This window comes from Hungatella sp. SB206 (assembly GCF_051132295.1).
GTDB classification, from domain to species: domain Bacteria; phylum Bacillota; class Clostridia; order Lachnospirales; family Lachnospiraceae; genus Hungatella; species Hungatella effluvii.
This window is the reverse complement of the sequence record NZ_CP096603.1, coordinates 132844-248186: the sequence shown is the minus strand read 5'-3', so window position 1 is coordinate 248186 and position 115343 is coordinate 132844. Positions and strand designations below refer to the sequence as shown.

Below are 115343 nucleotides of genomic sequence, written 5' to 3'. Positions count from 1 at the left end.
AGGCGGAAATCCGTAGGCACGAAGCAGGACACCCTTCTGCTCCCTCAAATCCGCTATTTCCGCCCTCAGTTCCTTTAATGCCCCCTGGTCGCCGTCCAGCAGCCTCCTGGCGCTCTTTACCGCGCAGGAGCTTATGGAGTCGTCCAGTTCTTTTATGGCTGGTATCTTATTATATACTTCTGCTATTCTGGATTCCTGTTCATGGCGGTTTAGCAGCTGCTGCTGCTGATAGGTACGCATGATGGCATCAAACTGAGAATTGCTGAGCGACATGGCTCCCTCCTTACTTTTCTGTTAACTGCTGCAGCACCAGTGCATCGTAGTCGATCTCTCTCTGGGGAAAGTTCTGAAACTGGTTGGTGCTTCTTCCGCGGCCATTGCCGCCTCCCCTGTAATCCTGGGAGCCGCTTCCGTTACTGCTTCCCTTTCCCTTCGCGCGCTCCGCATGCTGTTCATCCAGCCGCCGGATATCCTCCAGAGAGCGCACACCGGCCTTTTTCCAGCCCGAAAGGATCTTGTCCGCATATTTGAAGCTGGGCGAGTGTGTGGCCGCCAGAGTGCGGTTACAGGCCTCCAGAACGAGTTCCCTGGTAAATCCGTAGGTCTTGAACCAGCGGTCAATCATCTCACGCTCTGAATCGCCCGGCTTTCTGTCGTTCAAACCGAACGCCTTCATCACCGCGAAGGAGTCCCTGGTAAATGACGACGCGTACGCCTTGGCGTCCTCCACGGTCTTAAGCCCGGACTCGTGCCAGTTGATCGCCACCGTCTCGATATAGCGGATACTGGTGTGCCCGCCCTGTACACAGTACTCCACCACGTATTCCAGGAGCTCGGCAGTCATGTGCAGACCGTCATAGAGATAGGCAAACACCTCACACTCCCGCTGGGTAAAGACTTTATTCATATATTTCTGGGCGATATAGAGAAGCTGGGAAAAATCCTCATCTCCCGCCAGGCCGCTGATCTGTTCCGGAGAATAGACAGGCCGCGGCTCCGCCTTTTTGACCTGAGCCGGTTCCGGTGCTTTCGGAGCCATCGGTCCCTTCTCCGGCGTATCCGCTTCCACACACGTAACGGTGCCGGCTGCATTCCCTTTTACCGGGCCGTCCACATACCCGTAAGAAGAATTCACGCCTGCATACGCCTCCGTAAACACTCCGTTTAAGGCAGACGCCCCATTTTCCGCAATCACGCCCCCGGCACAAGCCATCTCGCCAGCAGCCGGACACTTATCCACAGACAGGCCATCGGCAGAAACTTTATCCACAGATTCCTCCAGGACACCTGCCTTTTTCCAGTAAGCAAGCGCACGTGCCACATCCGATTCCGTGTGGTTGACCGCATCCGCAATCATAGAGACCGTCACCGCTTCGCCCTCATGGCGGAGCAGGAAAAGATACTCCTTGATATACTCTCCATTGGCCGAAGCCATATATGTATCAATAAACTCGTTGGGAACCAACGTCGCATTCACTCTAAAACTGCTTTTAAAATCCACCGCCATAACCTCACTTTTCGTCCTGCACTGCGCTTTTGAACTGTCTCACCAAGTGCTCATAGTATACCATTCCCACTAAGCTCGTGGGATACCTCACTAAGTGGTCAGGTATGACTCGCACTAAGTTCGTGGACTACCTCACTAAGTGCTCATAGTATACCATAAGTCAGTTTAAAAAGAAATAGGGGGAGTTATCCACCAAAGTAATTGTGGATAATGTGGATAATGTGGAAAGCAAGTATACATAATCTTAAAAATTATGGAGAATTATGTCGAATCCCTGATAAATTCGTTCTTTCTAAAATTGTGAGTCAATAATTTATGTTAATTAAAAAATCCACATAGCTTCTTTACATAAAATGTTGAAAACTATGTGGATAATGTGGATAACTACTTCCCTAACAGCTTTTCTCCCACTTTTACAATGTCTCCGGCCCCCATAGTTATCAACAAATCACCGTGTATACAGTTTTCCAAAATAAATGTTTCTATTTCGTCAAAGGACGGAATATAATGGGCTTTTACCCCTTTTGCCTCGATTCTGTCGACAATATCTTTGGAACTGATGCCTAAATTGTCGGTTTCGCGGGCCGCGTAGATGTCTGCGAGGATTACTTCGTCAGCCATGGACAGGGCCTCTGCAAATTCGTCAAGAAACGCCCTGGTACGCGTGTAGGTGTGGGGCTGGAATACGACCCACAGCTTCTGGTGCGGATAATTAAGCGCAGTCGCCAGGGATGCGCTGATTTCCTGCGGATGATGGGCGTAATCATCGATAATAGTGACGCCTCCCAGCTCTCCCTTCTTCTCAAAACGGCGGTTTGTTCCTGTGAAATTCCATAGTCCCTTCCTGATCATCTCCAGAGATATCCCCAGTTCCGTACACACAGCCACGGCGGCTAGGGAGTTATACACATTATGCTCACCGGGAACACCCAAGGCCACGGTATCCACAATTTCCCCGTCCACACTCAGATCAAAGACCGGCCTCGCCAGTTCGTCGAAACGAATATGCTCTGCGCGGTACTTACTGCCCTCTTCTTTTCCAAATGTAATGACACGGCAGGATAACCCCTCCGTAATCTTTCTATAATCCGTTATATCGCTGTTGATAACCAGAATGCCGTCCTCCGGAAGCTTCTCGGCAAACAGGCGGAAGGAATGGCGGATATCGTCCAAATCCTTGAAGAAATCGAGATGGTCTGCCTCCACGTTTAAAATCACCTCGATGGTCGGGAAAAAGGACAGGAAGCTGTTGGTATATTCGCAGGCTTCCGTCACGAAAAGCTCCGGTCCGCCCACCCGGATGTTGCCTCCAATGGAATTTAAGATGCCGCCTACGGAGATCGTGGGATCCGCATCAGCAGCCAGAAGAATCTCTGTGATCATGGACGTGGTCGTAGTCTTCCCATGAGTTCCGGAAACAGCAACCGCATTCTCGTAATTTTTCATCATCTGACCCAGCAGCTCCGCGCGGCTCAGCATGGGAAGTCCTTTATCTCTGGCTGCGGCAAATTCCGGATTGTCTGGATGAACAGCCGCCGTGTAGACGACTACGTCGATCCCGTCAACAATATTATCCGCTCTCTGTCCACAAGCAATTCTGGCGCCCTTTGCAGCTAAATGATCCGTAAGCTCCGATTCATGAGAGTCGGACCCCGAAACAGTAAATCCCTCATCAATCAGTATTTCGGCCAGACCGCTCATGCTGATGCCGCCAATCCCTATAAAATGTATATTCTCCGGTTTATGAAAATCAATCTGATACATCGTTTCTTCCATCCTTACTATGTTTTTAATTTTATTCCACTTACTTTTACTGCTTTTCTGTGGTAAAGTCAACTCTTTCTTATTATTATATCGAAAAAGCGGCAGAAAAGCTACGTTTTCGGGAGATAAACGAAAAAATACCCGCAGTTTCTGTTGTCTGCGGGTATTTTTAAGAATATATTCAGGTTATGTACTGTCCTACTTTTTCGTTTCCTCTCCGTAATTCCCATAGTACTTGCCATAATACTTACCGTAGTAGTTTCCATAGTAGGAATCGCGGTCTAAGTCCACCTTGTTTAAGACAACACCGAGAATGCGGCATTCGCCCTTTTCCAGCTGTTCCTTTACGTGCTGAACCATCTTATAGCTGATTGCGCCGCTCTCTACGACGATAATGGTACCGTCCACGTGTCTGGCGATCAGAGCCGCGTCAATAACGCTGCCCAGCGGCGGAGCATCGATGATTACGTAGTCGTACTCCTCCCGCGCCATCCCGATCAGATCTGCAAATAAATCGCCGCTTAAAAGCTCTGTCGGATTCGGTGAAACCGGACCGGCAAAGATCATATCCATGTTGTTAATATCCGTGTTGCAGATTACATCGTCAATGGTCTTCTGTCCAGATAAATAATGGGTCAGGCCGAACTTATTGCCCTCCGCCTTATAACGGCCCACAAGCACGGATTTACGAATGTCAGCGTCGATAAACAGGACGCGGTTGTCCGCTTCCGCGAAAGAAACCGCCAGCTGGAACGAAAGAGATGATTTTCCTTCGTTGGGTGTGGAACTGGTCAGCGTGATAACTCTAGTGTCATGACCGGAGAACAGGATGTTGGTACGCAGCGTTTTAAACGCCTCGTTTGCCCTGAAATCCAGCTTATCGTGTTTACGCAATAAAACCTTCTGCATCCTGTTTACCTCCCGCTCTTCTTCCGTTTGGATTTCTTCTTTTTCGCGCCTGTCTCACCCTCAAATACCGGGATCGTAGCCAGTGTATTGAGTCCTAAGTACTTCTCTACATCCTCAGGCGTCTTAATCGCATCATTCATCACAAACAGCACGAGTATAATCGCGCCTGCCAGGAACACGCCTGCCAGACCACCGATCATGGTATTCTTCGTAATGCTTGGTTTTGTCTTCTGTGTTGGCAGATACGCCTCCTCTACAATGTTCGGCGGCGCGGAATCCATAATTTCAGCCATACGGGCAGATGCTACCGATGCAAACTCATCGGCAATGGATTTGGCCATGTAGGGATCTGTGTCCTCCACCGAGATAGTGAGGATACGGGTATCGGTAGGGTTATCCACCTTAATTTTTTTCACTAACTGCTCATGGCTTAAATTTAAGTCCAGGTTGGTAATAACCTGCCCCGTAACGGGCCGGCTGGTCACCAGGACCTTGTAATCCTTAGTCAGCTGGGTTCCCAGCTGTAAATCCGTGAGGGATGTCAGCGTAGTCGTCTTATTCACGATATAGAGCATCGTAGAGGACGTATAGACGGGCTTCATTACCATCGCGGTAAAAAGTCCGAAACCGACGGCACCCACAATGCCGGTCAGAAGGATAATCCACAGTTTCCGTTTGATTACGTAAAATAGTTCCTTCAAATCAATTTCAATCTCGTCATCCTGATTGGTTCCCATAATTTTCTCCTAAATCAAAATAATTTATCCTCCAGTACCGCCATCGGATTTCCGCATAAAATCCCTTCAGCAACAGGCCCCGGACAGTTATCATGAATCCACGCCGCTGCCTTTTTTATCTGCGGTTTTCGATAATGAGTGCCGTGGGAATCTGTTCCCAGAAAATGGATCCGCCCCGACTTGCAGAGCTTTCGAACCACCGCGCTGGCAGAATCAAACACTCCGCCAAACAGGCTGGCTCCATTTACCTGAAGGCAAATGCCCAGATCCCTTAATTCATCGAGCCGGTCCGTCTGCTTATACAGGCAGCGGTAACGCTCCATGTGAGCCAGGATCGGCGTATAGCCGCCGGATGCCAGCCTTCGCAGTCCCTTGTACAGCTCTTCATAACGAACGGACGGTAAAAACTCCACCAGAATGTAATGCCCGCCCGCCATAGTCCAAGCGCGGCCTTCGTCAAGGCACTCCAGAAGGCTTTCGGAATACATCAGCTCATTACCGAGATGCAGCCTCATTTCGGCCCCGTACGGGGTCTCCTTTAAGCGCACTTTCAGCTGTTCGAAGCCCTCCTGCAGTTTAGAGGCGTATCCGGCCTCGCAGTCTGCAGAAAAATGGGAGGTGCATATGATATGGCGCACGCCCTCCTCATATTCCAGCTTCATGGCCTCCAGGCTCTCTTCCATCGTCTGTGACCCATCGTCCACTCCGGGAATTAAATGGCAGTGAATGTCGTATAAATCCATCCTTCTTACCGTTCCCTTTCTCTTTGTGTGATCATTAATGGTTGCTTAGTGTTTTATTTGTTGTCTTGTTATTTACTGTCTTTACTATTTGTTGACTTTGTCATTTGCTGTCTTTCCAGGTATGGACCGCGACCAGGACAATGACTCCGAGAAGGACTCCTATCACTCCCGTAATCATTCCGGTTCTGCACAACCCGTTACCGTATATTTTGAAAAACAGTTCCATGTAATCCGGGGTCACCTTGGGCAGGTTCTGACCGATTATGACCATGCCGGCACCAAAGGCCGCCACAGTTATCAGTCCGCCGCCCATAAGGCCTTTCCCGCCCAGTATAACACCACGGTGTTTATAATGGTTCAAGCCGATGATAAGGGCCTGTGAAAGAATGGCAAGCAGCAGTGAAAGCGGCAGTGCTATTTTTGCAAAAGCAAAAAATTCCGTTTTCATATCTATCCACCATGCTGCAAATGGCCATTTAAGCAGAGAGGAGTACTTCTGATCCAGACGATTCATCAATTCATCCAGCCCAGTCTGGGCCTGCTCCGTCATTGTAACCGATCTGCCTTCCAGGTATGATCTGATATCTGCCTCCAGCTGGTCTGTCAGCACGGAAGTATCCGCCTGATAGGCGCCCTGGCTCAGATCACTCTCCACCTGCTGCCTTGCTGCCAGTACAACGCGCTCATACGTAATCGCGCCATCCATAACGTTATCCGGGATGTCCAGAAGTGCAAACGAGATAGAAGTATCACGCCGCAGTTCCTCAAAGATCGTGCGGTAATATCCCGTATCCGCAAGTTTATTCAAAACAGCACTGTCCTGAAACGCCCCGATCCAGACGCTTACTGCCGAAAAGCAAACGGCGGACAGCACACCTATTTCCGCTGCCAATATAAATCTAAAAAATTTCCTCAGCTTTCTGTTATGATGGTGTACAAAAAGCTTTTTTAAGAATGAAATGACTGTAATAATCGCTATGACCACAGCCAATATGATAATGATGTACCATAGTATTTGATAAGGAATATGGATGCGCGCCATCAAGGCGTCAGTATCCTTTGATAAATACTCGTAAGACTGAGGCGGCGCCTTGTCCACAAGCTCCAGAATCGAGATTACCTCCGGGGTTGGCGGAATTACCTCCTGCGGCTCCTCAGAGCCTGAACCGTCCGGATTATCCGTTCCGTCCCCACCATTCTGCCCATCACCGACAGTTTCTCCGGATGGTTCTCCGCTTTCCGTACTCTCTCCCGGCTGATTTCCAGCCTCTGCATTTCCGTCTGTTGCCTGACCATCCGGATTCTTACTTCCGTTATTTCCTGTTTCTCCGCCCTTCGGACTTTCGGCCGGTGCCGTCTCTGGAGGCGCGGTCTGCCCGATCTGCTCTAAATATCCGCTGTCGACACCAGTCTGTACATTGGAATATATCTCAGATATCACGGATTGTGCCTGCTCCGCTGTCAGATCCACATCATCCTGCTGCAAATAACTTATGGCAGAATTTATATATTCCTGACGAACTTTGTAGATAACACCGTCCTGCTCGAACTGGCCGTTGATAACAGAAACGATCGACTGCTCATTGCCGTTGATACTTCCGGCATAGGCAGGCGTACAGAAAAACATGACCATTAGAAATGTAGGGAACAGCAGTGATAACAGGCTGCAGCGCTTTGCAGTCCTTGTTCTATTTTTCATAATTTGCTCCACATTGGTTTTGTTGCCTGGGTTGAAAAATGGTTGTTTATATTATTTTGTAAGGTACACTGAAAAATAGGGCGGTTCCTTTGGGAGCCACCCTATAAATGGTTGGAAATTGATTATTTTAAAGAAATATGATAAGTAACAGCTACGCCATTTACCGTCACGGTAATTGTAGCTTTTGATGCTGCTTTATAGTTCTCTGGGGTTACGTATTTATTTGCTAATTCTTCAATCTTGTCTTCGTCTAACATATCTACCGGATAGGTATTAGTAGGTAATTTCACACCATCAATCTTTACTGTCGCATTACCTTCAGCCTCAGATACAACTGTGCTAACTACCTCAGTTACCGCAGAAACTACAGCCTTTTTATCTTCACTGTCCGGAGTTAAAACTAAATCTTTAGCAGCTTTTACTGAAACCTCAACCTTTACTGCATTCTCTCCATCTTCTACAGCTGGCTCTACTTTAGCATCAACTACTCCGCCGGAACTCTCTTTAATTGTATCTGCTACATCAGCAACTTTATCAACAGCATCTTTTGCATCATCAACCGGAGTGGTTGTACTTCCACCGCCGCCATTAGAGCTGCTTCCGCCACCGCCACCATTCAGTGACTGGTTACCATTTCCGCCAAATGTAGCTGATGCTGGTACGCTAGGCTGTCCATTAGTAGTTCCATAAAGGCCAAAGTTATAAGTCGTATTACCGATCTTCATATCACCGATAAATAAGTCACCGCTTGTCCCCATGTAGTAAACCTGATTGTCAACCTTGATGAGGCCAACCTGCATAACGCCATTGTATGCCAGGAAATACCATTTTCCGTCAGCATCCTGGAACCAGCCCTTCTGCATAATTCCGTTGTTGTCGAAATGATACCATCTTCCATCAGCGTCTCTAAACCATGTTCCTGTCTGGAATGTACCATTATCATTCTGGTATCTCCAGTTGCTTCCCTCCTGTAACCATGCAGCAGACGCTGTCATGACTGAACCTACGGAGAGAGCTGTTGCTAATGCCATAACAGCAAGCTTCTTCATTCTCATAATTGCATTCTCCTTTCAAAATCCTTTTCCTAAAATTATTTTTCCGGAATATGTAACCCGTTGAGACTATATTAACTCACCTTTCCATATTTTGCAAGCTTTTTCAGCCTAAAACATGTCTATATAATCTGTTTTCAACGTATTTTACGAACAATATTATTGGATTGTACTTATAAATAAACAGGATCACTAACTTTTAGCGATCCTGCTGTTTTACACCAATATTATAGATAATTACCTTGTCTATTAATTTATTATGGATCATAGACATTTAGCTTTGCATTAGTATTTATTTTCTCAGGTTTATTAAATCTTGTATAAACTGATAATATGAAACCTATATTATATAGAAGAAACCATCACCTCCACAAATATGGTGATTGGAAGGAGCTAAATATATGTCACTTATTTCTCTTCTATTATATGGTTCTATATGTTTTGTAGTCTGTTGCCTCTTTACATTAGTCTTACTCCTTTATTGTATGATCCACGTTTCGACAGCTTATGACAAACTATCTGATGATGAGCAACAATTCAAATTTTTACAGAACCAAGACACTTTGTGATGGTATATCTGTAAATCCTATAAATTCCTGTTAGCAGACAGAAACAACTACAGCCAATCACTGTGCCGATACTATTCATAAGAATATCATCTACCTGAAAATATCCTCTTTGGGTGATCAGTTGAGTCGTTTCGATCATTAGGCTGCAGAAGGCCCCGGCCATAAGACTGAGTACCAAATTGCGCATAGGTCTAAAAAGAGTAGCTGGCAAAAAACCAAAAGGTATGAATAAGAGTACATTTTCTATAACATACGCATTATTTCTGGAACCGCCTAATGTTTCAAATAAGGTAAGACTGATCGCTGTCCGTGAGCCTGGTTCGCGCTCGAATAAAGTGATATGGACTAATGCTAATAGATAGATTAGAAATATAAATTTATAGAAATAATGGGAGCTCTTATTACTTTTAAATAAGATAATTTTTGTAATAAAGAACAATATTAAGCCCAATAGTATAGCATATGGAAGATATTCCAGTTCTTTTCCAATGTCCTTTATTATATAGTTCCACATAATTTTATCAAGTAAATCTATCATGTTGGTTACCTTTCAAGAAGTAGTACACTTGTTTTATTAATTAGTTAACAAATTTCTTATGCCTACTTTTATATTGGGTTATAATATTGGTACTTAATATTTGTTTCAAAGTAATATTGTATCGAAATATTTTTAACTTTGTTATCATAAACCAAGAATGTATTTCAAATTATTTGTCTACATATTTTTCAACTACTATAACATAAATATATATTCTTTACACTAATTATATTCTTAATTATTAATGTTAAAGTTTTTAACTTTCACATATGATACTATTTAAAAATGCTTTATTAACTAAATGGACCACATTAATTTTTGTAATAAAATCTCCTTGCCATATTTGATTGTAAAGTTTTATCCAATAATTATACTTACTAAAACCTATCACAACCACTCTTCACCCATACTATCTTCTGGTAAATTAATAAAATTTCTTCCATTATAGTTTAATAATACCTCCCTCTTTCTTTTTAATGATACTTCAGTATAAATTTGTGTTGTAACAATACTGCTATGTCCCAAAATCTCTTGAACCGCTCTTATATCAGCTCCGTTGTTTAGTAATTGGGTTGCAAAACTATGTCTTAAATAATGAGGGGTTGCATCAGAATTTATATGTGCCAATTCCCGGTACTTATAAAAGAGATTTTCTATGCTGTAGATGCTTAATCGTTTTCCGTATTTATTGTAAGCGCCAAAATTTCGGGCGGTGGTTCCTATGTAGGCAGTAGTTCTTTACTTCCAAATCAAAAAGTACCCCAGCTACACACGGCAGCTGAGGCACCCTAATAGTTCGCTTATAATTTAACCATTTTGAAGTTCCTCGGTACCCCGGGTATCCAGAAGCGCTTTCACTTCTGGGTTCCACGGCGCGAGTCGTTCCAGTTCCTCGTCTGGCATCCGGTCATTCGGCTGCTTTTCCAGCAGTAGTTTCAGATATTGGTAGACATTTACTCCGTTTGCCTTCGCATTCTCTACCATTGTGTAGATGATTGCACTCGTCTCTGCTCCTGCCTGCGTATCGCTGAACAGCCATCCCTTGCGCCCTACGACAAACGGACGGATCGCATTCCCGCTCAGGTTGTTTGAAAAGCTGCATCTTCCATCTTCCAGATAGGTCGTCAAATATGGTTCCCTGTTCCGGATATACGTAACCGCTTTTTCCATCCGAGAGCCTCTGAACGGTGTCTGCTGTTTCAGCCACGCCAAAAATCCATCCACGACAGGCTTCTCTTTTTCAAGACGGACCTTTCGGATGGCCTCATAGTCCCCAGCATGTTTCTGCCGGATCTTATCCTCCAGTTCAAAGAGCCTGTTGACATACATGACACCCTGGACGGATGGCTGTGTATAATCGAGCTCCTTTCCCTTTGGGATTGCATCAATCAGATATCTGCGCACGTGAGCCCAGCAGGCGATCCGTTTTGCACCCGGTACTTTGTTGTAGCCGCTGTACCCGTCGCACATCAGGTATCCAAGGAACCCTTCCAGGAATTCCTTCGCATTGTCCCCGGCCCGTGTCGGCGAATACCTGTAGATGATGATTGGCGGCTCTCCGTCTTCTCCACTGCGGAACAGCCACATGTAGGAAGTTGTCTGTGCACGCCGGCCCGGCTCGTTCAGTACCTGCACAGGCGTTTCGTCCGCCATCGCAAATGACCTGGCAAGCAGTTTCTTACGCAGGTACGCATACATGAGGCGGAAGAAATCCTGTGCATTTGCAATCAGCCAGTTCGCGAACGTGGTACGACTGATATCCGCACCACACTGTTTCCAGTCCTGCTCCTGGCGGTACAGGGGCATTCCATTGAAGTACTTCTGGTACATAATCCATGCAACGGCAGATGTACTCGCCATCCCATGAATCCTATGCGCATGCCCGTCCTTGCCCTTTTTGATCTGCGGGAGCTCCGCCTCCTTCCGACATTTCGGACAGCCGTAGTTCATGCTGTAATACTCGATGACCTTTACCTTCGCCGGAATAAAGTCCAGCTCCCTGCGCACGAATTCCGTTCCAATCTTTTCCAGCGGGGTGCCACATTCGCGGCAGACCTTTTAGGCGGTCTGCATGGGTGACACGTTTCTTTCGGGGCTTCGTTTCCGGCGCTTCCCGGGAGAGGAGTTCTTCTTCGGCAAGGGCGGCTGCAGGGTCGTTAGCTGCCTCTGTTTCCGGTTCATCAAACAGGTTCAGCTGCCCGGGAACCCCGTATTTCCCTTTTTCACTGGATGCACCAAAGAGACGTTTGGTCAGATAGTCAATCTGCTCCTTCAGGTTGTCGCACTCCTGGCACAGAGCAGCCTCTCGTGTATTGGCTGCCTCGATTGTCTGCTGCAGTGCTTTGATCAGCTTATTCAGTTCTGAAATGGTGTCCTTCAGCTCTCGCAGCTGGATGTCCCGTACACTGTCTGCCATCACGTTTCCCCTTGTTTTTGATACCTTAATGTTAGCACAAAACGGGTGATTTTAACAGCATTACCAACGCCAAAACGTGTTGAAAATACGTGGTTTCCAGGCTTCTGGCCATGCCGTTTTCCTGGTTGGAAACCAAAGCTTTTCAGGACATCCGGATTGCTTTTGGCTGGTCGATATCAATCCCCGACATCAGCCAGTCGAACTCCTTCCACGTGAGGCTGCGAACCTCGGACTTATCTCTGGGCCAACGGTAGTGTCCCTGGGCGGTCAGCCGTTTGTAGATCAGGACAATGCCATCTGGCTCTTTCATGATTGCTTTGATCCGGTCACACCTGCGGCCACAGAACAGGAAAAGAGCATGGCTGATGTCCATGGAGAACTGCTCCTGTATGATTGCACAGAGCCCATCGATCGACTTGCGCATGTCGGTCCTTCCACAGGCAATGTAGACTGCGTCTACTCCAGAGATGTCGGCTAACATGGCTGCCCTTTCAGCAGACGGAATACCGCTGCAAGCAGGCCAGGATCCACTGAATTGCTGAGCTTTACGGTAATTCCGCCTGTCATAAGTTCGATTGTATGTCGTCTGTCAGGGTTCTCCACAGCTCCCGGCACATCAGTGCGGGATGTGGCAGTCTCCGGATCCGGACAGATGTTGACTCGAACGACATCCTGGCGGGATGTGAAGTCCAGGGCATATGTGCCACCGGACAGTGCCGCCAATTCCAGAATGTCACAGGCCTCCTTCCGGAGTCTGGTGACAGCATTGTAAAAGCTGCTCACGGGAATGTTGTGCTGTTCGCACCATGCATTATCTGGCATGCCGCTCTGGCGGCATTCGGTAATAAGTCGAAGCCATTCCGAACCGGAACGGCGCGGATTGTATTTGGCCATGGTCGCCCTCCCAAATGAAAGTGTAGTGAAAAACTACCTGATTACCATTATAAGGAAAGCAGATTTAATTTACAATCCGCCCAATATTTAGGCGCTTACCAGCAGAATGCAGAAAATAGTTTTATCACAGCCATCCATTAGGATGGCTTGCATTCGTGGGAGTACTTATTATCTATCGTTTACGAAGCCGCGATTAAAAAATATCCTATTTTAGGAAAAATATACTCCTTACTTAGAGATTTTCACCGTATTGCATTTTCACAACAAAGCAGCGAACTGGATTCATGGATTACGAAAGCGGAACAATTACAAATTGATGAAGTGAATACCTATATAAATGGTTTGAGAAATGATATCACAGCAGATAAAAATGGTATAGATTTCAAATATAACAATGGATTGGCAGAAGGAAGTGTATATAAAATAAAATAAAATTAACTAAGCGTATCATGTACGGGAGAAACAGCTTTTTACTATTAAAAGCAAAGCTGCTTCTCAATGAATTTTATCATCAAATCAACTAAGCCTGGAAAGAACCCACTTGGCGCTTACGTTTTACTGGGCACGCTGTAAGAGTTATCATCTTCTAATGGAGATTTTAATTTGCGGCGACTGCGCCGCCACGGAATCAATTAATGTGCTGTCTCACACTAGATATGCTGGCAGAAACCAACAACTTCTTCTCCACAGCGAAAATACTAAACGTCCCACCGGCCATCATGGATTTCAAATGGCGGATGCTCAAGTACTATCAACTGGTAAGCGGTGAAGCACCAATCCTTACAAGAAGTGACTACACGGGGCGGATGGAATGGTGATACGGATTGTGTTGATGAGTGATGCGGATTTTCCTATCACATCTCTCTTTCCGTGTGGGCATCCAGCACACATGTGTGCATTCACGCAACTGTGTGCTATGCTCAAACACCGAACAATCCTGGCTCCAAGTTTAATCCCCTCCATGTAGGTTGTTTCCCTCTGTTTCCTTCTATTTCCCTTATTCATGTTTCCACTGAAGAAAAAAGTGCGGAGGGGGTGTTGGGGGCGTTTGGGGAATTCAACTGCATATTCGTATAGACACGCATAACCTACCATTAAAAACTCGCTTCAAAGTACCATTATAAAGTGCCGTGGTTAGCGGTTTGCTTGATGGGATTTCCACCCATCGGATTATTCGCCCTTAGCCTAACGCACTGCCTGACACCTTTTATTCTTATGTACCTCTGTTGAATGCACAACTACCTTTAATCTTCTATCCGAAGAAAATAAGATGGTTGGGATTTTTCCCTAGTGTTGCACTTCCATTAAATGTAACTTTATCAAAACCTTCTTTATATTTCTTTTAATTATTCTTTTCTTGAAGATGCAGAACGTAGCATAGGAAATGCTTTTTCCATTCTTCACTAGAGATAAGAATTTATCTCTTTCAGGAGTTCTAATAGAAGGATGCCTTAGTTGATGATTCTGCTCAACTGCATTATCTATATCAACATCAAAAAAATTAAAATCAATTCCCTCAATTACTTCTTTTCCTTTTTCACTTTGAACCAGTAGCAAAGAAACGCCGTTTTTTTCTTCATCACTAAATTCAGTTCCCCAAGAATCACCAAGAGTAATGTCAGAAACTCTATCCTTGGTAGCAAATTGACATTCGTAGCAGTTTTCTGTGTAATTATTTGCGGAGAGGAATGTCATTAAATAATCATCTTGACCCTCATTGCATACCTTGGAACCATCTATTATTAACCCAAAATCATTGCTGCTTCTAAATTTTATATCTTGTAATTGGTTGATATCATTATCGTTTTCAGCTAAATACTTAGCCAAAATCATAGAAGATGGCGTTCCATGGCAAATTAAATCTACTGTATAGAGGTTGTCTTGCTTTTTGATGAAATTCTTCAGTGCCGCAACCTGGCAGGGTAAACCGATAAATAGTACTTTATCAGTTTTTAATCTCTCCTCCACCTTTTTATAAATACCGGTAGGATTGCTCTTTACATATTTAGATCCAACAAATTTCTTTGCTACTTCTGTATCTTTAGTAATATCAAAAACAAAATCTCCATCTTTGAAAAGACAAGAAGCAACATATCCACCATTTTTAATAAAGCCCTTGATGATAGAAGATGCAGCTCCACCAGAAGAAGCTTTGTATCTTATAGCTTCTGCTGCCCATCCTTGTTTCCATTCGATTGGATTTGTTTTTTCTACTTTGGTAACATTTGGGCATGTCTTTTCACATAACTTGCAATTAATGCAAAGAGACTCAGCTATAATCGCATTAAAACATGATACATCATCCTTTACAGATATACATTGTTTTGGGCAACGATCAACACACGCCATACAACCATTGCATTTGTTTAATTCACATACTGTTTTCATATAAAATCCTTATATTTAAATACCTAGTTTCTTTTCTTTAATCTTTTGATTATTTCAATAACGGTTTTTCTTTTTACAATAGCTATTACAATAATTAGTGCGATAATGGAATATCTGATAATTGTATAATTATAAGTAAACAATATAGCTATCATAGCAATCAGAACAAAGATAGATATTAGAACAATGTTTTTTATATCATAGATTGTCTCTATCTCTTTTTCCTTAATAATTTTTCGATAAACAGCATAATGCGCAATAGCAAACATAATATAACATGCTAAAGTTGTGTATCCTGCTGCGTGATAACCGAAAATCCTTATGAAAACATAATTTAGTACTATGTTTGCAACTGCACCCACGCAAGAAGCCATCATAGTAAATTTTGTTTTTTCATAATAAAACTCTATGTTCCCAAAAAGAGGATACAAAAACATAAAGAAAACAGATGCTGCAACAGGAGGAATAATCCATATTGCATCATAATATTGTTTTGGCGCCAATATAGAAATAACTTCTGGGCCAAAGGCCATTACCAAAATACAACCTACTGCTACAATTATTAAAATCAAGTTAGTGATAGATTTTATGGAAATATAGTTTTTTTTCTTAATAGATTGATATGTAAAAGGCGTAAAAGAATTATTCATTGCAGAAGTTACAAGTATCATCAAAGTTGACACTGTGTATGCAACCCCATAAATTGCCGCCTCTGAAGTCCCTACCATGTTATTTATCATTATTCTGTCAACTTGCTGAAGAACCGTCATTGATAAATAATGTGGTATTAATGGTGCATTGAACAGGAATGCATATTTCCAGTATTTTTTGTCATAAAACCTTCTGCCTTTGTACATTATCAAAATATAAAAGAATAGCCCAAAAATGACTTGTACAAAAACCATGGACAAGATTCTTGCTTCCGCTTTATAGATTGTGGATAGGACTGTCACAATACCAAGTAAAGGATTAGCTAATGACATTTCTAACGTAACAAGTACTAGGGCCTTATATTTATACTCATTTCTTTGTATGTTAGACCAAAATCCAAAGGCGGGTACAAACAGTAATTCTAAAAACATTGCAAGAATAAGAAATGAAGGGAGTTCAAATACCGAATTCCAAAAATTCATTCCAATTAGATAAACTAAGAAACAGGCAAAAGTTATCGTTGTAGACAGCCCTAGCAACGATGAAGCAAAACGTTTAGAATCATCTTCATACTTGACAAGTCCTTTTATAAAAATGCCATATGAAAGATTGAATGTTGCAAATATCGATATGATACCGTACCAAGAATTATAGATTGTAAATAAACCATATTGTTCTGTTGTTAATAATCTGGTAAATATTGGCGCACTAATTAGGGATATTCCCTTCTGTAAAACATTACAAATAGTAAAGAATAAGGCAGCTTTTACCGGAGCTGACATGTTTTCCAATTTTTGTTTTAATTTAAACATAGCTCCTCCTAATCTATTTCTTGATTCTTAAAACCGTTTTTAAACCGTTTTTAATTTTTGTAATTCCACCCGTAAAAGCTCTTTTTAACAAGGTAGTGTAATAAATACACGCCTTCTTTATTTTCGAATACTCATTATTTGAAAGACTTAATTTTGAACTTAATATCTCATTCATGTCTTCAGTATACCAATTATGTTCCGGTCTGTTTCGTAATCCCGCATAAGTTACTTCAGTGTATAAATTAGGTATAACTCCTAGTGACAAGAAATGGCTTGAGTTCATGCAAAATAAACTACCACAGCATCCAATTGCTTCAAAATTTATTGGAGCAGATATATCATCAAAAATTAATTGTCCCCCATTATCGCTATAGCATTTTCTTAATAAGCCTGTTTCCAAATTTAAGACTCCAGACCAATCACCTGCGTAGCAAAACTCTTTTCTTTTTTCATTAAAATTTTTAACTGTAAAATCAAACAAAGGTGAATTAAAAGAACTTCCTTGCTCAATGTATTCCTGTTCGCTATGCTCTGTCAAAAATTCGATTTTATTATTAAGATTTATTTCTTTTCTAGTTGCAACCAACTGTGGTAAAGCTCCAAGTTCCTTGTTACAGATATCTTTTATTTCGTTTAAATAAGGTTCATAAGTATCTGTTAGATTTAATTGTACTAGGAAAGAACATCCATGTATTTTAACCTTTTTGACATTACTAAAAAATTCCGCTAATTTATTTAGCTTTTTTAACTCAGTATAATGAAACGAAAAGGCAAAATGCATTCTAGATAAATACCCTTCTGGAAAAGAACAAATTCTATCAAACGCCTTTGTTATAGTTCCATTAGTAGTGATATTAACATAATGGCCTTCCTTCAATAACTCATATGCTAACTCAACTATTTGATCACCAAGAAGTGTTTCCCCTGCACCACATATTGAAAAATAACAAGCCCCTCCTAGTCTCTCTTTTGAAAGAGCTTTTCCTATATGTTCAGCTGAGTACTTTAATTTGGGTATTTTGTTGTACCTATGATCTCTTTGAATAATATAACAGTAGCTGCATTTAAAATTGCATGCTGTCACTGGTAATAAACACTCAAAAAATCTCTTTATTGGTTCCATTAATTGTTTCTCCATTTTTCCAATAAGTCTTCTATGTCATTATAATTAAAAGGTTTATAACTTTTATCATTGATATTGAGTACTTGATTAATAGCCTCATCTATTTTAGAAAAATCTTCTAAATACTCAACGTTGCCGTATTTTGATAGCATTATGCTAATAGATTTTACTTTATGGTTAAAATTTGCTAAAGCTACACAAGGAGTATTGGTAATATAAGAAAAAATTACGCCGTGCAGTCTATCTGTAATAACTAACTTTGAGTTACTGAATTTATTCCAAACGTTAAGTAGTGCTGGCATTCTTTCCTTTGCGTTTACTCTTATCCCGGTGCAAGTATCAATTGCGATAACCCTAGTAAATAATTTTTCAGCTTCAGTTAAAATATGCGTCTTGTCTTTACCACTAATTTTTCCTTCTTTATCGTTTCTAAGACACACTAAGCAACAATCTTCTCTATTATTTTTTTCACTAATATCAAGTGACAATACAATATCTGGACAATACTTTATTTTGCACGAATCTGATAAGTATTCTTTACTTGCAAATTCAAAAGATTCTCTATCTCGTGTGAAAAATGTAACATCTTTGCATTCACTTAATAAAACTTTTGATCTATTTAATGACTTAATACCAGTTTCATCTTTCGTGAAATAAATAGTTTGCGGCATGATAATAATTTTGTTTTCTTTAAAATATTTCAAACAAAAATCATGCACATTATTTATATAACAATATGCATTTCCCCAGTTTCCACCACCTTGAATCAAAATCAAATCATCTTTGTTAATGATTTTACGGTATTCTTTAATGCCATTCAAAAATTGCTCTTCTTCAATTTCAATGCAATTGATAGCTTGTTTTTTACATATTACAAACGTCGCATAAGTAATAGCATGGTCTCCTAGATTATCGTGTGCAGGAGTACCTATTAACCATACATTTTTTGTATTGCTAGATGTTACCTCTGGAATAGATTTAACACACTTAAACGCAGATATTTTCTGCTTAAGATACGAGGGAATCATTTTTTTAGTTTGACAATATAATTTTTCTGAACATTTGTATAAACTCGTTGTATTAAGTAGTTTAACCTTTAATTTAAGACCTCTGCCTAAATCTAAATTTGGAGTAAGTGCGTATATTTCTTTTATTCCCTTTGTGGTTTCTAATTCCCAATCTGTATGGTTCTTTTGCCTATAGTCTCCATAGTAAAAATTCAAAAAGGAAAAAGCACGTTCGATATATTTTTTACAACACAGTTCAAAAGCACGAGAATTTTTATCACGAAAGTAAAATACTCTCTCATAATATGATATAAGCGCATCATATTTATTTTTTAGTAACTTATCAAAATTACTGATATTGGCAATACTATTCTCTCTAAAGTAATAATAATAAAGGCAATCTGGTATAACGTATACGCTGTTGGCTTTATCAAAAAGCTTATATGTTGTGGCCATATCTTCATAGTTTCTACCAACAGGAAACCTTACCCCATCAAACAAAGCACTGTTATATATTTTGTTCCATGCGTAATCTCTAATCTTCCAATTAATCAATTCTAAAATTGCTTCTTCTTTGGTTAGCTTTCTTTCGTTGCTGCTGAAATCACTGACCGCCAATGTACTGTCGCTAACATTATAAAATTCACAGCAAACTATATCGCTATTGTTTTTCTGCAAAGCTTTAGTTAAGGTCTCTACCATTCTGATAGACACCCAGTCATCGCTATCAACAAATACAAAATACTCTCCGGTAGCAATATTAACTCCCGCATTTCTTGCAGATGAAAGGCCTCCATTTTCTTTATGTATGCAAACTATTCTTTCATCTAATTCTTTATATTTATCACAAATTTTCCCAGAGCTGTCCGTTGATCCATCATCGACTAGGATTATTTCTAAACCTTTATAGCTTTGATTTACAACTGTCTCTAAGCATCGTTCTAGATACTGTTCGACGTTGTAAACTGGAATTATTATGCTTACTTTTTTCATCTTATCCACCTTAATATCCAAGGACAATATCGCAATATCGTTATTTTCATTTTCGTCTTAAAAGAACTATGATCTTTTAAAAATTCATAGTTTTCTAAAAACACTTTATAGTATACTTCATAATTTGGATCAGAAATTTTGCTTTGACTTTTATAGTCAATCATCATCCCAAATAATCCGAATACAGAATAATATCTAGCCTCTGTCTGCAATAAAGAAAAATTATCATTAATTTCATTAACTATCGATTGACTGTGTTTCCAAAAATTAAAGGTGTTAGCAATACTGTACTTTTTAGTGATACTATTATTTCTTACTATATAATGGTAAGTGCAAATACCAGTATGCACGACAACACGTCCAGATATGCATTCCAGCACTATGGCAGCGTCTTCGTTATTTTCTCCAACAGGAAATCTAAGTGTACTAAATATTTCTCTTTTATATAGTTTACTCCACACACTGATTCCTATTTCTCTAGATAGCAATATTTCTCTAATGGCATCGATGTCCAAGTATACTTTTTCTGTGTTTGGTGTTCTTATATTTATTTTATGTTGTGTATTTGTATCCTCACGAATAATTCCACAAGTTGCTATATCAGCATTGTTATTATTAAGAGCCTCAATTAAACTCTCATACATATTCCGTTCAATGTAGTCATCGCTATCTACAAATCCTATAAAATCTCCAGTTGCAATATCTAAACCATTGTTCCTTGCTGAAGATAATCCTCCATTTTTTTTATGAATCACTTTAATTCTGGAATCGATTAATTTATATTCCTCGCATATTTTTCCGCATTTATCTGGAGAACCATCATCCACCAAAATAACTTCAAGATTTTTATATGTTTGTCCTAAAATACTATCAATACAGCGTTTGAGATAGTCTTCAACATTATATATTGGAACAATAATTGATATCAGTTGATGTTGAGAATATGACATTAACTTTCCCTCTTTCAAGAATATTACTAAAGAGTAGTATTCTGATTTTTTTTATTTAAAGTAAATCAAGGCTATTAATAACATCCAGAATTCTTAAGATAAGTATATGTGTTTGTTTCTTGTTCCTTTATTATTTTTTTCAAATAAACCGAATCTTTTTGCTTCGAGTAAACACTTGAAATGTCATTTATACTATTTAGCAAATGTTCATTTATTGATAGCCTGTCAACCAAATCCATTAATTTATTTCGATTACTATCTCTAACAATTACAGCAAATCTATTGGCATATTTAGCAGAAAAAATAGTTCCGTGGAAAGTATCTGTTATAACAAAACTAGAATTCTTTATTATCTTTAGGCATTCAAACGGATCACAAACCACATAATCCTTAATCCAAAATTGTGGTGCACCAATAGCAACAAGTTTTAGATTATTTTCATGACAAAACCTTTTGATTGCATTAATTTCATTTTTTGAATTAATTCTGTTTTTGTATGAATATACAACACAATAGTTATTTTTATTATATTTCTCTTTTGCTTTATTTATTTCAGCATCGAAATTACTTATTAGAACGGGGTCTAAATTAATTTGAATGTCTTTCGATGACATCTTTCGTACAAATTCAAATGTATTTTGATCTCTAACTGAAAAATTCGATATCTTGTTTAATGAGTCTGTTATTCTATTTTTTACCTTACTTGGCAACGTTTCGTAGGTTGTTGCCCCACAACAGGCAGCATAAGTAATCACATTTTTAGCATTAGCTACGTTACCAAATAATTGAGAGGAAAACCCCCAAAATCCAGCATTCTGACAATTAAATACTTCATCGCTTCCTATTACACAAAGATCATATATTTTATCTTCATCTGCTCTATAGAAATAATTATTTCTAAATTTTTCAAATATCTTATTCTGCTGTTTTACTTTCATTTTTTGATAGATCATAGATATTGGATATCTAAAATAGCGATAATACTTCTTGTCATTTTCATACTCCTTATTAAAATTGATTTGATCATTTTCAAGAAGTGCATAGTCATCATCGTATTTTTTTATATCAAGAAAGTGTACAGAATTATGTCCTCCTTTTAATCTTTTCATCAAACCATAAGCTTGCAACAATGATCCCATATTATTAATTTGTTGCATTGAAAGTATTTCTATTTTCATATCATCCATTTCCTTTTTATATAGATGCCAAAACATTCTTATATAAAACTATTTTCTTTAGAATTCAGTTTTGGCGATTTGTTTTTTTTAAGCAATACAAAAGAAAATCTTCATAATTTTCAAAAGGCCTTTTAGTATCTAAATACTTATTAAATTAAATGTCTTAGTATAGTTGCCATTAATCTTCATCATTTTATTAAAGGTTTCACAATCAAAACGACTATCTGAATTCAATTCCTCGAATAGCCAAAAAAATTCATGAAAAACTTCTTTAGGAGGTTTATTATTGAACACCCTATAGTATTCTCTAGCAACCTCTGCTGCTACTGATATTTGCGAGTCTAATCTTTTTGTGTAATATGTTTCTAAATCACATATTATTTGAGCTGGTACCCCTCCTGCTACACAATTTGATGGGATATCTTTGTTTACTAAAGAATTAGCCCCAATGATGCAGTTCTCGCCAATTTGAACACCTTTTAGAATTGTTGTCTTCATACCAATAAAACAATTATTTCCTATTTTTACTTTACCAGCCGAAACCAAGAATATCACCATAGACACCGTTTAATACTGACCAATCATATCCATGTGTTAATATGGTAACACCTTCTGTTATTTTTACATTATTACCAATTTCAATTAGAAATGGTCTTGTATCATCTATAAAGCCTTTTCTAGGAGAATATATTGTTGTATTTTCTCCAATAATACATCCTATCTTTCTTAAATATTCAATATATGTATCAGAGGATGCTTTTTCTCTAAAAATAATTTTCTTAATAATATTTTTTAAGAAACTCATGCCTTTCCTCCAACTTTCTTAAAAATCAATCTATATATCTGAGGGCTTATTAAAAATGCAATACATTGAAATCGTTTTAATGATCCAATATATTGACAAGAAATAATTGATTTAAAATATAATTTACATTCTTTTGAATATAACTTTTTTTCTGGCCAATCTAAATTTCTTTTTATAAATTCATTAAAAACACTTATTACTGAAACAACATAATTTACTTCGCTCTCAACTTTTACTGTAGGATAATTGTTTGATATATAAACCATTTGTTCTAGAGATGCCTCTATTACTGCTTTATTAACTTTTGAGCTACGAGTGATGCTATTTTCTCTATAAAAATAATTGTAGTATGGTTTATTAATATAGCTTATCCTTTTAGCATTACTAAAAAATTTATATGTAGTAAATGAATCCTCGCAAGTTTTTTCAAAAGGAAATCTTATATTATTAATAATTTCTTTTTTTAAAACTTTATCACAAACAGACATATCATAACCTGTATAAGTCATTAGACATGACAGGCCTTCTTCCTTTGTAAGTATACTTTTTGATGGATATCGCCTACAAGCTTCGAGTCTGGATTGGTTATTTTCATTTACACGATTTCTTCTACATATTGATATATCACTATCATCAGACAGCATTTGGCTAATCATATGATGATACATGCCATATTCTATCCAATCATCACTATCTATAAATGATATATATTGACCCCTACAATTATCTAATCCAAAGTTTCTAGCATCTGAAAGTCCCCCGTTTTTTTTATGAATTACTTTCACATTCTTATAATTAGATGCATATTGATCGCAGATTACACCACTGGAGTCTGTTGAACCATCATCTACAAGAATAATCTCCATATTGTCATAATCTTGTTTAAGAATACTGTCCACACAGCGCTTCAAATACATCTCGACATTATACACTGGTACAATAATTGATAATAATTCATTCATTCTATCACCTCTCAAAAATCGACCTATACGGCAAGACTAGGTTACTATTATTTAACCCAACCGTATAATAAAAATATATAAAATATAAAACATAGATAGCCAAAGAAATAATCATCCTTGTTTTATTTTTCGTAGTAATTCTCGATACAATGTTAGGAATAAGTATTATTGATGGAAATCCGAAATACCAGGCAATTCTAACTGCTAGCGGTAAAACTCCAATAAAAGCATTTAGGCAAGTAAAAACTAAATGTAAATTTATATAAACGTTGGTGTCCTTCTTTTTGTCATCATAAATGCAAGCAAAAACCAGTATTGCAACTGCCATAACGGTCCCAACGAATCCTTGTCTTGCTGATGAATAAGAACCTGTAATATACCAACTATATTTTGTTAACAATACCAATTTAGTGAAAAGGCTTGATATTGGTTTGGCCAACAAAAATGAAGTGACGACTATTATTGTTTTTTGAATATTAGTAAACCTAAAATTAATAAAGAAATAAACCGGAATAAAAATTAATGCGGTCATGTGAAACAGAGAAGCCAAAGCAATTAGTATAAAATATATTTTAGGATCTTTAGTAACTAAATACTTTATGCTATACAAAATAATAGCAACTGCAATCATTTGTCTTACGCCATTTAAAAAACAAAAATAATATCCTGAGCAAACAAATAAATACCCACTCATTGTTATATTTTGTGAGTTGTCATAAATAGCAAAAAATACAAAAAAGCAAAATATTATAGATGTAATAATGAAAATACTCGCATAATCATTCGAAAACAAAATTGCAAACTTATTCAATAATGTATATCCGAAATCCCCCCACGCCTCATCCGCATTACCATACAAAACTTTTTTAAAAATTTGAACATAGGTAGACCAATAATCAGCACCTACCATATATCGTACACCAGCAATGAGAGTTAATGGAATCATAGGAATGAGTTTTCTCAAATCCGGATAAGGTATATTAAATCGAATCGAGGCAATTCTAATTTTTTTTGAGTTTTTCTGTTTGTATTTTTTCTTTTCAACCAGTTTCAAAAGAATAACTGTTAAAATTAAACCTATTGTATAAACTAACATATTTTTATCATCCCTGTTTTACTTCATCTATTATGCGCTTGTATAACTCCAATAACCTATTTGATTCATCCTTAATTTCATACCCCGAATTTATTAATTCTTGAATTCTTTCTCCATTTTGGCTTTTCAAAGCTTGTTGTTTTATCCTTTTAATTTCATCAATCCAACAAATTACCCCGTTTGTAATAGGCACATAACTAACTAGCGAAGTAACTCCAACTTCTTTTGTAATTTTATCCGAAAAAATAACGGGAATACCTGCTGCTTGTGCTTCTATACCCACAACCGGAAGTCCTTCGAAAAGAGATGGCAACAAAAAAACATCTAATAATTTAAAGATGCTTGGAATATCATCTCTTACGCCAAGAACAGATATTTTTTCTTCCAACCCTTTATTTTTAATTATTTGAATGATTTCATCAAACAATTCACCCTCTCCGACAAGCAAAAGGTGAGCAGAATCGTCTTCCTTAGAATACGCTTCAAATAAATCTATTAGGAAACGATGATTTTTCTGAGTATTAAATCTTCCAATATGTCCCAAAACAAATTTATTTTTTAGTGTCTTTAATAACTCCGTATCTTTTATCGTAGCTGCATCTGTAAACCTTCTTATATCTACCGCATTGTGAATTATAAAAAACTTTTTTTCACCAAACAAAAATTTTCCAGCTTCTTCGCCGCACGCAAAAAAATAATTAGCATAATGTAAACTATTCTTAAGTAAAACATTTTTTATAAATCCTTTAAAAGTTTTTTCTGTACTTGTGTTATGGCTATGAACAATTCTCACTTTTACACCATTCTTCTTCGCTTCACAAAGTGTAAACAATGAAGTACTAGCCATATGACTATGAACAATATTATAATCATTATGCTGTTCAAAAAAAGACTTAAGGTCTTTTAGATATTTTTTAAAATCCCCGTCCTCTCTAAAAGTCAGCCTATATATATTGCCACCTAATGAAACAATTTCTTTGTCATAGAAAAATTCTTCACTATAATGCACCAAAAAATCGAATTGTATTTGGGAGCGGTCTATGTTGCGGTACAAGTTCATTATCAATGTTTCAAGTCCCGCAACATGCATATTGGGAACAATATGTAATACCTTTATCATTTAATCACCCTCTAAGAACTTTCATGTAAAATATTTTTCTAACCTCATTTGGCAAACATGAGACAACAAATTGACCTATTCCGCTGATAAAGAAATCTGCAAAAGACATATGTCCTTTTCTGAACTGTGTCCACTTAAATTTTAGTGCAGTCTTTGCATAACTATATCCACCTCTTCTTTCAAAGAAATCCTCGCTCGTTCTTATATAATATAGACTATCTTGTATGTTGTAGCACTTAACGTCGTGCTCAAAAATCATTCTTGCAAACAAATCGTAATCTTCATATAAACGAACATCATGATAATTACCACTTGCTAGAACATTAGATTTTTTAAAAATTACAGTTGGATGAAGAACCGCACATCTTCTTCTCATAAATTTTTTTATTTCATCGTCTTTCTCTGGTACACGATGAACACTTACGACATTATCAATATTGTCAATAAATTCCGATTCAAAAGAACCCACCACACCTAGACTGCTATCACTTTCAAAGATTTTTAATTGCTGTTCAACTCTGTTTTCCACAACGAAATCATCCGAGTCCATTCTTGCAATTAATTCATTAGACGATGCTATGACCCCTTTTGCTAGTGCAGGTCCTAATCCTATGTTATTTTCGTTCACAATAATGTTAAATAATCCCGGATTTGCACTAACAAATCTTTCAATAACCAAATCTAATTCTTTTGTAAGTGGCCCATCCTTAATAAGAATAAACTCATTAGGAGAAATGGTTTGATCTAACATAGACTGAATAGCATATTCCAAGTACTGAGCTTTTTCTTTACAATATACGGACATCAACACACTATAATTCGGATATCCCATACTTTACGCTCCTTTATACCCCTTAGGATTTTTGCGCTGCCAATTCCATGTATCTCTACACATATCTTCTAATGACTGTTCCGCTTTCCACCCTAATTTCTCATATACCTTATCAGCGTTTGCATAAGACTCCGGCAAATCTTCTGGTCTATTTTCACCATATTTATGATTAATCTCTACACCGGTACTTGTTAATATTTTTTTTGCCATTACTCTTTCCTCTCATCTTTCCATTGCATTCATTTCAGTTTCCTCATTCAACAGTTACTGATTTTTCAAGTTTTCTAGGCTTATTAACATCAAGTCCCTCGCTACAGATACATAATAACCAAGTAGTTAAAGAGGAATTACTGATAAGCTTGCTGCAAAATGTTCATCAACCTTTGGAACATAAACTGTGAAATCACACTGTTCCTCAGTTGAGTATTTTCCGTAATTAGTAAGTCCCATAAGGTAAGCACCTCTGGATTTGCATACCACCAAATTACTGATTGACTTCTCAAAGAGTGCATACTGTGTAAGTACTCCTATTACAAGAGTGCCCTTATCAATCCGTGAAATCGTACCGTGCTTCAATTCCCCAGCTGCATAGGCTTCTGAATGTATATAGCTAATCTCTTTCAATTTCAGTGAGCCTTCAAGAGACACTGCATAGTCAATTCCACGACCAATAAAGAAAATGTCCTTTTTATTTTCTATCTTTGAAACAAACCACTGAATACGTTCTTTTTCTTTGAGGATACTTTCAATCTTAGCAGGAATTGTTTCAAGCTCTTCTATGTAGTACTTATTCGTTTCATCAACTAAGCCTTTAACTCTTCCAAATTCAGCAACCAGACAATAACCAGCAATAAGTTGAGCAGAGTATGCCTTAGTAGTTGCAACCGCAATCTCAAGTCCTGTCACTGTATAGAAAACATAATCAGCTTTTCTCGCAATAGAAGAAACAACCACATTAACAATGGCCAGTGTCTTTACTCCTTTTTCCTTAGCCAGTCTCAATGCTACTAAAGTATCAGCTGTATCACCACTTTGAGAAATGACAACCATTAATGTAGACTTCGAAAGCTTTGGATTTCTATATCTAAACTCACTAGCTAGTTCAACTCTTACAGGAATATCTGACAAATCCTCAATGACATATTGAGAAGCAACACCAGCGTGCCATGCAGATCCACAGGCAACGATTGCGATGTTATCTATTCCGCTAATAGTCTCTTTTTCTATGACAAGTTGAATCTTTCCATCCTTCACAATGCTATTCGAAGTATCTTGTACTGCTTTAGTTGCTCGTGGATTTCCTTCATCATGAAGTGCTCATATTCACCTTCTCAGCAGCCCCAGCATCCCTTGTGATTTCAACTTTTTCTTTCTGAATTTCATCACCATTCAAGTTGTAGAAAGTTGCCTCTCCAGCCTTTAATCTTGCAAATTCAAGATTGCCGATATAGACAACATTTCTTGTATATTTAAAAATTGCGGGTACATCCGAAGCTGCAAATGTTTCATTATCCTCAATTCCGATAATCATTGGTGAATCTTTTCTCGCTACCTAAATCTCATCCGGATAGTCTTTAAACATCAATTCCAGAGCATATGCTCCACTGATACTGACCAAAGTTTTTGTAATAGTATCTATAGGTCCAAGCTTATATTTCTTGTAATAGTAATCAACAAGCTTTACCGCAACCGCAGTATCCGTTTGACTGTAGAAGTTATAACCGTGTTTTAATAACTTTTCTTTAAGTTCCTGGTAGTTCTTAATGATACCGTTATGTACGCCAACAACATCACTTTCAACTGTTCCAGATCCACTTCCAGTACAGTTTCCACTTACATGTGGATGCGCTTTGACTAGGCTCTCCGTGTGTTGCCCATCTTGCGTGACCAATTCCACACATACCAGGCATTGCTTTGCCACCATCAACTTTCTCGCTCAAATTCTTGAGTCTACCAATCGACTTAACAACATCTGCTAATTTATCTCCATCACGAACAGCCAATCCAGCTGAGTCGTATCCTCTATATTCCAGTTTTGCCAATCCATCTAACAAGATTGGAGCTGCTTGCTTGTGTCCAACGTATCCAACGATTCCACACATATTTGACTGTTCTCCTTTTATCTAACTACTTATCTATTTCCTCAGTTCAATTCCCATACCTTAGGGAAACTGCTCTTTTCTTTTATCTATTCCCGTAGCCTACCTAACCTACCGGCTCAACCTCTGCGGTCATCTACCATTCAGACCACAGTCTCACAAACCTCTTTCTATTCAATCCGCTTTATTGCTTAATCACTTTGACTAAAGTATTACAATCCCATCTCTATCCAATCCACTTTATTGTCAGCCCTCATCGAGCTTTTCTTCACAATAAAGCATATAGGGTATAGACCAATTCGCATTGCGATCGTCCAATCACTGTAACCACAACCCTCACAAACTCTTGATTTACAAGACTTTCCACACATTTCCCCTCATCTCCATCCCCTGCATCCGAGGCTTACAACACCATACCACTCCTCACTCTATGTCTATCCAAAATGTCGATTTCTCACTCACTAAACTAACTTTGGATAAACCTGTCAGAGTGTGTATTGCTGTGGCTATGCTACGGATTGATATTTTCACTAATTTCGTAGGATAAACACCTCATATTTTCACTTGTGAGTAACTCATTTCCATGATAATCCTGGTTATTTTCCCTCACTGATTTTGTGGCATATATAGGTTAATGGCATAATAACAACAAAACCCGCAATGTTAAACATTGCTTTAATGCCCAACGTTGCGGTTAGCCCTGTTCTTTTTAGCCAGGTATTTCTCAATATCATTAATTTGGGATTGAAATTTTAGTATTAATCTACTCAATTTTTTAGAAATCGTACCCACATTAAACTCTTTACAAATGTAGTGAGCCATAACAAAAAAGTGGACATAGCCTATGTTGGCAACTATATGACTTGGCTGTAATGATTTTGTCTTTTCTTGATTTGTTTCATCTGTTTTTCATAGCAAAATATAGTCATATATTTGGGAGAGACTCTTTAATTATTAGGCAACTACTCGTATTATAGGAGTAGACCTTTCTACAAGTATCATTCAATATACAAGGTAATTTCTTCACTATCATTTTTCTGATGTTATTTAATTCAAGAAATTAGGCTGATAATGGGATACTACTGATAGCTGCTAAAAATTCCTATCTCCAAATAATAATTGTTATTATTTACAGTTCACATCCTAAAACCCATTACTTTTATCTATCTAACCCCTACATCGCCCCACTCTTCCCAAACACCACCCCCACAGTCCTCATCACAATCTTCACATCCAACCCCAAACTCCACTTTGTGATATACTCCTTATCCAACCTCACAACCTCTTCAAAGTCCGTAATATCACTTCTCCCGCTCACCTGCCACATTCCGGTTATTCCGGGCTTTATGGCCAGCCTTACGCGGTGGTGCAGTTCATACTTGTCCCATTCGTCGATGGTCGGCGGCCTCGTACCTACCAGGCTCATATCGCCTTTCAGTACATTCCAGAACTGAGGGAACTCATCGATCGAATATTTTCTGATAAATCCTCCAATCCCTTTGTCACCACCAATAATTCTGGGATCGTGGTCCAGCTTGAACATCATTCCATCTTTCACACGATTCTGTGCCATCAGTTCTTTCTTACGTTTCTCCGCGTCCATATACATGCTGCGGAATTTGTAAAGCTTAAATCTCTTACCGTTTTTACCTACCCTGACTTGTGAAAAAAAGATAGGTCCCGGTGATTTTATGTAAATGCATGGTGCCACAATCAAATACAAAATTCCAGTGATAATACATCCGATCAGGCCGCCGACAATATCCATAGCCCGTTTATAAAATGCCTGTTTCCATGAAGCCATATTAATACTGCTCGTTAAAACGGTATAGCTTCCTAACCGCTCTACCCGCTGTACTTCGCCTTCCAGCTTCGCCATCTCGATTAGTTTCAAGTGAACCGTGATCCCCATCTCGATGAAATGATTAATCAGGTCTCTTGGCAATGGAATTTCTTTTGGCAGATTAAGAAATACCTCATCTACCCATTCTCTGCAGACATACTCTTCAACATTGTCCATAGTTGCTACTACCGGTACATCATTGATCGTCTCACCAACCCGTTCTGCATCAAGAAGACTGATTCCTATAATCTGAAAACCTTCATAATTATTATTACGAATGTTATCAATCACTATATCCATCATATCTTCTGATGTTATAATTAATAACGATCGATTTCCTTTTCCTACAACACCCTTAGTTTTTAAATATTTTTTCCAAAGAATCCTGGCTATGTAGCTGATGACCATATAAATAATGCCGGTCAGGACCAGCGTAATTCTGGAATATCCTTCACCGGTTTGCGTTGCAAACAAATAAAATACCGCAATTAGAATTATTTGGCATACGTGCTTAAATGTAGCTGTAAACTCCTTATAATATCCCCTCTTCAAAACATTTTTGAAGCTCTCGCCAAAGAAAGTGACGCAGACTTGAATTAAGAAGAGTACAAAGGCCATATTTCGATACAATTTATTCTCATATGCCAAATGAACCCCATGACGAATAAAATAAGCGCTTATAAATGCCACTTGCAGACAAACTAAATCCAGAATCATGAAATCCCAGTGTTTCAGCCAGCCGAGGTTAGCCTTTTTATACATTTTTCATCCTCACCCTTTTTTAGTGCCGTATGATCATTTCCCGACAACATGTCGATTTTTGGCACTTCATCATCTGTTCGCGTTAGAAACAGGTGCATAATATACGTTTAAAACTTACTATTATTATACCCTCAAAACAGGTGTTGTCAACCTTAATGAACCATATAATAATTTTATGTACGGTAATTTCTGGAAAGTGAGGCTTATGAATTGGCGGGATATAATCGAATTGCAGCAGGGGAACGAATCAGAAACAGACGGATGATTATGGGATTGACACAGGAGGAGCTTGCGGAAAAAATCGGTCGTGCTTATAAATACTGCCAGGATATTGAACGCGGGACCTGCGGTATGTCCATTGACACAATGCTTAGCATTGCATCCTGTCTCAATATTTCGCTGGATTACTTAATCTACGGAAATAATGAGGATACCAGCGAATTCACAGACCTGGACGTGGAACAGCAGGCAGTCATCGATATTCTGGGAAATTGCAGCATCAAGAAAAAAAGATATGCTTTAGATCTGTTAAAATTGTTTATGAAGGCTTGTGATGAACGCTAAAGGAATAATTTTATTGTTCGATGCCATTTGCATTACGATTAATTAAAAACATGTATTGTTATTTTATAATAATATAGTTTCTTACTTCTATTTAAAACTATCTGGCGTTTGCTGCACCATTTTTTTGACACTTATCCAAATATTATTTAACTTTAGAGACCCAGTTCTTATAATACCAATTATATAGAAGAAACTAATTAAAAATACAGCCTACTGGTTTCCCCTTTTACCTCTTATCTGTTTATCAGGCAAGGGTATTCCACCAGTATGCTGTATTTCATAATTTAAGTTCTTAAATTCTATTTTCTAACTTGCTTTTCTCTTGTATTCTCTGAAAATTCAAAATATTTTTCTTTCTTTGTTCGATCTTTAGGCCTATTTTAGAATTTATTACGCAAGGTTTTTCTTGCCAAACATAATCTGTCTGTATTTATAAAGAACTCCCATTAAAAGATTTCCCAGAACACCGATCGCCAGAACCTCACCAATCCCTACAGTTACCATTGCATACAAAATCATATCTTCCGAGCCATACGCAAAACGTAACACCCATGGAATAACAATTGTGTTTGCCAGGATCGGCGGAAGACAGACCGCCCACTTGTTTTTGCGGAGCATCCAGGAACCCAATGCCCCTACCAGCGTAGCCAGACTCCCAAAAATGATATCCAATGCTGCGGCGCCACACAATAAATTGGACAACAGGCATCCGATAAACAGCCCCGGGACTGCGGCCGGTGTAAAAAATGGCAGGATACAGAGCGCTTCCGAAATTCGGAATTGGATAGGACCAAAACTGATCGGTGCAAATACCATCGTAAGTACGGTGTAGATGGCAGCAATCGCCGCCGCATAAACCATAAAATAGGTTCTGCTTGAAGATTTTTGTAACATATTCATTTCTCCTTTAGTTTTGTTTTAGGTGTGGAAGGTCTCGAACACACCATATATTAGCCGTTTCTGCCTGTTTTCAGGGAAAATCAGCTTTCCTACTATAGCACAAAAACAGGGTAAAAGCAAGCCGTTCCAAATGAGGTTGCTGTTTCTTTATACATTAATACTATACTACATATTTTGCTGCCATTGTAAAGGCCATCTTATCACTCAATAGCTGCTGCTTTTAAAATTCAGTCTTTAATAAGTCTGTTTTGTCAACTAATCGTTTACTTTATACAAATTGTTTACTTTACGCGAATTATTTACTTTACACGAATTGCTTACTTTACACGAATTGTTTACTTTACATGAACTGTTTACTTTACACAAATTGTTTACGTTCCCCCTATCCCTAAACAATTGCTATCTCATTCACCACCGCGTTTTCAGTCGCTCTAGTCGTCCAGCATCCCCAACAAATTAATCAGGTAATTCCGCCCAACGACTCAACAAACGGGCTGTCTCTCACCAGCCCGCATCACCAGATCTTCACCCTCTTTTCCGGCGCCACATACATGCCGTCGCCTTCTTTTAAATCCGGGTAGACCTTATAGAAAGCCTCTGTGGAACTTAAGACCGCATTTACTCTCACTTTTGCCGGAGAATGAACGTCCGTATTAAGCCTGTGGATCATGCTTTCCTCTGTATATTTCGACGCCCAGATGCGGGCATACTGCGTGAAAAGAGAATTCAGGGCTTCCGTATCCTCTCCGGCAATCGAGGTGACACAGGCAAGGGCGCCTAAATCGGCAATATTCTCGTTTAACGTCTGGCGGCCATTTACATAACGCCCTTTCACAGCCTCCTGGCCGTCATAGTACGTTGCTACCTTAAGAGTCAGGTCCTGGAATTTCTTTAAATCGTCCTCTGTCCACCACATATTATAATTTCCATTTTCATCATAGCGGGCGCCGGAGGAATCAAATGCATGGCTGATCTCATGGGCAATCACCATCCCAATCCCGCCTAAATTTGAGGCATCGTCTGCATTTGGATCATAGAACGGAGGCTGCAGGATCGCGGCAGGAAAGACAATTTCGTTATTCAGAGGATTATAATATGCGTTGACGGTCTGAGGTGTCATTCCCCATTGGGTCCGGTCAACCGGTTTCTTTATTTCTTCTTTTTCGTAGGATCTGAGCGATCGGTATACATTTACCATATTGTCAACCAGACTGCCCTGCCCTTCCGGAAGAATGACTGCGTTTTCATAGTAGTCCGGCCAGTGATCCGGATAACCAATTTTGAGGGTCATATGCTCCAGTTTTCGAATTGCTTTTTCTTTTGTCGCTTCTCCCATCCAATCCAATCCGTTTATACGATCTTCATAGGCGGCCAGAATCTGATGGACCAGCGTTTCGACATTCTTCTTATCTTCTTCCGAAAAATGCTTTTCTACATACAACCTGCCGAACTCAAATCCAAATGTATTCTGAACAAGCTCTCCTGCCAGCTTTTTATCTGTTTTCTTTCCCTCAATTCCCTTTTGAGCATTACTCCATGCTATGGTGCTGTCCCGTATTTCCGGTGTCAGGCATGGGCTGAAATCTTTAATCAGGCAGAAAACGGAGTAATTCTTTAACAGCGGCAGGTGACCTTCTGTCAGATAACTGTTCACCTTTTTGGCCTGTCCCGGATCATTTACCACCCAGGAATTAAAACCGGCCGCCCCGGCCGCTTTTAAATATGCTTTTATATCAATATTGGAGTATAGGGCGCTGAGCTCCTTCAGCGATTTTGGATTATACGTTTTTTCAGGGTCATTCTGGTCAGACAGCGGAAGCGTTGCAGACGCTAAATCAGTCTGAAACTTATAAATGGATGAAGCAGCTCTTTCCGCCTCTTTTTCGCTGATTCCTGTAGATTCCATTATATTTTTTATATATTTCCTGTATGCTTCCAATATAACCGACTGTGTACCATCTTCCAACGTCTCTTTTCCCGGCCCTAAGTCGGCGCTCCCCAGATAGCATCCATAATTCCCGGAATCTTTCATATCCTCATAATAAGTCGGGGCAATGAGACTGGAGAATCCCAGTTCATTGTTTATAGTCCCGATTGCTTCTATATACTCCTGAATATCAGCCGCATTGCGGATGCTGTCAAGGTAAGGCTGCAGCGCACCGAATCCGGCATTTCTTCTCCCTTCCATATCAATTGCCGTCAGATATAGACTGGCTATTTTTTGTTCCGGCGATCCTTCGGCAAACTGCTCTCTCTGATTGATAATTTCATTAAGCAGATCACTTAAATTATCATAAGATTTCTGTCCCAATTCGTAAAAATAACTCCAGTTTCCAGAATCCGCAGGGATCTGCTTTTCTGCAAGGATTTTTTGGTTTACATAATTGTAATAATCGTCTTCCGCCCTTACATTGCCCGCCTCCGCCTTTCCAGCGGTTTTGACCGCGTCTTCTGAATCCTGCGAATCTCCTGTCCCCTGTGGTTCTCCTTGATCCTGCGCCCCCACTTCCCTGTTCATGGCATTTTCCTCCGCCATAGCCACGGAGGAGGATTCCCGGTTCTGTAGATCAGCGGCTCCTTGTCTTTGATTTCTGCAGCCGGATAGTATCACCGAGATTACGCATAACATTGTAAGACAACCTAGTATTCTTTTCTTCATTTTCGTTCCTCTTTTTCTGTTTCGCTTTTACTTTTCTTACGCACCTGCTATTACTATGGCTTTTTTTCATCTTTTTCATGCCATATTTCACCAAACTTACGCCGATTCCCCGTTGAATGCCTCTTCCGTATAAGCTATAATAAAACCATCATGATTTTCCTGGCCCAGCCAGCAGGGGAATCTATATCGAAAGAGAGGGAAAGCAATTGAACGAAAACAGCGCTTATGTTCTTCCCAAAGATAAAAGAGTCAAAGAAATCTCAGAAAAACCCATTGAAAATGTATCCGATTATATTTCCAAGATAAAAGAATACATGGAATCCCGCAAAGGTGAAAATTACAGTTACGTTTACCGGGGCGAGCCCCAGATTTATACCACCTCCTGCCGCGCCAACATTTTCCGGAGGGGCGTCATGGATGGCAATCCTTTTTTTGAGAAGAGTCTCTTTGACGCCATGAGACAGAACAGGCTGACGGGCGAGAAACGGTATCTGGACAACGCCATCGACGCCCAGCACGGAGAATTTCCCAGCCGGCTTCTGGATGTGTCCTATAACTGCCTGACAGCCCTGTATTTTGCGGTCACGCCGTACTACCGCAAGGATGTTGATTCGCTGGATCACGAGGATGGGATGGTGTTCGTATTTTTCATCGATGAGATCTTCAGTCCCAGCGCGGAGAATACCAATGCCAATTACGACGCCATCATTAACCGGGACAGGCAGTGGCACCGGGATAAGATTATTTTTGAGAAGAACCATAAATTTATTGACCACACAAAACTGAATAACCGGATCGTGGCACAGCAGGGCGCCTTCATTCTGTTCCAGGGCAACGATGCTGCGGACTTACCCGCGTGGATGACGTATGGCATCCGGATTCCGAAGGAGGCCAAACCGCTGATCCGAAAAGAATTGAAGGAATTTTTCGGCATTCATACCGGGAGTATCTATCCGGAGATTGTGAATCTGGTAGATGAGATCAGCAATAAGAGCCGGAAACTGAACACGGAGAAGTTCTGCTGCGGCAACGAACTTAAGTATGCCGTCAGAATGCTGGAGAAGGAGCTGGATTACTATTTTGACTACATCCTGGATAACCGGAAGGATTTGGATACAGACGGGATTCTGGTCTACGTGGAAAATATGATTAACAGCTACCGGATCGGCCTGCTGGACTTTACCCAGAACCTGGAAGAGGCCATACAGAAGAACTACCTGACAGAAGAAGAACTGCATACTATCGTAAACCGTTACAACCAGTTAATTCTGGAATTTTCCAAAGAGCTAAATCAGCATGGCATTCATAAATTCTCAGGCAGCCAGCTGCTAATCAGTATGGAAAGGACAAAAGACAATGAGCGAAAATCGGATGAGAGCCAGGAGAATCGAAAACTATAAAGAGTACATCAGAAATATTTTGAGCAACCGGGATATCGACTGCGACGAGACCTGGTGGGACAGCGAAGAGGCTCAAAAGGCGCTGAATCTCCTGGTCCGGGCAGAAAAATGGGAAATCTGCAGTTCTGTACAGATGGGCATTGACAGCAGTGAGAATTTTCTGTTTCTGAAATTTACAGAGGACAGCGGCAGCCTGTTGGCGGCTCTGGAGGAGGAAGCCTGCCGCCTGGCAGACATGCCGGAATCAGCGGAAAAGAATATCTATGTCATCTGCATTGTAGACAACATGAAAAGCCGGGTTTTCCTCGAAAGACTTTTTCTTTCGGCGGAAGGTAAGGCCATGAAGAAAAATATCCGGAAAGAGATGAAAGCCTGGAAAGGTACAGTAAATTTTCTCTATATTCTTGACAACAGCTACAATGAGCAGGACATCAAGCTGACCAATGTAAACCGGTTTGAATTTATCCAGATGCCTCCTATGAAATGCCATATCAACTGGGAAAATAAGGACGAGGCAGAAGGTTCTAACCGGGGATATGTGACTTCTGTCCACCTGCACCAGCTGATTGATATCTATAACAGAATCGGCGACAAGCTGTTTAAGCGCAACGTCCGGTACGGTTTAAATGAACAGCTGGGCGTTGACCGCGCGATCAAAGATACGTTAAGAAACAATCCCGGCGAGTTCTGGTTTAAGAATAACGGTATTACCATTCTGGTAGAACGGCCCGATTTTAGACTGGATCGTGTGGAGGAGGTGCTTCTGGAACACATATCTGAATACGGCGACCTTCATTTCTCTGTTATCAACGGCGCCCAGACCATCACCGCATCCGCCCAGTGCCTTTATGAGATGGAATATGATTTAAAGGAATGCATAAATAAAGGGGAAGCAGAGGAAGCGGCAAAGCTGGAAGAAAAGATCAGGCAGTCGAAGAACGCCAAAGTACTGCTGCGCATCATAAATATTCCACACTCCCCGCAGGCCGCCGAGTCCGAAGCGGATTCGACCCGGGAGGTAAATGAGATCAGCGTGGCCCTAAACCGGCAGAAGCCCATTAAGGCGGAGGATATTGCCTTTGCATCGCCATTTGTGGTGAAGCTGGCCGCATTTCTGGAGCGGGAGCAGATGAACGGCAAAAGGTATTTCAGGCTGGTGAAGCGCGGGGAAGGAAATATCGCCAGGCGCACCGTCGACCTCGTCGATTTTGCGAGAGCCCGGAAGGCCTGCGCAGGGTACCCGGGGGACGCCCGCAGCAAGGGCACCAATGTTCTGCTGAGTTCCCGAAATGACACCGGCGGAGAATACAGTTTTCAGGATAAAACGATATTCGTACCCGAATGGCTGGAGGCAGAGGATGAACAGGAAGCGGAGATTTTTGAGAAGTACTATGGCGCGGTGTATTTTGCAGTCAGAGTGGCCGATTTTTATGGAAAAAATGTAAAGAAAATCATCACGGACAATCCGGCAGCGGCAGCTGTACTGCAAAACGGGAAATGGTATTTTACCACATATATGGTCCAGCTCTTTAATGGATACCGCAGCGATTACTCCCAGTTCACAGACTGTTTTGAACTGATTCGGGACAAATTAAAAGACATGATGGAACTCTTCGCCGAACTGTGCGGCGCTGCGGCACAGCTGTCAGGAAACTATCCGGTTCTGGATTCCAATACGTTTAAAAAGGATGAGCTATACTTACTGACCAGGAACGCGGCAGACGTTAGCAGGTTTGCACAGATCGTAAACAATCGCCTGGAGGATGACGAGAAGATCGACCTCGTAAGCTACCGTGAAGCTGCTGCCGGAGACCGGCGGCCATCCGCGGAGCCAGACACACAGGCGCAGAAAGCGCCGGGCGGCGGCAAGGCCAAATTTATCAAATTAAACAACGGGCCGGCCGAACGGGTCAACAGCACCGCCCATGCCATGGTGAAGACGGTACAGTACGTCCTTGACAACTATCCCGGCCATGAGAAGGAGATCCTGACGAACGGCACAGACTGGTTCACGGATGACCGCGCCAGAGCGGAAGAGGGCTACGGTTATCTGAGAAGGTCAGTTGAAGTGACGGGAAGCGACGGAAAGACCTACTGGGTGGGGACCCACTCGAACAGTGTCGTAAAGTATAATCAAATCGACCTGATTTGCAGCCTTCTTCACGTGAAAAAACACAGTATCAGCTGGATCGCCATTGACGGGAAGACGCCGTTGTTTTCATGGTAATGTACATAGGTTAAGACCAATTAAAAGGATGCCCTGGAAGTCAAATTCATTTCTTCCGGGCATCCTCTTTGTTTTACTTATTCTTTGTTTTACTTATTCTTTGTTTTACCTATTCCTGCTGCTTCCCCATCATTCCTGCCGGAACTCCACCGGCACCTGATCCATGGTCTTCCAGGTGGCAAGCGCCTCTTCCGTACTCATTCCTTTGGCAATCGCCTCCTTGCGGACCGCGTTGACCGCCTGGATTTCCTTCATGCGCTCTCCGGTCAGTGTGTAGCCCTTCATGGCCCACAGGGTCAGCGCCCAGGCAATCATCGGAATCACGCAGAACAGCACGAGGACGATCCCCTTCATGCCTTCCATGTAAGGCGTATCACCGCCGGGCAGCGTAGACAGTCCAATGGCTGCGATAGCAATTCCCACCACCGTAGAGCTTAAAGAGGACACCAGCTTATCCACCAGGGAGAACAGTGTACCCATTACGCCGGGGATATACTTACCTGAGCGGTAGGTCTCATAGTCCGAACAATCTGCAACCATGGGGATCGGCATATCCGCTGTCGCATAGTAGGCTCCATATCCGATTCCAAACAGCAGAACGAACAGAACTGTATAAATATTTAAACTGCTGAGAGACAGATTCACTCCCGCCACGCCCGGTTTCCAGAACATGAGCAGTGCAAAGACTCCCACATACATTACCAGCGCAAGCCCCACGTAACGCGTGAGGGACGCCTTCTGCCCGTGCTTCTGGGAGGTGCGCACCGTCAGTACAAAGAACGGCGCGGAGAAAACGTAGCCCGCTATCATCATCGGCAGATACAGCCCGTTATAATTGCCCATCATGGAACCATAGAGCATACAGAGCACTGTACCATTGGTGGCAATGGCCAGCGCCAGCTTGCAGCCGGCCCCTGCAACCATCAGCCTCCGGAGCGGTTTGTTCTCTTTCATGATAGCCACATACTCAGAGATCCTGATCTTCTGCTTCTCCTCACTTCCCAGTCCAAAATACTTCGGCTGGTCTTTCTCCCAGATGCCGATTACTGCAAGCACCGTCAATAAGGCAGAGATAATAACCGAGATCGGAATCATCATGTCGAAAAATGCGGCCGTGGTATAGTCTCCGAACTTCGCCCGGAAAATGGGTGCCAGAAACTGAATCGCTCCCATTCCCAGCATACTGGCCACCATGTTGAAAATCGTAAACATGGGCCGCTGCTTCGGGTCATTGGTCAGCACTGTCTGTCCGGAACGGGTGCAGGAGGTCTGAAACGTATATCCGATTACATAGAGCGCATAGATCACCACATAGGACGTATAGCGCAGCCACATCATCGTATCGGGGATGAGCCTGGTGCCAAAATACAGCAGAAACGCACTGACCGCCATAATTACATTTCCCAGTACCATATAAGGCCTGAATTTGCCGAAGCGTCCATTGGTCTTATCGATCAGAGCGCCGATGATCGGGTCCGTCACCGCGTCAAACAGACGCATGACTGTTACCATGGTCGTGGCAAACATCAGCGCCAGTCCCAGCACCCCATTGCCGTAATAGGCAATGTAGGTGATGGTCAGAATATAGTAAACATTGGTTGCACCGTTATTAAATGGAAACAGGACGAGCTGGTAAGGCTTTGCCCGGTTCATGCCGGCCGCCGTTGTTGATTCGTTGCTCATAAATGGTACCTCCTGCTTTCTTATTTAACACTCTTTAAGAATGAACCGATAATCAGCAGCACGATGGAGATCACAAAGCAGGCAATGGAAACCACGCTGGCATAGAATACGTTCCAGCCGGGCGTATTGCCGGAATTCCAGGAAAATAATCCGGATATCAGCAGGACGCGGTTCAAGATGATCCCGCCGATGACTGCTGAAAAAAGAGCAACGGCAGCCACACCGGACAGTGTCCCGACAAAATCGTAATTTCCCCACCGGTTAGCGGCGTAAACAGCAATCAAGATCAGAAGTATCCCGGCGATTGCCCCCAGTACAAACAGTGGGAAAGAATTGAGCGCATAAGCTTCGTTCATGGTACTGCTGACCACCATGGCGATGAACGCCGCGATGCCAGCTGCTGCGGACAGGATATTGAAATAGAAAGCCGGACCCTGTTTTTTAATAAAAGCTGTCATTTTATGATACCTCTCTTTCTTTGCGTTTGGAGGACACGACGTACAGAGCTCCACTGGCCAGCAGCAGAATTCCAAATGCTGCTATAGCTGCCATATAGGCCATACGCCACCATGTCATGGTCTGCTCGATATGAGTCGTGCTGTTATAACGGTTCATCAGACTGCTCTGGCTGAACGCATATAAGATATTGTGACAGGAATCCTTCACGGCATTCTGCAGCCTCGCATCTCCGGAAAGCAGCTGGGCGCTGACCTTGCTGCCGTCAACCTGAGTGGCAAAGGTGGAACAGTTCTCCAGCGTCGTAGCCCCATAGAAGCCTGAAATACCGCGGGTATCGAAGCAGGTCGTACCGGATGCCAGTACCGCTCCGTAAATGTCGGTGTCGTCATAAATATCGGTGACCGCATATCCCTTGAAGCCCCACTCCTCTTTCAGAATCTCTGTCATCAGTTCGTAGCTGGCGGTGCATTCCACCGGTCCGATCTTGCTGAAGGAAACCATCAGGCCGCGCATACCGGCGTCCTCTTCCTCCGTGTCGTACTTGGTCGCCTCGAAAGCGATCTGATAAGCACGCAGCTCGACCTCACGGGCCCTCTGCTCCAGCATGTAAGGCGCCACGCCGCTTCGGTTTGTTTCCTGATCGTTGAATGCAAAATGCTTGGGTGCTGCAATCAGGCCGTAATCCAGTGCGCCGATGGCAAATTCCATAGCCGCGGAACCAGACAGAACCGGGTCTTCCGAATAGTATTCGCCGTTACGGCCATTATAAGCATGGCGATGAGTATTTAAACCAGGTCCCCACAGAATCGGGATTCCTGTGAACAGCGCTTCCTCTCCAATAAAGGAGCCAACTTCTTTATATAAATCCTGGTTAAAGGAAGCAGCTACGAGTGGTGCGTTGGCAAATACCTCCGGATGCCAGTTTCCGTTGGGATCGCTGGCGGAGATGCTCCAGGGAGCCCCCGTGTCCTTTGAAGCGTTTAAGTTTACAGCCACACCATTTCCTGCGTTCTCGGTCATATACGTTTCCACTGTACCGATGGAGCTGACTCCGGGGATACTCGGACCGCCGAACGTAGCGAGATACTGCGCTTCCTCGAGCGTCATCTTATCAAGCAGCTCCTGCCATTTCACATCGTCAAAATCAGTGCCGTACATCTCATAGAACATCAGATTGCTGTCCTTCCCCCAGGTGATTCCGGAGGTGTCGTCGTCCGTCTGAATGGTATAATAATTTCCGTTAAGCAGGTTAATCAGTTCTTCATTGACCAGTGTCATACCGGTGTAGCTCTTCGGATATGTGCCGGCCCAGTCGGTACGGCTTAAATAAGTAACCTCTCCCGGCTGGAAATAGTTCCAGTCAGCGTAATCCAGCTGGTTTGAAATCTTCTCTCCGGTTTTCGAAACAGAGAAAGCGGTGCTGGAAATAAAATCTTCTGTAATCTTATGTTCGTAAGCCATAGCGCTGTTGCTCTCGCCTGACAGACTTTCCGGATCCGCTCCCTGGCGGGCCATCATATGATTCAGGGCATCATGTGCGCCGTTACCCATGGCAAAGTAATACGTTCCCGGATCCAGGATATAAGTACCAACTGTGCCGTCACCGTTATCATACGTGTTGTCGTAGCTGGCAATATACTATAAATCAACCTCGACGGAGACCACCTGTGATTCGCCTGGCTTCAGGGTATCGGTCTTGCCGAAATTAAGCAGCTGAACCGCTGACTTCTCAACGCCTCCCTCTGTATAAGGAGCCTGTCCGTAAATCTGGACAATGGATTTTCCGGCCATGTCACCGGTATTTGTTACCTTTACATGAAATACGGCGGTTGCATCGCAGACGCCTGTTTCCGGATCTGTGGAGACGTTAAACTCCGGTTCTCCCTCGAATTCCTGGGTAAAATCGGTATAAGAAAGACCATATCCGAAGCCATAGGCTACCTCTTTGTCATAGTCCCACTCCGTGGAAGACGCATAAGCACCGACCGGAGAACCGGCGTTGCCGTTTCCAAATACCGAATCGTAATATCTGGTCTCATAGTAGCGGTAGCCAACATAGATGCCTTCGGCCTCGATCAGGTAGTTGCCTGTGGTGCCGCCGGTCTGTCCAGCGCCGCGGGTGAGCATTTCCGCCCCGTTTTCATACTGGAAATTACCCATGTTCTGCATGGCGGGAGCCGACATATTATAGGTTGCGTAGATATCAGGAAGTGCGCCGGAAGGGCTGGTGCGTCCGCAAAGGATATCTGACACACCCAGCATACCGTAGCAGCCTGGGAATCCAATCCAGAGAATTGAATCTATTTCAGGGTCATTCTTTAAGTCACCGATTTCAACGGCATTGGCGGAGTTGAGCAGCACGATTACATTGTCGCTGCATTTCTTCGCCATCTCGATGGTATCGCGTTCATTGGATGTCAGCTGCAGCGGTTCCTCCGCTCCCAGACCGTCAACCACTCCGCCCGGCAGATAGTCCTTGGACTCCGCGCTTGGACGGCTGATGACTACAATCGCCGCATCGCCGTACTCGGCAAAGCTGGCCGCATAATCGGAATTGACTGCCTTGATCTCCGCTGTGGACGGCTCGCCCGGGTCGTACTCCGCGGAAGGAGTCTCATTTTCGGAGTGAAGATACGTTTCATTCAGTTTATCATATATCGCTGTCATTACCGGATTGACGGTAAAGCCTGCGCCCTCGAACTCAAATTCGTCTCCGCTCCAGGAGTCTAGCGTCGCGCCTCTCGTAACCTCGCCGGTGGCAAAGTTATTATTCAGCGTGTAGGCTATGGTATTCTTAAAATCAGTCTTATTCTGAGTAAGCGCCTGCTCCAGACTGATATAAGGTCCCTGGGCCTTGACACCGAAGCTGGAACCCAGCAGCGATACGTGAGAACGGATTCCAAATAACGTCACCTGGGAATTGCCGGACAGCGGAAGTCCCTGTCCATCTGCGTTGTTGTTCTTAAGCAGTACCGCGCCCTCCGCAGCCTGCTGGCGGTTCAAATCAATGGCTTTCTGAATCAGCGCGTGGGAATTGCCGGTTCCGTCTTCATTGAGAACCTCCGCCGACGGCTGAAACTTATCATATAAAGGGTCATCCTCTGTATTTTCGGAGACGAATTTCTCACTCAAAGTACCGAGAGCAGTATCGATCGTCGCCTTGTAGCTTTCAGCCACAACCCCAATAATAATTGTCAGTGAAAAAATAAATGTAAACAGAGTTGTCAAGCCGCGCCAAAGCGCTCTTTTTTTCATAAACATAACTTTTCCTTCCTTTTCAACTGTATATTTTATTACACCCAATTGGCGCTGGAGGATTTTTTCCTGACCAGCTTATAAGCCGGGTTTGGAACCGCGACTTTATGAAAAACAGCGGTATCCCTGCATTCACCGGCTCTCACCTCCACCGTTACCGTGCCGTTTAGGGGCACACAGAAGTTGAAAACACGGTCTCCTGTCTGTTCCTCCATCAGCTTTCCATCCGCGTACAGCGCAGCCTTTGGCTGATTGGTGTATACCTTCACAGTAGTGACAGATTCCTCCCGGTCCGCCCTTCGCCGTCCCGCAATGTGCACAAACGGTTCTTCACTCCAGTAAGCCTTATAGAGATAGAAGCTGTCCTTTTTGATTTTCCGGTCAAATGTGACCAGCCCCTTGTGGTTCATACCGGCCTCTCCGCCCTGATCTCTGGCATCCGCCGCGAAATCAAACATGTTCCACACATGAGTCGCCCACAGATAGGGGTTGCGTTCAAAGCATTTTAACATGTACTCGTGGTAAATGGTCTGATACTCCTCCGAGTGATCCCCTCTGCGCGGCTTTCCAGAATGCAGGTTCGGCATGGCCTCGCAGCCGTATTCCGAATACCCCAGACAGCGCTTCGGATAACGGAAATGGAAAAACCGCATCCACCAATCATTCAGGAACAGCCCCGGGACGTACCATCCCAGATACAGATTCCACGATACCAGGTCGGTGATATGCGCAGACCGGTTAAAAGGCCCGCACATGGCGTAGCAGGCCAGCGTTGTCAGCCTGGTCGGATCCATCTCATGACAGAGCTCGTTGAGTTCCCGGTGATTATCCAGCATATCCTTTTTATTCTTTGTGGAGATGGTAATCTCGTTGGAGACTCCCCAGCAGACAATACAGGGATGGTTGTAATTCTGGACAATCAGTTCCTTCATCTGGCTTATGGTGTTCGCTCTTCCATTGGCCATATGTTCGGAAATATAAGGGATTTCCGCCCAGACCACCAGGCCGGACTCGTCGCACAGATCGTAGAAATACTGATCGTGCTGATAATGGGCGAGGCGGACCGTATTGGCCCCAATCTCACGGATGAGCTCCATGTCCTTTTGATGGTGCTCCTTCGTGATGGCATTGCCCAGTCCCTTCCAGTCCTGATGGCGGGATACGCCGCGCAGGGGATAGCTGCGGCCGTTTAAGAAAAATCCTTTTTCCGGGTCCACATGGAAGGTGCGGACGCCAAACCGGCAGCGGATCTCATCCACGGTTTTCCCGTGGTACTCCAGGCGCGCGACCGCCGTATAGAGATACGGGTCCTTCAAGCCATCCCATAAGTGCACGGAAGGGATGACCAGTGTGCAGTCCGCTCCGGTTCCGGAGGCGGCTGCCGCGCCGTCTGAATCCAGAAGAACGATGCGGATCTCACAATCATCGTCCGGCAGCGCTGCATCGGATTTATTTCCCCCTGCATCCATCTCGGTAAAGGTCTGGACTCTGACATATCCGTCCAGTTCTTTTACCTGCGGCGTAATACGGATTCCGTTCCCGCCGCGGTCAGCCAGAGCAAAATGTCTCCGGTTCACCACCACCAGATTCACGTCACGGTATATTCCCCCGTAGAATGTGAAATCCGCTTTCTGTGGGTACACACGGTCGTTGACGCCATTGTCCGCTTCCACAGCCAGCCGGTTTGTCTCCCGCAGCAGATCTGTCACATCCACACGGAATGTGGAATAGCCGCCGTCATGGGTGCACACCAGGGTATCGTTGAAGCATACCCTCGCACTGGCGTTCACTCCCCGGAATTCCAGATAGACCCGTTCCTCACCTTTCTGAAACTCCGGCATGTCCAGTTCCCGTTCATACCTGCATGAACCGCGCCAGTAATTATTACCGCCATCCTGCCCATCCACGTTGTTCCAGGTATGCGGCAGATTCACTGACACGGTCCTTCCATCCGGACCGGTAAACTGCCACCTGTCATTCAAATTCTTTGTTTTTCTCATGCCATTTCTCTTTTCTTTGTGCTAATCCTCCATACTATAACAAGTTTTTTTTCGGAGTGTAAGCATTTTTGTATAAGTGGTCGATTTTAGAACCCAAGTGGTTTTCAGCAAAAAAAATCAGGGCTGAGAGGAAATATACTACCTCCTCTCAGTCCTGTCCGCGGCTTTTTTGCCTGCGATCGGAATCAATATCTTCAACGAAAAGATATTTTCCTCCGTATCAATTTTCATGAAACCATTATATTTTTCTACCGTATAACGGATACTCTTCAAGCCGAATCCGTGATACCCGTTCCGGGCCTTTGTGCTGACGGGCAGATCGCCGTCAAACTCCAGCCGCCTGCCGAGCGGATTCATGATATTAATGATCAAAAACTGTTTGCGGACGTACACCAGCACGTCTATCATCCGCATCTCCTGATTCTCCAGCTGCTTTACGCTCTCAATCGCATTGTCAATGGCATTGCCAAACACGGTATATAGGTCTACCGGATCAAAGATATCCATCTGGCGGCCATCCGCAATGCAGTTAATCTTGATGCTGCTGGCCGTACAGAACAGGCTCTTCTCCGTCAGAACCGTATCCAGCACTTCATTGCCGGTCTTCACGATGGAGTCATAGATCTGCACGGAATCTTCCACCTCGCGCAGATATTTGTCCCGTTCCTCCGGACTGGTGATGGCGCGCATGGCGGCAATCTGATGCTTCAAGTCATGGCATTTGCGGTTAATCAGGGTTATGGTCTCCTGGGACAGCTCATACTGCTCCTTCTGCTGATGCCACAGCTGATTTAAGATGTCCAGCTCCTGTTTCATGGCGCTTTTCTTGAACAGCGTGTTCTGAAGGTAGAGAATCAGGACGCAGTAGCACTGAATCAGCAGGATGTTCCATACCCGCACATCAGGATATGGAATGCCGCCCCCTGACCTCAAAAAGCCAAACAGGATTTCAAAAACAATCAGCAAAAACAGCGCCGAGGACAGCTGCCGAGGCCCCACCTGATAGACTCCGTTTTCCGGCATATATCTGACGATTGTGATGCCGGCCATCCCATAGATCACTGCGTAAATCACCACCATGTAGCCGATGGCCGACAGCTGGCCTCCGATCCCCATACTCCTCAGAACAATGAATGCGGACTCATGGGCAATCTGCTGGCTGATGATCGCCCACGCCGCGCAGTACACCGCCGCGCCTGGAGGCGTGGCCGCGCAGATATAAATAAACAGGCAGCTCAGCAGAAAAACGCCCGACATGGATACCACCTCCGGAACGGTCACTGCCGAAAATGCCGTCTTCCACCAGACTGCAGCCACAGCCACAGCGCAGGTCCCCGCCGTCGCCAGGCCCAGTCTCATCCGGAAATTCGGGCGGTGTTTCAGCGGAATTATATAAAGCACGCATGCCGCCCAGAGCGATACAGCCAGTTCCACATACGTCCATATCGTGATATTTATCTTTGTCATGTCCCCATCCCCATGTAATCCGTCAGCTCGGAAAGAAACGCCGTCTTATTCCTCCTGCTGATCTCCAGTTCATCTCCTGCTACGATGACTATATTTTTGCGTATCTCCGAAACGTACTGCAGATTCACCAGATACCAGTGGTTGCACCGCACAAAATGGCTCTCCTTCAGCGTCTCCTCCGCTCCCTGCAGCGTTCCTCTCACCACGAAAATACCGTCCTCCGTGTGGTAATGCAGCATACGGTTCTGCACCTCCACGTAGTGAATCCGGTCCACCTTGAGCCGTTTGATCCCATCCGGAAGATTTAAGAGGATTTCCTCCGGCTGACGTTTTTTCACCCTTGAGACGGCGCGGTCGAGACGCACGGAGAAAGTGTAATAGTTAATCGGCTTCAGCACGTAATCCAGCGCTCCCACATCGTAACCGTTAATCGCATACTGGGCCATATTGGTAATAAAAACCAGAACTACATCCTGATCTTTTTTTCGTATTTCCCGTGCCGTCTCCATTCCATTCATTTTTCCCATCTCTATGTCCAGCAGAATGATATCAAAGCGCGTGCTGTAATTCTCCAGCAGCGCACTTCCGTCGCAGAAGGTCTCTGTCTGAATCTCCCGTTTCTTCTCCGCACTATACTGCCTGATATATTCCTGAATCTGGTCAATATACACTTTTTCATCGTCCACTACAGCAATTTTCAGCATACCCCGTTACCTCCTGACACATACCCCGCCTCTGTTTTCATCCGTTCATTATAGCATGTCCGATTTATTTTGCATAGAAAAAATGGCGGTGCAGCCGGAATGGCCCGCAACAGTTCAGCCTTTATTTCTGGCAGCCGCTGCCAAATGGGGATTTAGGCAAAGTTAGTTTTTTGGCGGGAGGGACGCCGGCAGAGGAAGAAGCGGGAGCGGGGAGCAGCGCGGAACGGACGGCAGGGAGGCGGCAGGGGGACGCCTGGCGGACGAAACCTATCTCCCTACAGAATGAAAAACACAGCCTGAGAGAGAGGGGGAGTGGAGGCGGGGGTAGGGGAGGAACACGCGGGCGGATGCAGGGGCACTACTGCGACTTGATCGAGGTTCGGACGGACTTAGCCAAAAGGCTCGCCGGAACAGGGGGCGACGGAGGGCTTTCCGGGCCCGGAGTCGAGTGCACATGGAGGGGAGGACCTTCAGGGCATCCCTGGAATTTGCGCGGTACCCCTGTTCCGGTGGGGCTTTTGGCTTAGTCCTGCCCACCGAGAGCACTTGAGCTGTAGCGCCCCTGCATCCGCCCGCGTGTTCCTCCCCTACCCCCGCCTCCACTCCCCCTCTCTCTCAGGCGTATCCTTCATCCAGAAAATCCTTTTATAAAATAACCGGCTGAATCTGTTTTCCTTCCAGCGCTTCTTCCAGGGTTCTGACAATCTGATCCGTCCTGGCAATCATGGAATTGGGCTTTTTAATCGCGTTATCCTGGCCGAATGGCACGAAATAAATGTTTTTAATATTAAAAAGCTGGCCGATATTTTTAAAATTAATTCCCAAAGCGTCGTTGGTGGAAATCGAGATAACCAGGGGCTTGGAGTTTCTCAAATGGGCTTTTGCAGCCATGAGGACAGGGGTGTCGGTTATACCGTTGGCCAGCTTTGCCAGGGTGTTCCCTGTACACGGTGCAATGAGAAGAATATCCAGGTAGCCCTGCGGACCAATCGGTTCGGCATCCTCCAGCTTCAGAATGGGGGGATTGCCGGTCAGGTCGGAAATGTGGCTGATAAACTCCGTGGTATCTCCAAAACGGGAATCGGTAGTCTGCACATTTGTGGAGATAATGGGATAGATGGAGGCGCCTTCCGCCATCAGAGCGGTGACTGCCTCTTCCATCTTACTAAAGGTACAGAAAGACCCGGTGATTGCCAGGCCGATTTTTTTTCCTTCTAATTTCATAAAATGCACATGGAGACTCGCGTCTTTAGACATGAGAGGAATTGTGCCCCTCCTGACTCTTACGCAAGCTCCTTCTCCTTTTTTTAGTTTTTCAAACATTTGTTTACTTTTTACTACTATTTGCGGTAAAATGTACTCAGTCCATAATCTGTTATGAGGTACAAAATCTATGAAATCTATTACCATTACTGCTAAAGTCAAACTATATCCTACATCAGAACAGATGATTATTTTGAATAAGACACTGTCCGTTATCCGGGATGTGCTGAACTTTGTCTCTGCTTTCGTTTTTGGACGGGAGGGAATCCGCTATCTCGAATTAGACCATGCCTTATACTACCCTGTCAGACAGCAGTTCGGACTCCGCTCTCAGATGACTCAGAGTGTATTTAAGACCGTCCTTGCGAAATATAAATCCATGAAAAGCAATGGCCACCCTTTCTCGAAAGTATCTTTTCGAAACTTTGAGTATGATCTGGTATGGAACCGGGATTACTCCATATCAGGTCAGTCCGTCAGTTTAAATACCCTTTCCGGCAGGCTGCATATCCCATTTGAATTAAAAGGGATGGAACACTGGTTTTCTGCCGGTGGACGCTTTGGCACTGCTAAACTGATCCGTAAAAACAGGAAATACTATCTGCATATACCGGTTACTCTGGAAGCAGAGAACAGGAATACCTTAAATCATATCGTTGGAATTGATCTCGGTGTGAACCATCTGGCAGTTTCCTTTGACGATGAAGGGATCACCAGATTCTTTTCCGGCCGCACAGTCAAGGAAAAGCGCGCAAAAGTCCTTGCGACAGACCCGAAGTACACCAGCCAGAGCTGTCCGGTCTGCGGGAATACGACAAAGGCTAACCGTAACAGAAGAAAGCATGAATTTTGCTGTACTGTATGCGGTTACCGGAGTAATGACGACCGGACAGGGGCCATCAATATCTACCGTAAAGGATGTAATACTCTGTTCGCAGAGACCTGTCAGGCATAGCCGAAGCAGGCAGGCTGTCGTCAATCAGCCTATTGTAGCCAACGTTTGAGGTAGGAGGCATGAATCACATGCCGTACTACGTGTAGTTGAGTTACAAGCCCGTGTCTTCAGACATGGGTAATTGACATAAACTCCTTTACTATAAGCTTTTCATGACAGCCTTTAACAGAATTTCAGCCGCCGCCTTCGGCGCATAGGCGCCGGGGAGCCCGGGACATAGTCTGGCGTTTATTTCCCGGCTCTTACATGCGGTAAAATCCACGCCGCCAGGGGCAGAGGCAATGTCAATGATGGTGACATCAGGCCTCATAAGGCGGATTTCGGCTTCACGGATGACTGGTGCGGGTATGGTATTGAATATAAAGTGATACTCGCCTATATCCTGTGAGATTTCGGACAGAGGCTTTGTCTTAAGCCCAAGCGCAGTCCCAAAGGCCAGCTGGACCGGATCTCTGTCGGCCACTGTGACATCCGCGGACAATCCCTGTAATTTACAGGCAAGCGTTTTTCCGCAGCGGCCGAAGCCTGTGACGAGACACCGGCTTTGGTGAAGGCAGTCCGGGCTCAAACGGATCGCTTCCGCAATCGCCCCTTCCGCTGTTGCTATGGTATTTTCTAAGGTGATTTCCTCTATCTCCAGAAAGTCAAAGTATGGGATTTTATGCTCTTTGGCGTGGTCTTTTACAAAGTCAGGTATATTTCCGCCGAACAGGGTATTGTCAGGCGTTAAGTGTCTTAAAAGGTCCGTGATCTTTAAGGAATCTTTCTGGTCCGTGGAAAAGATGGTCTTGCCATCCTTTGTAAAGGGTACGGGACACAGAAGGACGCTGCTGGCTTTTATGGCTTCTTCCAGAGAAAGGTTAAGCCTGCCTAAGTCGGCGGATGTAACGGTGGGAAACCCCTGTTGCTTTAACATGCGGCCCAGATAAATCTGTCTTAAATCGCCGCCCAGAATCAAATAATTATTCATGAACTTCACTCTCCATAGTGATTTTATATGAGGAAAAAAACTGGTTTGTGCAAGGAACAGACCGGGAGAGTTTGTCATATTTTACATCAAGGCATTGAATCAAAGGGAAGGTAAGATGATTTTTGAAGGATCTGCAGCAGCAGTTGTGACACCAATGGCCGAAAATGGCGCTATCGATTTTGAAGCAATGGGAAAATTATTGGAATTTCAACTGGAGAATGGAACTGACGCCATTGTAGTAAACGGGACTACCGGCGAATCCTCCACGCTTCAGGATGAAGAGAAATATAAGCTTATTGAATTTACCGTGAAGCGGGTTCATGGAAGGGTGCCTGTAATTGCAGGCGCAGGAAGCAACAATACCGCTCATGCGGTAGAATTGTCAAAAAAAGCTCAGGAGCTTGGCGCGGATGGGCTTTTAGAGGTGACGCCTTACTACAACAAGACCTCGCAAAAGGGACTGATCGCCCATTTTACAGCCGTGGCGGACAGCGTTTCAATTCCGGTAATCCTCTATCATGTGCCCAGCCGTACCGGCATGACCATGGAACCGGAGACCTGCAAAGTGCTATCACAGCATCCGAATATCCAGGCTGTCAAGGAGGCGGGAGGCAATATCTCCCACGTCGCCCGGATCGTCTCTCTGTGCGGGGAAGACCTGGATATTTATTCGGGAAATGACGATCAGACGGTTCCCGTTCTTTCTCTGGGAGGCAAAGGCGTGATCTCTGTCCTGGCCAATATCATGCCGCGGGAAACCCATGAAATGTGCAGACTTTTCTTGAATGGGCAGGAAAAGGAGAGCTTAAAACTGCAGTTAGACCTGCTTGATTTGATGAATGCCCTTTTCCTGGACGTCAATCCGGTGCCTGTTAAGGCGGCCTTAAGCCTGATGGGAATATGTGGGGAAAATTACAGGCTGCCTCTCATCAGAATGAGTGCCGCTGACAAGGCAAAGCTGACGGAAACCATGAAAAGGCATTCCCTGATTTAGAGAAACGCGAAAGGGGGTCCTGAAAGCCGTAATCGTACGGCCAGGACCCCCCTTAATTTTTTCTTTTAGTAGTTATCCAAAAATGCTTCTATCTCCCGCCTGTCCGGCATGGACGGCGCCGTCCCGATCTTCTGCACCGAGAGTGCCGCCGTCGCGCTGGCGAACACGACCGCGTCCTTCCAATCCTTCCCTTCCGACACGGCCGCCAGAAGTCCCCCGCAAAATGCGTCTCCCGCGCCGGTAGTGTCCACGGCCTCTACGGAGAACGCCGAAACAAACTCCCCTTTTCCGGATGCCGATGATAAAAAGGCACCCCGGTCTGCCATGGTAATGATTACCTCGCCGATTCCGCGTTCATGAAACCAGTCCGCCGCCCTCGCTGCGTCCGCTTCCGAACAGACAGGAATCCCGGTGTAATACTCTGCCTCCACCTCGTTGGGCGTGATCACATCGATCCGTTTCCACAGCCCCTCCGGCAGGTCTGCCGCAGGAGCCGGGTTTAAGATCACTCTGGTCCCGCTCTCTGCCGCGTATTCCGCAACCCGCTCCACCGCATCCAGATTCGTCTCCAGCTGCATCAGCACATATTCACAGTCCTGGATCACTTCCTTTAAGGAGTCCACTTCCTGCTCCGTTATGGAAAGCCCCGCTCCTGGTACCACCACAATCTCATTCTGACTGCTGTCCTCTCCCACCAGAATCAGCGCACAGCCCGTGTCCTCCCGGTCGGTCCGGAAAACCCGCCCGGTCTCCATGCCCAGTTTTTTCATTGTATTTAGTGCAATATCGGAAAATGAATCCGTACCCAGCTTTGTCGCCAGCGTGACTTTTGCGCCCGCTTTAAAGGCGGCCACAGCCTGGTTAAAGCCCTTCCCCCCAGGGCCCATTTTAAATCCGTTCCCCTTAACCGTTTCTCCCGGAACAGGCAGATGCGGCGCACGGGCCATGATATCCACGACAAAGCTTCCAAAAACCAGTGTTCTTCTTCCCATATACAACCTCCTGGTTCCCCGAACCAATCACTCCTCCAGCAGTATAACTCCGTTTCCTGCACCGATTCTGTCGGCTCCGGCTTCTATCATGGCCTTCGCCTGCTCACAGATACGGATGCCACCGCTGGCCTTCACCTTTGCTGAATCTCCCACCGTCTCTCTCATCAGACGAACCGCCTCTTCCGTGGCGCCTCCGGTCGAAAATCCGGTTGATGTTTTTACAAATCCAGCCCCTGCTTTCACAGAACGGCGGCAGGTTTCCACGATCTCCTCTCTGGTCAGCAGGCAGGTTTCCAGTATGACTTTCACCACCGCGCCGCCGCTGGCTGCCACGACTGCACGGATATCCTCCTCCACGCGGTCGTAATTTCCATCTTTTACGGCGCCAATATTGACGACCATGTCAACCTCTTCCGCCCCGTCTTCCACGGCTGCCTTTGCCTCGTACGCCTTGGCGCGGGTGCTCATGGCCCCCAGAGGAAAGCCCACGACACAGCATACCTTTACGCCGCTTCCCTTCAGAAGTTCAGCCACCAGCGGAACGTGGCATGTATTGACGCATACCGATGCGAAATGGTATTGAACCGCTTCCCGGCAGTATCTTTTTACCTCTTCTTCTCTCGCGTCGGCGCGCAGTATGGTGTGATCAATCTTTTCTGCAATATTCATGTTGTCCTCCATTTCTATCCTTTGATTCCCCCCTGTGCCACCGCGGTGACAATGTATTTTCTCGCAAAGAAAAACAGTACCACCATGGGGATTACTACAATAAACGCTGCCGCCATCAGCCTCTCATAGCGGATTCCTGCGGACTGCACAAATGAAGTCAGTCCCACGGTCACGGTCCTCATCCTTGACTCATTCGTCACCAGCATGGGCCATAAGAATGAGTTCCAGCTGTCAATACTGCCCAGAAGAATGATAGTAATGATCGCCGGCTTGGCGATTGGAACCATGATTCTCCAGAGAAATTTCCAGTTGGATGCCCCATCCACCCGCGCCGCGTTGTAAAGCGAGCCCGGAATCTCCAGAAAGAAGTTTCTTAATATAAAGATATAGAGTATGTTGGCTGTATACGGTACGATCAGCGCCTTATACGTATCAATCTGATGAAGCTTCACGATGGTAACGTAATTGGTAATGGCAAGAAGCTCAAACGGAACCATCATAAATCCCAGGAACAGGGAAAAAATAATGTCTCTCCCGGGAAACTTAAGCCTAGAAAATGCAAAGGCAGTCAGTATGCTGACCGTGGTCGTCAGGATCACTGATGAGACCGTGACGAACAGCGAGTTTATAATATACCTTGCGAACTCCCCGGAACTCAGCACATACTTGAAATTATCCAGCAAAAATGACGGCGGCCACCAGATCGGAGGCATCTGCGTCACCTGCTCCGGCGTTTTAAACGCAGTAATGATCATCCAGTAAAACGGCAGAACCATCATCACCGCGCCGGCCGACAGGATTACGTAGGAAATGATCTTTACAGCCAGATGTCTATTTTTCATCTCAATTCTCCTTTTTACCTGCTGACCCATTTTTTCTGAATCGTCATCTGCAGCATGGTCATGATAAACACGATCAAAAACAATACCAGTGCGGCCGCGCAGGCGATGGAAACGTTCATCTTATGATAAAAGTTCTCATATATGTAGAACACCACGGTATAAAGGGAGTATCCCGGCCCCGGTTTTCCATTGAACAGCGCAAATACTTCATTAAACACCTTCGAGGTATTGATAATATTGATAATCAGAACCAGCGCGATCGTGGGCGATAAGAGCGGAAGCGTTATGCGGAACAGAATCTTTGCCGGTTTCGCCCCATCCACTTTTGCCGCCGTATAATACTGTTCACCGATGGTCTGGAGACCGGACAGGAACAGGATAATAGTAAATGGCAGCTTCGTCCAGATCCCATAGATAATCAGGGCCGCCAGCGCCATCCTGGGATTCTCCATCCATTTGACCGGCTCGATCCCGATCACTCCAAGCGCGTAATTGATAATGCCGTAATCGTAGTGATACATCCATTTCCATACGATTCCAACGGCAATGGTCGCCGTGACCATCGGCAGAAAATATACGAACTGGAAGAACGCGCTTCCCTTCAGCTTCTGGTTTAAGAGAATGGCTACCGTCAGTGCAATGACTGTGGAAAGCGGTACGACAAATGCCACGTAAAGGAATGTATTTTTCAGTGACAGTAAAAACTCCTTATCCGAGAAAAGCGCTGCGAAATTCCCCATTCCCATGCCGGTGTAGGTGTTGGCCAGATAATCATAGTTCTCCAGAAATGCATTCAGAAAGACCGTGATAATCGGAAAGACCATGAACACACTCACTACAAGAATAAATGGGAGCAGATAGATGAAGGGTTCCGTAAATGTCCTTACCGTGACTTTTTCATCACTTTTTACCTTAACCGATCTTTTCCTCTGTCTCAGAATCATAGATGTGAACCCCCTTCTTTTTCAAACGAACCGATATCTTCCCTCCAATTTCATAGGTCTGTCCGCTTTCCAGCGTACTTCTGAATTCTTTTCCCCCAATTTCCAGAAGATACAGGGTTTCCTTGCCATTTAAAAATACGTTTCTTACGGTTGCAGGCGTCTCATAGACTCCCTCCGCCGCTGCCTCAAACGCCTCGCTCCGGATTCCCAGCTTCACCCTTCTTCCTCTTTCGATGCCATTCATCCCGGCAATGAGAAATCCCGTATTGTCCCCCTGCAATATTACACGGTTCCCATCGACTATGCCCTCGTATAGATTAATCGGCGGATTGCCCAGGAAGTCCGCCACAAACGGATTGCACGGTTCATCGTACAGCTCCTGAGGCAGCCCGTACTGCTGGATCCGCCCCTTTTTCAGGAGCAGAATATGATCTGATATGCTGAGTGCTTCCTCCTGGTCGTGGGTCACGAAAATGGTGGTGATCCCCGTCTCCATCTGAAGCCGCCGGATCTCCTCCCGCATTTCCAGGCGGAGCCTGGCGTCTAAATTGGACAACGGCTCATCGAGAAGCAGAATCTCCGGTTCCTTTGCCAGGGCTCTTGCTATAGCCACGCGCTGCTGCTGTCCTCCCGAAAGCTGGGATGGCTTTCGGGTAAAGTAATCTTCAATCCGAAGCAGTTTGGCAAACTCCGCTGCCCGCTCCAGCCGTTCTTTTTTTGAAACCTTTTTGATCTCCAGCGGAAATGCGATATTCTCCCCCACCGTCATGTGGGGATACAGCGCATAATTCTGAAATACCAGGCCGATATTTCTCTTATCCGGAGACAGAGATGTCACATCCCTGTCTCCGAAATAAATCGATCCCGAAGTAGGCGGCAGAATTCCCGATATTAAATTAAGCAGGGTACTCTTTCCGCATCCGCTTGGCCCCAAAAGCGTGGTCAGTTTCCCATCGCAAAATTCCAAAGATAGATCATCAAGGGCTACCGTTTCCCCAAATCTCTTTCTGATATTCTGTAATTTAATCTCCATGGCTCACCTTTTCATCTGATTGGACTATTTGCGGATTGCTGCTTCTGCCGACTTTTTAGCCTCTGCAAGTGCCGTATCCATGTCGCTTATATCCAGCATAATCTCTTCCAGCGCCTTATCCAGACTCGTGCGAAGCTCATACCAGCCCGCTATGGTCGGCATATATCCGTAGGAATCTCTCTGCTCGTAGACCGCAGCCGCCACCGGATTTACTTTTAAGAAATCCTGGTATACGCTCTCGTTCATGGCAGCAGTAGATGCCGGAAGGGCGCCAAATACCGTTCCGCACTCCGCATTGACTTCCGGGCTCAGTAAGTATTTTAAGAACATCCAACTGGCCAGTTCCTCTTCCGGATTGGTCTTTGCAATGGCAAATACCGGCTCGGAAAGGCTGACAAACTTCTTGGGGCCCTCCTGAGGAAGCGGCGCCGCTCCCAGTTCGAACTTGTCTCCGACCGCGGTGGCAAGATATCCGTAGTTCCCGGATAATGCAACGTAGCATCCGACATCGCCGTTGGCAAATGGATTGGTAAAGTGTTTGTCGTCTCCCACCAGACGGGCAACCTTCTTATTGATCAGATCTTTGTACCAGGTAATTTTCTCTCTGGCTGTCTCAGAATCAAAACCAATGGTTTTATTCTCCAGATCAATCACTTCTCCGCCGGCCTGTGTCAGAACCTCCATGTAACCGTCCACCATAATCTGGAATCCGAAGCCAGGCTTGCCAATCTTGTCGCTGACAGCCGTCGCCACGGCCTCCACCTCGGACCAGGTCTTCGGCGGTTCTATGCCAAGTTCTTCAAACATGGTCTTATTATAGAAAAAGACATTGCCGCCCAGGAACAGAGGCATGGCGTAGCGCTTATTGCCCCACGGCACATACATCTGATTCAGCCCTGAGTTGATATCTTCATCAAAGTTCTCATACCCCACCGTCGAATCATAAATGTAATCGTCCATATTCACCAGCGCTCCCTCATTGATATAGCTGGTCATATTGGCTGCCGCAGAGTGAACCATGCTGGGCAGATCGTCTGCTTTTGCCGCCGCCATAACCTTTGCTTCGTACTGGTCTGCGGGCTGATATTGAAGCTTAACCGTAATATCAGGATTTTTCGCGTGGAATTCGTCCGCTACCTTCTGAAACCACACCTCATACTGATCAGAATACTGATGCCATATGGTTATCTCCACCGGACCCGTAATCTCCGTCGCGATGGCTGCGGCCGTCTCTGCTTCCGTCGCCGCCGTCTCATTCGTTCCCTCGTTCTTCCCCTCGTTCTTTGCCTGGCTTTCTTCTGTCTTTGCCTCTTCTGCCTTTATCTCCTCTGTCTTCTCCGGCGCAGCCACCTTCTGTGGTACACAACCCCCGAGCAGTACCGCCGTAAGTCCCAATGCTGCAATGCGTCTTAGTTTACTCATCCTGTAACCTCCCTGTTCTTCTCCTTTTGTTTTTACCGGTTCCCCTGTTTATTCTTCACCCAGTTCGATGTTCTCCCTGGTATACTGTTTTAAAATCTCCTTCAGTTCCGGATCGTACTGATCCACAAATGGCGTAACATCTGTAAAATGTTCCAGGAAATCCAGATACGTTCTTCCGCCCTCTCTTCCCTTTTTCGTATGCCAGTCATAGATATCATACTCTGTCGGAAGCTTTGCGTACTCCCCTCGCTTGTACTCCTCGATTACGATCGTCTTAATCGTATCGCTGGAGCGCTCTTTCCGGCATTTGCACAGATAACGAATCGCCTGGAACAGGAACAGCGCCCTGCTGCCGCTTAAAGAGTACGGAAACTCCTCTCTCATGGTTTTCAATGTCTGGATTAGAATGGGGGCGGTCGGCTCCCCGAATCCGATGTCTTCCACGCTAATGACGGAAAGACGTCTCCAGAGATAGTTCTCCAACTCCATGCTGGTAACATACATCTCGTATCCGCACCGGATCGCGGTGTCCTCGTCCGCATGGCGGATGCTTTTCTGCAGTGCGGAAATCACCTCATCTGCGTGCAGTCCGTTCCTCGTCATAACATTCTCAAATGGATCGTACTGTGGTTTGTAGCTGTAGCTGTTGTCATGTTTCATTGCTGCTTTCCCCCTTGTAGTGATGTAAATATATATTTAGTAATTGTACACGACCCACGGATCGCCTCCGATGTCTGTGCAAAGTTACTATCTATTTCTCAGCAAACTTTATATTGGTCGGAAGGAGGATCTCACGGCTCCTTTTGTTCTTTCCGCCGTTATGAATCCGTTCCCACAACAGTTCAAACGCCAGCTCCCCCATCTCCCTCATAGGCCGTTCGATGGTAGACAGCTGAAGTCCGAAATCCGGGAATGTACCGATATCATCAAATCCAAAGAGACAGACATCCCTGCCGATCCGGTATCCTGCTTCGTTTAAGTATTTCACGCATCCGATCAGCTCCGAACTGGAAAATGCCACAATTGCCGTGGGACTGTTCTCCATCTCCATCAGGCACTTACAGGCATCATATCCGCTCTCAACGCTCAATTCTCCCTCGATCACCCAGTCCGGACAGACCTCCAGCCCGTGCTTCTTCATGCATTCCAGGAAACCGTCCTGCCTTCTCGCGCCCACTCTGGAAAAATCAGGGCTGGTGACGGCCGCAATCTGCATATGTCCTGCCTGGATCAGCTGTTCTGTGGCCTTATAAATAGCCCCCTTATTGTCAATAAATACCGCGTCGAAATCCCCGCCCTCCGTATCACGGTCGATGAGGACCACGGGAATCCCGGCCCGTTCCACTGCTTCCAGCATCTTTCTGGTGGCGGAGGTCTGATAGAGACTCGGGGTGATCAGAATACCCTTTACACTCTGAGCCTTCAGCTGCTTTAATATCTCCCCCTGCTTTTTCTCATCATCGTCCGTTTTATAAAAGAGAACCGTTATATTCTCCTCATCCGCCTTTCGGGTCACACCGTCGTATACCTTCACGAAGAATGGATTAACCCGCTCCGGCATCACCAGGCCGATCATATCTGAGGCCTGGGTAATCAGGCTTCTCGCCGCCGCATTCGGACAGTAATTCGATTCCCGGATAATTTCCTCAATATTTTTTTTGTTTTTTTCGCTCACGTAACCGGACCCGTTGATCACTCTCGACACCGTAGCCACGGATACACCTGCTTTTTCAGCAATATCCTTAATCGTAAGACTCATTTTGCACTCCATTTCTCCTGCGGCCGCACTATGCGGCCATGATGCAGTAATGTGTAATCGTTTACACATATTTTCAAAAAAAATTAAGGTTATTTGAAAATATGTGAATTATGTAATCCTTTATAATCAGTGGTTTTTGTAAAAGGCAAGTAGTTGTTTAGTATTATAGTGTGTAATCGTTTACACATTTGTATCTTACCATTATTTATACAGATTGTAAAGTATTTCGTGAAAAAAAATGGACATTTTACATAAAAGATTCCCCTTTTAATCTTTTAACTATTTAAACTATCCGGTTCTTAATCAAGGCCGTCAAACAGCTGTCCCTGACAATTTCAAAGGACAGCTGCCACCTTCATAAGACGAGGATATTATTTTAATGTATCAGAATAGCTCACAATTTTGCCATCTCCAGCCCTCCCGGCCAGGTAATCCACGCAAATTCCACTCTCTTCCCGCAGCGAGCGTATTACCGCCTCCCCCTTCTCTGCACCCAGAACATACAATGCTGTCGAAAGCATATCTGCATAAATGGCCCTGTCACAGATTACCGTCACACTGGTAAATTCAGATTCTACCGGTTTACCGGAGGCCGGATCGATCAGGTGGCCATATACTCTGCCATCGCGTTCAATATAATGTTCATACCAGGAAGACGTTGAAACAGCCTGGTCCTTTACTGGCACAATTGCCATCATTTTTTCCGGATCCTCCGGCCCGCGCACACCGATTCTGTATGTATCCCCCATAACATACAAATTTCCCCCGAAATCCACACACGCCTGCCCCACGTGATAATCTTTTAAATAGTGTATGATATAATCGATTGCCAGCCCCTTCCCAATGGCCCCCGGATCTATGGTAATTCCTTCGATATCTATAATTGCGGCTCGTTTATCCGGAAGCAGCCTGATATGATGGTACCCGGTCCTGTTTATAAGGATGGCAAGCTCCTTTTCTGCTGGAATGCGCACCTCCCCTGAACCGATTCCCCATCTCTTAATCACTGCTCCAACCGTGGGATCGAAGGCTCCATTACTCCGTTTCGCCATGCTTAAACTGGTATCCAGAAAATCATACAGAAGTGCGGATACCTCATACGGCTGTCCCGGTCTGTAATCCCGGCACATTACCGACAACTCGGATTCTTCGTCATACATATTCAATGTCTGCTCCACTTGAAGTGCAAGATCGCGGCAGCCGGCCAGAAGTGTGCTGACCTCCGGTCGTTCCTCGATCCGAACCATGCAGTACGTTTCATAAGCATAGAAATTTACTTCCCGCATTTTCGCTTTTTTCATTTCCGGATCTCCCTCTCTGCTCTCCCCTTTTCTCTCTTATCTCTTATCTTTCCGCTCAGCACTTTGACAGTTCTTCCTATATTCATTGGGTGACATACCAGTCTTCTCTTTGAACACCTTAGTAAAATAAGCAAAATTATCGTAGCCTGCCTGCGATGATATAACACTTACCGGCGTTCTGGTCGTAGAGAGCAGTTCTTTTGCCAGATCAATCCGTTTTTGTATCAGATAACTGCTGATGGACAGCCCCATCTCCTTTTTAAACAGGCGGGACAAATAATCTGGATTTAAAAATACCAGACGGCTCAAATCATCCCGCGATAAGTTTTCCTGAAAATGGTGGTCCATATAGTCCCTGATCGTATCTACAATCGTATGGGGGCGCTCTACTACATCTTTATATTCCATTGCCTTGGACAGAAGGTACTCCAGATACTGCATCATATTATGGGAGGAGAGTGCTGCTCTTCCGTAGATCTTATTGTTTTCCTCATTGTCAAACAGCATATGGGCGTATATATTCATAGATCCCAGCCAGGAATACACCATCTGGGTAAGATCCAGTCCCAGCTGCTGCAAATTTCTGGAACTGAGTTTCTGCTGACCGGCCAGAATATCCAGGTAACGCTCCACCGCTTCCTTCAATTCTCCTGTCTGTCCATATTTCATCATATCCCACCAGTTTTTAAGGTCCGGTACCTCATACATCATGCTGACGGGCTCGTATTCCTGAAGGTACAGAACCTTCTTTTTATTTCGCGGCGATTCATACATCATGGTATAGATACAGCTCACATCTTCATAAACAAGATTTGCAGTACTCCACATACCCACTCCGCAGAGCACATTCAGCTCCGCCTTCCCCATTCCCTCCATAAAGAAAGCCATAAAGCGTTCTACGTCGCGCCTTAATACATCCGGATCCGAATTCATCCTGGCTCTCAGCATAAGAAAATACATATGATCTGATATTTTTGCATGAAATTCATATGCCTCCACGCCATCATCTGTATTATCTTCCAGACAATTCGTACACAAAGCATCTACCGCATCCGCCAGCCCTGCATAGGATTCTGCCACGTCACGGACCATCTGTATTACAATTGGAAGAAATACCTTTCCACGTATGTAATCGAGGCCACATTCCTCTATCTTGCAGTTTAACTCTTCCTCATCTGATGAAGCCTCCCTTGCCAGCACACCAGTCCAGAAATACTCCACAACATTCTGACGGTTCTGCTCCCAGTACCGGCTGCTCTCTTTAAACGCCTCATTCTGCCTGCTCTTTAAGGACCGCTCTACCGCCAGGACTACTGCCTTTTCCAGCTGTCCATAGTCTACGGGTTTTAGTATATATTCCAGGCTCTCAAGCTTAATCGCCCTCTGTGCATATTCAAATTTGGCATAGCTGGTGAGAAAGATCGCCTGAATTGGAAATCCCTCCTCCCGAATCCATTCCAACAGGTCAAGCCCCGTCTCCTGAGGCATCTCAATGTCACAGATCATGACATCGATCGGATTGGAAGACAGTACCTTCTTAGCCGCAGGAACCCCCAGAGCTTGGAAAGCCTGGTCGATATGCAGCCGCTCCCAGTCTAAATTACGTTCGATCCCTTCAATTACATGAAGATCATCATCCACAATCAGCAGATTCATCCGGCTCATCCCCCTTTTCTAAAGCCGCTTTTACGGTATATGGAATATGAATATCGACAACAGCGCCCTTTACCGGTCCGTTATAGAAACTGATACTGGCCCGGTCACCATAAGTATAGTACAGACGTTTAATCGTATTCGATATGCCGATATGCCCTGTTTCCTCCTCCATATATTTATTCTGATCCGTCAGCTGCTCCAGTATCTGCGCCGAAAATCCAGGCCCGCTGTCTGTAATACAAATATTTGTATAGGGAATCCCGTTCATTTCCTCTGAAAATACGGTAACCGTAATTTGTAAAACGGAATCTAAGTCAACAGCATACTTTATACAATTCTCTACAAACGTCTGGATCACCAGCGGCGGTATTCTGGCCTCCCTCGTCTCATCCTCCTGCTCCAGATAGTAATCAAACGCGTGCTCAAATCTCAGCTTCTGAATCTCTAAGTAATGGCCGATATGCTCCAGTTCTTCCCAGATACACACAAAATCCCGGCCATTATTAAATAAATACCTCATATATTCGGCTGTCATGACCGACATCCTGCTGGCCTGGGTGTATTTGCCCAAATCAATTGTATTGTATATAAAGTTTAGACAGTTCAAATAAAAATGCGGTTCAATCTGAAGCTTTAAGTACTCCATATACATTAGCTGTTTCTTTATTTCCCCTTCGTACACCTCCTCCTGCAGCATGCTGATCTTCTGCAGCAATTGCCGGAATTCTGCATTGGCCTGCTCCAGTTCCGACAGCTCACTGCTGCTTATCTCCTCCAGCCCTGTCTTGCCCCGGCTTAACCGCTCCAGATTATTAGAAAACTTTTTGATAGGTTTTAACACTTTATTATACAAAAAATAAATACTGCACAGTGTAATGAAAAGCATGGCCAGTGCCAGAAAGACGAGCCCCATCTGCATCAGAAATGTCTTTTGAAACAGACCGTAATCATGAACAGTCAAACGCACAGAAAACGGCAGATTGCTGAACCGCCGTTCGATCGTGATCGTATCCGGCTCCATGGTACGCTCCCCTGCAATGCGCCGGTTATTCTGGTCAAAGAGCAGCGCTGTGGTTTTTCCGTCCTTTACCGCATTTTCCAGCGGCGCGATAAGGTCAGCTGGCCGGATCCAGCATCCAACATAGACTTCCCGGATGCTGTAAAATTTTATAATATAATTGCAGCCGCCGCTTCCCTCGACAAACTGCCAGTACTGGCTCCCGGAGTTGGGGATCAGCATCTCTCCCTCCAGCCTGTGTATGATATCATCCCGGTACTGCTCCCAGACATCCTGTCCCAGTTTATCATTCGCATTGGCACCTACATACTGTTTTCCCTCCGGAAAAAAGGCAAAAAACTGATACTCGCTTCCATACTCCATAGAATACATGCGAAAGGCATCCCGCAGTTTACCAATAAAGTAATTTCGAAAGGCGATGTTATCAGTTGTCTTAATACTGTTGATATAGGAATCCAGCTCGATCTCCGTCTCGCCTTCCCCCAGGATCAGCATGCTCATACGCCGGTTGATGTTTGTGACTGTATTCTCAATCTTATCAATATAGAAGTCCACAAATGTCTCGGCATAGCTCACAATCTGCTTTTTAAAGTAATAGGTGCTGGCCACACTGATACCGATATAAAGGGCAGAAAGAGGCACGAGAATCATCATCAACCGCCTTAAACGGCTGGATATTGAATTCCCGGTCCTCTTTTCTGTCCTCATAGAAAGTCCTCCCCCTGATGCAACGCATCATCTCCTAACATCTTAACCTTTGACAGCTCCCATCGCAATACCCTTGGAAAAGTATTTCTGCAAAAACGGAAACAACATCAAAATCGGAATCATGGCCACAAATGCAATTGCCATTCGGACAGAAACTGTTGGAAGTTTAGCCAGAATATCTGAATTTGAGCCAACCTGACTGGAGTTTAGGTACTGGATATCTGTCACCACTTTATTCAGGAAGTTCTGAATACTATAGAGTTTCTCTCCATTATAACCAGTCAGGTAGTAAAGGCCGTTGGTCCAGTCATTCCAATAGCTGAGGCCCGAAAACAATGCCATGGTTACCGCTATTGGTTTTCCCAGCGGCAGAATAATACTGCCAAATATCTTAAACTGACTCGCCCCGTCAATTTCCGACGCCTCAAACAGTTCCGTGGGAATACTGGTGCTGTAATACGTTCTCATCAGAAGTACATTCATCGTGTGCATCAGAAGATTGGGAACAATCAGGGCAAAAATAGTATTTTTCACGTTAAAAGCAGAGGTATACATCAGATATGTCGGTACCAGTCCGCCGTTAAACAGCAGTGTGAATACCACATAAAAGGTAAAAATCCGTTTCCCCGGCAGATCCTTTAGGGAAAGAGGATATGCCAGCATGGCCGAGATCATCACATTGATACTTGTACCAACCACAGTGACAAACAAGGTAACCGCATACGCCCTGAATATCTTTTTCCCCTTCATAACAATGTATTCATAGGCATACAGACTGAATTTCTCCGGAAAAAAGGAATATCCGTTCAGTACCAATGTATTCTCTTCCGTTACGGAGGAGAGAAACACGAGTACAAAGGGGAGTACCGCCATAACGGTCACGAAAATCATGACGGTATGGGAAATCAGATTAAATATTTTCTGGTCTTTTGATCTCATATCTTCCCCTCCCCCTTAAAATAATGCGCTGTCCCGGTCAATTTTTCTAACGATAAAGTTGCAGATTAAAATCAGCGTAAACCCAACCAGTGACTGGTAGAAGCCCGCGGCTGATGCCATGCCAATATTTCCAAGCTGAAGCAGGCTCCTGTATACATACGTGTCAATTGTATTCGTCACGTCAAACAAGGCACCCGAATTCATCGGAATCTGGTAAAACAGGCCAAAATCGGAGTAAAAAATTCTTCCGATATTCAACAGGACCAGAGTAATTATCGTGGTTTTCATGCATGGCAGTGTTATGTATTTTATCTGCTGCCATTTTGTCGCCCCGTCTAACTGTGCGGCTTCGTAATATCCCGGCGAGATTCCGGCCAGTCCTGCAATAAATACCAGGCAGTTATATCCCACTCCCTTCCAGGCGTTTACCAAAATCAGGATAAAAGGCCAGTACTTTGGCTCCATGTACCAGGAAACAGGAGATTTTCCCATTGGTTTTAATATACTGTTGTTAATCATTCCCTTGTCCGGGCTTAACAGTGCATAGACGATATAACCGATGATAACAACGGACATCAGGTAAGGAAGCAGAACCGCTGACTGATAGATCTTCTTGCAATACTTATTTTTCATATCGTTAATAAAAATCGCAAACGTCAGGCTCAAGCCGGTATTAATTGCAATGAATGCCAAATTGTACAGCAGTGTGTTTCGTGTAATAATAAAAGCATCCGGTGTCTTGAATAAATATGTAAAATTTGAAAGCCCCGCCCATGGGCTGTTCATGATACCCACACGGAAATCCACCTTTTTAAAGGCAATTACCAGCCCGAATATGGGGATATAATTATTGATAAACAGATAGATCAGCCCTGGTGACATCATAATAAATATAGGAATCCATTTTTTCCACCGGAACTTTCTTTTTCTCACTTTTTCATCCATGGTATTTTCCTATTGAGCTGCAAGCCACTTGTCAAACTGCTTCTGTTTCTCCTCGATCAGCTTGTCCAGCCCCGCCTGCTTTAAGGCTTCTTCGTACTGAGGAAGATATTCAGCTGGATCCACAGCGCCGGTTTCCAGGGAAATACGGTATTTCTCCTGTACATTTTTCAGTGCCGTAAGCTCTGTCTCTACAGGCTCTGTATTATAGGCAAAGCCAAATCCTTTCGATTTCTTCCCCTCTTTATTAAACTTTAACATCTGCTCAAATACATCCGGATCATATACGCCTTCCCAACTGCTGGCCATAAACTGATTGGGAAGAGCCCAGGACAGCTGCGCATGATACGTTGCATTATTGGAGTCCACACCTTCCGGCCAGCTGACCACATTCTGTTCTTTGTCGACGTATACCCAGTCTTTCCCTTCTTCACCCCAGTTTAGCAGCTGTGCAACCTCTTCACTTCCATATAAGTAATCCAGAAGCTGCATGGCTTTATCCGGGTTCTGAGAATTAGTGGCGATTCCGTAATCCGCATTGCTGGTAGCTCCCGATAACGCTCTGTGCTCCCCTAAAAACGCATAAGCCATATCTACACCGCCAAACTGTTTGGGAGACATGGGATGCCAGACCATGATTGCGGAAAATGTACTGCCCGCCTTAAATGCAGATTCGAACTGGACCGTAGTAGTTGCCGCATCCTGATTGATGTATCCGGCCTGGTACCATTTATGGAACAGTTCACACTTCTCCTTATAGGCCTCGCTCTGGGTAACCGGTATAATTGTAGTGGTATCCTGCCCGCTGTTATCCAGAACGGCGATTCCGTCAATCAGAGGATCAATCACGCTGAGCTGGCGTGAAATCGGCGGCTGGTCCGCACAGATGTGAACTGGTGTCATAGTCGGCTCTTTCTCCTTAATCATAGCCAGAACCGGCTCCAGATCCTCAAGCAATTTGATGCTCTCTACATCAATGTCATATTTTTCTACCATGTCTTTTCTCATTCCGATTGCCGGAATATTACCCACTTCATTTAAATTAGGGACGCCAAACACAAAACCACCTATGTTGGCAGACTTCGCCTCATCCTCCCAGTATTTCTTAATATTAGTTCCATATTTATCAATAAGATCACTCAAATCTATAATCTGGCCATTATTCATGAAACCAATTGCCGAGGAGGCATCCAGGTAAACGAGATCCAGGGGTTCCCCGCTGGTCAGCATCAGCTGCCTCTGCTGATTTATACTGCCATACGGTGCTACCAAAAGATTCAGCTTCATATTCAGATCTCTGACCAGAATCTCATTTACCTTCTCCATAATTCTCGGAAGGTCCTCCTGCTGCTCCCCCTGAGTCAGCATGGTAACCACATATGGTTCTTCCTTTTCCTCTCCCTTCGTCTGCGCGGTTGTTGCCTCGCCTGCTGCCGGCTGGCTCTCTGCCTGTTTCCCACCGCCGCATCCGGAAAGCAGGCTCACGGTCATCATACTGCTAAGTGTAAAGCTGGCAATTCTCTTCAGGGTTCTTTTTTTCATATCGTTTCCCCTTCCTTTCTTTCGTTGTATATTCAGTATAAACAGGTGGAAGGCCACTATTCTATAACTTTTTTGACTTGATTTTCTACTTTTATGACATTATAACATAATATCGCCCTATATGTCAGAATACTTATAATTCAAGTCAGTTCAGTTATAGAATTTCAATTTTTTCTGGATTATGCTCAATACAAATGAGAAATACTCAAGAAAAAAAAGGAGGATTTTTTAATGAAACAACGGGAAAAAACAGTATCTATTTTAGATCGCCTCTCCTGGAGCGTACAGCCGCCAAAAGGATTAATCAAGGGCTGCTACTATAGGGAAGAAGCCAGATTCTCTTCCTGCTTTAACGGCGATCTCGGACACTTAGGCGTCCTCGAAGTGGTGGCAGATGACGGACGCATCGTCATGGTAGAATTCAATGAGCAGTGCAGCCCCACTTACTATATGAGACATTTTCAAAATATGGACAAGCGTCTGTCTGACTACGGCTTCTTCCAGGCTTCCAAAGAGCGTACCGCAGTCACGGGAGTCGTTCTGGTCAATGGAATCACAAGTGTGGAAAAACAGATGGTAGCCGCAAACCGTCTGACCGGAGACTTTGATCTGGTGGCCGGCGCCTCCAACAGCATTAAGCGTTCCATGCTGCCTCTCGCTGAAAAGATAGCTGCCCGCATGTCGGATCCCAGCTCTGCCAGGTATTACGGTCTGGCGAAAGAACTGGAGCCAGGTGTAACCGGAAGACTTCAGATTGTGGTTGAAGCTGGTAAAATTGTACGGCTCTTTTATGATGAGATATTTGCAGACACGCAGGAAGAGATTTCAGATCCAGAACTCAAGCAGTATTACAGGCAGTCAAAATATCATTGTCCCGACTATATTTCTACCAGCGGCGCAGGATTTAATAACTTATCCGATCTTATTACCATGAGCGTTTTAAAGCATCAGAATTTGCTCGGTTTGATTGACCTCCCCTATACAGAGGGAGACAACAGGGCTCCCGAATGGGACCGGTACTTATCCCTGGCCCGTCCGCTTCAGGAGGAAATGGAAAAAGATGGCGTATGGAAGCCGGCCAATTACATACCCGTACTCGATTCTACGGTTTTATCCGTGCAGACGATGACGGCCGGTGACGGACACCCGCTTCACTTACTGGAATTGGAATATCCGGATTTTACTTATGAACCTGGGCAGTTTGTTATGATCCAGAATCAGGGGGACAGTTTTCACTGGTCTTATCCATACATGATTTACGAAGGAACTGACCGCGGTCTAAAGGTGATCGCTGCAAAGAACTCTTCACTCTTTCCTCTGACTGCCGGCGCAAAGACCGCCATATGGGGAGCCAACGGAATTGGCTGTGCCCCCGGCGCAAACGCCGTGTTTGTGGCAGAACCCGCTACGATTCATTTACTGGCTCCGCTCATCCACGCCTGCACCACACCAACTTTGTTCCTGATTGGTTCCGAATGCGCGGTTCCCAAAGAACTGCTTCCTTCCATTACCCACTTCGTATCCGACGGAGCCCAGGCGCTGAAATATCTGACGGACGGATCCGATGCCGTATATATGGCTCTCAACGTACCGGTGCTCGAATCCATTATGAACTTCGCCGATGATTCCTTAAAGGAGCGTACAATGGTATTTGCCAGTACCCGGATTGGGTGCGGGATCGGCGCCTGTAAGTCATGCTATTTACACAGCCCGGATATCCAGATGGGCATCCCTGTATGCTGCAACGGACCGTATCTGCCATTTAACATGATCGATTTTGAAAAAGACCGGAAATGTTTTCAGACTTTTAAATAGGAGGGACCACAGACTATGAATTTAAATGTAACAATCCCATCTTCCATAGGAGATATCCGCTTAAAAAATCCGCTTATGCCCGCTGCGGCTACGCTGGGAAACTTAATCGAACACGCAAGGTACTTTGATTTGAATGAACTGGGGGCCATGATGCCAAACTCCATGTTCATAGACAGCGGATCACCAACCATGGCAAAAAAAATATGTAAGACCAATAATGGATTTATCAGTGCTCTCTCTAAAAACAACATGAGCATTTTTGAATTCGAAAAAGAGATACTGCCGCATCTTCCCTGCGAGACCACACCGCTTATTATTGACATGAAAGCTATTGATAAATATCAGATGGAAGAACTGGCCGCCTCTATCGAACAGATGGACCGGATTATGGGCATTGAAATCAACTTGAACTGTCCCTACGGACCCGGAACTCCATACTGGAAAAATCCGGATGAATTAAAAGATCTTGTAGCCCGTGTCCGTGCAGCAGCCCCGCGCAAATGGCTGATCGCCAAGGTTCCAGGCGGAGACATTCCTGTAGAGGAAATATCGGTGGCCTGTCAGGAGGGAGGCGCCGATGCCATAACCAGCTACAGCAGCCTAAACGGTTCCTGTATTGATATCCAGACCGGAGCATATCGCTGCGGCGGAGGCGGATCCGGCGGATTCTCCGGCCCGGCCTTTAAACCGGTGGGAATCCTGATGTGCCGCAGAGCGGCCGCAGCCGTAGATATTCCCGTCATTGGAATCGGCGGTATTTCATGTGCAGAGGATGTGATCGAATACATCATGGCAGGGGCCTATGCAGTACAGGTTGGATCTGCCAATCTTTCCAGGCCAGACTTTATGCACCGCCTGTTGAAGGATTTAGAAGTGCTGGCCGGACAAATGGGAATCTCGTCCTTCGAAGAGATTCGTGGTACAGCCAGAATCGAATAATCGTACAGTAAAAGAGAGGAATAAAAAGTCATAAACTGAATGAGTCAGACTTTTTATTTCCCTCTTATTCCGTTTCCATTCTATCTTCCGGTCTGCGCCTTATACTTCCACCCAAACACCCCCAACGCCCCAATCCCCATCACCGTTAGCGCCAGCCACACCAAAAACACACTGTTCCACCCCAGTCCCAGCTGGATAACCAGCCCGGAAAGCACGGAGGACAGACCGGCTGCCACATAGGAGCAGAAATCCAGCAGCCCCGATACGAAGCTGGCCCGGTTGGCCCTTGCAAAGCGAAGCGGAAATACTCCCAGCAGAATCGTATTTACACCGTACATCACGGCGCTGACGCCGCCTAATAAAAGTACCCCGGCAGCCAGCGATTTTCCCATAAAGACGCGAAGCCCGGCCAGGATAAATACCGATAGGACCATCATAATCACCACCAGCGTCTCTTCCTTCAGAAGCCGATTTCTCTGAATCATTCCCACCAGGGTGATGCCCATAAAATTCATCACCGGTATAAACAACAGCAGGAACGAGGCCGTACCGGCGTCCACGCCATAGATATCCTGTATCATGGTCGGTCCCCACAGGCCGATTCCGTCCTTGATCACCCCCTGCGCCAGGCAGGCGAGTATAATCCAGACCAGGCCGGAAACCAGAATAAACTTCCCAAGCCGGTTTCCGATGCCCGAAGAGGAGTCCGTATGTTCCAGAAATGCCGCGGACGGTTTCATCACCCGAACGCTCTGAAAATCCGTAAATCCGGCTTCCACCGCCGTATTTTTTACATACGTCTTCCACAGCAGCGCAAACAGAATCAGGGCGAAGCCAGGTATTACAAATACCCACTTCCAGGATGCCGCCCGGATAATAAAGCCACAGATCCCCCAGCCGGCCAGCGTTCCTCCCACCATGGAGGTGGACAGCCACACCGCAGCTCCCGCGTGCTGTTCCTCGTAAAACCAGTGGGCAATCAGACTGATCATATTGCACCAGATGGCGCTCTGCGCGAATCCGTTCACCGCCCATAAAAGGATGATGATCCATATGTTGTGGACGAATCCGATAGCCACATTCGCAGCTCCCGACACCATCAGCCCAAAAAACACCTGATGCCTGTTGTCCAGATAATCCCCCGCATAACCATTGACCAGCTTCCCCACCGCATAGACCCAGAAAAACACACTCCCGGTCAGGCCGATCACCGCGGCGCCGCTGGCAAATTCCAGCGCCATGGCGTTCATGGCCACGGATAAATTCAGCCGCCCGAAATACGTCAGGAAATAACCGGTCCAGCAGAACAGAAACACTTCCTTCTGCTTTCTCCTTAAACGTTCCCCCATTTCCATGATCAGAATTCCACCGTCATACCATCATATGCCACCACGAATCCGTCCTCGCGGACACAGTCCACGATCTCTTCGTGCATCAGCTTTCCATTGTGAGAGAAATGATTGATCACAAACACCGTGTTCTCTCCGGCGCATCCCTCACGAATCATGCGTGCTTTTGCATTCCGGTTGTCAGGCAGCCCCATGTGATAATTTCCGTCGGGCGCCTCCACATTGGTACAGTCGAAGCTGACAAGGCTGATCATTTTCCCTCTTAAATAATCCCATGTCTCTTCCGGGTAGCTTCCCGAATCATGGCCATAGAAGAGACATTTTCCGTCCTTTTCCAGCAGGTATACGAGGCAGTTTTCATCCTTTGCATGGTTGGCCGCCAGCGGCGTCACCACGTATCCGGAAGGCAGTGTTACCGGTTCGAGGGGCATTACCCGCTTAAAATCCAGCTGTGCGTGAAGCGTAGGGCTGTCGTTCATCTCCATGGCCATCCGGTATGCAGCTTCCACCTTATCATTTCCATAGACCGTGAGAACCGGCGCTCCGGGCTGGTGCGCGTATGGCTCGCCGCGCATCAGCAGCTCCATGGGATAAAAATGATCCTGATGAGAATGGGTAATCAACACCGATTCGACCGCGTCAATTGTCATTCCCTCCCGCAGGACATGGAGATACGTATCGGGCGGAAGATCGATGAGAACCGTATTATCCACAATGGCCTGGGAGCGGGTCCTGATATTCTTGCCTCCCAGCGCCCTCGCCCTCTTACACGCCTCACAGGTACAGAACACGGCCGGCCATCCTTCTGCGGCGGCCGTGCCCAGATATTTAATTTCCATATTAATCTCCTTTCGCACTCAGCCTTTGACCGCGCCTGTGGTCAGGCCCTGAATGATGTATTTCTGAGCAAATACATAGACCACCATCACCGGCAACATGGACAGCAAAAATGACGCGAAGGCCAGATTATAGTCAAAGGAATACGTCGTCTTAAAATTATACTGGAACAGCTGCAGCGTCCAGCTGTCCTTGGATTTGTTTAACAGGAGCAGCGGAAGCATAAAGTCGTTCCAAACGGAAAGCCCGTTCAGAATCATAATCGTGGCGGTCATGGGTTTTACCAGAGGGAATACGATCTGGATATACGTCTGAACCACTCCGGCCCCGTCGATAAACGCACTCTCCTCCAGCTCCCGGGGCACACTGTCCATATACGCCACAAAGAGGAACACGCCGTCGCGCAGCGCAAACACCAGATTTAATACAATCAGCCCCCAGATATTGGACATATGAAAGGAACTGGCTATCTTCACTAACGGAATCATAACTACCTGGAAGGGCACGAAGAGACCGATGACCAGATAGATGTAAGAGAAACGGTAGAATTTGGACCGTCTCATGTTCCGGGAAAGCGCGTAAGACAGCGAGGGAATGACAAGTGCCATTAGGATCAGGGAACAGACTGTAATAATAACGGTATTTCCTAAATAGCGGAAATAGTTCTGTTTTTCAATAATTTCCCGAAAATTCCCCAGATAAAACTGGCTGGGAAAGGAGAAGAAATTGACCGTCGATTCCTCTCTCGTCTTAAATGCAGTAATAATTGTCACATACAAGGGCGCGGCAATCACCAGACAGCCCAAGATCAAAAACAAATATTTGAAGAAACTGGAGGGCCGCAGCTGCTTTTCCTTATTTACACTCATGGTCAGTCCTCCTTCCTCGTCGTCCTGAACTGGAAATACGACACGACACACACCAGCACAAAGATGACGACAGACTGGGTGATCGCATAGCTGAATTTCTGGTTCATAAAGGCATTTTCATAGATTAAGAACGCAATGGACTGGGTAGAACCCGCGGGTCCGCCGCTGGTCATGACCGTAATATAGTCGAAGACCGTCAGTCCTTCTTTTGTCACCAGAATGATACAGACGCTTAAGACCGGCATCAGAAGCGGAAGCGTGATGCGGAAGAAACGCTGCACTCCATTGGCCCCATCGATGGCGGCCGCTTCGTATAAGTCTCCGGATATATTCTGCATCCCGGCGATCAGCAGCACCATGGGGATCGACACGCTCCTCCAGATATGGACGATCAGGATGCCCCACATGGCGGTAGATGAACTGGACAGAATATTCTTACTCAGGAAATCAATATTTAAACTCTTTCCGATCAGCGGGATCACCCGGTAATAGATTTCATTGAAAACAAGGCCTATGGTAACGAGGCTCAGCGTTGCCGGGAAAAAAAAAGCGGCCCGGAAAAAAGTCTGCTGTTTAATCTTCGAACACAGGATAACCGCCAGAATCAGCGCGATGGTGATGACTCCCACCACAAGAATTGCACTGTATTCTACGGTGAAGACCAGCGCACGTTTGAAGACACGGTCTGAAAACAGCCTTGCATAGTTGTTGACACCGACAAATTTATACTCCTTTGCATATCCGTTCCAGTTCGTAAAACTGTAGTAAATTCCGTAGATTACGGAAAATACGAAAAAGACCGTATATAGAATAATTGCCGGCAGTGTAAATGCCATATAAGCGGCGCGTCCCGCCTTAGGCCGTTTTGGTTTGTTTTTCACGGTCCATCACCCTTTCTGAACGATTCTCTTCTAATTAGAAAGAGGGTGAAACCAGCGCCGCCGGACTAAAATGCGTCCTGGCAAGAATCTCACCCTCTCGTAAAACCTTAGTTGTTATAGGTATCCATAATTAACTGATTTAAGTTGTCAAGCCACTGGTCTACATCCTTGGTATCGATCAGTTCCTGGCAGATATTGCCGTACTCTCCACCGAATGACGGCGGCCAGCTGTTGGACGGAACGCTCATGGTCTTACCAGTCTGGACATAATCCTTAAACATGGATTCAAACTCGGTCTTATTAAAGTTGACGCCCTTGATTGCCGACGGAGTTCCATCGTAATCGGAGAACTGCTGTGCATTTTCAGGGCTGGTGCAGTACTCTACGAAACGTTTTGCCGCTTCCGGATACTTTGTTGCTGCGGAAATACTGAATGCCGTATCAATATTGACGCCCAGACGGTCAATGCTGCTTCCATTGAAGGATGGGTAGCGGAACATGGCAAACTGAAGATCCGGGTTGCTCTTTACGATCTCCGGGTATGCGAAGGTTCCGGAGAAAAACATGGCTGCCTTGCCGTTTGCAAAATCTGCGATGGCCTGCTCCTGGCCGGTTCCCAGGTTATCTTCCTGGCCATACTGGCGAAGCTTCACAATGGTCTCTCCCATCTGGCGGAGCTCCTTGGAGTCGGCAGCTGTAGTCCCTCCTGCTGCAATGTCTTCAAACAGTCCTACCGGATCTTCCAGCATGGTTACGCTGGCGCGGTCACAGAACTGGCGAACCGTCCATACATCCTTATCCGGGAATGTAAACGGTGTGATATCGGCTGCTTTTAACGTATCGCAGACCTTGTATAAGTCTTCAATGGTTGCCGGAATCGTTGCATCGGCTTTATCAAATAAATCTTTGTTGTAGTAAACGCCCAGCATGTTTAAGGATACCGGGATCGAATACGATTTGCTGTCGATAAGGCTGATATCCAGAATATCATCCGCCACATTATCAAGCATCTTTTCTCCGGTTAAATCCATCATATATCCGGCCTTTACCTGCTCCCGGAAGGAAGCGTCCAGCGGGAAATGGGTAAATACGTCCGGAACCTGGTCGGAAGCCATTCTCGTCATCAGGACGGTCTCCGCATCCGGAACGTTGGTGTACTCGATCTTGATATCCGGGTTCTGAGCCTCGAATTCCTTGATCAGCGCCGTGTAATAATCGGTTCCCTCGTCCTTCATCTGGAAGAACTCAATGGTTGTCACTTCTCCTGTTGATGCGGCCTCCTTCGTCTCGGCTGCCGTCGTCTCCTCCGTCTTCTCCGTGGACGCGGCCGGCGCCGCCGTGGTCTCTGCCGGTTTGTTGGACGAACCGCATCCGGCCATAGACACTACCATTACCGCCGCCATTGCTGCACTCAATACTTTTTTCATAGATATCCTCCTTACAATGTGAAAAATATGGGTATAAGTCACTTGTATCTTATACCCATATTATAACGTTTATTTTTTTCAATTATATTGCAAAACTGACATCAACAGATATCAATTATGTTACTTTTTCGTTATTATGCATTAATTTTACATTTATATCACACGTCTTTTATCGTATTTTTACATTAGCGTGATTCAGGCCTGTTTCTCTGTGTTCCCGGAGTCCGGCCGAAATATTTCTTAAAATTCTGAATGAAATAGGAAGGGCTGGTGTATCCCACCATAAGCGCCACCTCATTGATATTCATATCCCCGCTTTCCAGGAGTTCTTCCGCCTTTTTCATACGCAGACCAAGCAGGTACTTGGAAAATCCCATTCCGGTCCGCGCCTTGAAGAGACGGCTCAGATAGTTGGGATTCATGAAATACTTTGTCGCTGCCAGCTCATTTAAAGAGATCTCACAGTAATAATTTTCTTCCAGGAATGCCTGGATCTCGTCAATAATGTCCCCTTCATTTATGGACCGGTCCGCCTCTTCGATGCAGCACGCCATGCTGCAGATATAGTCCAGAAGCCCGCCCATGTCCTCAAAATCCCAGAGAGGCCGGTAAATCGTTTCCGTATCCATGGTAAAACAAATGCCCAGCAGCGCCTGGTATGCCTGCTCCAGCTGCAGGACCGTCGTCTTTTCCTGCTGTACCAGTTTCTTGAAGCAGAACTCTTTTGCCTCCTTCATCCGCCTGGCATTCAAATGGTTTCGAATTAAATGTAAGTCTTCCTTTGAGAGCAGTTCCTTTCCCCTGTCATGATCGAAAAGATATAATCCCCGATCCGGGTCCTGGAGCCGCAGACAGCAGGCCCTTCTCGCCTGGGAATATGCCTCCCTTATGGAATCCGGTCCCGTGAGAAGCAGGCTGACTCCGACTGCGGCCTGACGGCCATCCTTCTTTCCCTGTTCCGCCAGCGTATTTAAAGCCCGGAGCTTCTTATCAAACACCGCCATGGCGCGTTCCTCCCCGCAGGAGACGATAATTCCCGCTCCAGAATGCAGAATATCCTCGAAAATCAGGTCCCGGCCAAAAGACAGATCCCGCAGCCGTATCGACAGTTCCTCAAATCCCATTCCATCCACCATGATCTGAGCCGCAAAAAAGCACCCGTTTTTCAGTCCTGTCATCTCCTGGGGCAGCACGTCCTCGGGACGCTCCTCCCCCGATAAATACCGGAGCAGGAGAAAACTTCCTGCGCGTTTCTGTACGTCACGGAGCAGATCCTCCTGCCGTTTCTCCTCTGTGCGCGCCTTCTTTATGGTATCCAGGGTGTGAAACAGATCCTCTCTCCTCAGCGGCTTCAGGAGATAATCCCGCACCCCGTTATGAAGGGCGGCTCTGGCATAATCGAACGTGGCGTATCCGCTCACCAGAACCACATCCACCGATGGAAAACGCTGGCGCACCACCTCGGATAAGGCGATTCCGTTTAGTCCCGGCATCCGGATATCCGCCACCAGCACATCCATGTTTTGCTCCTCCAGCACCTTCAAAACCTCATCGCCATTGTCACAGGAGCAGCATATGGTGCTGTCCCTGTCCCATTCCAGTATTAATTTTTCTACAGCCTTTCTGGCCAAAAGAACATCATCCGCAACTGCAAACTTCATGACTTCCCCCGCTTCCTATGACTTTTTCTCACTCTCAGGGATCCTGATGGTGATCTTTGTTCCCCTGCCTTCCTCACTCTCCAGGATCAAACCGTACTCTTCTCCATAATAATTCTTCAGACGGAAATTCACATTCAGCAGACCGATGGAATCCGTCTCCTCTTTTTCCAGACACAGCGATCCCTGCTCCCGGCATTTTCCCGTCAGCTGTTTAAGACGAGCTTCCGACATCCCGGCGCCGTTGTCCTCCACTGTCAGCGTTACGACGCCTTCCTCCGAGGAAGCCCTGACCCCGATCCGTCCATCTCTCTTATCCTGAGAAAATCCGTGTTCAAAACAGTTCTCAACCAGCGGCTGAAGCAAAAATTTGAGAATCTTCTTCCCTCTGACCTCCTCGGGAACATCAAATACGGTCTCGATCCGCCCCGCCATGCACAGCTTCTGAATATTGGCATACCGCTCGATCTGCGTGATCTCATCCATCACCGTTACCAGACTTCCTCCGCTGATGTTATAACGGAACATATCTCCCAGCCCGGTCGCCAGCTCCGATATCTCCGGCACGTCCTCCAGGATAGCGATGGAATTGATGACATTTAACGTATTATACAGAAAATGGGGATTGATCTGGCTCTCCAGCATCATGATCTGCGCCTTTTTCTGTAGATTCTTTGATTCATACTCCCTTAAAATGCTCTCCTTCAGCCTGACAGTCATGTTATTAAACCCAAGAATCAGCCGGCCTAAATCGTCCTGGCGGTTCAGCTCCTGTGTGATGGGAACCAGTTTCCCGTTTTCCACCTGATGCATGCCTTCCTCCAGTACACGGATCGGCCGTGTCAATTTCACACTCAGCAGGATGCTGACGCCTATAAATACCGCGGTCATAATAACAACAATGATCACATAGGAGGCCATTCCCTGCATCATATGAAGCTTCAGCACCCGCCCCGCAGCCATGCTGACGATGGTTAAATCCAGCGCTTCATTATAAGTCGCCACCATACGCCAGTCTTCCCCGGAAAAATTCAAATTCATCACCTGATTTTTATTGGCGGCAAAGCTCTCCTTCCTCTCAAGAAGCGCCTGCCTCACATGGGAAGCCATGGCAGCCGTCACCCGCTGTCCCTGATAGATTACGTAATCTCCCTGCACCGCCAGGGTATCCATGCTTCCATCCTCGGTAAAGACCATAAAACTCTGCCCGAACTGCTTTAAATCCAGGTTGATAAAGGCGTACCCCACCTGTTCAAACGTATAGGTATCCACCAGGGAGAACCCGTAGGTAATCGTCCTGACACTCTGCTGGTTGATCACGGTCTCGTAGACCGGTGACAGCATATTTTTAATCTTTTCCTCCTTCATGGTCTCGGCAAAGCCTTCGATCCGGCTCATGTAATTCTCATTATATCCGGCGCCGCTGTAGGCGTTATTCTTGTTGGACAGATAAGTGATGCTGGAGACGTAGGGATTGATTTTCGCCGACATCACATTTTTTCTCAGCTCCCGCAGAGTGGTGATGTATTCCGGCCGATCCATGTTAAAATCATTTTTCACATACTGGATAATATCCGGATAGACCAGATACATGGCTGAAGTGGTCTTCAAATGGTTCACAATGGTCTCCAGCCGGTCATCGATCATCTCATTTGCCTGCGTCATGTTCACGATGCTTCTGTCAATCTCCTCCTCCATGCTTCTTCTCAGCACAAGACTGACCAGGATTGTTAATGGAACCAGAATTACGACGAGACAGGCCGCCAGAATCTTTCTTTGAAGCGGAATATGTTTATACCAGTTCATCCCCCCACCTCTCTATACGGATTCCCGGAGGCATACCTCGCAGGGCACGATCACGGTCGGCTCATACGCTTCATTCCCCAGAATATCTGTCAGCATCCTGGCCGCCAGAAATCCCTTGTATTTCTGGTTCTGGCGGATGGTTGACAGCTTTGGTCTGGCGTATTCGCTGCTTAGGAGTCCATCAAATCCAAATACGGAAATCTGTTTCGGAATCTTTATGTGCTGCCCCCGCAGCGCGTTGATGACTCCCAGGGCCATCAAATCGCTGGCGCAGAAGAATCCGTCGATCCTCGGCTCCTTCTCCATAAGCCGGATCGCCTGCTCATGAGCCATGTCGTAACGGAAATCGCCCTTCACAATCCATTCCGGCCTGACCGTAAGCCCCGCCTGGCGAAGCGCCTGCCTATATCCCTCTTCCCGCTCCTTTTCCACGATGGAATGGCCGCTTCCGGTTATCATGGCAATGCGTTTCCGGCCGCGTTTCACCATGTGTTCCACGGCAAGTCTTGAATAATAGGCATTGTTGACGATGACACATCCCTTTCTCTCCCCTGTATACGGAATATCGATGAAGACACAGGGGAAATCCCCTTCAGCCAGCTTCTTAACCGCCGGTTCATCGTAATCCGCATTCATCAGGATCATTCCTCCCGCTCCCCGCTGCCTGCAGTACGTCTCGAAGCATTCCGGGCTGTTCTCCATCATATATACCACGGTCTCGTAACCGTTCTGATTGGCAAATGAATTCACTCCCTGCATAATACCAAAGAAAAAGGAGGAGTTCTCCGTCTGCTCGCTGACCCCTGTCACGACAACAGCCAGCTGCATCGGCTTCTTAGCAGATAACGTCTGTGCCGTCAGATTTTTCACATATCCCATGGCCGCGGCCGTCTGGCTCACGCGCCGTTTCGTCTCCTCGCTGACGTCCTGTCTGCCGTTAAGCGCCCGGCTCGTCTGTGACACCGACAGGCCGCAGGCCTTTGCTACATCCACCAGTTTTACCATACCGCACCTCCTCATGATCCACTGTGATCTCAAACCTTTCGCCTTTCCAGACGAATGAAAATGAAACACTTCGCCAGGATCCCGGCAGATGGGGTTCCATCGCAAGGCGCCCATCCTTTACCGATAAACCGGCGAACCCCAGAACGATACACTGCCAGATTCCGCCCATTGCCGCCGCATGAATTCCCTCTGCGGAGGACAGCCCGCCGTTTAAATCCACTCCGGCGGCCTTCCGGAACAGCCGGAAGCTTTCCTCTGCCATTCCGAGGCGGGCCGCCGTCATGCTGTGCACATTAAAGCTTAAGGACGAATCGTGTACACAACGCGCTTCATAATATTGATAATTTTTAAGAATAATATCCTCCGGAAACAGGTCCGGCATCGAGGACAGCAGCATTACCACATCCGCCTGCTTTAAGACCTGATATCCGCAGAGCTGTTCTACATTAAAGCTTTCCAGAATCTTCTTCCCACCCTTTTTAAACGGCGTCAGGTCCAGTTCCGGCAGATCTAAAAATGCCTCATCCTGCGGAATGATTCCCCTGCCATCCGGCTTTGGAAGCGCCAGCTTCTCCGCCCGGTCCTTCATCCATACTTCTCTGGAGACAGCGCCCGTCTTCTCCTCCAGTGCTTCCAGAAGATCCGTCTTACCTGCCTGCCGGAGCCTTTCCAGGATGCGGAGCGCCTCATTGATATTCCATGAAGCCATATAATTCGTATAGGCATTGTTGGATACGTGTTCACTGTATTCATCGGGTCCGATCACGCCGTGTATATCGTACTGTTTCTTCTCTTCGTTCCACTCCGCGCGGGAAGCCCAGTACAGCGCCGTCTCCAGTATCATCTCATAGCCGCACACTTCCATAAATTCGGTATCGTCCGTGGCTTCAAAATACCGCTGGATCGCATATGCAATATCAGCATTGACATGAATCTCCTGGGTACCGGTATAGATGGGAATCGGCTTTCCCGTCACCACGTCGGGCGCCCCCTCTGACGGTGTAACCTCTCCGTCTGTAATCCAGGCGCTCTCCCATGGGAACAGCGCCCCCTCACATCCGTACTGCGCCGCCTTTTCCTTCGCCTTCGGCAGCGTGAGATAGCGGTAGCGCAGCAGCCGTCTGGCCACCTCCGGCTCCGTGTACAACCAGGAGGTGAAAAGGAACATCTCCGTATCCCAGAACGTATGACATTTATATGCCTCCCCGGACAGCCCCTTCGCACCGATATTCATCCGCTCGTCATGCACTGGCGTCATGATTCGCAGGTGGTAAAGGGCAAATCTGGCCGCACAGGAATCAAACACCTCGTCGCTGTCAATCCGGATATCATGTAAGTCCCAGTACCGTTGCCATTCCTCGCCGCTCTCTTTAAGCGAATGATCGAATCCTGCTTTGGCGGCTTCGGCCGCCAGTGCATTGGCATCATCCACTATGGAAAGGCTCTTGTGTTTCCCACACGCTGTCTCTTTAAAAGGTGTATCTGCAAAAGGGCTTTCGCCGTCCCAATACTCTGCATCTCTGGAGGTATAAAAAGCGGCCGCATTTTCAAGCACGATCTCCTCCCCTTTTTCCGTGGAAATATGGTAGAGCGTTCCAATCCTGCGCCGGTCCATGTCAATGGAAGCGCGGTATGATCCTGCAGTCAGCCTCGGAGCGCAGGCAGCAGCAAAGCGCACCCCTGAATCCCACGCCTGAAACGACAGTTCCTCCCGCTCTCCCGGAACGCAGCGCCTCGTACCTTCCGTAAAATGCTGGGCCCCGCTGTTACTCACCTGTCCGTTGATTCCGGTCCTGATCTCCAGCTTTGCCGGTTCCTCCAAAATCAGAGACAGTCTCTGCATCAGCAGGTGGCGGTTCTTTAGCGACACAAACCGCTCCATCTTTACCTTCACCTTTTTTCCCTGTTCCGTTCTGTATGTAAAGTGCCTCTCAGCCAGCCCGTTATCCAGATGAAGCACGGCACAGTAATCCTCATGATTTCTTCCGCTCAGCTGGAGCAGCTCCCCGTCAATGGTAATCTCCTTTCCCATCACATCCGGAAGATTCGGAAGCTCAGAGACCTCGCCAAAACAGGAATCATACGTCCCTGCAATAAACGTATCGCGTTTCTGCCCGGGAACCGGCTCATCCACCGCGCAGCGTACCCCCAGATACCCGTTTCCCTGGCAGAACAGCGATTCCATCTGGGGCTGCCACGCCCGATCCCACCGGGACACCGACACGCTCCATTCCCCCAATTCTATTTTTTCCATAAAATACCTCACTTTTCCAAAACGTTTGTGGTACAAATATGATTCTATTATTGCAATATTACACTTAAAAGTCAAATATTTTATATAGAATATTTACTTCTTTTTCAAATATGAATGAAAACGTTTGTGGGATTGGTTTTCTCATGCTACAATAGCGTTAAAAGGAGGGGATTTCAATGAAAGAGACTTGGTGGAAAGAGGCGGTTGTCTATCAGATTTATCCGAGAAGCTTTATGGATTCCAATGGAGACGGAATCGGAGACCTGGGAGGAATTATCCGGAAACTGGATTATTTGAAAGAGCTGGGCGTAAACGTAATCTGGCTTTCTCCCATCTACCGTTCTCCCAATGATGATAACGGATATGACATCAGTGACTACTGCGAAATCATGGAAGAGTTTGGCACCATGGAGGAATTTGACCGGCTGCTTAAGGCGATGCACGAGAGAGGATTAAAGCTGATGATGGATCTGGTCGTCAACCATACCTCTGACGAGCATCCCTGGTTCCAGGCTGCATTAAAGGACAAAAACAGCCCCTACCGGGATTATTACTTCTTCCGGGATGGGAAACCGGGCGGTCTGCCGCCTAACAACTGGTGCAGTCATTTCGGATTTTCTGCATGGGAAAAGGAACCGGAAGGTGAACAGTATTTCCTGCATCTGTACACAAAGAAACAGCCTGATCTGAACTGGGATAATCCGTCTGTGCGGGAAGAGGTGTACCGCATCATGCAGTTCTGGACGGATAAAGGAATTGACGGCTTCCGCATGGATGTAATCAACTACATCTCCAAGGTCGCGGAGCTTCCTGATATGCCTGAGGATGGACCCTGTCTGGCCACACCTTACTTTGCCAACGGCCCGCACGTCCACGAATACCTTCAGGAAATGAACCGGCGCATCCTGAGCCAGCGGGATTTCATCACCGTCGGCGAGATGGTCTCGGTCACCACGGACCAGGCACGCCTCTATACTCACGAAGACCGCCATGAGTTAAACATGGTCTTCACCTTCGAGCACATGTATCTCGATGCGGTCGGTGAAGACAAGTGGCAGATCCGCCAATGGAAGCTGTCTGAACTAAAGGCTGTATTCGGGAAATGGCAGACCAGCCTGGCGGACGGCTGCTGGAACAGTCTGTACTTAAATAATCATGATCAGGCACGAATGGTAAGCCGCTTTGGGGACGACGGAAAATACCGCGTGGAAAGCGCCAAGATGCTGGCTACCTTCCTTCATACGCTCCAGGGAACTCCTTATATCTACCAGGGCGAGGAGCTGGGTATGACCAACATCCGGTTCGGCTCCATCGACCAGTACAAGGACATTGACACACTCAACCATTATACCGAGGCTGTCACGGTATTTCACGAGGATCCGGAACGCGTTATGGAAGCGATCTACGCCAAAGGGCGCGACAATGCCCGGACGCCAATGCAGTGGGATGCCTCCCCGAATGCCGGATTCACCGACGCGGTCCCATGGATTCCCGTCAATCCAAACTACACAGAGATAAACGCCGAAGCGGCCATCCGTGACAATGAAAGTATCTATCATTACTATCAGGATCTAATCCGTATCCGCAGAAATCATAAAGTTGTTGTCTATGGAGACTACAATCCGGTATGTGAAGAACATCCGTCCATTTATGCCTATACACGGCGCTATCAGGGGCAGATGCTCCTGGTGGTTCTTAACTTTTTCTCAGATCCGGCTGTCATTGACCTTCCAAAAGCGTGCCTTCCGGAAAACGGGGTCCGGCTGATTGGGAATTATGAAGACGCTCCGGCCTGCGAGGTACATATAAAGCTTCGGGCGTTTGAGGCTGTGGTATTCCTGGGAGGGGATAGGGTTGAGCAGATAATGATATAAGAATATTTCAAAGAATTATAATTTTTTATTTAAAAGGGTACTTGAAAAATACAAGTACCCAGTGTATAATATAAGCAGAAGTAATCAAGGGCTAACAAGAAACCGATGATTGCCGATCAAGCAAACAGTAATTTTAAGTTACCGGGCTATCCTCTCTGCCAAGAGGATAGCTCATTTTCTATTCTGGTGATTATCCAGATATGTAAGTACCGTAAATATCACTATTATTAACGATAATATTTCCATTTATAAAGCAATCCCCATTTACAACCATATGGAGTAAAACAAAATCATAATCCATCCTCTTCCCCACTCTTAACTCTTATTCCTACCTCAGCCCAGCCTGCCTGCGGATCAATCTGCACCCGCAGTGCCTGCAGTCCGGGTATAAGATTAAAGATACGCTCTGTACTGTACGGTAAAATCATCTCCCGGTTTGACTCCATCAGCACCTGCCCGTTCTTCTTACTTATCATTACCCGTTTCCCATTCTCTTCCACTGACACCGCTTCATCGGCGCCGGTCACCAATGGACAGATCAGCGTTCCGTCATCAAACTCCGCCCGAATGCGCAGTTCTTCCCCTGAAACCTGGTAAGTAAAACAATAGCTCTGTTCTCTGCCATACAACGTTCTGTGTTTTTCATCTCTCAGCTTTCCGCTGGCAGTAACCAGTCCGCCTTCTACCGATACCCGGACATCGTCATCATAGAGACTGCTGTAGACAATACCGTCCTTTTCGGCTTCAATTCTCACTGCCAGACACTCCTGTCTGACCCGGCAGGGAACCTGCATATTGTTTGGTTCCTTTAAAGTATACCTGCTCATCCCGGCACACAGCAGAGTTCCCAGTCTCTCATGGTGAAGAAGAGACAGTGTTCCGCCCCCGACATGGCCTCCGGGTAAATACTCCCAGTCACAGGCTGTCACCGTGGCTGTCATGGATCCCTTTGTTGCAGTCCAGCTTTCCGTCTCCGGGTAATACCGGATTCCCTCAATCCGCTGTCTTGGCAGGCGCCGCTCTGCCCGGTCGTCCGCTCCCTTCCGCACTAAATTTCTGTCCAGAATTCCAGCCAATACCTTTGCATGGGTAAACGTATGATGAACACAGGTTGCCTGACCGGCCAGCCTATAATGCGGACCTCCCGCCAGCAATCCATCCACGGTACATTCCTTCAGCAGATTTAGATTTCTTACAGCTGCCAATACAAAATCCGGGTTATCATCTGCCAGAAGCAGGTATCCCAGCGCACAGCCATCTGAAGTGCGGCTCCCCCAGTAGCTCCATTTATAATTTCTTGTCCCAAAACTGTTGTCCCAGGCACCATTTTCAAGCAAAAACGGCAGATGCGCAGCCAGTCCCCTTTCCGCAGCCTCCAGAGCTATCCGGTCTCCGCTCAGATGGCCGTACAGAGCCAGAGACGGCAGCGTCTCCTCAACATTGTACCCGATATCGATGGGGCGGCAGCCTCTTGGACTCATCTTTTCACGAGGCACCCCCTCTCCATACAGCAGATCATGTTCGGTAAATGGAAGCCCGGACGGCTCAGCTAGTTCTTCCGCTTTTCGTTTATAGCGTTCCTCGTGCAGCACCAGCCAGCACTCATATAAGGCCAACGCATTGGATATGGGATAATTGATATTATTATCCTTCAATTCATCAAACCGGTACAGGAATTCTGCCGCCAGCTTCAGGCGCTGTCTCCAGGCGGCTCTCGTTTCGTCTGACAGCAGCGCTTCATGAAACAACAGGCAGTCCGCCAGCTGGATCACATTAAAAACCGTCGTGCCCTTCCAACCGGAGTCAATGTCATTTAAAAAGGAGCCATCCTCCTGTGACACCGTATTTTCCGCCCAAATAAAAAGCCTCTCAGCGGCTTTCACCCATTTTTCATCTCTCTCAAGCGCAGCCATACATAAAAAGGGATACATCGCCTCAAAGCAGCGCCCGTGAATCTTTCCGCACGCGGGGCAGAGAAGGCCGCCGTCGAGCCTTGGATTATTCGTATTCCTGATCTGAAGGCGAAGCATGGCTTCGCACCATTCCTTCAGGAGATCTCTGCATACTTCTGCCATATTATTTCCCCCATTACCAGTATGGATTCCAGTCATACTTTAATCTCACCAGGCCTTCCAGATAATAATAATCCCCCCAGAGATTGCACTCGTCGATCCCATGGTCAATACAGTCGTTGTAAGGCGTCTTTCTCCCATATACTCCGTGCAGAAGAAGTCCATCCGACTCTGAATCAGATTTCGCCGCGCAGGTGTCATAAAGCGCTTTCATCAACCGGCTGGCAATTCCGGTATAGTACGAGGCCTTCTCCTCCGGCAGATATTTCGCCATCTCCAGCATACCGCAGGCCGCGACCGCCGCCGCAGAGGAATCCCGGGGTTCCATACTGCCATCCTGGAAGATAAAATCCCAGTACGGAACGAGACTGTGTGGAAGATGATCCAGGAAATACCCGGTTACCTCCTCAAACAGCCTGACATACTCCGGATTTCCCGTATAGCGATAGCTCAATGCGATGCCGTACACGCCCCAGGCCTGCCCTCTGGCCCATGCGGAGTCGGCGGAATACCCCTGATGTGTGACTCCCTTCAGCGGTTCCCCTGTCTCCGGGTCAAAATAATAGGTATGGTAAGCGGAACTGTCAGGACGGATCAGCACGCTCAGCGCCGTATGTACATGGGCCTCCGCTTTTTCCCTGTAAATTCTGTCTCCGGTTACCTCGCCGGCCCAATACAGCAGCGGCAGATTCAAAAGGCAGTCGATAATCAGCCGGTAATTTCCAGGCTCATCTGTCTTTCCCCATGCCTGCAGGAACTGCCCCTTCTCATGAAAACGCTCCAGAAGCCTGCGGGCCGCCTTAATTGCGGTTTCCTTCGCCTCCTCGCTGCCGGTCAGCTTCCAGGCCGCCACACAGGATGGCGTATACAGAAATCCGAGATCATGGGTGTCCGTCTCAATCTGATGATCGATGCGGTACCGAAAGGATTGGGTCTGCGCAAGCGCCGTCCGTTTCATCTCGGGATCGCCGGTACACTCATATGCCAGCCACAGCTGTCCCGTCCAGAAGCCGTTGGTCCACTGGTTATTTGGTGCTTCCGTGTAAAAGTGATTGGTACTGAAAATATGTTTGAACCCGGTTCCGAATCTGGACATGGAAAAACGGGTCTGGGACACGGCTGTTTCGAGGGCCTCTTCCAGTTCCGCCGGAGCCAGCTTCGGATAGTTCTGTAACTCTTCTTTTTTCATTCTCTTCTCCTGTTCTTCCTGTTTTTATTATAACACAGGAAAAGCCTCATATTTACGCCGGAATCCGGCCGCATCAAAGGGAGCCATTGTGAGTAAATCCCCTGTTTCCCGGCTGTGCGCGGCTAAGCGGTTCGCCATCTCTTCCGCTATCTCATCGTGTTTTCCGTCAAACATCAGATTGGAAGTTTCCTGCACATCCGCCTCCAGATCGTACAGTTCATAGAAGGTTTCATCCTTAAATAAATCCACGATCAGCTTCCATCTCCCCCATATCATACAGCGCTGAAAATTAGACCGGGAGCCATTTCCGTCATACTGGATATAAGCAGAATTTCTGTCCTCCGCCCTGCTCTCTCCACGAAGCAGCGGCATCAGCGATGTGCCGTCCATTTCATTTCCGCTATCCACCTGGAGGTAATCACACAGTGTGGGCAGTACGTCGATGTGGCTCACTACCTGGTCATACAATTTCTCAGAAGGTGTGAACTTCTTCGGGAACTTCATAAACAGCGGCACGCGGGCCGATTCCTCGTACATACACATCTTCTGAAACAGGCCGTGGGAGCCCAGCATCTCTCCGTGGTCGCTGGTAAAGAGAATCAGGCTGTCATCATAGATTCCCTGCCGCTTCAGCTCCTCCAGAACCCGTCCCACGCAGTGATCCAGCATTCGCACCAGCCCCAAATAGACTCTCCATGCCTCCTTCCAGTGCTCCCGCCCGTAGCGGGTCCCCACGATTCCCGTCAGATTATACATCTGAAGCGGGGACTGCCTGGGATAGTACACGCCGATATTATCCGGAAGCGCAAAGTCCTCCGCGCCCACCGCCCTGTACCATGGATCCGGTATCTGAAGCGGTGGATGAGGTGCTAAAAACATGGCGTTTAACAGAAGAGGCTTCGTGGTATCCCGCCGCCGCAGGCCTTCCAGCGCCATTTCCGTAAAATAAGAATCAAAATAATACTGCTCTCCCGGTTCATACCTCCCGGTCTCCGCGTTGGAATAGCTGCTCACCCTCGTAGCCTTTCCGTCCACCATTTCCGGTACCTTTGTACGGAATTTCCCACCTCCCGGCATGGCAACGCCGTGTTCCTTCAAAAATTCTTTATAACTCTTCTCCGTGGAAAACCAGCGCGTACCGGAATCCACACGGTCTTCCAATTTTCCTCCGGTTGTAAACAAATGCTGCTTCCCACTGTGGATACTGTCCCAATCCCGCTCCATCATTGTGTATAAGCTGCTAAATTCCGGCCTGACATCTCCATAAACGGCGTCGGCCGGCTCCCACGGGTTGATCAGAGAACCGTTTCTGTTGGGATAAGTTCCGGTAAAAAACGAACCTCTGGCAGGCACGCAGAGAGGGCAGGCACAGTAGGCCCGGCCAAACGCGGTCCCATCCGCTGCGATTGAGTCAATATTGGGGGTAAATCCCTTTCCCAGCACATCATACCGCAGCTGGTCCGCCATAATTATAATAACGTGTGGCTTCAACTTCCTGCTCTCCTTATTCTGCGCTGTAGCGGGCATAAGCGTCCTTATAAATCTGGATATAGCGTTCCACATTCATATCCTGAAGCTTCTTCTGGAACGAATCCCACTCGTCCTCCACGCCGCCTTCCACGATCCAGCCTGCATACTTCTGGGCTACGTAAGAGTCAATATCTGTCTGCAGCACGCCGATTTCTTCAATCTCGTCCCCAGTGAAGAACACATTGGGATACATCTCGTCGGCCGGTACATTGTACGGAGCATAGAAAGCATCCAGTTCCTTACGCTCTGTTAAGTTAGCGTTTAAGTCCAGCTTGTCAATGATCGGCTGCATCACTGCAAAGGTTCCGTCATTTCCCGGGCTGTAATCATGAATTGCCGTATCGAGAGTGACGCCTTCCGGCAGCTGCATCTGGTGGTAACGGCCTTCTCCGGTCTTCTCCAGAACGTGACCCAGCAAGCCCTGGCAGATCTCCAGGGAACTTTCCGGATCGTAGGACTGATCGATCCAGCGCATCAGAACTTCCGGATGCTCCGCTTTGCTGGTAATTGCGAAGGAACCCTTGGAGATGATCTTTGCATCCACGGTTCTCCAGATCCGCTCGCCGTTGGTATTGATAAGCGGCGCCATGGCTGCGTAGTCATCCTTGTTGGCCGCCGCTGTGGCATTGCCGCTCCAGCCTAAAAACATGCCGACAATCTTGTTGGGATCCTGAATTTTGGCCACATAGACGTTAAAGTCATGTGTGAATGCTTCCTTGTCCACCAGCCCCTTTTCGTACAGGGAATGGAACCAGGAAATGGCCTCTTTATACGGTTCTGTCATCGGCGTATATACAACATCTCCATCGTTGATCACGAAATGATAGATATCATCCAGCTGTCCGAAGGTTCCGAATAAAGACTGGATTCCCTGCTGCCTGTTGTAAGGGTCGCTGGAGCTCATACGGAACGAAAATGGGATTTCATCGTTTGTATTGCCGTTTCCATTGGGATCTCCGTCCTTGAAGGCCTGAAGAACGGTTTCCAGCTCTTCCCTGGTCTCCGGCACTTGAAGGCCAAGATTATCGAGCCAGGTCTTGTTGATGAACAGCTTGTCATGGGTGGTCGGATTTAACTCATTGATGGTCGGCAGCGAGTAGATATTGCCATCCGGCGCCGTAATCTGCTTCCTGTACTGTGGGTTCGCGTCAAGAATCGCCTTTAAGTTGGGCGCATACTCGTCTATCAGATCATTTAACGGGATCAGCATTCCCTGGGACGCATACTTGATGATATCCACATCTTTTAAGATATCCTGTCCGTAAAATGCATCCGGCAGCGTATTACTTGCAAACAGCAGGCTCTTTTTCTCATTCCATCCGTCATCAGAGGACATATTCCAGTTGACGATTACATTCGTATCCGTCTCCAGCTTCTGAAAGAATTCCAGCTCCTTAAAATTTTTATTTTTCTGTGTGCTGGCCGCGATCTCATACGTAATCGGCTGGTTGACGATGGGCAGACCTTCCTTATTTACTTCAAACGCAGCCTGTGTCTCTCCGGCTTCCGCGGCTTTGGTGGCCGCCGGCGCTGCCGTCTCGTTGGCCGCCTTGGGCACACAGGCCGTCAGGGCCGATGCCATAACCGTAACTGTAAGCAGTGTACTCATCAATCTCTTTTTCATTGTTTCCCTCCTGAAAAAATATAGTTTTATGTAATTCTCCTTCCAGGTCAGCCCTTGACGGAGCCAACCATAACACCCTTTGCGAAATGCTTCTGCAGGAACGGATAGATCACCAGAACCGGCAGAGTCGATACAATAATGACGCCGTACTTGATCAGCTCGGCAGCCTTCTGCTGTTCAATGATGCTGTCCACATCACCCAGGCCGGAAGCCTGATTCTGAAGCAGAATATTTCTCAGTGTCAGCTGCAGCGGATACAGCCCCTCATCCCTTAAATAGATCAGGCCGTTCATGAATTCATTCCAGTGCGCGACACCGTAATAGAGGACGAGCACCACCACAATCGTCTTCGACAGCGGAAGCACAATGCTGAAAAAGTACCGGATATGACTGCAGCCATCGATGGAAGCCGCCTCGTACAGTTCCTCCGGTATGCTGTTGCTGATATAATTGATGGCGATAATCAGGTTAAACACGTTGATAGCCGGAAGCAGAACCATAACCCACGGCGTATTGTACAGATGAAGATCGTTCATCCATAAGTAAGTAGGAATCAGTCCCCCCTGAAAGTACATGGTAAACATGACGAACAGCGTGAGCGGCTTCCTGGCAAAAAAGTTCTTTCTGCTTAACGGATACGCCAGCATCATGGTAAGAATCACGTTGATGGTGGTTCCCACCACGGTGTAAAAAATGGTATTGCTGTAGGATCGCCAAATCTTCGTATTTTCAAATATTTTTTCATAGCCGGTCGTGTTAAACCCGACGGGCCAAAATGCCACCTGGCCATTGTTGATCGCCACCGGATCGGAAACCGACGCGATTACGATAAAATATAGTGGATACAGTACACAGACTGCCACCAGGCCGAGTACGAGATAATTAAAGATATCAAACAGGCGGTCGGCCGGCGCCTGCGTCCCAAAGCTTCTGTGCAGCTTCGTTTTTTTCTGTGCCATTTTGTCCTCCTTGTTACGAGCACTTGGCGGCTCGTTACCACAAACTGTTGTCAGTCGTCTTCTTCGCAATGTGATTGACAGTGACCAGAAGTATGATATTGACCAGATTGTTAAACAGGTTGATGGCCGCTGAATAGCTGTACTGTGCATCTATCATACCAACTTTATAGATATAGGTCGATATAATTTCACTGGCTGCCAGATTCTGGGCATTCTGCATTAAATATGCCTTCTGGAATCCCAGATTCATCACCTTTCCCACCTCCAGAATCAGCATCATCACAACCGTAGGCAGGATACCCGGAATATCGATGTGCCAGATCCTCTGCCACTTATTGGCTCCATCCACCTGTGCCGCTTCATATAAGTCGGGGCTGATTCCCGCCAGCGCCGCGATATAGATGATTGCGCTCCACCCCGCGTTCTGCCAGATACCCGAAAGTACAAATGTCAGCTTAAAATACTTCGCATCTCCCAGAAAGAAGATGGGCTCACCTCCGAACAGCTGAATCACCTGGTTGATCAGACCATTTCTCGGTGATAAGAATATGTACAGCATACCGGTCAGGACGACGATTGATATAAAGTGCGGGCAGTACACGATCGACTGCACAAATTTTCGGAACCTCTGGTGCTTCACCTGATTCAGCATAATTGCCAGAAGAACCGGAATCGGGAACCCCAACAGAATCTGTAGAAAGCTGAGTCCCAGCGTGTTCTTAATTAATGGCCAAAACTGGGAAGATGAAAAAAAGCGATCAAAATGTTTGAAGCCGCACCACTGGCTCCCCCAGATTCCGTCCACCGCCCGAAAATCCTTAAAGGCGATCTGCACTCCATACATGGGTACATAATGGAACAGAATAAAATACAAAATAGGAACTGCACATAATAACAGAAGCTGCCAGTCGCGCCTCAGCGCCCTTTTCACTCTGTAAATCCCCGGTTTTCCGGGTGCAGGCCCGACCGCGTGTTTCGTGTCAGTACTCCCCTTCATTCCCTGAAACCTCCTCCATATTTATTTGTCTGACACCAGTATAGCGGCAGTTCCCGCCTCGTTTCAATTCACATTTTTTGCAGACCTTCCAGCCATTTTTCCAGCGGTCATAACCGCATACTGTTTTTGCTTTCTGCATTTGCCATTTTTTGCTTCTTTGCAGAATTTGCACTAGATTCCATGGGGCTTTCCGCCATTTTTTATTTATCTTTTCCTTGTCCTTATTTTCTTTCGCGGTACTTCGCTTGAAAGTGTTGTGCATTTACCATATAATAAATATTGTTAAATATCAGAAACGGGGGCGGTGATATCTTATGCTGAAAACAGGGAAAAAGCGAAAATTCGGGAGGCACTATATCCGCTATCTGATCTCCTATATGACCGTGCTCTTAATCCCTCTCGTCATCCTGACCTTCTTCTATTCATCCCGATTTATGAAGAAATTTTATGATGAGATCTACGAAACCGTAGACTTAGAGCTGCTGCAGATCAGCACTCAGCTCGACAATGAGCTGGAGTCCATGTTAAACATCGTAGGGCAGCTGACGCTGACCGGAACGATACACGATGCCTCCGAGGCGGAAACTCCACTGGCCCTGAGCCCGACCATCACCTATCTGTCGGCCTTAACCTCTGCGAACCCTTTTATCCAGGATATCGTTCTGATTCTGGATGGGAAAGAATACGTGGCCACCAGTTCCACGACCTGCCGGAAGGACTATTACTTCAGCCGCATTTTCCGCGTTCCCGGCATGAGCTCCAGGGAATTTCAGGATCTGCTTCTGAACAGCAAGGCCTCCTTCTGTCTTCCCAGGCAGAAGCTTCTCAACCTGGACTTAGGCCCTGCCGAGGCGAACGTCGTGCTTTTTTCCTACCCGGTCTTTACCGATTATCAGAAACACGAGGGCACAGCTCTCTTTTATGTAAACAACAGCTCCATCGAGGCACTTTTAAGCCAGAAGCTTCAGAGCTATCAGGCGCAGACCTATATCCTGGACCAGAACGGGGCCGTCGTAACCACCTCAGGGGAACACGATCGGATGCGCGGCATTTTAAGCACTTATCTGGGAGATTCCATAGAACTGTCGTCCACGACCAGTATAGATGGGGAAGAATACGTCGTCCGCACACACCGGTCCGAGAAAAATGGGTGGACGTATCTGGCTTTTATTCCGGACAGGCAGACCACATTTTCCCAGGTTTCTTCTATTATGAAAGAATTCCTGCTGGCTATCGTGATTATTCTGCTTATCGCCAGCTTCACCATCTTCTTTTTGCAGAAGGTGAATTACGCGCCCGTCCGCCGTCTGCGGGACAGGGCAAAGCTGATCTCCCCGGACGCAGCTTCCTACAACGAACTGGAAACCATTGCCGGAGCGCTGGATTACTTATCTACTCAGAACAGTTCACTGTCCACTCAGCTGGCCAACAGCCTCACAGCCGTTAAAAATGAACGCTTATACCGCCTCTTAAACGGCGCCTACGCTTCCAGAGAAGACTTCAATCTGGATTGTTCGGAGCTGGACCTCTCCCTGCCAAATGAGAACTTTACCGTCAGTATCGTGATGCTTCATAAACAGTTTGACAACTTGGACGGGCTGGCGCAGGAGATTAAGAAGCAGTTTTCCGTTCCTTATATTTACTATTATCTGCATAATTTCCATCCCAACCAGATCGTGCTGCTCATGAACCAGCCGGATCGTATGCCGGTCCCTGCAAGATTTTTCGGGGATGTGCAGAAATATTTATCCAGGCAGTACGGGCTGCTGACCACCGTCGGAATCGGCACCTGCGTGGACAGTACGGAGTGCATCGCCCAGTCCTACATGGAGGCCGTCAGCGCCCTGGACTACCGTTTCGTAAAGGGCAACGGCACCGGCATTGAGTTTCGGGAGGTCCTGGGGCCGGCGCACGCAACGGTTGTTTACCCTCACAAGGAATTTGAGAGTCTTAGAAATGCACTTTTTTCCCAAAATGAGCAGAACATCAGGGATGCCATTCAGAATATCATTCATTTTATGGAGCAGAGCCAGCTTCCTCTCTATCTGGCCAGAAGCATCTGTTTTGACTTAATCCATCTCGTAAATGAACACTGCCGCGGTCAGAAAAATGCAGCCTCCAACTCTCCGATCGAACTGTCGGGTATGGAGACTGCGCAGGAGATTATACAGATGCTCCGGGCCTGGAGCGAGCATTTGAGCGGGCTCACCACCTCCGCGGCCAAACGGGTCGTTCTGGATGAGGTTATGAAATACTTAGAGGCCAACTGCCTCCGCTGCGATTTTTCCGCTTATGAGGCAGCCGGCCACTTCGAGATGACGCTTCCGGCCTTCAGCAAATACTTTAAAGATCATACCGGTCAGAATGTGATGGATTACACCATTCACCTGCGGATGGAACGGGCAAAAGAACTTTTACGTACCACCGCGCTTCCGCTGAAAGAGATTTCCGAAGCCGTAGGCTATTACAATATCTCCAGCTTTACGAGGCGTTTTAAATTAAACCAGGGGATTACCCCCAGCGAATACCGAAAGGTGTTTGTAAAAGACAGGTCGGAAAGACCATCATGCTAAAATGGAACCCCCTCCATCTGGCACACCAAAAACAGAAGCGGCACCCGAATATAATCTGGGATGCCGCCTCTGTTATTTTTAATTAAACTGTCAGTTATTCCGTTTTCTCCAGAATTCCCATTCCCGCAGCAATCTTCTTTCCAAAGATCAGGACGATCAGTCCTGCCGCACAGGTAATCAGGCCGATTACCAGGAAGAATGGAACCTCAGAACCTTCCTTATAGAAATTCACCGCCAGGGTGTTAAGCGCCGCACCCGTGGACTGTGACATGGACCACACCGTAATCATCTGGGTTGCAAACGCCTGCGGGGCCACGATGGACGCACAGGAATATCCAACCGGGCTGGTAAATGCCTCGCCGAGGATAATAAGCAGATAGAACACTACGATCCAGAGCGGGCTTACCTTATCCGCAGCTCCGTAGAGCATGAAAGGAAGCGTCATGAAGAGCGGTCCGCAGCCCCACAGAATCGTTCCGATACCAATCTTTGCCGGTGCCAGAGGCTGTCTCTTTCCGAGCACACTCCACAAGGAACCGACCACGGCCCCTAAGAAAATGGCAAATACGGCCGGAAGTGTCTGGAAGGACGCCGCCGATATCTCCATTCCAAATATCACACGGTCCACTCTCTGTTCCGTAAAAATGGCAAGAATGGAAGTGGACTGGGTCCATACCAGCATGGCAAAGCAGTTGCAGACGAAGGCGGGGATTAGGTTGGCGACTCTCGTCTTCTCCTCTTTCTGCGTCTTCGGGCTTGTAATAATAATCACAAAGTAAATGATCGGGATAAAAATGGCGGCTGTACTGATTACGTTGGAGAATACCCCGATCGTCAGGATCCCGCTGATAAACAACACAGCAAATACAGCAATGGCGACTACAATCGCAACAATCATTTTTACAATAAAGCTTTTCTTCTTGTCCGCAGGAAGGGGATCATCCGGCTCGTAACCAATCGTTCCGAAAAATTTCTTCTCTGTGATCAGATAGGCTGCGACCCCCAGAGCGGCAAATACGGCACAGACCAGAAATGCTGCATGGTATCCGGTAGCCAGTGCAATGGCACCGGAGATAACAGGCGCTGCCGCGCCGATGTTGGATATCACATAACCAATCGTATAGGCTCCGTCTCTTCGGCTGTCGGACTTGTCGTAAAATTTTCCCATCAGGGCGTCCGCGCTTCTGCCGCAGAGCATGGCGGATACAAGGAGCAGGCACATGGCTCCCACGTATCCCACGATTCCGCCGAATGGCAGGGCGAGACAGACGTACGCCAGTACCGTGACGGCTCTGGAAAAGCACAGCGCGCGCCTCGTTCCCAGGATACGGTCGGCCACATAGCTGCCGACAATACCGAACATGAGGGAACACGCCGAATAAAGGGATATCAGCTGCGCCGCGTTGGCCTGGCTCAGTCCCAGCCCCTCCGGTTTTACAGCATACAGATAATAAATTAAAATGGCGCTCATGCCATAGCTGGCATAAGAATTGCATAACTGCATAAAGCTTAAGGTTCCCACTCCCTTGGGATGGCCTAAAAATGATTTCTGTTTACGTAACTCTTCATTTGAAATCGCCTGACTTGCTGTTTTCATGAGTATTTCTCCCTTTTTTTATTTAAATCGTCTTAAAGTAGACCTGATACGACTCGTGGCAGATACTGCTGAGCGGAACAAATTTAATCTCCTGGTACTGCAGCGAGATCTCTCCCTCCGCCTTCACAAGCTGCTCTAAGGCTCCTTCTCTATCGAATGGTAATTCCAGAAAATTTACCGAATCGGTCAATGCCGCCAGTACATAAGGTCCATACGTGAGGCTGGCGGTATGGGGATCATCCGGCGTCCGCTCCAGATTCACCCAACACGCAAACCGGATCTCTGCCCTCATGCTGCCGCTTCCATCGTATCCAATCTGAATATATCCGGCCTCATCAGACGGGGCCTTCACGGCTGCCCCGTCAATCTCCAGCTGATACGATCCGCCGCACCAGTACGGAACTCTTATTTTCAGCACTGTGCTTTTATTTCCCTGTACCTCCACAGAGATATGGCCCGGGTCCGCCGAATTCGTCGTCTGCCTGATCGTAATACCTGCGGCTTCCAGAACCGACGGAATAAACAGATTAACATAAATTGAGTCTGCATCGTGGTAATAAATACTGTCAATATATTTGAAATGGCTCTCCAGCCCGGTTCCGTGACAGCAGGAATTCTCATCCTCAAAATCCTTATGAAATCCAGGTGCCAGCGGCATAAAGTAGGTGCTGGCCCCCGTCGCTCCGTGTTCACAGGAAGCGGCGATATGGTTGAAGACCGTTCTCTCATAATAATCCATATAGAGGGCCGAGGGCTGGTACTGGTACAGTTCCTTCGTCAGCTTCAGCATATTATAGGAAGCGCAGCTCTCCGCCGTATTCTTGGTCAGAAGACCAGCAACCGTTCCTTCCTCATGGAACATCTCCCCCTCACCGGTACCGCCGATGGTATAGATATGAGCGCCGGTCACCGCTTCCCAGAAGAAACGGGCGATATCCCGGTAATACGTCTCCCCGCCTGCCTCAAATATCTTCATGCAGCCTACCATCTGGGGAATGTGCTGGTTCGCATGAAGTCCATCCAGCGCGTCTACGTTCTTTGCCATGGGGTAAAACAGCCTGTCGTTGTTAAACAGCTTCGCAGCCTCCAAATGCTCCGGCTTTGCTGTGTGTATGTATAATCGGGCCATGGCGTCGTTCATGCCGCCGAACTCACCTGCAATATAGAGACTCCACATACGGTTCAGCTGGGCGTGGGGTACCTTTGACAGCCTCTCGTACACCCAGTCTCCCAGATCTCCGGCAATAGTGAGTGCCTCGTCACAGCCCGCAAATTCGTAGCAGTCCAGGAGTCCGGCGAGAATCTTATGGAGTGTATAATAGGGAGCCCAGATCTCCGGATAGCGCACCAGCTGTTCCAGACGGTCAAACTGTTCTTCTCCATAACCGCTTAAAAAGCCTTTGTGGCAACCCTTTTTCTCGTGCAGGGCAGTCTGACATTCCCGAAGCGCGTGCACCATATACTCTGCTTTTCCCCGGATCACCGGGCTGCCGGTCGCCCGGTAACACAGGGCCAGCCCCGATAAATAGTGGCCCGTGGTATGTCCCCTTAAGTTGCTGTCAGGAGCATCCCATCCGATCATCTCCGGCGCCCCCTTCTTATTCAGTCCCGCAGCATCCCGGAAATTATAAAGCATCTGGTCGTCATTGACCTGAAGCAGAAACTCTAAAAACCACTCCTGCGCCTGATAAAACGGGCTTCCTTCGATTAAATAAACCCGGCCGTCCGAACAGTCTCTGACAATTGGTACAGGATTTACTGTCTCCGCCTCCAGCGTTTCCACAACCTCTATTCCGGCAGTCACAGGAACCGTGGTTCCTGATATAAAGCCGTGTTCCTCCACGAATCCGGTTTTCTCATAGACAGCTTCTCCATGATTGTTCCACTCTACCGCGTGGGAAATGGTCTTGCCGTCTTCCGTCACCACCACCGCCACAGACGGCAGATAGTAAGTCTGTCCCTTTGGAGCCTTTTCCTTGATTGGATATACCTTTGCAATCCTGATCCAGTTTTCCTCCTCCAGCACGCGCACGTCAAAGCAGCGCTCCGCCTCCGCGTCTCCGCACGTGATCACTGCCGTAAGTTTGATCGTCCTGGTGCCCATGCCGAATTTGGGGCGGGTAACCTTTCCTTCCGGAGTGATAATCCTGTCGTGGCCGCTGATCCACCGGATATCGGAACCGTACACTCCCTTTTTCGGAAGTGGCAAATCAAACTCTACGGTCCGGGTATTGCCGATATACAGAGCCTCTCTGTCTTTCTCCACGATTTCTTCTGCCGTCATGATTCCTTTACCTCCTGATATTTCGTTCCGTCGATATCGTATTCATTTCGCACCGTATCCCATGGATACGGAAGCTGCCTCGTCGTATAGAGCTGTGAGAAATATTCGTATGCCCCGGTGTCGTAACGCTTCAGCTCTTCTCTCGTATTGACCGGCCCCCGCACACCGTCCCACGCTCCGTCTTTTCCCTCTTCCATGACGTTAAACCAGATCGTGGTCAGTGTGGCGAAATACTCTTCAAAATTGCTGATTGCATAGCTTCCCGGCCATTTTCCAGCCGCTTTTGTCGCCTCATATACCTCAATGGAACGACAGTACAGCGTCTGATCGGCCAGATTTTTGATACCGATCAGATGAATGGCGTGGGCGAATTCATGAGCCAGAATCAATTCCTGTTTATAACGGGTCTGATGCGGTCCTTCGAGCACTCTTAAGATGTTGGCCTCTGAGATAGACGTGACCGGATTTTTATCGATACCACCGTAGCCCTCGACCGGCCGGTTCATGTACAGGCAGCCCGCGCGGTGCTCCGGTATATCGTATGCGTCTTCATCCAGTGCGTAGATCGCCAGCTCCGCATGAAGCTCCCTCATTCGGTCCGCTGTCTCAGGCAGCTTCTCCAGCAGAATATCAATCATCTGAGCCGCAGCCTCATGAGCATCTGCCTTATATTCCACCCAGGCGGTAAGAGTGTCTGAGTATTTGATATGGGATTCTTCTTTCAGGAATTCCTTTTTCAGGCGTTCCTCTCCCCCAATTTCTCTTGCCAGCGTTACCGTAGTTCGTCTCTTCGCCGGTTCATGCACAGTACCGACATCCCATTCGTCATCGTCTTTCCGTTCGTAAAGCTCCAGTTCTGTTCCATCTCTGTACACATGGAAAACCATGTTTTTTTCTTTGCCGGATACCGGCTCTTTCCCCCAGTAAAATTCAATATGCCTGCTGTCAATCCGCCGCACACGTTCAATGGGAAGCACACATTCTTCTCTCATTGCCGTTCCCCTCCATACCTTCCCGAAACATCAGAGTATAATCAAATCCCGTGTAATATTAGGTGTCAGACACTCCGCTCCGTCACCCGTGATCAGGTAATCATCTTCAATCCGCACGCCGCAGATGCCCTGTACGTAGATTCCCGGCTCCAGCGTATGTACCACATTACTTTCCATCCGATACTCATTTCTCGAAGACAGGAACGGGTTCTCATGAATATCCAGACCGAAGCCGTGTCCCGGTCCATGAGGCAGGTGATACCCCGCGCCATTGATAACCGCTTCCACGGCAAGATCCACGTCCCGTGCGCTGACTCCCTCCCTCAGAGTACTTTCCGCCGCCTCCTTGGCTGCCTTCACCGTGTTATAGATCTTCATCATCTCGCCTGACGGTTTCCCCAGCGAAAAAGTTCTCGTGATATCGGAACAGTACGCCTCATATTTACATCCAAAATCAATCGTAACCATGTCTCCCTGCTGGATCGTTCTGTCCGTTAAGCTGGCGTGTGGATTAGCTCCGTTCACCGGGCCGGAAGCGACAATCGTTTCAAACGCCACATCCAGGCTTCCCCGTCTGCGGAATTCATTTTCCAGAATGTTGCGGATCTCCTTCTCGCTCTGTCCGGGCCTGATCTGATTCAGCAGAGCCAGAAATGACTGTTCCGTAATATCGCAGGCTCTGCGGATCAGAACAAGCTCTTCCTCGTCCTTCACCATCCTGGCATCTGAAATATACGGTTTCATGTTCTGGATAGTTCCATGACAATGGCTTTCCAGCTCCAGGTAGTCTGCGTGCGAGATCTGTCCGATATCAATTCGGATTTCCCTGGCTCCAATCTCATCGAGCAGTCTGCCTGCGGTTTCGTAAAGCTTCTGCCCTGACTTGATTAAGACAATCTCAAATCCTTCTGTCTCCTGTTCCGCCTGACTGGTAAACCGTCCATCTGTGATCAGATAATTTCTGCTTTCACTGAGAATAATTACTGCCACTCCGGCTTCGCCGCTGAACCCGCTCACATATCGGATATCTGTTCCCTGGGTCACAAGCAGGCTGTCTATCCCATCCTGCCGCATGCTGCCGAGGATTTTCTGTACTCTTAAACCATAATTCATCTTGCTTCCTCCAACTATAATTATGAACTTAATTTCATTATTATGAACACATTGTAATCTCACCTCATACTTTTGTCAATGCATGGCGCAGAAATATTTTATTTTTGAGCAATAGTGCTAATTCTGCAACTTTTTATTTAGGAATAATTACAAAAAAAGATGTAAACGCCGGCCATCGCATACCATACGTTTACATCTTCTCATATCTCATTCATTATTTCGTTTTCTGAAAAACCCAATAGGTAACTACCCGTTTATCCCCCAGATTATAGATTCTGTGTGCCGATTTCTCCGGAATATAGATCGAATCGCCCTCTTCCAGGGTATAGACGCTGTCCTCCACCTCAATGGTCAGGACACCCTCGATCACGGTGCACACTTCCGGGAACAGGTGTCTGGAGACGATTCCCTTCTCCTCCGCTCCCGGATTGATCGTTATAAACTCATAGATCTGCTTGTCATACCCAAAATCCAGTGTTTCAATCGTCATCTTATAGCGGGGGTGGTCAAATACTGACCGCTCATTCTTACGGATGACCGTATGGTGCTGCTTCTCCTTCGTCAAAATCTCAATAATATCGGTCCGCAGCGCCTCCGCCACCCTTTGAAGGCTTTCCACCGTAGGGCTGTTTTTTCCAGTCTCCAGATTGCTTAAAAAGCCCACCGAATAGCCGGTATACTCGGAGAGCTCCCGGATGGTAACTCCCTGTTCTTTTCTTAACCTGCTTATTTTTTCGCCTATTCCATCGAGATTAATGTAGTTCATAAAGCTCCTTTAACATCACATTTCCTGTAAACTATCTGTCTGAACTTTATCTTACTACATCATTTAAAAAATGGAAAGTGTTTTTTCACATTTATGAACAAACGTTTTTTGTTCATCACTCTTTATTGAAGTGCCGCAAACTTTTTATCCAGTTCCGCACAGAATGCATCCACATCAAAACTATTTTTCATTGCATAAGCCTGAAGTGTTTCAAATACCGTATTTTGTGCTTCTGTGGTAAATACCTCCATATTGGGTTCCACATACAGACTGTCACCCTGATATGCATTAATTTCATTTAATGCAGTGATGTCGCTGGTATTATCAATCTGACAGCCAACCAGGCCATGTGCGTGCTCTGCAAAGTATTCAGCAGATTCTTTAGAACATAAATAAGTAAAGAAATCTTTTGCCGCTGCAAGAACTTCTGGATCCTCTGTATTATTATAAACACAGTATGAACTTCCCGGCTTCACTACCATAACTGAACCGGATTCTTCATCTGATGTAGGCCATGCAAACGCACCCAGGTTTACATCCGGATTCAAACTCATAATTCCATCAACTGCCCAGGAACCATTCACGGTCATTGCCGCTTTCCCGGTTGCAACCATATTCATAGCATCGTTCCAGCTTGTTCCAAACGGATCATCTCCCCAGTACGGCTTCAGACTGTAGAACCATTCTGCGCAGTCCTTAAATTCCTGATCCTCAGAAAATGGTATCTCCATAGACATTTTCTGCGTAAACCAGTCAATATTATCTCTGCAGCATTGTACATCTGTCAGAACCATATCGTAATACCGCAGGCACCATAACTCTGAAAATGGTGCCGCAATTGGAGTGACCCCATTCTCCAACAGGACCTTACAAACCTCCTGTAATTCTGTCACAGTAGATGGCACCTCTAAGCCATATTTTTCAAATACATCTTTATTATAAAACGTACAGTATGCGTTCTTATCAAAGCATACGCCATATACCTTGCCGTCTACCGAGCTCCGCTCCACGGTTGTTTTGTCATAATTGTCCATGCCCTCCATATCTGTCACATCGGCACAGTATCCGGAATCAACAAATTCAGTAAAAAGTTGATTCCCCAGATCAAATATCATTGGCGCATCTCCACTGGCAATCTTTGTCTTCAGCATTGTATTATACTGATCTGAAGGAAGCAGTTCCACATTGACCTTAATATTGGGATTTGCCTCCTGATATGATTCTACCAGCCAGTTTACCCATTCCTGCTTTCCCTCCTCCTGAAGATGATGCATCCAGGTGAATGTCACGGGCTCCGCGCTTTCTGCCTGTCCGGAAGTCTCTTTCTGCTCAATACTTTGCTTTTCCGTTTCCGGATTCGTCTGTCCCGTTGCCTTGTTTGCTGTGGTATTGCCGCAGCCCGTTGCTGCCATCACTAAACCTAATGCCAGTAATACACAAATTGATGTTTTTTTCATGATCTTCTCCTTCTGTTATCTCCTTTTTTGCAAATAGTTACTTATGATTTTACTGCGCCTGCAGTAATTCCATCAATCAAATACCGCTGCATGAGTATGAAAAACAGCAATACAGGAAGCATACTCATAATCGATGCCGCAAAAGCCATTCCATAGTCCGCAGAAAACTCGCCAAAGAAATAGTACTGCTTTACTGTCAGAGTACGGACCGCGTCTTTCTGTAGTAGAATTAGTGAAATATTAAAATCATTCCAAATCCACATCATATGCAGAGCGGCAACCGTTGAGCTAATTGGCTTCAGCAGTGGAAATACTACTTTAATAAACATCTGGTAGTAATTACAACCATCTAGTGTCGCTGCCTCCTCCAATTCCAACGGGATTGATTTAGCAAATCCAATGTACAAAAATGTTGCATAAGCAACACTGTATCCCACCTCCATCATTACAACCCCGTGAAGTGTATTGAGCAGTCCCAGTGTCTTAAACATCTTATAAACCGGTATCATCAGAATCTGAAACGGAATCATCAGCGATGCCAGATAGACTTTCTCCATGATACCTATAGATTTATGCTTCTTTCCATTTCTTGCTATGGTATATCCGCCTAACGAAGCAAAAAGGACAATCATAATCACTGAGGGAAAGGTAACCAGTATACTGTTGCGAATGGAGCGAAAGAAATTACTTTTTAAAATTCCTTCCACATAATTATTCAGATATAACTGTCCGGGCAGCTGAAGAATTGATTCTGCAATTTCCATAGGCGTTTTAAAGGAAGTCAGCACTGCAATTCCAATGGGAAACAGGAACAGGAAGCAGCAGCATACAGTCAGCAACAAAAATAGGATTTTATAGATATTTTTTTTATAAAAAACAGACTTCATTATTGCTCAACCTCCCTCCTCCTGAAAAATCCTGATACCACATTGCCTATAAAAATAAGGAACACGGCAAAGATCAATGCCACCGCCTGTCCGTAACCCGCCTTATTATAACTGTACAGGTTTTCATAGATATAAATGGAAATTGTTCTGGATGATCCCCCCGGCCCACCGCCGGTAGCAGATAGCGTCATAGCAAATTCCCGAAGCCAGGATGTAAGTGATAAGGTACAGCAGACGGTAAATGCTGAATTTAAAAACGGCAGAGTAATATTTTTGAACTTGTCCCATGCACTGGCTCCATCCATGGTTGCGGCTTCATACAAATCAGCAGGAACACTTTTCAATCCGGAAAGGTAAATCAGCATGTTAATACCACAGGAATTCCAGATTCCCATCAGTGTAATGGCCGGAATAACCCATGTTATATTTCCGAGAAGGCTCTTTATGTGGAAAAGCTGGGAAAATACCTCTTTATATATAAATCCCCAGACAAATGCCGTTAAAATTGAACTGAAGCAAACCGGTATAAAGAAAAGCAATTTCACTACATTTCCAAATTTTCCGCAATTATGGTTCGCAATCATTGCAAGCCCCAGAGATGCCACATTGCTTCCAATAGTTCCCAATACAGCAAACTTCATAGAGTTTAAAATAGGCTGTAATGCTCTGGGATCCTTTATAAAGTTTGTAAAATTTTTAATTCCTACCCAATTATAATCTGGGGAAATCCCATTCCAGTCTGTAAATGCAATATTCACGCCCATAAAAAAGGGCACGACTACCGAAAAACAAAACGCAAGGAATCCCGGCAATAAAAAGATGTACATCGCGGTCTTTTTCTTATTAAAAAATTTCATACACCTCTCCGTTCTATCATACGTCTACAGATACTGTATCAATCCAGCTTTTACAAATATCCGGATGATTTGTTATCACAGAATCACAGCCCCACTCATAGGCATTTCGCAGTTCCTCCATGGAGTTCACAGTCCAGACATTTACTTTAATTCCGTGGTCTTTACAGTTATCCACCACTTCCTTTGTAAGCCCTCCAATTCCCGGATTATAACACTGGAACCCACTTTTTTTGCAGTAATACCCGGCATTTCCGATTCCATCATTTCCCACAAGCGCTCCCGTAACAACATCCGGTGCCAGTTCTTTACTTCGTATTAACGACAAATGATTAAAAGATGAAATCAGTATTCGCCCTCTTAATCCATGCTTTTTTATTATTTCAATAACCTTTTCCTCTAAATTTTCATAGAAAAATACACTGCTTTTAATTTCCACATTTGTTATCAGCTCTGTGCCTTTTACCCAAGAGCAGTATTCCTCAAAAGTGGGGATTTTCGAGATACCATATTCCTTACGGAAATTATCTATTACCTGAAATTCACAGAGTTCCTGATAGGTAAAATCTCTGATCAGCCCATTTCCATCCGTAACTTCATCTATCGACTCATTATGGATTATCACCAGTTCTCCAACCCTTGTAATCTGTACATCCAGTTCTATTCCGTCACAGCCGGTTTTCTCCGCCTCTTTAAACGCCAGCATTGTATTCTGCGGATATTTACCACTGAATCCCCTATGTGCAAACACTTTCATACTTCCCGCCTTCTTTCTCTTATATAATCCTATATGCTCATGCACATATTATAAAGTGTGCCTGCCATGACTGATATTCGCCTTCCATACGTGGAACAGGAATTCCGGCAGTCATCAGGGCTGCGCCTCCATACAATTTACCTGTAAATTCATCCCGGTAGATACCCTCCGGAGCCAGGCCTTTTAGTTTTACATATTGCGTCGGGGGATTTCCATAAGCCTCCATAGTCACAGTATTAAGCAATGCTTCACTCTGATCCGCGCCGGCAAACTCCCAGGCTGCTAATTCAGTCTCTTCAAACGGGTTAGTCAATCGGTAATAGTTTCCATTATGTATTAAATCCCAGTATTTGTGATACTCCTGAATCTGCTGTCTGACACACTGCTTTTCTTCTTCTGTTATTTTATTCAAATCCAATTCATACCCAAAGCTTCCAGCCATGGCCACTATGCCTCTGGTCTTTATAGAGGTAACTCTTCCTGTCTGATGATTTGGCACCGCTGTAACATGAGCACCCACCGCTGCAATTGGATATCCAAAGGAGGTTCCATATTGAATTCGTATCCGGTTGATGGCATCTGTATTGTCGCTACACCAGATCTGAGGCGTATAGTAAAGCATTCCGGCATCAAACCTGCCTCCTCCTCCACTGCATCCTTCAATAAGGATATACGGATATCTGATGAGTAGTTTTTCCAGGAATGCATAGAGCCCCAGCATGTAATGATAAAGAATTTGGCCCTGATTATTATTATCCCTGGTAGCAGAAAATACATCCGTAATACTGCGGTTCATATCCCATTTGACATATTCAATATTGGCGCTGTCAAGTACTTTAAATACCTGCTCCGTTATATAATCCACAACTTCCTTTCTGGAAAAATCCAGAACCAGCTGGCATCGCCCTCTTACCGGCTTTCTCCCTGGAATTATAAAGGCCCAGTCCGGATGTGCCCGGAATAGATCACTGTCCTCAGATACCATTTCCGGCTCTAACCAAATACCAAACTTCAATCCCAAGCTGTTTACTTTTTTCACCAATTCCCCGAGCGTGCCACCCATTTTCTCTTCATTTACATACCAGTCTCCCAAGCTGCTGGCATCATTGTCCCTTTTACCAAACCAGCCATCGTCCAAAACCAGCATTTCCACCCCGAGGGCCGCCGCCTGTTTTGCAATCTCACATATTTTGTCTCCCGTAAAATTAAAGTATGTAGCCTCCCAGTTGTTAAGCAAAACCGGCCTCGGCTTATTTTTATACTTACCACGGCATAGATGTTCACTGTAAACTCTGTGGTAATTTCCCGAAAGTACGGAAAGTCCCCGGCTGCTGAAGCTCAACACCGCCTCGGGTCCGTAAAAAGACTCTCCTGCCCTCAACTCATAGGAAAATAGCTCATCCTGCAGCCCTAAAACGGCTCTAATTTGATTGTACTGGTCTTTTTCCACCTCACCCTTGAAACCGCCGCTATATACAAAGGACAATCCATAACAATTTCCCATGTCCTCGACAGTTGTTTTATCAGCTATAATCATAAATGGATTGTACTGATGGCTAGAGCTTCCCCTCCTGCTGCCAATGACCTGGGCGCCATGGACAATCGGTGACCGCTGCAAATTCCGCTCCATTGCATGTCTTCCGTAAAATTGAATAAAATCATAGTCTCCATAAAGAAAATCCAGGCATACCGTATAGACTTTTTCGAGTCTTAGAGAGGCTTCCCCCAAATTTACAAGCTTAACCGCCCTAGTAATTATATCGTATTCCGGGAGTACGCTATAAAATAATGTGACTCTGACAAAGCTGATTTGATCTTCCATGCATATCTCCAGAGTTTCTGCCTCATCTTCTTCTGCATAAATCGCTGGAAGGCCAGGCAGCCCATATTTTCCTTTCTTAATTTGAAAACCCTGATAACGAAGATCACAGCTATAGGAACCGTCCTGATTCTGAATAATCAGAGCAGGCGTTCGGAAATCCCCCTGTCCCTGACATGGATATTCCATAGGAAGAACATCCAGGGAATAGGTCCGGTCTGTCCCTGAATCATAAGGATTTCCACTAAACCCACGGTCATAATAAGTCAGTAAATACTTCATCGAACCGGATATACGGCTTCCATAGTATAGATGAAGCAGAAAACCATACTCGTCAATCATCATCTGATACGTTGTATTTAAGGTATGAATAGTAAATATTCCGTTGTCCTTTTGATATTCAATTGCCATATTTTTCTCCTTTACTTTTGATTTATTTCCAATATTTACCACCCATTTCTGCATATTCTCAGCAAAAACAGTCATTATGTTGTTTGTTTTTTGTTAATGTAATGATATCATTGCCATTTCACAGAGTAAATGCTTTGGTTTCGTCAAAAACATACCTTAATGTTGTTTTTCTTCTTCCCTATTGATATATGGCGACATTTAGGTATATAATGCATTTTAGAAGGGAGGTATGCCACCATGAGTGATTCACTGTTTTCTGTTTTTCCAAATGAACGTTTTGTTGATCTGGGTTTATATCAATATGGCTGGGAGCAATGTGATCCTCTCCATTCCTATGGACCTTTTGCCAGAAATCACTATTTGTTTCACTATGTCATTTCCGGTACTGGAACCCTTACCTCAACCAATTCAAAAGGGGAAATTATAGACTACCAAATAAAAAGCGGACAGGGCTTTATGATCTATCCCAAACAGATTAATACTTATTATGCAGATAAACAGCAGCCCTGGGAGTATACCTGGCTGGAATTTGACGGATTGCGCGTAAAAGAAACCTTGGAACTGGCAGGTTTGACCATGGATTCACCTGTCTATCGTCCCAAAGCCAGAGATCTGAGCCTGGAAATGAAAAATGAAATGCTGTATATAGTACATAATTCTTTCCGCTCACCTATTCATCTTATAGGCCACCTATATCTTTTTTTAGATTACCTTACCCTGTCCTCATCCAGCAAAAAGACTGTTAAAGGCGGTAAAGTGCGTGATTTCTACATTCAGGAAGCGTTGTCGTTTATAGAACAAAATTTTCAAAATGAAATTACAGTTGAAGATATTGTCGCCTCATGTAACTTAAACCGCAGTTATTTCAGTAAAATATTTCATGATTCAATCGGTAAAAGCCCACAGGAATTTTTAATCAGTTATCGGATGTCAAAGGCCGCAGAACTTTTAAAAGTTACAGAACTTTCGATCCGTGACATCAGCAATGCTGTGGGATACTCAAACCAACTGCATTTCTCCAGAGCTTTTAAAAATGCCTATGGACTTTCTCCACGGCAGTGGCGGAATGAAAATAAGGTAGTTACGCCCCCGGCAAAGCGCTAAAATGCTGGCCTTATGTTTGGATTCTGAATAAAATATTTTTACATGTTTTAATATTTTATCTGGCAGTGTCTGGTACGCAACAAGGTGAATTGGTATTATGGGGGAAAAGCATGCAGATAGTAAAAAGAAGCGCATACCGCGCAAGATTATATTCCCTAAAGGACCTTACTCCTTTGAGTTCCACAACAAACGGCTCTGTTATCCGCCTCATGGGGATAACAGAGCCGTTTGTTGTCAGAAGCATATTTATGGATTATTATAGCATAAGTTCCAGCTCATTTACTGCCGCCTCTACAGCTTCAGCTCTCCAATAATCTTCTTCAGCTCCTCGGCCGAATACACCAGTTTTCCCATCTCCATTAAATCCAGCGGGATATCCAGCACCTTTTCCGCGCCTTCCTGGCCGACTACCGTCGGAATACTTAAGCAGATATCGTGAAGTCCATAAAGCCCGTCTAAGTACACAGATATTGGCATAATAGAATGTTCATTCCGGATCACAGACTCAGCGATTCTGCAGACCGCCATGGCCACACCGTAGTAGGTGGCACCCTTTTTCTCTATAATCTCGTACGCGCTGTCCCGGACGCTCTGGTAAATGCGGTCCATGGACTCCATATGATCGAAATATCCCCTCAGTTCACAAAAATGATTCAACGGGATCCCCGATACGTTTGCCGCGCTCCACACAGCCAGCTCACTGTCGCCGTGCTCCCCGATAATAAATGCATGAATGCTTCTGCTGTCCACGTCGAGATGGCGGCTCAATAGGTATTTCAGCCTGGCCGTATCCAGAACGGTTCCGGAACCGATGACTTTGTGACTGGGATAACCGGAAAGCTTAAGCGCCACATACGTCATAATATCCACCGGATTGGACACAATGAGCAGCGTCGCCTCCTGATTCTTTTCCACGATTTTCGGTATAATACTCTTATAAATCTCCACATTTTTATGGACCAGATCGAGCCGTGTCTCTCCAGGCTTCTGATTGGCTCCCGCTGTGATGATGATCATGGCACAGTCAGCGATATCCTCATAGCCTCCGGCCTTGATCTCCATAGGCTTCGTAAACGGCAGTCCGTGGCTTAAATCCATCGCCTCCCCTTCCGCCTTCTTTTCATTGGCATCAATCAGAACCAGTTCCGAAAAAATCCCCTTCTGTACAAGGGAAAATGCAATAGATGTTCCTACAAATCCACAGCCGATAATGGCTGCCTTCTGAATATTTATCATGATGAACTCCTCCTTTAACCAGGTTTATTTTATGCTGCTGTCCGGCACGGCATGACTGCACCGCCTCATGAACCGGAAAACAGAGTGCCTTTGCATAATTTACTCAATGGTACCGGCCGTGATATTTCCAGCCATTTCCATCTGGTTACAGTATAGCAGAGTTTATCATACACCGCAATAGTAATAATGATAATTAATATTATTTATTTATCTTGCATTTCCTTTATTTACACAAAAAATGGCAGGACTGCGCAAATGATTGCGAAAGCCCTGCCATAAAATTTATCCTGTCAAAACACTTATCTATAAAAACTTTATCGAACAGAAATCTTCATTCCCGCCTTTACCATACGGAATGCCCGCTCCGCCGCTCCGGCGTACAGCTCTTCCGCCCGTTCCAGCGCCTCATCCAGCCCCATGGCCCCGTTGATGGTGGTGATAATGCTGTCAATCCCGTGATCGAATATCATCTCCGCCTTATCGCCCATACCGCCGACGATGGCAATCGCCGGGATTCTCTTCTTCCGGCAGCGATTGCCGATTCCGCTGGGAACCTTTCCAAAGGCAGACTGCCAGTCGATTCTTCCCTCACCGGTTATGACCAGATCCACACCTTCCAGAAGTTCATCAAAATGAATCAGATCCAGCACGGTCTCGATTCCCGACTTCATCTCCGCCTTAAGGAATACACAGAATGCCGCTCCCAGACCGCCGGCAGCGCCGGAACCCGGAATCTGGTCCACATCGGTACCCATTTTCTCCCGGATCAGGGCCGCGTAGTGAATCATTCCCTGCTCCAGTTCATCTAAGATCTCCGGAGAGCCGCCTTTTTGCTTTCCAAACGTATAGGTCGCTCCGTCAGGACCCGTTAAGGGATTATTTACGTCACACATTATGGTGAACCTCGCATCCTTCACTGCACTGTGAAGTCCGCTGATATCAATGTCCGCCACCCGTGCCAGATCGTTTCCGCATCCGGAAAGCTCCTCTCCGTTCTCGTCCAGGAAACGAATTCCCAGCGCACGCATGGCTCCCATGCCTCCGTCGTTGGTCGCACTGCCGCCGATCGCAATCGTAATATCCCGGCATCCGCGGTCAAGAGCAGTTTTAATCAGTTCACCCGTTCCGTAAGTCGTTGTAACCCTTGGATCTCTTTTATCGACAGGCACCATCGGCAGTCCGGATGCCGCCGCCATCTCGATGACAGCCGCACCGTTCCCCGTCTCGCCGTAACGGCTGACCACCTCTTCCATCAGAGGACCGTGTACGTCTACTTCGTGGATTGATCCGTGAAGCACGGATATGACAGCGTCGATCGTACCTTCCCCGCCGTCGGCCACAGGAATCCCCATGGTCTCGCAGTCCGGGAACACATTCTTCGCAGCCGCGTCCAGAAGCGTTATAATCTGTTCAGAAGACAGTGTCCCTTTAAATGAGTCCGATGCAAATAAAAATTTCATTGTCACCTCTCCTGTCATTGTAATTAGTAAAATACTTCAACCTGTCTCCATTATCTGAATACTACGGATAATAAGAAGATCCAAACCATGGAGGCGATGCCAAGTACGAGTGTACATAACGTCTGTGTCTTATATCCTTGTTCCGGCTCCATCTCACCGAAGTTGGTAACTACCCAGAAGTAAGAGTCATTCGCATGGGAAACCGTCATTGCGCCAGCACCGATTGCCATAACCGCCAGCGCCGCACGTACCGGTGACGCGAGTCCCAGAACGCCCATGAGCGGTGCAAGGATACCGGCCGTAGTCGTGATGGCCACGGTCGAGGAACCCTGTGCCGATTTTAAGATAGCCGCAAGGATGAATGGGAAGAAGATGCCGATGCTTTCCAGTACAGACGCGTTGGAGGTGATATAATCAACCATACTGGTAGAGGAAATCACTTTTCCGAGCACGCCGCCCGCCGCTGTTACAAACAGGATCGGTCCTACTGTCTTTAAGGTATCATTGGTTACTCCGTAGAATTTATCCATCTTACCGGCCTGTGCCATCTGAATGACGCCAAATACGGTACCTACAGCCAGAGCGATAATCGGTGTTCCAAGGAATGTTGAGATATCGAATAAAAATCCGGTCCAGTGAGCCATGGAAGCGATTGAGCCGAGTGCCATAAGAACAATCGGCACAACGATCGGAGCCAGAGCGATAAATCCGCCCGGAAGCTTGCCGTATTCCGCAACCAGCTGCTCGTAGGTCTTCGTTACTTCACTGCTGTCCGCCTCGTCTTTTGCCCGAACCTTCCTGCCGATATATTTCGCATAGAAATAGCCGGCAATGAGCGGAGCGATCGATACGAGAACGCCCATTCCCATAACAAGGAGAAGGTTGTTTCCGATTCCCAGCGTGTTAGCCGCCGCAATTGGTCCCGGTGTCGGCGGAATAAATACGTGGGAAATGTAGAGACCTGCGGATAAGGAAACCGTCATCGCCACGCTGGAAGTCATGGTTCTCTTCACCAACGCCTTACGGATCGGGTTCAAAATTACGAATCCGGAATCACAGAATACAGGGATCGACACGACCCAGCCCATCAGAAGCATAGCCAGCTCCGGCCGCTTCTTGCCAACCAGGCGGATTACCATGTCTGCCAGCTTAAATGCCGCTCCGGTCGCTTCCAGGATGCTTCCGATCAAAGCGCCCAGGATAATAACGATACCAATACTGGTAAATGTGCCGGAGAATCCGGCTCCGATAACATTGGCAATGCCCTGTGTCACACTGCCATCCTCCGCCGTCACATTCACGAGCGGAATACCTGCAATCAGTCCCAGGATCAGAGACACCGTCATAATCGAGAGAAACGGATGAATCTTAAACTTGGAGATTGCCACAATCATAACAATAATTGCGATTACAAAAGCGATAATAAGTGGAAAACCAGTCATACCATGCCCTCCTTAATATTTGTGCACTTTGTCCTTTAAAATGCACGAAACACGTTTTACTATGTATATACTATACAATACTTAAGAAGGCACAGTCAATGTTCCTAAGAACATAAAATTATCACAATTTTTGTTTTCCAGCACATCCGCTTACCATTCTATCTCAACCTTTACATCCTGGAAAAACAGCATTGCCATATAAAAAACCGGAGCGTTGCTGATCAGTCTCACGTCGTAGCCGGTAAGCTCCGCCAGCTTTTTCAGCTTGTACGTCAGCGTATTTTTGTGAATATACAGCGCGTCCGCGGCGGACGTCAGCGATCCTTCCGCGGCGAAGTACGCCTCCAGGATATCGATCCATCCGGACAGCTCCTCATATGTGCAGTTTTGAAACAGCTTATGAATGTAGGCGATCTTCATCTGCTTCGAAATATCACCGGCAAACAGCTCCAGTGTCACCTGGTCATACGACCGGATATTGGAGGAGGAGATTCTCGCCGATCGCCACGCGCGGTTTGCCTGGCTGTATGCCGTCGGTATATCCTCAGACTTTCCGTCGATGCCGATGGCCAGCTTGATATGATACCGCTCCAGAACCATACCGGACAGCCTTTCCGCCAGCTCCCGAATCTGAGTGTCCGCGCACTGTTTGACCAGTATGATCTGGCGCCCTGTATTTCTCAGGATCATGTTGGTGGGAATGTACTCCACCACACTGGAGATATCATTCTCAATCTGCTCGATCAGCTTCTGTCCGTCCGCCGTGGATATATATTTCTCCAGCTTTCTG

At 45.9% G+C, this 115343-nt stretch carries 91 protein-coding genes and 2 pseudogenes (2 of these 93 only partly in view); 11 read left to right on the top strand and 82 right to left on the bottom strand.

All coding sequences use genetic code 11. The features are described 5' to 3' along the window. From M1L66_RS01085 to tnpA, 13 genes and pseudogenes are all read right to left on the bottom strand, one after another. Positions 1-273 carry the 5' portion of an ATP-binding protein gene (locus tag M1L66_RS01085; protein ID WP_434690357.1) on the bottom strand. The gene continues 723 nt to the left of window position 1, outside the view, so the window shows 273 of its 996 coding nt (coding positions 1-273); it begins with the start codon at positions 271-273; its stop codon lies beyond the left edge, outside the window. A 10-nt stretch (positions 274-283) separates the two neighbouring features. After that, positions 284-1507, bottom strand: a complete 1224-nt coding sequence (locus M1L66_RS01080; RefSeq protein ID WP_187023358.1) for a DnaD domain protein — start codon at positions 1505-1507, stop codon at positions 284-286. Between the two features lie 384 nt (positions 1508-1891). Continuing rightward, positions 1892-3271: a UDP-N-acetylmuramate--L-alanine ligase gene (gene murC, locus M1L66_RS01075; protein ID WP_187023357.1), complete on the bottom strand. Its 1380-nt coding sequence runs from the start codon at positions 3269-3271 to the stop codon at positions 1892-1894. Between the two features lie 198 nt (positions 3272-3469). After that, positions 3470-4180 (bottom strand): CpsD/CapB family tyrosine-protein kinase, encoded by a 711-nt coding sequence (locus M1L66_RS01070; RefSeq protein ID WP_002605603.1) that lies wholly within the window; start codon positions 4178-4180, stop codon positions 3470-3472. Between the two features lie 5 nt (positions 4181-4185). Continuing rightward, entirely contained in the window at positions 4186-4917 is a 732-nt protein-coding gene (locus tag M1L66_RS01065) for a YveK family protein (protein ID WP_002605602.1), read from the bottom strand. 14 nt (positions 4918-4931) lie between these two features. After that, positions 4932-5660 (bottom strand): CpsB/CapC family capsule biosynthesis tyrosine phosphatase, encoded by a 729-nt coding sequence (locus tag M1L66_RS01060; protein WP_187023356.1) that lies wholly within the window; start codon positions 5658-5660, stop codon positions 4932-4934. A gap of 100 nt (positions 5661-5760) precedes the next feature. Further along, on the bottom strand, positions 5761-7359 hold the full coding sequence (locus M1L66_RS01055) for a hypothetical protein (RefSeq protein WP_434690351.1): 1599 nt from the start codon (positions 7357-7359) through the stop codon (positions 5761-5763). A gap of 122 nt (positions 7360-7481) precedes the next feature. Beyond that, positions 7482-8414, bottom strand: coding sequence for an N-acetylmuramoyl-L-alanine amidase family protein (locus M1L66_RS01050; protein WP_187023354.1), 933 nt, complete (start codon positions 8412-8414; stop codon positions 7482-7484). Between the two features lie 534 nt (positions 8415-8948). Further along, positions 8949-9494 carry a VanZ family protein gene (locus M1L66_RS01045; RefSeq protein WP_434694177.1) on the bottom strand — a complete coding sequence of 182 codons (546 nt, stop codon included), beginning with the start codon at positions 9492-9494 and terminating at the stop codon, positions 8949-8951. Positions 9495-9905: 411 nt separating this feature from the next. Then, positions 9906-10175 (bottom strand): tyrosine-type recombinase/integrase, encoded by a 270-nt coding sequence (locus M1L66_RS01040; protein ID WP_434694175.1) that lies wholly within the window; start codon positions 10173-10175, stop codon positions 9906-9908. A 150-nt stretch (positions 10176-10325) separates the two neighbouring features. Then, a pseudogene (gene tnpC / locus M1L66_RS01035) lies at positions 10326-11934 on the bottom strand (IS66 family transposase). A 142-nt stretch (positions 11935-12076) separates the two neighbouring features. Beyond that, on the bottom strand, positions 12077-12415 hold the full coding sequence (gene tnpB, locus M1L66_RS01030; protein ID WP_320960982.1) for an IS66 family insertion sequence element accessory protein TnpB: 339 nt from the start codon (positions 12413-12415) through the stop codon (positions 12077-12079). Beyond that, the gene (gene tnpA / locus M1L66_RS01025; RefSeq protein WP_320960981.1) at positions 12409-12828 is read right to left on the bottom strand and encodes an IS66 family insertion sequence element accessory protein TnpA; all 420 of its coding nucleotides are present in this window, start codon (positions 12826-12828) and stop codon (positions 12409-12411) included. The genes tnpB and tnpA overlap by 7 nt, the downstream gene beginning before the upstream one ends. A 147-nt stretch (positions 12829-12975) precedes the next feature. Here tnpA and M1L66_RS01020 point away from each other — a divergent pair, with 147 nt between their 5' ends. Continuing rightward, positions 12976-13260 carry a transposase gene (locus M1L66_RS01020; RefSeq protein WP_434690346.1) on the top strand — a complete coding sequence of 95 codons (285 nt, stop codon included), beginning with the start codon at positions 12976-12978 and terminating at the stop codon, positions 13258-13260. 855 nt (positions 13261-14115) lie between these two features. Here the strand turns inward: M1L66_RS01020 and M1L66_RS01015 are convergent. The 15 genes and pseudogenes from M1L66_RS01015 to M1L66_RS00945 all read right to left on the bottom strand — a co-directional run bounded on the left by M1L66_RS01015 (position 14116) and on the right by M1L66_RS00945 (position 31449). Then, on the bottom strand, positions 14116-15216 hold the full coding sequence (locus tag M1L66_RS01015) for a Coenzyme F420 hydrogenase/dehydrogenase, beta subunit C-terminal domain (RefSeq protein ID WP_138313468.1): 1101 nt from the start codon (positions 15214-15216) through the stop codon (positions 14116-14118). A 23-nt stretch (positions 15217-15239) separates the two neighbouring features. Further along, positions 15240-16679: a lipopolysaccharide biosynthesis protein gene (locus tag M1L66_RS01010; RefSeq protein ID WP_434690343.1), complete on the bottom strand. Its 1440-nt coding sequence runs from the start codon at positions 16677-16679 to the stop codon at positions 15240-15242. 13 nt (positions 16680-16692) lie between these two features. Continuing rightward, positions 16693-17802: a radical SAM protein gene (locus M1L66_RS01005; protein WP_320960978.1), complete on the bottom strand. Its 1110-nt coding sequence runs from the start codon at positions 17800-17802 to the stop codon at positions 16693-16695. Then, positions 17802-19802, bottom strand: coding sequence for a glycosyltransferase (locus M1L66_RS01000; protein ID WP_434690340.1), 2001 nt, complete (start codon positions 19800-19802; stop codon positions 17802-17804). The genes M1L66_RS01005 and M1L66_RS01000 overlap by 1 nt, the downstream gene beginning before the upstream one ends. Continuing rightward, on the bottom strand, positions 19799-20752 hold the full coding sequence (locus M1L66_RS00995; protein ID WP_117624307.1) for a glycosyltransferase family 2 protein: 954 nt from the start codon (positions 20750-20752) through the stop codon (positions 19799-19801). Before M1L66_RS00995 ends, M1L66_RS01000 begins: the two co-directional genes overlap by 4 nt. Before the next feature lie 74 nt (positions 20753-20826). Further along, a complete protein-coding gene (locus M1L66_RS00990) occupies positions 20827-21930 on the bottom strand; it encodes a polysaccharide pyruvyl transferase family protein (RefSeq protein WP_320960976.1) in 1104 nt (367 codons plus the stop codon). A gap of 138 nt (positions 21931-22068) precedes the next feature. Continuing rightward, a complete protein-coding gene (locus M1L66_RS00985) occupies positions 22069-22476 on the bottom strand; it encodes an acyltransferase (protein WP_434690337.1) in 408 nt (135 codons plus the stop codon). Further along, entirely contained in the window at positions 22460-22735 is a 276-nt protein-coding gene (locus tag M1L66_RS00980; RefSeq protein WP_434690336.1) for a hypothetical protein, read from the bottom strand. Before M1L66_RS00980 ends, M1L66_RS00985 begins: the two co-directional genes overlap by 17 nt. Then, positions 22732-23697: a glycosyltransferase gene (locus M1L66_RS00975; RefSeq protein WP_117624306.1), complete on the bottom strand. Its 966-nt coding sequence runs from the start codon at positions 23695-23697 to the stop codon at positions 22732-22734. The genes M1L66_RS00980 and M1L66_RS00975 overlap by 4 nt, the downstream gene beginning before the upstream one ends. A 4-nt stretch (positions 23698-23701) precedes the next feature. Next, positions 23702-24793 (bottom strand): EpsG family protein, encoded by a 1092-nt coding sequence (locus M1L66_RS00970; protein WP_434690333.1) that lies wholly within the window; start codon positions 24791-24793, stop codon positions 23702-23704. 7 nt (positions 24794-24800) lie between these two features. Further along, a complete protein-coding gene (locus M1L66_RS00965; RefSeq protein WP_434690331.1) occupies positions 24801-25913 on the bottom strand; it encodes a glycosyltransferase family 1 protein in 1113 nt (370 codons plus the stop codon). 4 nt (positions 25914-25917) lie between these two features. Beyond that, entirely contained in the window at positions 25918-26745 is an 828-nt protein-coding gene (locus M1L66_RS00960) for a glycosyltransferase (RefSeq protein ID WP_434690328.1), read from the bottom strand. A 3-nt stretch (positions 26746-26748) separates the two neighbouring features. Further along, positions 26749-26955 (bottom strand): GDP-mannose 4,6-dehydratase, encoded by a 207-nt coding sequence (locus M1L66_RS00955; protein ID WP_320960970.1) that lies wholly within the window; start codon positions 26953-26955, stop codon positions 26749-26751. Between the two features lie 43 nt (positions 26956-26998). Further along, positions 26999-28847 (bottom strand): annotated as a pseudogene (gene glmS / locus M1L66_RS00950) (glutamine--fructose-6-phosphate transaminase (isomerizing)). A 1171-nt stretch (positions 28848-30018) separates the two neighbouring features. Continuing rightward, positions 30019-31449, bottom strand: a complete 1431-nt coding sequence (locus tag M1L66_RS00945; protein WP_187023326.1) for a sugar transferase — start codon at positions 31447-31449, stop codon at positions 30019-30021. Between the two features lie 210 nt (positions 31450-31659). Between M1L66_RS00945 and M1L66_RS00940 the strand changes: the two genes are divergently transcribed. After that, entirely contained in the window at positions 31660-32013 is a 354-nt protein-coding gene (locus M1L66_RS00940; protein ID WP_434690325.1) for a helix-turn-helix domain-containing protein, read from the top strand. Between the two features lie 390 nt (positions 32014-32403). On the opposite strand, the gene M1L66_RS00935 is transcribed toward M1L66_RS00940, so the two are convergent. Together M1L66_RS00935 and M1L66_RS00930 are read right to left on the bottom strand one after the other, a co-directional pair. Then, positions 32404-32907 (bottom strand): QueT transporter family protein, encoded by a 504-nt coding sequence (locus M1L66_RS00935; protein ID WP_434690323.1) that lies wholly within the window; start codon positions 32905-32907, stop codon positions 32404-32406. Positions 32908-33427: 520 nt separating this feature from the next. Then, positions 33428-35572 (bottom strand): M13 family metallopeptidase, encoded by a 2145-nt coding sequence (locus M1L66_RS00930; protein ID WP_434690320.1) that lies wholly within the window; start codon positions 35570-35572, stop codon positions 33428-33430. 206 nt (positions 35573-35778) lie between these two features. Between M1L66_RS00930 and M1L66_RS00925 the strand changes: the two genes are divergently transcribed. Both M1L66_RS00925 and M1L66_RS00920 read left to right on the top strand, forming a co-directional pair. Next, positions 35779-36972, top strand: coding sequence for an FRG domain-containing protein (locus M1L66_RS00925; protein ID WP_207729193.1), 1194 nt, complete (start codon positions 35779-35781; stop codon positions 36970-36972). Continuing rightward, positions 36929-39199 (top strand): AIPR family protein, encoded by a 2271-nt coding sequence (locus tag M1L66_RS00920; RefSeq protein WP_434690317.1) that lies wholly within the window; start codon positions 36929-36931, stop codon positions 39197-39199. Before M1L66_RS00925 ends, M1L66_RS00920 begins: the two co-directional genes overlap by 44 nt. Positions 39200-39328: 129 nt before the next feature. Here M1L66_RS00920 and M1L66_RS00915 read toward each other — a convergent pair whose 3' ends face one another. The 8 genes from M1L66_RS00915 to M1L66_RS00880 form a co-directional block, all read right to left on the bottom strand. Then, positions 39329-40882 carry an MFS transporter gene (locus tag M1L66_RS00915; protein ID WP_187023322.1) on the bottom strand — a complete coding sequence of 518 codons (1554 nt, stop codon included), beginning with the start codon at positions 40880-40882 and terminating at the stop codon, positions 39329-39331. Between the two features lie 20 nt (positions 40883-40902). Beyond that, complete coding sequence (locus tag M1L66_RS00910; RefSeq protein ID WP_187023321.1) at positions 40903-41340, bottom strand: hypothetical protein; 438 nt, start codon at positions 41338-41340, stop codon at positions 40903-40905. A gap of 1 nt (position 41341) precedes the next feature. Further along, positions 41342-42892 carry a glycoside hydrolase family 3 N-terminal domain-containing protein gene (locus tag M1L66_RS00905; protein ID WP_434690313.1) on the bottom strand — a complete coding sequence of 517 codons (1551 nt, stop codon included), beginning with the start codon at positions 42890-42892 and terminating at the stop codon, positions 41342-41344. 87 nt (positions 42893-42979) lie between these two features. Then, positions 42980-44602 (bottom strand): glycoside hydrolase family 3 C-terminal domain-containing protein, encoded by a 1623-nt coding sequence (locus M1L66_RS00900; protein WP_434690310.1) that lies wholly within the window; start codon positions 44600-44602, stop codon positions 42980-42982. Positions 44603-44634: 32 nt separating this feature from the next. Continuing rightward, a complete protein-coding gene (locus tag M1L66_RS00895; RefSeq protein ID WP_434690307.1) occupies positions 44635-46596 on the bottom strand; it encodes a glycoside hydrolase family 2 protein in 1962 nt (653 codons plus the stop codon). A gap of 138 nt (positions 46597-46734) precedes the next feature. Next, positions 46735-48063, bottom strand: a complete 1329-nt coding sequence (locus M1L66_RS00890; protein ID WP_434690304.1) for an ATP-binding protein — start codon at positions 48061-48063, stop codon at positions 46735-46737. Further along, the gene (locus M1L66_RS00885) at positions 48060-48767 is read right to left on the bottom strand and encodes a LytR/AlgR family response regulator transcription factor (RefSeq protein ID WP_187023317.1); all 708 of its coding nucleotides are present in this window, start codon (positions 48765-48767) and stop codon (positions 48060-48062) included. The genes M1L66_RS00890 and M1L66_RS00885 overlap by 4 nt, the downstream gene beginning before the upstream one ends. A 645-nt stretch (positions 48768-49412) precedes the next feature. Beyond that, entirely contained in the window at positions 49413-49991 is a 579-nt protein-coding gene (locus M1L66_RS00880) for a dipicolinate synthase subunit B (RefSeq protein ID WP_002605564.1), read from the bottom strand. Positions 49992-50160: 169 nt separating this feature from the next. On the opposite strand from M1L66_RS00880, the gene M1L66_RS00875 reads away from it, so the two are divergent. Further along, a complete protein-coding gene (locus M1L66_RS00875; protein WP_434690300.1) occupies positions 50161-50985 on the top strand; it encodes a zinc ribbon domain-containing protein in 825 nt (274 codons plus the stop codon). Positions 50986-51124: 139 nt separating this feature from the next. Here the strand turns inward: M1L66_RS00875 and dpsA are convergent, their stop codons facing one another. After that, positions 51125-51955: a dipicolinate synthase subunit DpsA gene (gene dpsA, locus M1L66_RS00870; protein ID WP_002605563.1), complete on the bottom strand. Its 831-nt coding sequence runs from the start codon at positions 51953-51955 to the stop codon at positions 51125-51127. Between the two features lie 115 nt (positions 51956-52070). On the opposite strand from dpsA, the gene dapA reads away from it, so the two are divergent. Further along, a complete protein-coding gene (gene dapA, locus M1L66_RS00865; RefSeq protein ID WP_434690296.1) occupies positions 52071-52949 on the top strand; it encodes a 4-hydroxy-tetrahydrodipicolinate synthase in 879 nt (292 codons plus the stop codon). 65 nt (positions 52950-53014) lie between these two features. Here the strand turns inward: dapA and rbsK are convergent, their stop codons facing one another. The 14 genes from rbsK to M1L66_RS00795 form a co-directional block, all read right to left on the bottom strand. Beyond that, positions 53015-53941, bottom strand: coding sequence for a ribokinase (rbsK, locus tag M1L66_RS00860; RefSeq protein ID WP_434690295.1), 927 nt, complete (start codon positions 53939-53941; stop codon positions 53015-53017). 27 nt (positions 53942-53968) lie between these two features. Further along, positions 53969-54610 (bottom strand): deoxyribose-phosphate aldolase, encoded by a 642-nt coding sequence (gene deoC / locus M1L66_RS00855; RefSeq protein ID WP_434690292.1) that lies wholly within the window; start codon positions 54608-54610, stop codon positions 53969-53971. A gap of 14 nt (positions 54611-54624) precedes the next feature. Then, positions 54625-55452, bottom strand: a complete 828-nt coding sequence (locus tag M1L66_RS00850; RefSeq protein ID WP_434690290.1) for a carbohydrate ABC transporter permease — start codon at positions 55450-55452, stop codon at positions 54625-54627. Positions 55453-55466: 14 nt separating this feature from the next. Next, complete coding sequence (locus tag M1L66_RS00845; protein WP_187023556.1) at positions 55467-56396, bottom strand: carbohydrate ABC transporter permease; 930 nt, start codon at positions 56394-56396, stop codon at positions 55467-55469. Next, complete coding sequence (locus tag M1L66_RS00840) at positions 56365-57429, bottom strand: ABC transporter ATP-binding protein (RefSeq protein WP_187023555.1); 1065 nt, start codon at positions 57427-57429, stop codon at positions 56365-56367. Before M1L66_RS00840 ends, M1L66_RS00845 begins: the two co-directional genes overlap by 32 nt. 24 nt (positions 57430-57453) lie before the next feature. Then, the gene (locus tag M1L66_RS00835; RefSeq protein WP_434690288.1) at positions 57454-58851 is read right to left on the bottom strand and encodes an ABC transporter substrate-binding protein; all 1398 of its coding nucleotides are present in this window, start codon (positions 58849-58851) and stop codon (positions 57454-57456) included. 48 nt (positions 58852-58899) lie between these two features. After that, entirely contained in the window at positions 58900-59511 is a 612-nt protein-coding gene (locus tag M1L66_RS00830) for a hypothetical protein (protein WP_434690285.1), read from the bottom strand. Positions 59512-59602: 91 nt separating this feature from the next. Next, positions 59603-60610 carry a LacI family DNA-binding transcriptional regulator gene (locus M1L66_RS00825; protein ID WP_434690283.1) on the bottom strand — a complete coding sequence of 336 codons (1008 nt, stop codon included), beginning with the start codon at positions 60608-60610 and terminating at the stop codon, positions 59603-59605. 371 nt (positions 60611-60981) lie between these two features. After that, positions 60982-61911 (bottom strand): FAD:protein FMN transferase, encoded by a 930-nt coding sequence (locus tag M1L66_RS00820; protein WP_434690281.1) that lies wholly within the window; start codon positions 61909-61911, stop codon positions 60982-60984. A 36-nt stretch (positions 61912-61947) separates the two neighbouring features. Continuing rightward, on the bottom strand, positions 61948-63567 hold the full coding sequence (locus M1L66_RS00815; RefSeq protein ID WP_434690278.1) for a helix-turn-helix domain-containing protein: 1620 nt from the start codon (positions 63565-63567) through the stop codon (positions 61948-61950). Next, entirely contained in the window at positions 63545-65293 is a 1749-nt protein-coding gene (locus tag M1L66_RS00810) for a sensor histidine kinase (RefSeq protein ID WP_187023548.1), read from the bottom strand. Before M1L66_RS00810 ends, M1L66_RS00815 begins: the two co-directional genes overlap by 23 nt. Before the next feature lie 42 nt (positions 65294-65335). Next, a complete protein-coding gene (locus M1L66_RS00805; protein WP_434690275.1) occupies positions 65336-66232 on the bottom strand; it encodes a carbohydrate ABC transporter permease in 897 nt (298 codons plus the stop codon). Positions 66233-66247: 15 nt separating this feature from the next. Continuing rightward, entirely contained in the window at positions 66248-67177 is a 930-nt protein-coding gene (locus tag M1L66_RS00800) for an ABC transporter permease (protein WP_187023546.1), read from the bottom strand. 9 nt (positions 67178-67186) lie between these two features. Then, positions 67187-68716 (bottom strand): ABC transporter substrate-binding protein, encoded by a 1530-nt coding sequence (locus M1L66_RS00795; protein ID WP_434690272.1) that lies wholly within the window; start codon positions 68714-68716, stop codon positions 67187-67189. 231 nt (positions 68717-68947) lie between these two features. Here M1L66_RS00795 and M1L66_RS00790 point away from each other — a divergent pair, with 231 nt between their 5' ends. Beyond that, a complete protein-coding gene (locus tag M1L66_RS00790; RefSeq protein ID WP_434690269.1) occupies positions 68948-70531 on the top strand; it encodes a hypothetical protein in 1584 nt (527 codons plus the stop codon). Between the two features lie 15 nt (positions 70532-70546). Next, positions 70547-71470 carry a nitronate monooxygenase gene (locus tag M1L66_RS00785; protein WP_187023543.1) on the top strand — a complete coding sequence of 308 codons (924 nt, stop codon included), beginning with the start codon at positions 70547-70549 and terminating at the stop codon, positions 71468-71470. 80 nt (positions 71471-71550) lie between these two features. On the opposite strand, the gene M1L66_RS00780 is transcribed toward M1L66_RS00785, so the two are convergent. The 9 genes from M1L66_RS00780 to M1L66_RS00740 all read right to left on the bottom strand — a co-directional run bounded on the left by M1L66_RS00780 (position 71551) and on the right by M1L66_RS00740 (position 83556). Further along, entirely contained in the window at positions 71551-72825 is a 1275-nt protein-coding gene (locus M1L66_RS00780) for an MFS transporter (protein ID WP_434690266.1), read from the bottom strand. A gap of 2 nt (positions 72826-72827) precedes the next feature. Beyond that, positions 72828-73658: an MBL fold metallo-hydrolase gene (locus M1L66_RS00775; RefSeq protein WP_187023541.1), complete on the bottom strand. Its 831-nt coding sequence runs from the start codon at positions 73656-73658 to the stop codon at positions 72828-72830. A gap of 18 nt (positions 73659-73676) precedes the next feature. Further along, positions 73677-74525 carry a carbohydrate ABC transporter permease gene (locus M1L66_RS00770; RefSeq protein WP_187023540.1) on the bottom strand — a complete coding sequence of 283 codons (849 nt, stop codon included), beginning with the start codon at positions 74523-74525 and terminating at the stop codon, positions 73677-73679. 2 nt (positions 74526-74527) lie between these two features. Continuing rightward, positions 74528-75406, bottom strand: a complete 879-nt coding sequence (locus M1L66_RS00765; RefSeq protein ID WP_025530677.1) for a carbohydrate ABC transporter permease — start codon at positions 75404-75406, stop codon at positions 74528-74530. A gap of 107 nt (positions 75407-75513) precedes the next feature. Continuing rightward, the gene (locus tag M1L66_RS00760; RefSeq protein ID WP_187023539.1) at positions 75514-76833 is read right to left on the bottom strand and encodes an ABC transporter substrate-binding protein; all 1320 of its coding nucleotides are present in this window, start codon (positions 76831-76833) and stop codon (positions 75514-75516) included. Positions 76834-77018: 185 nt separating this feature from the next. After that, on the bottom strand, positions 77019-78494 hold the full coding sequence (locus M1L66_RS00755; protein ID WP_187023538.1) for a response regulator transcription factor: 1476 nt from the start codon (positions 78492-78494) through the stop codon (positions 77019-77021). A 15-nt stretch (positions 78495-78509) separates the two neighbouring features. Next, on the bottom strand, positions 78510-80297 hold the full coding sequence (locus M1L66_RS00750; protein ID WP_434690261.1) for a sensor histidine kinase: 1788 nt from the start codon (positions 80295-80297) through the stop codon (positions 78510-78512). 12 nt (positions 80298-80309) lie between these two features. Then, positions 80310-81302, bottom strand: coding sequence for a LacI family DNA-binding transcriptional regulator (locus M1L66_RS00745; protein WP_320921728.1), 993 nt, complete (start codon positions 81300-81302; stop codon positions 80310-80312). Next, positions 81235-83556: a glycoside hydrolase family 65 protein gene (locus tag M1L66_RS00740; RefSeq protein ID WP_434690260.1), complete on the bottom strand. Its 2322-nt coding sequence runs from the start codon at positions 83554-83556 to the stop codon at positions 81235-81237. Before M1L66_RS00740 ends, M1L66_RS00745 begins: the two co-directional genes overlap by 68 nt. Positions 83557-83732: 176 nt before the next feature. Here M1L66_RS00740 and M1L66_RS00735 point away from each other — a divergent pair, with 176 nt between their 5' ends. Beyond that, a complete protein-coding gene (locus tag M1L66_RS00735) occupies positions 83733-85430 on the top strand; it encodes a glycoside hydrolase family 13 protein (protein ID WP_434690258.1) in 1698 nt (565 codons plus the stop codon). A gap of 290 nt (positions 85431-85720) precedes the next feature. Here M1L66_RS00735 and M1L66_RS00730 read toward each other — a convergent pair whose 3' ends face one another. The 6 genes from M1L66_RS00730 to M1L66_RS00705 are packed head-to-tail and all read right to left on the bottom strand — an operon-like array spanning position 85721 to position 93801. Then, entirely contained in the window at positions 85721-87505 is a 1785-nt protein-coding gene (locus M1L66_RS00730; RefSeq protein WP_434690257.1) for a hypothetical protein, read from the bottom strand. Between the two features lie 13 nt (positions 87506-87518). Next, complete coding sequence (locus M1L66_RS00725) at positions 87519-88691, bottom strand: glycoside hydrolase family 88 protein (RefSeq protein WP_434690255.1); 1173 nt, start codon at positions 88689-88691, stop codon at positions 87519-87521. 27 nt (positions 88692-88718) lie between these two features. Continuing rightward, positions 88719-90182, bottom strand: a complete 1464-nt coding sequence (locus M1L66_RS00720) for a sulfatase family protein (RefSeq protein WP_434690252.1) — start codon at positions 90180-90182, stop codon at positions 88719-88721. A gap of 13 nt (positions 90183-90195) precedes the next feature. Then, positions 90196-91845 carry a hypothetical protein gene (locus tag M1L66_RS00715; protein ID WP_434690249.1) on the bottom strand — a complete coding sequence of 550 codons (1650 nt, stop codon included), beginning with the start codon at positions 91843-91845 and terminating at the stop codon, positions 90196-90198. 47 nt (positions 91846-91892) lie between these two features. Beyond that, complete coding sequence (locus M1L66_RS00710; protein WP_110323592.1) at positions 91893-92804, bottom strand: carbohydrate ABC transporter permease; 912 nt, start codon at positions 92802-92804, stop codon at positions 91893-91895. 34 nt (positions 92805-92838) lie between these two features. Then, entirely contained in the window at positions 92839-93801 is a 963-nt protein-coding gene (locus M1L66_RS00705; RefSeq protein WP_434690246.1) for an ABC transporter permease, read from the bottom strand. A gap of 314 nt (positions 93802-94115) precedes the next feature. Here M1L66_RS00705 and M1L66_RS00700 point away from each other — a divergent pair, with 314 nt between their 5' ends. Continuing rightward, positions 94116-96374 carry a helix-turn-helix domain-containing protein gene (locus tag M1L66_RS00700; protein WP_434690244.1) on the top strand — a complete coding sequence of 753 codons (2259 nt, stop codon included), beginning with the start codon at positions 94116-94118 and terminating at the stop codon, positions 96372-96374. Between the two features lie 94 nt (positions 96375-96468). Here M1L66_RS00700 and M1L66_RS00695 read toward each other — a convergent pair whose 3' ends face one another. The 10 genes from M1L66_RS00695 to M1L66_RS00650 all read right to left on the bottom strand — a co-directional run bounded on the left by M1L66_RS00695 (position 96469) and on the right by M1L66_RS00650 (position 109311). Then, on the bottom strand, positions 96469-97971 hold the full coding sequence (locus M1L66_RS00695; protein ID WP_434690238.1) for a peptide MFS transporter: 1503 nt from the start codon (positions 97969-97971) through the stop codon (positions 96469-96471). Positions 97972-97993: 22 nt separating this feature from the next. Further along, positions 97994-100255: a beta-L-arabinofuranosidase domain-containing protein gene (locus tag M1L66_RS00690; RefSeq protein WP_434690235.1), complete on the bottom strand. Its 2262-nt coding sequence runs from the start codon at positions 100253-100255 to the stop codon at positions 97994-97996. After that, positions 100252-101247 (bottom strand): hypothetical protein, encoded by a 996-nt coding sequence (locus tag M1L66_RS00685; RefSeq protein WP_434690232.1) that lies wholly within the window; start codon positions 101245-101247, stop codon positions 100252-100254. Before M1L66_RS00685 ends, M1L66_RS00690 begins: the two co-directional genes overlap by 4 nt. Before the next feature lie 30 nt (positions 101248-101277). After that, on the bottom strand, positions 101278-102360 hold the full coding sequence (locus M1L66_RS00680) for a M24 family metallopeptidase (protein WP_434690229.1): 1083 nt from the start codon (positions 102358-102360) through the stop codon (positions 101278-101280). Positions 102361-102574: 214 nt separating this feature from the next. After that, the gene (locus M1L66_RS00675; RefSeq protein WP_434690226.1) at positions 102575-103126 is read right to left on the bottom strand and encodes a helix-turn-helix domain-containing protein; all 552 of its coding nucleotides are present in this window, start codon (positions 103124-103126) and stop codon (positions 102575-102577) included. A 122-nt stretch (positions 103127-103248) separates the two neighbouring features. After that, positions 103249-104583, bottom strand: a complete 1335-nt coding sequence (locus M1L66_RS00670) for an ABC transporter substrate-binding protein (protein ID WP_434690224.1) — start codon at positions 104581-104583, stop codon at positions 103249-103251. Positions 104584-104624: 41 nt separating this feature from the next. Beyond that, positions 104625-105470, bottom strand: coding sequence for a carbohydrate ABC transporter permease (locus M1L66_RS00665; protein WP_434690222.1), 846 nt, complete (start codon positions 105468-105470; stop codon positions 104625-104627). Further along, on the bottom strand, positions 105470-106234 hold the full coding sequence (locus M1L66_RS00660) for a carbohydrate ABC transporter permease (RefSeq protein WP_434690219.1): 765 nt from the start codon (positions 106232-106234) through the stop codon (positions 105470-105472). Before M1L66_RS00660 ends, M1L66_RS00665 begins: the two co-directional genes overlap by 1 nt. A 109-nt stretch (positions 106235-106343) precedes the next feature. Next, positions 106344-107081, bottom strand: a complete 738-nt coding sequence (locus M1L66_RS00655) for a glycerophosphodiester phosphodiesterase (protein ID WP_434690216.1) — start codon at positions 107079-107081, stop codon at positions 106344-106346. A 37-nt stretch (positions 107082-107118) separates the two neighbouring features. After that, positions 107119-109311 (bottom strand): alpha-galactosidase, encoded by a 2193-nt coding sequence (locus M1L66_RS00650; RefSeq protein WP_434690213.1) that lies wholly within the window; start codon positions 109309-109311, stop codon positions 107119-107121. A 237-nt stretch (positions 109312-109548) separates the two neighbouring features. Here M1L66_RS00650 and M1L66_RS00645 point away from each other — a divergent pair, with 237 nt between their 5' ends. After that, the gene (locus M1L66_RS00645) at positions 109549-110415 is read left to right on the top strand and encodes an AraC family transcriptional regulator (RefSeq protein WP_434690210.1); all 867 of its coding nucleotides are present in this window, start codon (positions 109549-109551) and stop codon (positions 110413-110415) included. 291 nt (positions 110416-110706) lie between these two features. On the opposite strand, the gene M1L66_RS00640 is transcribed toward M1L66_RS00645, so the two are convergent. From M1L66_RS00640 to M1L66_RS00625, 4 genes are all read right to left on the bottom strand, one after another. Beyond that, positions 110707-111651 carry an L-lactate dehydrogenase gene (locus tag M1L66_RS00640; protein WP_002605530.1) on the bottom strand — a complete coding sequence of 315 codons (945 nt, stop codon included), beginning with the start codon at positions 111649-111651 and terminating at the stop codon, positions 110707-110709. A 314-nt stretch (positions 111652-111965) separates the two neighbouring features. After that, the gene (locus M1L66_RS00635) at positions 111966-113111 is read right to left on the bottom strand and encodes a glycerate kinase family protein (RefSeq protein ID WP_187023528.1); all 1146 of its coding nucleotides are present in this window, start codon (positions 113109-113111) and stop codon (positions 111966-111968) included. 50 nt (positions 113112-113161) lie between these two features. Beyond that, entirely contained in the window at positions 113162-114553 is a 1392-nt protein-coding gene (locus tag M1L66_RS00630) for a GntP family permease (RefSeq protein ID WP_187023527.1), read from the bottom strand. Positions 114554-114703: 150 nt separating this feature from the next. Then, a protein-coding gene (locus M1L66_RS00625) for a CdaR family transcriptional regulator (protein WP_187023526.1) crosses the window boundary here: on the bottom strand, positions 114704-115343 show its 3' portion. 539 nt of this gene lie beyond the right edge of the window; 640 of the gene's 1179 nt are visible here — the last part of the coding sequence; its start codon lies off the right edge, out of view — the gene reads right to left on this strand; the stop codon is at positions 114704-114706.

Bases quoted from the DNA above. Each gene is read 5' to 3' on its own strand.
- M1L66_RS01080 (WP_187023358.1), bottom strand. From the start codon at position 1,507: ATGGCGGTGGATTTTAAAAGCAGTTTTAGAGTGAATGCGACGTTGGTT.
- murC (WP_187023357.1), bottom strand. From the start codon at position 3,271: ATGTATCAGATTGATTTTCATAAACCGGAGAATATACATTTTATAGGG.
- M1L66_RS01070 (WP_002605603.1), bottom strand. From the start codon at position 4,180: ATGCAGAAGGTTTTATTGCGTAAACACGATAAGCTGGATTTCAGGGCA.
- M1L66_RS01065 (WP_002605602.1), bottom strand. From the start codon at position 4,917: ATGGGAACCAATCAGGATGACGAGATTGAAATTGATTTGAAGGAACTA.
- M1L66_RS01060 (WP_187023356.1), bottom strand. From the start codon at position 5,660: ATGGATTTATACGACATTCACTGCCATTTAATTCCCGGAGTGGACGAT.
- M1L66_RS01055 (WP_434690351.1), bottom strand. From the start codon at position 7,359: ATGAAAAATAGAACAAGGACTGCAAAGCGCTGCAGCCTGTTATCACTG.
- M1L66_RS01050 (WP_187023354.1), bottom strand. From the start codon at position 8,414: ATGAGAATGAAGAAGCTTGCTGTTATGGCATTAGCAACAGCTCTCTCC.
- M1L66_RS01045 (WP_434694177.1), bottom strand. From the start codon at position 9,494: ATGTGGAACTATATAATAAAGGACATTGGAAAAGAACTGGAATATCTT.
- tnpB (WP_320960982.1), bottom strand. From the start codon at position 12,415: ATGTTAGCCGACATCTCTGGAGTAGACGCAGTCTACATTGCCTGTGGA.
- tnpA (WP_320960981.1), bottom strand. From the start codon at position 12,828: ATGGCCAAATACAATCCGCGCCGTTCCGGTTCGGAATGGCTTCGACTT.
- M1L66_RS01015 (WP_138313468.1), bottom strand. From the start codon at position 15,216: ATGAAAACAGTATGTGAATTAAACAAATGCAATGGTTGTATGGCGTGT.
- M1L66_RS01010 (WP_434690343.1), bottom strand. From the start codon at position 16,679: ATGTTTAAATTAAAACAAAAATTGGAAAACATGTCAGCTCCGGTAAAA.
- M1L66_RS01005 (WP_320960978.1), bottom strand. From the start codon at position 17,802: ATGGAACCAATAAAGAGATTTTTTGAGTGTTTATTACCAGTGACAGCA.
- M1L66_RS01000 (WP_434690340.1), bottom strand. From the start codon at position 19,802: ATGAAAAAAGTAAGCATAATAATTCCAGTTTACAACGTCGAACAGTAT.
- M1L66_RS00995 (WP_117624307.1), bottom strand. From the start codon at position 20,752: ATGTCATATTCTCAACATCAACTGATATCAATTATTGTTCCAATATAT.
- M1L66_RS00990 (WP_320960976.1), bottom strand. From the start codon at position 21,930: ATGAAAATAGAAATACTTTCAATGCAACAAATTAATAATATGGGATCA.
- M1L66_RS00980 (WP_434690336.1), bottom strand. From the start codon at position 22,735: ATGAGTTTCTTAAAAAATATTATTAAGAAAATTATTTTTAGAGAAAAA.
- M1L66_RS00975 (WP_117624306.1), bottom strand. From the start codon at position 23,697: ATGAATGAATTATTATCAATTATTGTACCAGTGTATAATGTCGAGATG.
- M1L66_RS00970 (WP_434690333.1), bottom strand. From the start codon at position 24,793: ATGTTAGTTTATACAATAGGTTTAATTTTAACAGTTATTCTTTTGAAA.
- M1L66_RS00965 (WP_434690331.1), bottom strand. From the start codon at position 25,913: ATGATAAAGGTATTACATATTGTTCCCAATATGCATGTTGCGGGACTT.
- M1L66_RS00960 (WP_434690328.1), bottom strand. From the start codon at position 26,745: ATGGGATATCCGAATTATAGTGTGTTGATGTCCGTATATTGTAAAGAA.
- M1L66_RS00955 (WP_320960970.1), bottom strand. From the start codon at position 26,955: ATGGCAAAAAAAATATTAACAAGTACCGGTGTAGAGATTAATCATAAA.
- M1L66_RS00945 (WP_187023326.1), bottom strand. From the start codon at position 31,449: ATGTATAAAAAGGCTAACCTCGGCTGGCTGAAACACTGGGATTTCATG.
- M1L66_RS00935 (WP_434690323.1), bottom strand. From the start codon at position 32,907: ATGTTACAAAAATCTTCAAGCAGAACCTATTTTATGGTTTATGCGGCG.
- M1L66_RS00930 (WP_434690320.1), bottom strand. From the start codon at position 35,572: ATGAAGAAAAGAATACTAGGTTGTCTTACAATGTTATGCGTAATCTCG.
- M1L66_RS00920 (WP_434690317.1), top strand. From the start codon at position 36,929: ATGAGCGAAAATCGGATGAGAGCCAGGAGAATCGAAAACTATAAAGAG.
- M1L66_RS00915 (WP_187023322.1), bottom strand. From the start codon at position 40,882: ATGAGCAACGAATCAACAACGGCGGCCGGCATGAACCGGGCAAAGCCT.
- M1L66_RS00910 (WP_187023321.1), bottom strand. From the start codon at position 41,340: ATGACAGCTTTTATTAAAAAACAGGGTCCGGCTTTCTATTTCAATATC.
- M1L66_RS00905 (WP_434690313.1), bottom strand. From the start codon at position 42,892: ATGGGTAACGGCGCACATGATGCCCTGAATCATATGATGGCCCGCCAG.
- M1L66_RS00900 (WP_434690310.1), bottom strand. From the start codon at position 44,602: ATGTTTATGAAAAAAAGAGCGCTTTGGCGCGGCTTGACAACTCTGTTT.
- M1L66_RS00895 (WP_434690307.1), bottom strand. From the start codon at position 46,596: ATGAGAAAAACAAAGAATTTGAATGACAGGTGGCAGTTTACCGGTCCG.
- M1L66_RS00890 (WP_434690304.1), bottom strand. From the start codon at position 48,063: ATGACAAAGATAAATATCACGATATGGACGTATGTGGAACTGGCTGTA.
- M1L66_RS00885 (WP_187023317.1), bottom strand. From the start codon at position 48,767: ATGCTGAAAATTGCTGTAGTGGACGATGAAAAAGTGTATATTGACCAG.
- M1L66_RS00880 (WP_002605564.1), bottom strand. From the start codon at position 49,991: ATGAAATTAGAAGGAAAAAAAATCGGCCTGGCAATCACCGGGTCTTTC.
- M1L66_RS00875 (WP_434690300.1), top strand. From the start codon at position 50,161: ATGAAATCTATTACCATTACTGCTAAAGTCAAACTATATCCTACATCA.
- dpsA (WP_002605563.1), bottom strand. From the start codon at position 51,955: ATGAATAATTATTTGATTCTGGGCGGCGATTTAAGACAGATTTATCTG.
- dapA (WP_434690296.1), top strand. From the start codon at position 52,071: ATGATTTTTGAAGGATCTGCAGCAGCAGTTGTGACACCAATGGCCGAA.
- rbsK (WP_434690295.1), bottom strand. From the start codon at position 53,941: ATGGGAAGAAGAACACTGGTTTTTGGAAGCTTTGTCGTGGATATCATG.
- deoC (WP_434690292.1), bottom strand. From the start codon at position 54,610: ATGAATATTGCAGAAAAGATTGATCACACCATACTGCGCGCCGACGCG.
- M1L66_RS00850 (WP_434690290.1), bottom strand. From the start codon at position 55,452: ATGAAAAATAGACATCTGGCTGTAAAGATCATTTCCTACGTAATCCTG.
- M1L66_RS00845 (WP_187023556.1), bottom strand. From the start codon at position 56,396: ATGATTCTGAGACAGAGGAAAAGATCGGTTAAGGTAAAAAGTGATGAA.
- M1L66_RS00840 (WP_187023555.1), bottom strand. From the start codon at position 57,429: ATGGAGATTAAATTACAGAATATCAGAAAGAGATTTGGGGAAACGGTA.
- M1L66_RS00835 (WP_434690288.1), bottom strand. From the start codon at position 58,851: ATGAGTAAACTAAGACGCATTGCAGCATTGGGACTTACGGCGGTACTG.
- M1L66_RS00830 (WP_434690285.1), bottom strand. From the start codon at position 59,511: ATGAAACATGACAACAGCTACAGCTACAAACCACAGTACGATCCATTT.
- M1L66_RS00825 (WP_434690283.1), bottom strand. From the start codon at position 60,610: ATGAGTCTTACGATTAAGGATATTGCTGAAAAAGCAGGTGTATCCGTG.
- M1L66_RS00820 (WP_434690281.1), bottom strand. From the start codon at position 61,911: ATGAAAAAAGCGAAAATGCGGGAAGTAAATTTCTATGCTTATGAAACG.
- M1L66_RS00815 (WP_434690278.1), bottom strand. From the start codon at position 63,567: ATGAATCTGCTGATTGTGGATGATGATCTTCATGTAATTGAAGGGATC.
- M1L66_RS00810 (WP_187023548.1), bottom strand. From the start codon at position 65,293: ATGAGGACAGAAAAGAGGACCGGGAATTCAATATCCAGCCGTTTAAGG.
- M1L66_RS00805 (WP_434690275.1), bottom strand. From the start codon at position 66,232: ATGAGATCAAAAGACCAGAAAATATTTAATCTGATTTCCCATACCGTC.
- M1L66_RS00800 (WP_187023546.1), bottom strand. From the start codon at position 67,177: ATGGATGAAAAAGTGAGAAAAAGAAAGTTCCGGTGGAAAAAATGGATT.
- M1L66_RS00795 (WP_434690272.1), bottom strand. From the start codon at position 68,716: ATGAAAAAAAGAACCCTGAAGAGAATTGCCAGCTTTACACTTAGCAGT.
- M1L66_RS00790 (WP_434690269.1), top strand. From the start codon at position 68,948: ATGAAACAACGGGAAAAAACAGTATCTATTTTAGATCGCCTCTCCTGG.
- M1L66_RS00785 (WP_187023543.1), top strand. From the start codon at position 70,547: ATGAATTTAAATGTAACAATCCCATCTTCCATAGGAGATATCCGCTTA.
- M1L66_RS00780 (WP_434690266.1), bottom strand. From the start codon at position 72,825: ATGGAAATGGGGGAACGTTTAAGGAGAAAGCAGAAGGAAGTGTTTCTG.
- M1L66_RS00775 (WP_187023541.1), bottom strand. From the start codon at position 73,658: ATGGAAATTAAATATCTGGGCACGGCCGCCGCAGAAGGATGGCCGGCC.
- M1L66_RS00770 (WP_187023540.1), bottom strand. From the start codon at position 74,525: ATGAGTGTAAATAAGGAAAAGCAGCTGCGGCCCTCCAGTTTCTTCAAA.
- M1L66_RS00760 (WP_187023539.1), bottom strand. From the start codon at position 76,833: ATGAAAAAAGTATTGAGTGCAGCAATGGCGGCGGTAATGGTAGTGTCT.
- M1L66_RS00755 (WP_187023538.1), bottom strand. From the start codon at position 78,494: ATGAAGTTTGCAGTTGCGGATGATGTTCTTTTGGCCAGAAAGGCTGTA.
- M1L66_RS00750 (WP_434690261.1), bottom strand. From the start codon at position 80,297: ATGAACTGGTATAAACATATTCCGCTTCAAAGAAAGATTCTGGCGGCC.
- M1L66_RS00745 (WP_320921728.1), bottom strand. From the start codon at position 81,302: ATGGTAAAACTGGTGGATGTAGCAAAGGCCTGCGGCCTGTCGGTGTCA.
- M1L66_RS00740 (WP_434690260.1), bottom strand. From the start codon at position 83,556: ATGGAAAAAATAGAATTGGGGGAATGGAGCGTGTCGGTGTCCCGGTGG.
- M1L66_RS00735 (WP_434690258.1), top strand. From the start codon at position 83,733: ATGAAAGAGACTTGGTGGAAAGAGGCGGTTGTCTATCAGATTTATCCG.
- M1L66_RS00730 (WP_434690257.1), bottom strand. From the start codon at position 87,505: ATGGCAGAAGTATGCAGAGATCTCCTGAAGGAATGGTGCGAAGCCATG.
- M1L66_RS00725 (WP_434690255.1), bottom strand. From the start codon at position 88,691: ATGAAAAAAGAAGAGTTACAGAACTATCCGAAGCTGGCTCCGGCGGAA.
- M1L66_RS00715 (WP_434690249.1), bottom strand. From the start codon at position 91,845: ATGAAAAAGAGATTGATGAGTACACTGCTTACAGTTACGGTTATGGCA.
- M1L66_RS00710 (WP_110323592.1), bottom strand. From the start codon at position 92,804: ATGGCACAGAAAAAAACGAAGCTGCACAGAAGCTTTGGGACGCAGGCG.
- M1L66_RS00705 (WP_434690246.1), bottom strand. From the start codon at position 93,801: ATGAAGGGGAGTACTGACACGAAACACGCGGTCGGGCCTGCACCCGGA.
- M1L66_RS00700 (WP_434690244.1), top strand. From the start codon at position 94,116: ATGCTGAAAACAGGGAAAAAGCGAAAATTCGGGAGGCACTATATCCGC.
- M1L66_RS00695 (WP_434690238.1), bottom strand. From the start codon at position 97,971: ATGAAAACAGCAAGTCAGGCGATTTCAAATGAAGAGTTACGTAAACAG.
- M1L66_RS00690 (WP_434690235.1), bottom strand. From the start codon at position 100,255: ATGACGGCAGAAGAAATCGTGGAGAAAGACAGAGAGGCTCTGTATATC.
- M1L66_RS00685 (WP_434690232.1), bottom strand. From the start codon at position 101,247: ATGAGAGAAGAATGTGTGCTTCCCATTGAACGTGTGCGGCGGATTGAC.
- M1L66_RS00680 (WP_434690229.1), bottom strand. From the start codon at position 102,360: ATGAATTATGGTTTAAGAGTACAGAAAATCCTCGGCAGCATGCGGCAG.
- M1L66_RS00675 (WP_434690226.1), bottom strand. From the start codon at position 103,126: ATGAACTACATTAATCTCGATGGAATAGGCGAAAAAATAAGCAGGTTA.
- M1L66_RS00670 (WP_434690224.1), bottom strand. From the start codon at position 104,583: ATGAAAAAAACATCAATTTGTGTATTACTGGCATTAGGTTTAGTGATG.
- M1L66_RS00665 (WP_434690222.1), bottom strand. From the start codon at position 105,470: ATGAAGTCTGTTTTTTATAAAAAAAATATCTATAAAATCCTATTTTTG.
- M1L66_RS00660 (WP_434690219.1), bottom strand. From the start codon at position 106,234: ATGGGCGTGAATATTGCATTTACAGACTGGAATGGGATTTCCCCAGAT.
- M1L66_RS00655 (WP_434690216.1), bottom strand. From the start codon at position 107,081: ATGAAAGTGTTTGCACATAGGGGATTCAGTGGTAAATATCCGCAGAAT.
- M1L66_RS00650 (WP_434690213.1), bottom strand. From the start codon at position 109,311: ATGGCAATTGAATATCAAAAGGACAACGGAATATTTACTATTCATACC.
- M1L66_RS00645 (WP_434690210.1), top strand. From the start codon at position 109,549: ATGAGTGATTCACTGTTTTCTGTTTTTCCAAATGAACGTTTTGTTGAT.
- M1L66_RS00640 (WP_002605530.1), bottom strand. From the start codon at position 111,651: ATGATAAATATTCAGAAGGCAGCCATTATCGGCTGTGGATTTGTAGGA.
- M1L66_RS00635 (WP_187023528.1), bottom strand. From the start codon at position 113,111: ATGAAATTTTTATTTGCATCGGACTCATTTAAAGGGACACTGTCTTCT.
- M1L66_RS00630 (WP_187023527.1), bottom strand. From the start codon at position 114,553: ATGACTGGTTTTCCACTTATTATCGCTTTTGTAATCGCAATTATTGTT.